Origin of the sequence: Luteimonas saliphila, from assembly GCF_016774335.1 — a bacterium.
Taxonomy (GTDB): Bacteria; Pseudomonadota; Gammaproteobacteria; order Xanthomonadales; family Xanthomonadaceae; genus Luteimonas; species Luteimonas saliphila.
Genome location: NZ_JAETWA010000042.1, coordinates 356,594 through 460,305 on the forward strand (window position 1 = coordinate 356,594; position 103,712 = coordinate 460,305).

Sequence of the window (103,712 nt, forward strand, 5' to 3'; positions counted from 1 at the left end):
GTGCGGTCCACGGGCTCGTGGCGCAGGGCGCGCAGGAAACGGTCGTTCTTCAGGGGGCTGGTCATGGGGTTCCGTGTCCGGTCATCGGTCCGGACGAAGGTGATGGGCTGCGATTCCGCACGAAGCGGGGAATCCGGCCATGGGTCCGGGACGGACGGGCAAGAAGCGGATTGCTCACTGCGTTCGGAGTGACATGGGGTCGGACTGGCATGGGGCTTCGATGGGCGTCCGGCGGCGGGAGGGGAGACTCACTTCGGCGCGCTCGTGCCTTCGGCGTACATCAGCTGGAAGCCACGCTTGAGCTGGGCATCCCGCGCCTGTTCGAGTGCGGCCAGCGCGCCAGCGTGGTCCATGAACAGTTCGCGCCGCAGGGTGCTGCGGCCGCCGGTCTGGCCGGTTTCGCGCAGCAGGGTCCAGCCGCCGAGCAGGTCGGGCTGCAGCGTCAGCTGCACGAAGCGCGGGGCTTCGCGGCCGTCGGGGCGTTGTTGCAGGAGCAGGCGCATGGGCCGGGCATTGTACGTCGCGGCTGTCCGGACGCCGCGGCGGTGCCGGTCGCCGCCGGGTTGGACGGCGCGGCGCGGGCGAAGCCGTACCGGGCCGGCGACCGGTCCGCTCAGCCGCGCAGCACCTCACGCACGGCGTTCTCGGGCACGTCGGCAAGCACGCGTGCGCGGCCGGCGCCGTCCCAGACGATGAAGCGCAGGCCGCCGGACTGCGCCTTCTTGTCCAGGCGCATGTGCGCGATCAATGCGTCCGCGTCCAGGCCCGGCGGCGGGTCCACCGGCAGCCCCAGGCGCTGAAGCAGGCTGCGTAGCCGCGCCGTGTCGGCCGGGGAGGCCAGCCCCAGGCGTTCGGACAACCGCGCCGCCTGCACCATGCCCACCGCGACCGCCTCGCCGTGGACCAGGCCGCCGTAGCCCTGCTCGGTTTCGATCGCGTGGCCGAAGGTATGGCCGAAGTTGAGCAGGGCGCGCTCGCCGTGCTCGAACGGGTCGCGCTCGACGATCGCGGCCTTGTGCGCGCAGCTGCGGGCGATCGCCTCGGCCAGGGCGTCGTCGTCGCCGGCCAGCAGCGCATCGGCCTGCGCCTCCAGCCAGTCGAGGAACGGCGCATCGACGATCGCGCCGTACTTCACCACCTCGGCCAGCCCCGCGCGCAGTTCGCGCGGCGGCAGCGTGCGCAGGGTGGCGGTGTCGGCCAGCACCGCGCGCGGCGGGTGGAAGGCGCCCACCAGGTTCTTGCCCTGCGGCAGGTCGACCGCGGTCTTGCCGCCGACCGAAGAGTCGACCATCGCCAGCAGCGTGGTCGGCAACTGCACGCAGTCGATGCCGCGCATCCATGCGGCCGCGGCGAAGCCGGCGAGATCGCCGACCACGCCGCCGCCGAGCGCGTACACGGTGGCATCGCGGCGCATGCCGGCATCGGCGATCGCCGTGATCGCGCGGCCGAACCCGTCCAGCGTCTTCGAGGCCTCGCCCGCCGGAAGCGTCCAGTGCCCGATGCGCAGGCCGGGACGTGCGCCCGACAACGCATCGACCACGCGGCGCATGTACAGCGGCGCGACGCTGTCGTCGCTGATCACGAACGCATCGCGGCCGCGCAGGGTCGCCGCCAGCCGCTCGCCATCCTCGAGCAGCCCGGGGCCGATGCTGATGTGGTAGGGGTGGGCGCCGCCCACGGCGACCGTGCGGTCGTGGCTCATGCGGGGTGTTCCTGGAGATCGGGGTGGGCGTCGCGCGTCCACTGCGCTTCGAGCAGGCGTGCCAGTTGCGCGGCGGCCTGTGGCGGAAACAGCGTGTCGGTGTCGAAGCACAGGTCGGCGACTTCGGCGTACAGCGGCGCGCGCAGTTCCGACAGGCGTCGCAGCACCTGCTCGCGATCGTCGCCGGCGAGCAGCGGACGGCTGCGGTCGCGCGCTAGCCGTTCCAGCTGCCGCGCCAGGCTCACCTGCAGGTGCACGACGAACCCGCGCACGCGCATCCGCTGGCGGCTGCCGGCGTCGAGCACCGCGCCGCCGCCGGTCGCGATCACCAGCCCTTCGCGTTGCAGCAGGGCCTCGAGCGTGGCCGCCTCGCGCGCGCGGAAGCCCGCTTCGCCCTCCAGTTCGAAGATGGTGGCGACGCTCGCGCCGGTGCGCGTCTCGATCTCGCGGTCGGCATCGACGAACACCAGACCGAAACGCCCGGCGATGCGCTTGCCGATCGACGACTTGCCGGCGCCCATCGGTCCGACCAGCACGAGGTTGGGGGCGGGATTCATCCACAGAATCCTAGCAGGCCGCGTCGCCTGGCCGCCGCGTTCACGCCGCCGGGCGCAGGGTGTGGGGTCCGGCAATGTCGCCGGCAGCAGCAGGGAGGTCCGCCATGGCCGTCGCCAAGATCATCGAGATCAATTCCTCGTCCGCCACCAGCATCGAGGACGCGGTCCGGTCCGGGCTGAAGAAGTCCGCCGAAACCGTCAAGAACATCCAGGGCGCGTGGATCAACGAAACCAAGGTCGTCACCGACGAGGACGGCAACATCACCGAGTGGCGGGTGAACATGCGCGTGACCTTCGTGGTGGATTGACCGCGCGACTACTCGGCGGCGGCATGGTCGTCTTCGGACAGTAGCGCCTGCAACTGCCCGATGTCGGCTGCGTCTTCGCTGCCGAGCGCGACCAGCGCCGGCACCGCCTCGGCGAGCAGCGCGCGTCCGGCGTCGGCGTCGCCCGACTGCAGGAGCAGGCGCCCACGCAGCGCGCGCAGGCGCTGTTCCCAGCCGGGGGTGGAATCCGCGGCGGTGAGCGAGGCGACGTTGAGCCCGTCGACCATGCGCAGTCCTTCGGCGTAGCGTCCTTCGTCGGCAAGCGCCTTGGCCAGCGCATAGCGGAAGCTGTGCGCGGCGACATTGTCCTCGCCGTAGCGCTCGCGCAGCCCGCGCTCGGCCTGGCGCAGGTAGTCCAGGCCGGCCTCGCGCTCGCCGCAGTCGTACTCCTTGAAGCCGAGGTTGCCGGTCTCGATCAGCGTGGCCTGGCGTTCCGCGCCGTAGCGCGCGGCCATGCGCCCGCGCACGATCCGCGCGATCGCCAGCGCCCGGGTGCAGTCCCCGGCATAGTCGTGGATGCTGGCGACGGTGGAGAGCTGCACCAGGGTGGAATAGTCGTCCGGGCCGAGGATGCGTTCGGTGGTCGCGGCGGCGGCTTGTGCCAGCGGCAGCGCCTCGTCGTAGCGGCCGAGGTTGCGCAGCGCGCGCGCCAGCATGATGCGCTGGCCCGCGGCCTTGCCCTCGCCGATGCGGCGGGCGTCGAACAGCGGATCGGCCAGCATCGCGCGCAACTGGGCGATGGCGCCGGTGAGGTCGCCCTGGCGCAGCGCGCTGTCGGCGAGGCTCTCGCGGATCGCGACCGCGGTCAGCGCGTCGTCCGGGCGCAGCAGGCGCTGCAGCCGGTCGGCGCGACGATAGGCCCGGAGCGCGGGCTCGATCTGCAGTTGCTGGAAGTGGAAGACGCCGCGCGCATAGGTCGCTTCCAGTGCCAGTTCGTCGTCTGCATCGAGCCGCTGCCCGGCGGCGGCGTCGGTTTCGGCGAGCAGCCTGCCGGCTTCGTCGATGTGCTGCGGCGTATTGGAGTAGGCGAGCGTGCGCACCAGGGCGTAGCGCGTCCGCAGGGTCAGCGCATCCGATGCGCCGAACGCCCTCGCGTAATGGCGCTCGGCATCGCGCAGGTGGCCGATGCTGCGTTCGCGGTCGCCCAGCGTGCGCCAGGCCTGGCCCAGCGCGGCGTGCACGCCGCCACGCGTGGCCGGATCGTCCGGAAACCGCTCGGCGACCTGGGTCGAGGCCAGTTCCAGGACTTCGCGCATGCTCGGGTCGCGTTCGAAACCGCTGCCGCCGGGGCTGAGCGCGCCGAGCAGGTCGTCGCTCAGGAAATTCGCCACCGCTTCGGCGCGCGCGGCCTGCATGGTCGCGGCTTCGCGCAGGCGTTCGCTGCGATACCACAGCAGCGAGCTGGCGAGCAGGCCGATACTGAGCACGGCGATGGTGGCCACGATCCATGGCCGCCGCGCGTGCGTCCGCTCGAGCGCGCGGCGTGCGTTGCGGGCGCCTTCCGCGGCGTCGGCCCGGCGCGCCGCGTCCTCGCGACGGCGGGGCAGGGAGGCCAGCCGGTCGATCAGTTCGGCCACGCTGCCCAGCCGCCGCGCGGGGTCGCCGTCGGTGGCGCGGGTGATGTCCTCGACCAGCAGCGGGTCGTCGATGTCGCGCTCCCAGCCCGGCGCCATCGGCCGGCGCAGGTCGCCGACCAGAAGCTGGTAGAGCAGGATGCCGAGCGCGTAGAGATCGCTGCGCACGGTCGGCGGCTGGCCCGCGACCAGTTCCGGGGCGAGATACAGCGGGGTCCCGGAACCGTCGCCGGGGAGCGCGCCGGTCAGGGTGAGGCCGAGGCCGGTGATGCCCAGCTCGGCCAGCCGTTCGGGTTGCAGCAGGCGGCTGTTGCCGAAGTCGGTGAGGCAGGCCTGCCAGCGCCCGTCCTGGCGGTGGCGGACCAGCACGTTGGCCGGCTTGATGTCCTTGTGTAGCACCCCGACGCCGTGCGCGGCGTCCACCGCCGCCGCGACCTGCAGGAAGAATTCGAGGCGTTGCGGCGCCGGCCATCCGGCGAGCACGTCGTGGTTGTCCGCCCATTCGGGGAGCGACTCGCCGCCGTACTCGCATTCGAGGAAGCAGGGTTCGGACTCGAAGTTCCAGTCCAGCACGCGGACGAAGTCCTCGCGCTCGCCCAGGGTGTCGCGCAGCACGCGCATCAGCGTGGCCTCGCGCTTGATCGCCGCCAGCCGCTCGCCGCCCAGGCTGAACTTGAACACCCGGGACTCGCGGCTGCGCGGGTGCCGCGCCAGCCAGACCTCGCTGCCGAGGGTCTGCCCGAGCGCGCGCTCGAGCAGGAAGTGCTCGCGGCCGGGCACCGGCTGGCCCGGCTCCAGCTTCAGTTCGCTGCCGCGGCGCTGGCCGACCGCGATGCGTTCGAGCGGACCGTCGAAGCGGTAGCCGATCCGGGGCACGGTGGCGATCCGGCCTTCGCCGCCGGCGTCCAGCGCCTTGCGCAGCTTGCCGATCGCGGTCGCGAGCACGTGGTCCACGGTGACGCGGCCGGCCCAGACCGTTTCGAACAGTTCTTCCTTGGTCACCACCTCGCCGGCGTGTCGCAGCAGCATGGCGAGCACCTGCAGCGGCTTGTGCTCGATCTCGACCGGCAGTCCGGAGACGCGCAGTTCGTGGCGCGCCTCGTCGAATTCCACCGCGCCGAAGCGCCAGCGATAGACGCGGGTGTCGCGCTGCGGGAGATCCGGCGGCATGTCGCGATGATAGCGAGCGCGGGCGACGCGGGGCGCGATATGCGGCCGGCGCGGGGGCGTGGATGGCTGGCTTGAAGGTTTCTTGAACGCGGCGCGAGGACTTGTCGCGTCGCGCCGCGCAGTCTCCACGCATCTTGCGGCGGGAGATCCTGGATGCGCAGCGACACCACCGGCCGGATCGGCGCGTTCGCGGCAGCGGCCCTGGCCTGCGCGCTGGCCGGGCCGCCCGCGATCGCCGCGGGCCCGGCGCCGGATGCCGACGCCGGCCCGGGCACGGTCCTGGGCGAATGGGTCGGCACCTACGTCTGCGCGCAGGGGCTGACCGGCCTGACCCTGAGCATCGCCGAGGCCACGCCGACCAGCGCACGGGCGCTGTTCCATTTCTACGCCGATCCGCGCAACCCGAAGGTGCCGACCGGCTGCTTCGCCATGGACGGCGACTACGATCCGGGCAGCGGCCGGCTGCGGCTTCGCGGCGGGGAATGGCGGCTGCGGCCCGGCGGCTACCAGGTGGTGAACTTCGACGGCCATGTCGATGCGCAGGGCCGCCGCTTCAGCGGCAAGGTCGGCGGCGCCGCGGCCTGCAAGCTGTTCGACCTCGGTCGCAGGCCCTCGCCGGCGCCCGCAAGGGCGGAGTGCGCGATCGCCATGCCGGCGGCGCAGCCCGGACTGGTCGATGCCGGTGGCATCGGCGCGGCGCTCGCCGCGGACGGACGGATCGATCTCGACATCCTGTTCGACTTCGGCCAGGCCACGCTGCGTGCCGACGGCATCCGCCAGCTCGACGAACTGGGCCGGAGCCTGCAGTCGCCCGCGTTGTCGCAGCGCCGGGTCGGCCTGCACGGGCACACCGACGCGGTCGGTGGCGCGGACGCGAACCGCGCGTTGTCCGAACGCCGCGCGCAGGCCGTGCGCGACTACCTGGTCGCGCGTTTCGCGATTCGGTCTGGACGCCTCGACGTGCGCGGCCACGGCGAGGATCGCCTGAAGCGGCCCGATGCGCCGGAAGATCCGGCCAACCGGCGGGTCGAGGTGCTGCTGCTGGATTGAATGCGTTGCAGGGACGGGCCTGGGGCTCGTGGACATCAACCGGCCCGGATCGGAACGCTCCGGCCACGCGATGGGAGAGAAGGGATGGACGATATGCGCCCGCAATGGGGATTGTGCCTGGCCATCGCGGTCTCGCTCGTGCTCGCCGCCTGCGGCGGCACGCGGGAAGGCGACGCGGAATCCGGCGACGAACCGGCCGCCGCAGGCGGCGACGCGGCTCCCGCCGCCGCGGACGGCAGTGCCGCGCTGCGCTGTCCGCCCAAGGTCCGCGCGGAGCTGTCGGGCCCCGACATCATCGGCATCAGGATCGGCATGAGCGCCGACGAGGCCTTGGCCACGACGCGCTGCGCACTCGGCGAGGACGCGGACGTCAAGGCCGGCGACCGCTGGCTCGAGCGTGTCGAGACCCATGGCGTCGAACTGGGCACGCAGACCTTCACCGTGCGCAAGGGCGAGCACCGCCCCTGCAACTTCCAGCGCGAGTGGCAGGAGTGCGAGGGTGGCCTGAAATGGGAGCACGTCGACGAGATCGTCACCGTCGCCACGCCTGGGGCGCCGGGGAAGGAGACCGCGCTGGGCGTGTGGCGCACGCAGACGTTCCGCGAGGGCGCGATGCCGCCGGTGCAGGCGTTGCTCGATGCGCTGGCGTCCAAGTACGGCCCACCGCAGATCACGGAAACTTCCGACAAGCCGCGCGGCTACGCCGCGGGCCATCGCGACCTCGAGTGGGTCTTCGACCGGGCCGGCCATCCGCTGGCCGAGGCCAACCCGATGTTCTCCCGTTGCCGCGGCGCCGTGCATGCGTACAAGGGCAACACCAGTGCCCGCTGGAACGACGGCTGCGGGTTGAACATCCGCGCGCGGGTGCTGCCCAGCGGAAACAACCCGGGGCTGGCGATGGAACTGGGCAGCGCGATGCTGCACCAGGGCGAGTTGTTCGCGCAGGTCGAGGCGATGCAGGCCGAACTGCAGCAACTGGGCCAGGCGCGCCGCGAGTCGGAAGTGCAGCAGGCACAGGAGGCCGGCGATGTCCGTCTCTGAATGCGCGCGACGCGCGCCCTGCGCGATCCTCGCCGCGGTGCTGCTGGCGCTGGCGGCCTGCGGTGGCGGCGACCGGTCTGGTGGCGACGGCGACACCTCTCCGACGCGGTCCGTTGCCGATGCAGGTGCGCGGGCCGCGCCGGCTTCGGACCAGGACCACGCTGGCGCTTCCGTCGCGCCGCCATCCGCCCGCACCCCGGCGGCGCCCGCGGCCGCCAGCGGGTTCGGCAGCCGCGAACTGGCCCATCCCGAGGACCTGCAGATGCTGCTGCTCGGCTACCGGCTGCAGGGCCGTGAGCCGCCGCTCGCCGAATGGGCGGCCGCGCAATACGCGGTGGTCAGGGCGAACGAATTCGAGCGCGGCAAGGTGCGCGAGCAGGAACAGGCGCGCCTGCAGGCGGTCTACGACGGCACCGAGGGCGTCGGTCTGCTGCGCCTGAACGTGCGGGCGAACCTCAGCGAGTACGACGCGTCGCGCGGCGGCTACTACCTCGACGCCTTCACCCCCGGCAGCGTGTTCCGGTTCTCCGCGCGCGCGGCGCCTCCGCCGTTCCGGGAGGAGACGGTGAGCCTGCGCATCGACAATCCCGGCGAGCTGAACTTCTGGCCGCTGGATCCGTCCGCCGCGCAGGAGGTCCTGGCCAGGAACAACGGCCAGCGCAACGTCGCACTGGACAGCCGGTTGCGCATCACCGGCATCCGTCGCCGCAGCACCGAGGCGGAACTGACGGCGACCCTGCTGGGGTACGCGATCGTCAGCAGCCGGTACGGCCAGCCGGGGATGCTGGGTGAGCGTCGATTCGATGACCCGGACCGGGAGTGACGACGATGAAGACCAGGACCTGGCTGGCATCGATCCTGCTGCTCGCACTCGCCGGCTGCGGCGGCGGGCTGGCCGGCACGTTCGAGGACGAGATGGGCCTGAGCGCCTACACCTTCGAGCGCGGCGGGCGGGTGGTGCAGTCGACCGCGCTCGCCGGGGTGGAACTGGAGCTTCGCTACGAGGTCGACGGCGACCGGGTGCGGATCATGCATCCCGAAGCCGCGGGCGCGGCACTGGTGCTCACCCGGATCGACGACGACACGCTGTCGGGGCCGATGGGCCTGCGTTTCGTGCGCAAGGATTGAGGCGGGGGCGGTCGCGCGGCGCCGCGCCGCTGTCCGCCCACACCGGATGCGATCCGTCGCCTCGCAGCGACGTTTCGCCGACAAGACACCAACAGGAGAGAGATCATGCGCGACCTGCTCCACTTCGATTCGATGATCACCCCGAAGATCATCACCTTCATCTACTGGATGCTGCTCGCCGCCGCGGCGGTCGGCGGACTGGTGCTGTTGTCCAAGGGGTTCGGGGTGATGAAGTACTCGGGGTTCGCCGGCTTCGGCATGATCGTCGCCGCGCCGATCCTGGCCGTGCTGCTGGCGGTGCTGGCGCGCATCTACTGCGAGGTCATGATCGTGCTGTTCAAGATCAACGAGGCCTTGCAGCACATCCGCAACAAGTGACCCGCGTCGACGAGGCGCAGGTACCGGTTCGCCAGGGCGGGTGTCCTGCCAGGACGCCTCTGGACGCTGCCGCATCCGAAGGAGACCGACGCATGAAGACCACGATCACCACAGCCATAGCACCACTGGCGCTGCTGCTGGCCGGCTGCCAGCCCGGTCCCGCGGGCGCGGCGACGGACGGCACGGCGCCGCCGGAAGTCGCACCCGAGGTAGTGGATGAACTGCCGCTGGACCGTGGCTACTACGTGCGCAGCGATGAATCCTGCCGCGACGCATCGGCCGCGGGCGTGCAATTGCTGCGTCGCGCGGGCCTGCAATGGGTGACCTCGCACTGCCTGTTCGACCGCATCGAGCGGATCGATGCCACGACCTACCGGGTGACGCAGTCGTGCGGCGATCACCATGGTGCCGCGCCGGCTGCCGCGGTCTACGAGATCCCCGACCGCACCTCGTTCTCGTTCGTCGACGACCAGGGCTGGGAGCACGCTGCGCGCCTGTGCCCGCAACCGGAGATGCCGGAGCCCTGGCGCAGCGAGGACATCGGCGAACTGATCGATTGACGCGGGCACGAAGCAAGCTGGCGCGTGCCCGCAAGGGCGGGCAACGGATCGGAAACCGCGGTCGGTTCGTGCAGCCGTTGCGCCCCACACGATCCTCCGGTGGCGGTGACATGCAGAGGAGATGCCTGGTGCCGGTCCGTGCGGCGATCCCCGCGTGCCATGAGGAGAGAAGGATATGTGCTCACGCTCAACGCCGACGAGACGCCCAGGCGGCCGACCGTGGACGTCTACGATCTCGACTACCAGGGCGGGCCGACGCTGCCGGAACGGTATCGCCCGTACCTCGTCGCCTCGCCCTTCCTCGGGTGCCGTTGAGCGGGCCGATCCCGCAGGAGCGCCTTCGGGCACGACCATCGGCCCGGGCTCACGACGTTCCCGGGCGCCGGGCGGGTCGCGCCTGAAAGGCGCTCCTACGGTGGCGTCGATGCGCTGGCGGCGAGTGGCTTGCGCGCGGCATCGAGCGCGACCACGACGTCCGCGATCTCGGGCAGGGTGCACAGGGCATGGCGACTGACGCGCTCGTAGTGCTGCACGAACCGCTCGAGCTGCGGGCGCGACATGCCCGGGCGCGACGGCTCGCGCGCCTGCAGCGCCCGCTCCTGCTGCCAGCGCCATTCGGGGACGATGTCGAAGCCCGGCGGCTGCAGGAACAGCAGCCGGTCCACGCGCCGCCACAGCGCCGGGTAGTCGCGGGCGAGGGCGTCGTTGCAGAACCGTCGCCAGCCGCCATCGGGGTCCTCTTCGCGTTCCAGTGCGTTGACCGGCGCGCGCAGCGCGTCGGCGTCCTGCGCCGGCACGCCGAGGCACCAGCCCTCGAACACGACCAGATCGACGCCGGCCGCCTCCCGCCACCGCGTGCGCGGCAGGCGGCGGTCGCGGAGCTTGTCGAACGCGGGCAGCGCCACGGAGTCGCCGTTGCGCAGCGCATCCAGGGTCGCCCCGGCAAGCGCCACTTCGTGCGTGCCCGGCGGACCGCGCGTGGCGAGAAGCGGATGCACCCGACACGCAAGCTGCAGACGCGCCGGCAGGTCGAGGTAGAAGTCGTCGAGCGAGAGGCCGACCACCCGCAGCCCGCGCACGGCGGCCGCGGCCACCAGTTGCGTCGCCAGGGTCGACTTGCCGCTGCCCTGGGGGCCGGACAGGCCGAACACGCGTGCGTCGTGCGCCAGCGCGTCGTCGAGCACGCGGGCGACGAAGGCCTGGCCGAAGCCGTCCGGCGGAGCGGGATGCGCGGCGCGGGGCATCGCGCCACAATAGCGCAATGGACTGCGCAGACCTCCAGGCCGAAGCCCTGGCCACGTTCGACACCCTGTTCGCCGAAGCGCTGGCCGCGGGCGAGCCCGACCGCACCGCGATGACGGTCGCCACCGCGTCGCCGGATGGGCGACCGTCGGCGCGCACGGTGCTGCTCAAGCAGCACGACGCGCGCGGTTTCGTGTTCTACACCCATCTCGACGGGCGCAAGGGCCGCGAACTGCAGGTCAACCCGCAGGCCGCGCTGCTGTTCCACTGGCCGCGCGTGCGCAACGGAGTGCAGGTGCGGATCGAGGGCGGGGTGGCCACGGTGCCGGACGAGGAGGCCGACGCCTATTTCGCCTCGCGTCCGCGCGTCAGCCAGCTCGGGGCGTGGGCGTCGCGGCAGTCGGAGACGCTGGCCTCGCGCGAGGCCTTCGACGCCCGCATGGAGGAACTCGAACGCGAGTTCGCCGGTCGCGAGGTCCCGCGCCCGGCGCGCTGGACCGGGCTGCGGGTGCGTCCGGACCGGATCGAGTTCTGGTACGGCGCCGAATTCCGCCTGCACGAGCGCTGGCTGTACGAGTTCGACTGCACGGGCCAGTGCAGCAAGCGGATGCTGTATCCGTGACCACCGGGACGGGCTTCGCCGTGCGTCCGGTCGATCCGGTCGGGGATGCCGCCGACTGGGGGCGAATGCGCCTGGCGCTGTGGCCCGACGAGGCCGGCGTCGATTCGCCGGAGGAAATGCGGGCGGCGCTGCAGCCCGTCGCCGACAGCTGCGTGCTGCTGGCGGTCGCGACGGGTGGCGAGGCCGTCGGTTTCGCCGAGGCGCGGCGTCGCGTCGACTACGTCAACGGCACCGACTCCTCGCCGGTGGGATTCCTTGAAGGCTGGTACGTGGTGCCGGCCTGGCGCGGTCGAGGCGTGGGACGTGCGCTGGTCGCCGGCGTCGAAGCGTGGACACGCGCCATCGGCTGCCGCGAGCTGGCGTCCGACGCACTGCTCGACAATGCGCCGTCCCACGCTGCGCACGTGGGTTGCGGGTTCGAGGAGACCGAACGCGTGGTCTACTTCCGCAAGCGGCTCTAGCGTGGGCCCGCGCCGCATCGTCTGCCTCACCGAGGAACCCACCGAAGTCCTCTACGCGCTGGGCGAACAGGACCGCATCGTCGGCATCAGCGGCTTCACCGTGCGCCCGCCGCAGGCGCGCAGGGAGAAGCCGAAGGTCAGCGCCTTCACCAGCGCGAAGATCGATGCCATCCTCGCGCTCGAGCCGGACTTCGTGGTCGGCTTCTCCGACATCCAGGCCGACATCGCCGCGGCGCTGGTGCGGCGCGGCGTCGAGGTCTGGATCGCCAACCACCGCAGCGTCCAGGGGATTCTCGACTACGTCCGCCGGCTGGGCGCGCTGGTCGGAGTCGCTGCGCGGGCCGACGCGTATGCGGGCGAGCTGGAGGCGGGACTGGAGCGAATCGCGAAGGGGGCCGCGACCCTGCCGGTGCGGCCCAAGGTCTACTTCGAGGAGTGGGACGAGCCGCTGATCGCCGGCATCGGCTGGGTGGCCGAACTGGTCCGGATCGCCGGCGGCGACGACGTGTTCCCCGACCTGTCGGCCGAGCCGCTGGCGAAGGCGCGCATCCTCGCCAGCGGCGACCCGGTGGTCGAGTGCGCCCCGGACATCATCCTGGCGTCGTGGTGCGGCAAGAAGTTCCGGCCGGGGAAGGTCGCCGCGCGCCCCGGCTGGGACACGATCCCGGCGGTGCGCGATGGCGAACTGCACGAGATCAGGTCGCCGCTGATCCTGCAGCCCGGCCCCGCGGCGTTGACCGATGGCGTGGGCGCGATCGCCGCGATCATCCGCCGCTGGGCGCAAGCACCTCGCGGCTGAAGCGCAGCATCGCGGGCGCGTCGATGCCCTCGCGCCGGACCGTGATCTCGAATGCCAGCGTGTCCGGCGGCGTCACCCGTACCGTGCCCACGTAGTCGACGAAGCCGTCGCTGCGCACTTCGCGCATCGCGATGTCCTGCCAGGCGCCCCGCAGATCGCGCGCGCGGGCGGACACCTGCGCCGGGACCGAGACCTCGTTCCCGGTCGGGCCCTGGCGCACACCGACCAGCAGCAATTGGGCGTCACGGGCGCGATCGACGCCGTAGCGCTCGGAGATGGCGGGGCTCAACGCTGCGGTCGGCGCGAGGCTGGCGTGGATCCGGGTATCGCCGACCTGCAGTTCGGCCGGCTGGCGCGCAGCCTCGGCGTGCGCGGCGAGGTCGGCGCGTGCGGACGGATCGACGCCGCAGGCCGCGAGCGCGGCCAGCGCCAACGGCAGGCCCAGGCGAGCCCCGCGCATCGCCGGCGGCTCAGTCATTGGCGGCGGACAGTTCGCCGCCGCGCCGGGTCGCCGCCCGGATCGCGCGCGCCACCAGCGCGCGGAAGCCGCCAGCCTCGAAGGTCTCGATCGCGGCCTGGGTGGTGCCGTTGGGCGAGGTGACCCGCCGCCGCAGTTCCGACGGCGGCTCGCCGGACTCGGTGAGCATGCGGGCCGCGCCGAGGATGGTCTGCGACGCCAGCGTGCGCGCGGCCGCGGCCGGCAGACCTTCTGCGATCGCCGCCTCCTCCATCGCTTCGGCCAGCAGGAAGACGTAGGCCGGGCCGCTGCCGGACGTGCCGGTCACCGCGTCCATCAGCGCTTCGTCGTCGATCCAGACGGTCGCACCGGCACTGGCGAGCAGGCGTTCGGCACTAGCCCGCCCGCCGGCGTCGACCTGCGCATTGGCGTACAGCCCGGTGACCCCGGCCCCCAGCAGGGCGGGGGTATTGGGCATCGAACGCACGACCGCCGTCGCGCCGCCCAGCCAGCGCTGCAGTTGCATCGAGGTGATGCCGGCGGCGATCGAGATCACCAGGGGGCCGCCTGCCTGCGCGGTACCGGCCAGTCCGGCGCACACCTCGCGCATGACCTGCGGCTTGACCGCGAACACCCAGGTGCCGGCGCCCTCCACCGCCTCGGCGGCGGCGGCGAAGGCGCGTACGCCGAAATCCGCCGCCAGCGCATCGCGCGCCTGTGCGTTGGGATCGGCCACGCGGATCGTGGCGGGGTCGGTACCGGCGGCGACCAGGCCACCGACCAGGCTGCGGGCCATGTTGCCGCCGCCGACGAAGGCGACGGATCCGGAAGCAACGGGGATGGACTTTGCCGAAGGCATGGACCTCGGATCCGGGCGGGAGAGGGTGCCCACCCTACCGCGTCCGCGGCCGCCGCGGCCAACGCAGCCGGGCCGCTCGCCGTCGCGCATCGGGTACTGCGCCGGATCCGAAGCCGATGGCGGGCACGCGTCGGGGGTTCCACCGCCGATCATCGGAGCGAGGGGGCGTGGCGTCGGCAGCCGCCAGCATGGACCGGGCTGCCATCGGGAATTGGCCCGGCCGGGCTGCCGGGTACGTTTCAACTCCTTGCAGGACCTCGTGCAGGACGCGTGCCCGCAACTCCGGATATCCAATTGAAAGGGCTGGAATTGTGATCCGCGTACAGGGCTATACTGCCGGCCGGGGATAGGCTGTCGCCAGCGGTTCGTGGCGCGCGGCCGCATCACGTTACATTGCAGTGCCAGGGGAGCATGCATGGATATCGCCGAACTGTTGGCGTTCTCGGTCAAGAACAAGGCCTCCGACCTCCATCTGTCGGCGGGGTTGCCGCCGATGATCCGGGTCGACGGCGATGTGCGCCGGATCAACATTCCGGCGCTCGAGCACAAGCAGGTGCACGCGCTGGTCTACGACATCATGTCGGACAAGCAGCGTCGTGACTTCGAAGAATTCCTCGAAACCGACTTCTCGTTCGAGATCCCCGGCCTGGCGCGGTTCCGCGTCAACGCGTTCAACCAGAACCGTGGCGCGGGCGCGGTGTTCCGTACCATTCCCTCCGAGGTGCTCAGCCTCGAGGACCTGGGCTGCCCGCCGATCTTCCGCGAACTGATCGAGCAGCCGCAGGGCCTGATCCTGGTGACCGGCCCGACCGGCTCGGGCAAGTCGACCACGCTGGCGGCGATGATCGACCACATCAACAAGAACGAGTACGGGCACATCCTCACCATCGAGGATCCCATCGAGTTCGTGCACAACTCGCAGAAGTGCCTGATCAACCAGCGCGAGGTGCATCGCGACACCCACGGTTTCAGCGAGGCGCTGCGCTCGGCGCTGCGCGAGGATCCGGACATCATCCTGGTCGGCGAACTGCGCGATCTGGAGACGATCCGGCTGGCCCTGACCGCCGCGGAAACCGGACACCTGGTGTTCGGCACCCTGCATACCAGTTCGGCGGCCAAGACCGTGGACCGCATCATCGACGTGTTCCCCGCCGGCGAGAAGCCGATGGTGCGCTCGATGCTGTCGGAGTCCCTGCGCGCGGTGATCTCGCAGGCGCTGCTGAAGAAGGTCGGCGGCGGGCGCACCGCGGCCTGGGAAATCATGGTCGGCATTCCCGCGATCCGCAACCTGATCCGCGAGGACAAGGTCGCGCAGATGTACTCGTCGATCCAGACCGGCCAGCAGCACGGCATGATGACCCTCGACCAGCATCTCCAGGACCTGGTCAAGCGCGGCATGGTCACGCGCCAGCAGGCGAAGGAATACGCGAAGGAGAAGCGGTTGTTCGAGTGAACGGCCGTGATTGGTGATTGGTGATTCGTGATTCGTGATTCATAAAGCCGCGGTTCTGATGAAGTGGAGTGGTGGGTACGGAAAAGGGGCAAGTCGCTTTTTCGAATCACCAATCACCAATCACGAATCACGGCTTCGCAGGAGCCGCAAATGAGCAGCATCGACTTCACCTCGTTCCTCAAGCTGATGGCGCACCAGAAGGCGTCGGACCTGTTCATCACCGCCGGCATGCCGCCGTCGATGAAGGTCCACGGCAAGATCTCGCCGATCACCCAGAATCCGCTGACGCCCCAGCAGTCGCGCGACCTGGTGCTCAACGTGATGTCGCCGCCGCAGCGCGAGGAATTCGAGAAGACCCACGAGTGCAATTTCGCGATCGGCGTCGCCGGGGTCGGCCGCTTCCGCGTCTCGTGCTTCTACCAGCGCAACCAGGTGGGCATGGTGCTGCGCCGGATCGAGACCAAGATCCCGACGGTGGAGGAGCTCAACCTGCCGCCGATCATCAAGACGCTGGCGATGACCAAGCGGGGCATCATCATCTTCGTCGGCGCCACCGGCACCGGCAAGTCGACCTCGCTGGCGGCGATGATCGGCTACCGCAACCAGAACTCCACCGGCCACATCATCACCATCGAGGACCCGATCGAGTTCGTGCACAAGCACGAGGGCTGCATCATCACCCAGCGCGAGGTCGGCATCGACACCGACAGCTGGGACAACGCCCTGAAGAACACCCTGCGCCAGGCGCCGGACGTGATCATGATCGGCGAGGTGCGCACCCGCGAGGGCATGGACCATGCGATCGCCTTCGCCGAGACCGGCCACCTGGTGTTGTGCACCCTGCATGCCAACAACGCCAACCAGGCGATGGACCGGATCATCAACTTCTTCCCCGAGGACCGTCGCGGCCAGCTGCTGATGGACCTTTCGCTCAACCTCAAGGGCGTGGTCGCGCAGCAGCTGATCCCGACACCCGACGGCAAGGGCCGGCGCGTGGCGATGGAGATCCTGCTCGGCACGCCGCTGGTGCAGGACTACATCCGCGACGGCGAGATCCACAAGCTCAAAGAGGTGATGAAGGAATCCACCAATCTGGGCATGAAGACCTTCGACCAGGCCCTGTTCGAGCTGTACCAGGCCGGCGAGATCTCCTACGAGGACGCCCTGCGCTTCGCCGATTCGCAGAACGAGGTCCGGCTCAGGATCAAGCTCGCCCAGGGCGGAGACGCGCGCACCCTGTCGCAGGGGCTGGACGGGGTGGAGATCGCCGAGGCGCGCTAGCATTCCCTCGCGAGGTTCCGGTTCGCCGCGTGTTTGAACGTGCGCCCGGCCTCGCACGGCGGCGATAGCGGGTCGTATCGATGCTGACGATTTCCGTCCAGCCGGCCTTGCCGGGGCGAGCGGGCTTGCATATTCCCTGCGTTTACAATGAATCATGCGCTCCCGCAGCCGGCAGGCGCAGGGTCCGACGGACTGCGTCCTGTCGGCCGGATTGGTGAGCCTCATCAGATCGGAAGAGGTATGGGTCAGAGCGTACAGGAAGCGTGGGTGCGACTTGCCGGCCAGATGCAGGCATGGTCCCGGTGGCGTTCTCATGGCCTGGCGCTGCTGGCGCTGTTTGTCGCCAGCTGCGTCCTCCTGTACGGGCTGTTTTCTGCCGCGTCACGGGATACCGGCATCCGCATGACGATCGTTTCCGCCGAAGCGGGATTCGCGCAATGGTTCTTTGATAGCGGCAATGGCTACTCGGAAGCCGAGTCCGTGAAAGCAACCTATCCTCGCGGGCGATCGGATCTCTGGTTCGCTGTACCACCCGGGACCTACCGCAGCCTCAGGTTCGATCCGTCTGCTGGCGACGGACCCATCACCATCGTAGACCTGACGCTCACCGGCGATATCCCTGGCGCCGGAGGAGTATCGCCAAGCCTCGACTCGCTGGTGGCCAGGAAGAACGTTGCATTGGCATCCCGCACCGCCTCCGGACTGCAGGTGGTCCCGACGAAGGGGACGAACGATGTCCAGCTTGGCCTGAACCCTTCGGTGCCGTTGGAGATGCGTGGACAGGGCGTTTCCACAGCGTCGATCCTCCAGTCCGCCGTCCCGCTCGCCCTGCTGCTTTTCCTCTCGCTGTTCGTGATGCGTCGCTGCGGCGTACGCATGATCGTCGTGTCCGGGCTCGCGGCATCACTCGCCCTTATCGTGACGATGGGCGCCCTGAGCCCGGAAGGCCAGCCGCTGCACCCGGACGAGGGGCTGCACGTGGCGAATTTCCAGTACTACCTGAGCCATGTCTGGCCGCCGGCGGCGCACGATCCCAGGATCGTGCCTGTCCTTCAGTCGTCGGTCTGGGGCATTGCGTACCTCAACTCGTACGACGTTGTCTATTTCATCGCGGGACATCTCATGTCTCCGTTCGAGCAAATGCTTGGTTCTCCGACCGCCGCGGGACGCGCGTTCCAGAATGTGCTTTGGCTGGCGCTGCTGCTCATGGCCGCCTTCCGACGGACGTGGGCTCTTCCGATATCGGCGGTACTGGTCACCCCCCAGGCCTGGTATGTTTTCAGCTACTTCAATGGGGATGCGTTCCCCTTCTTCGTTTCGATGTGTGCGGTGGCGCTCGCCTGCGACCATGGTCGCGGAGTCAATCGGTTCCTGCGCGAAGGACGCATGAACCCGTCGATGGTCGCTTTTTGTCTCTGCATCGGGATGCTGGTGGTGTCCAAGGCCAACTATTACCCAGTGGCCATGACTGCATTCCTCTGGCTCTCGGCCAGCCACTTGCGGTTGCGCTGGGTGGAACTGGTTGCCGTGATCGTGGCCGTTGGTGCGCTTGGCGCCGCGAGTATGCTCGGCGATTGGCCCCTGCCAGGTGCTCCGTTCCTAAGCGATGTCCTGCCGTGGCTTGGCCTGGCGTGCGCGGCCATCGCTGCGGCCAGTTTGTTGTTGCGAAGCAGGAAAGATCCCTCGACGCGGACGACCATCATTCGTTTCATGGTGCTGGCGGTGCTGGCGATCGGATTTGCGGCGCCAAGGATCGTTAACGATCTCTGGATCAATGGTGGACCAGATGCCAAGGCGGCCACCCTCACGCAGATGACCGAGCGTTACGCAGCCGAGAAGTTCAAGCCGTCCGCGATCGACGCGGGCGAGGGACACCCTGGACTCCGGTTCGCTCAGAAGGGGATTTCGTTGCCGGACATGGTGTTCGGCCAACGGCAGTGGCTGAGCACGTCGCTGAAGAGCGCGTTCGGTACCTATGGCAACATGAAGATATGGGCCCCTGAAGCCCTGTATCTGCTGTTTTTGAGCTCCTTGGGCGCCCTGTTGCTAGTCTCATCGTGGGTGATGGTATGGCGCCAGGGGGCGCTAGCCGCGAAACAGGTTGGGATCGTGCTGGGTACGGCTTTCGTTGTCATGCTCAGCGCAGCCTTGTTTAGCTGGCTATACGCATTCCAGGCGCAGGGACGGTACCTGCTTCCGATCGTGCCGATGCTCGGATTTGTGATCGCGATGGGTATGCGGGCCATGCCCGGGGTCATGAAGCCGCTGCTGGTATGGATGCTGGTTTTGTCGGTGCTGTCGTTCGCGTGTATTGGTCTGCCCGGTATCGCAGCTCGTGTGGGCTGAGTGCTCCTAGCCATGGACGTAAGACGTCCGCGACCGTGGGGTCAGTCCGCAACCTGCTCGGATGCGGCGTCCGCGAGACCCTTGTCGCAAGCGGCGAGGACCGTATCGAACTGGGATTCGATTCCCACCCAAAGTGGGAGCCTCACCAGCCGATCGCTGATGCGGTTGGTGACATCAAGGCTGCCGTGTGCCCGTCCGTACTTCATACCTGCGGGTGTGGAGTGCAGCGGGACGTAATGGAAGACCGCGAGCACGCCCGATTCCTTCATTGAGGCAATGAACGCCTGCCGACGCGAAAGCGACGGCAACAAGAGGTAGTAGAGGTGGGCGTTGTGTCCGCAGTGGGTGGGGATGATCGGGCGTCTCACCAGCCCAGAGGCTTCATGTTCGGCCGCCCACTCGTGATAGGCAGTCCAGATGGACAGGCGTCGTCGGGTGAGTTCCTCGATATCCTCGAGCTGCGCAAGGAGGAATGCCGCCGTGAGTTCGCTCGGCAGGTAGGAGGAGCCGACGTCAATCCATGTGTACTTGTCTATCTGTCCCCTGAAAAACCGGCTCCTGTTGGTTCCCTTTTCGCGGATAATCTCGGCGCGGTCCACTAGCCGGGCGTCGTTGATCAGAAGCGCGCCTCCCTCGCCGGAGATCGCGTTCTTCGTTTCGTGGAAACTCAGGCATCCAAGGGTGCCAATCGATCCCAGAGGCTTCCCGCGGTAGCTCGAACGGATTCCCTGCGCCGCGTCCTCGACGACCGCAAGTCCATATTTTCCGGCGACCGCCATGATCGCGTCCATCTCGCAGGCCACCCCCGCGTAATGCACGACGCAGATGGCCTTGGTTCGCGGGGTGATCGCGGCCTCGATCAGGTTCTCGTCGAGGTTGAGGGTATCCTCGCGGATGTCGACGAACACCGGTACGGCACCCCTCAGGACGAAAGCATTGGCTGTCGACACGAATGTGTAAGACGGCATGATCACCTCGTCGCCCTGAGCCAGGTTCAGCAACAGCGCGGCCATTTCGAGCGATGCCGTGCACGAGTGGGTCAATAGCGCCTTGCACGAGCCGATGTCGCGCTCCAGCAGGTGATGGCACTTCCTGGTGAACACGCCGTCCCCGGACAGGTGCATGTTTCTGCAGGCTTCCTCGATGTACGTGAGTTCGCGCCCCGTGGTATAGGGTCGATTGAAAGGAATCATGGCATTTCCTTGATCGCGGCGATCAGTGTCACGTTGCCGAAGGGGAACGACACCCCGCGCGATATCTGGTCTTCGATGCGTAGGATGGCGTAAAGGACGGTGGCGACGACCTTCGGAATCCGGAGTGCGCGCGCATGGTCGAGCTGCGTGCCGCCGTCCCCGCACCCGTGCCGATGAGATGCGTACAGCAGCACGAAAGGCAGGGTCGCGAAGGATGTGCGTCCAGTACCCGGAACCTCGAACGAGCCAGTTTTCGTTCTTCCAGTACGCCAAGGTGGTACCGAGGAACATCGCGCGCGGCCACGTCCCGTGCTCTCCTGAGGGTCATTTGATGTGGGCCCATCGACTACAGCCCGTCCCCTGGCTTCGGAGCCTCTGCCACCTCGAGGAGAACCGGGCATCTTTCCGGGATGTATTCGAGATCATCGAATGTCCCCACGTCTTCTTCGTGTACCGGGATATCCCTTCGCATCCATTTGCCTCAGGCACGCCGGATGCCTCAGCACGCCGGAGCAACCGGCCTCGCAGTGTACTCGGGGCCTCGGCGGCATATCTCGCTGCCGGAGACACGGGCCGCTGGAAGTTGTTGCGCAGGCGCCGAGAGCACGAAGTCGATGCCGCAGCAAACCTTGAGGACGCTCGATGTGGTGGGAGAACAATTTGCGGATCATGCGCAGGATCAGGTTGCTGCGGATGCGGACCGGAAGTTGCCCGCTTCCAGAGATCCGAGCAGTTGGAAGCATTCGGCCAGAATCCCTCGGTAGTGCCATCCAGATCCAGCGCATAGGCATCGAAAACGCCGGTTCTGGTTCGTTGCCGGCCATACGAGTGGAACACTCCTGCCTCTTGACCTCTTGCCTCTTGCGTGAAGCAGTAGGTGGCCTCGCACGCCAGACAAGGCTTCATCCTTGGCTTCCGACGATGATGCCGGTGACGATGAATGCGAGACCGACCAGCTTTGGAGTGGTGACGGGTTCCGCGAAGAACGTGTGGCTGCCCAGGACTACCGCTACAAAGGTGAATGCCGTCATGGGATATGCGTGGCTCAGGGGCAGGCGGGTCAGAGCGACCATCCAAGACACCGATGCCAGTACGGCCGCCACCAATGCGCTGATGACCAGGGGGGAGAGGAAGAGCTGTGCTACGTAAACAAAGCGCCCGTGCGGATCGGTGGGCATGGGAGGCGACGCAAGGATCTGCCACTTGATGGCGAACTGGCCGTAGACCGTCAGCAGTACTGTCAAGCCTACCAGTGCGTAGGAGGCGAGGGGGTTCATTGGCGAATACCCGTGGCATTGACGATCGGAACGAGAATTCTAGCCTGATGACAGCAGGTTGACGATTGTCGAGCCCTTGGGGGCGTGCACCAAGCACGCATCAGCGATCCGGCGTCAGCGCCTCGCGCAGGATCGTCAGGCTCTCGATGGGATGGATGTCGCCGGAGGAGCCAGTTGGCGTGGGGTCGGTGATGGCCAAGTGGTGCTGCACGAATCCGCCCCGTCGCTGCAGCAGGAATGCGCACGAATACCCGCTGCGGATCGCGCCCAATGCGTCGCGGAAATAGTTGTCGCCCACCATGCACACGTCTTCAGGCGGCAATCCAAGCGAGGTTGCTGCCGCGGAGAAAGCCGAAGCAGCCGGCTTTTCGTTCCCGGAGTCTCGCGCATAAACAATCGACGATACGACCTGCAAAGCCGGCGCAGCCTCGATCTTTGCGCGCTGGGTAGCGACCGGGTTGTCCGTGAGTATCGCCAACCTGAAGCCCGCGGCAGCCAGTTCCGAAAGGACGGGCTCGACATCCGGGTAGAGCGGTGTCGGTGCAATGCGAATGCCGCGATAGGCCTCGATTATCGTCATTCGCTGCGCTTCGGTCCATGAAAAGCACGTGGCGAGGCGGTCGATCAGGAGTGCTCGTTCACCCTCGTCGACGAGCTGCAGCGCACGGGTCCTGAACGTATCGGCGGGAACCCAGTCGCGCGCTACTGCCTCGTAGGTTCCGAGTATCTTGGCCGCCATCCACACCTTGTGGTCGACGAGCGTATCGTCCAGGTCGAACACGATGCCTTTCGGGCGTCTGTCGAGGACGGGAATGGCGATTGTCCTGAGGTACCGCACCGTCCGGACCATGGGGGCAGGCGAGGGACGGCTGGGTGCCGGCCTGTCGTCGAGGAAGAACGCGGCTAGATTGATGCCAGAAGACAATCCGTGGACGGCGGATGTGCCAAAGCGCGGATTGACGTCCGAGAGGAATGCTTCCGCCCCGGCTGCTTGGATGAGCTGGATATTGAAGATGCCGCGTCCGTTGGCCGTCGCTATCACGGCCGCGGCCTGCGCCGCGACTCGCGCAAGCGCATCGTCCTTGACCGTTTCCGAGACCACTGCATACCCACCGGACGTTCGAAGACGTTTCCTGAGCACGATGGGGGAGACGTGTCCTGAGGGAGAGATCGCGAAGTCGGCGGAATACTCCTCGAAATCCCTGACCAGCGGGAACCAGACCATGTCCGTGCCTGGTGCGGCGGATTCCTGCTGACGGACCGCCCCTATATCGGTGGCTACGCACGTGCCGGTACCACCCCAGCCGAGGCAGGGCTTCCCGAACAGCGTGGTGGAGAAATCGTGGGAAACGGGGTCGACGGGTTCCTGCGTGGGCAGGTCATGGTCCAACAGGAAACGGGCGGTCGCCCGCTTGTCGAGAAACACCCCTGTGAGCGCGGGCGGCGAGACGGCGACCCGCGAGCCCAGGGCGGCGAGTGAATCGCGCAGTCCTGCGAGCACCGGTAGTTCGCGCGCAGTAGCGGGAAACACTGCATCGATATCGCGTTCGACCACGAGCCGTCGTATCGCCGCCGCGAAATCCGCTGGCTTCGCGAGCGGAGGCACGATGACGTAGTCGGGTGTCAGATAGCGGGTGACATTGTCCGGGTGGATGTCGGCGACGATCGGCCTGACACCCGGGATCGCCTGCAGGGCCTCCAACAACCCGAGTCCCTGGAAGCCTCCGCCACTGACGATTAGGGCGTTCGTCATTTCAACCTTGCTTCGATCAGGATTCCGTTCGAAATGTCCGGTAGCCCGTAGCCGACTTCAATGAGCGCCTGGTCAAGCTCGCTGCCCATGCCAAGAGAATGGATCTGGCTGGTGGTCAACGGCTTGAGCATCAGCCCGTGGCGCGCGGTAACCCGGTAACCGCAATCCTCGACGAGCTTGGTGAACGATTGCGTGTCGAAGTAGCGCTTGTGGCCAAGTTCTCGGTCGGACTGGCTCAACGCATAGATGTCAGGCATCAGCCCCGCTGCCTGACCGAGCAGGCGGTGCAACGAACGTGCGTTTGGAACGGAGACGAACAAGAGACCGTCGGGCGAAAGGAACTTCCGGAATCTCCTGAGTATCAATTCGGGGTCGTCGACGTGTTCGAGCACGAAACCCATTTCGATCAGGTCGAACGTCTGGTCGAACTCGATGTCTTCGAAATAGGCGTTGTGCAGGCGGACGAAATCCGGTGGCGAGGCCTGCGTACGGTATGCCTCGATGATCGCGGGCGAACCTTCGATGACATGATACTCGCGCAGGTCGATGTTCTCGAACAGGGCACGGCTGACGATCTGGCGGCCGATCCCGAGACTCAGCGCCCTGACGTCTCGGCGGCCGGCCATTGCCTCGATCAGTTTCCGCACGTAGGCATCGAGCAGCACCGTCTCGTCCCAGTAATAAGGGAAGGAGTCCTCGTATGCGTTCTTGTACTGGTCAAGGTTCTCTTTCATTTTGGCATTCTTCTCCATGGAAATTCCGGACGATGAAGGCTGGCCGCCCTTGCGTCTGAACGAAAATGCGCGAGATGTACAGGCCGAGAATGCCCATCAATGTAATGATGACGCCGCTGGTCCCGATGACCAGCAGCGACAGCGTGGTGAAGCCAGCCAGGACGGAGGAGGGAAAGAGGATCTTCCGGACCAGGATCGTCAATGCGAAGGCCATCGTGCAGAAGGTCAACGTCAATCCGATCCCGAGGACGAGCTTCAGGGGCACGGTGGAGAACGAAGTAATCGCCTCGACAAGGAGCGAAATCCTTCGTCTGAGCGAGTAAGTGGATGCTCCGTTGCGCCGGGTCTTCTCGACGCTGATGCCGACCTGGTGAAACCCCGTCCAGTACATCATCCCCGCGAGAAAGATGTTGCGATCCCCGAGTCTGAGCAGCGACCTGACGTAGTCGCGCGTCATGAGGCGTTCCGTCAGTACATTCGCCGGGACATGGGTGTCGCTAAGACGGTTGAAGATCTTCCAGAACAGGTCGCCGCCCAGGCGTTCCAGTGGGCCACCCTTCCGTGTCGGCTGGACACCATAGACCACATCTGCTGAAGTCGACATCATCGTTTCGATGAACCGTGGGAGCACGCCTGGCGACACTTCGAGGTCACAGTCGATGATGAATACGAGCTCCCCCCGAGCGTAGCTCAGGCCCGCAAGCGCGGCCTTGTGGTGGCCGAAATTGCGCGAAAGGTCGACGATCCTTATCCGCGGGTCGGTTTCGCGTGCTGACATCAGGTAGGAGAGCGATTCGTCGGGCGATCCGTCGTTGACGAACACGATCTCGTAGTCGTGCACGCCCGCTTGCCGAATCGCCTCGCGCATTTGCGCCAAGAAGTCGGCCAGGAACGGCAACGACCTGTATACCGACGTGACCACGCTTAGGGTGCACGCTCGCGCCCGGTTGCTGGATTCGGCGTGCGAACAATCCGTCATCGGGTGGCTGCGCAGTCTTGGGATGGAAGTTCGTGGGCGGTAGGTCCGTGGCGGATCGCATAGTGCCTGGCGTCCGGGCCCGTCATCAGCAGCAGGTCGACGATCGACACGGAATGGTCGAACTCGCCGTGGAGCTGCGGGTACGTGGGATAGCCGACGTAGTCGAACCATTCAACGGCAATCGATAGCCGCTCGAAAGCCGAAGTGTCCAGGTAGCCGCGCGCAGCCGGGCCGCTGAGGTAGGAGGTCGCACCCAGGCGCTCGCATATCTCGACCAGCCGGCTGGTGGGGTCGAGCCTGTCGTGCTGTTCATCGTCCAAGATCGACTCGACTTCGAGGAAGCGCGCCTTGATCTCCAGAAACTCGCAGACGCCCCGCAGGAAAACCCGGTTGATGGCGGAAAGGCGGGAGAGTTCGCCGGCTTCCGAATACCACTCATGGAGTTGCGGCAACACCTGCGCCGCGTGCGGAGCCCTTGCGTACACCTGGGACAAGCTGCGGTAGTGCTTCTCGTGCCAATCGCTGCGTGCGACCGCCACCTCCCTCACCCGGATTGTCGTGGAGTGTTTGACGGGTATGGTCAACCAGCGCTTACCGGATGGCGTCTTGATCTGGTTGCGGTTCCGCCAGTCGTTCTTGGTCGACTGCACTGCATCGAACAGGACGACGGTATCCGCCTGCGCCAGCATGTCGAAATATCCTTTCCAAGGAATGTAATTGGATTGGATGACAACGACGCGTTGGTTCATCGGACTCTCGCCCGAGAGGGGAGCCGCGCCGGGCCCCCGTGCGGGCAGCGATCAGCGCCTGGCATCACAGCGCCGCTTCCAGCTCCGGCAGCAGCGCGAACAGGTCCCCCACCAGCCCGATGTCCGCCACCTCGAAGATCGGCGCGTCCGCGTCCTTGTTGATCGCGACGATCGTGCCCGCGTCCTTGATGCCGGTCAGGTGCTGGATCGCGCCGGAGATGCCGATCGCCACGTAGAGCTCGGGGGCGATGATCTTGCCGGTCTGGCCGACCTGCAACTCGTTGGGAACGTAGCCCGCGTCGACCGCGGCGCGCGAGGCGCCGACCGCGGCGCCGAGCCTGTCGGCGAACTTGTAGATGATCTCGAAGTTCTCCTTCGAGCCTACGCCGCGGCCGCCGGACACCACGCGGCGGGCCGACTGCAGGTCCGGACGGTCCGACTTGCCCTGGGCCAGTCCGACGAAGCGGGTATGGGCGGGCAGGGCGGCATCGACGCTGGCCGACTCCACCGCCGCGTTGCCCCCCTTGGCCGCTTCCGGCCAGGAAGCGGTGCGCACCGTGGCGACCACCGTGCGGTCGGCCGGTGCCTCGACGGTGACGATGGCATTGCCGGCGTAGATCGGACGTTTGTAGAGGTACGGCCCTTCGACCGCCATCAGGTCGGAAACCTGGGCCACGCCCAGCAGCGCAGCGATGCACGGTGCCAGGTCCTTGCCGAAGGTCGTGCTGGGCAGGAGAACGTGGCTGTAGCCGTCGGCCAGCGACGCCACCTGCGGGGCGAGCACCTGGGCGAGGGGATGGGCGTTGGCGGGGTTGGCCACGGTCACCACCCGGGAAACGCCCGCGAGCTGCGCGGCTTCGGCTGCGACGGCGGCGGGGTCGACGGCAAGCACGACGATGTCGATCGCTTCGGCCGCGAGCGCCTGCGCTGCACTCAGCGTGCGCGCGGTCGAGCCGTTGAGCCTGCCATCCAGATGTTCGGCGACGATGAGAACCTTGGCCATCACAGCAACCCCTTCTGCCTGAGTGCGGCGACCAGCTCGGCCGCGTCCTTGACCATCACCCCCTTGCTGCGCCCGGTGGGCGCCGCGTAGCCGGTGGTCTTGAGGGAATCGCCGGATTCCACCCCGAGTTCGGCGAACTGCAGCGTCTCCATCGGCTTGCTCTTGGCCTTCATGATGTCGGGCAGCTTGATGAAGCGCGGCTCGTTCAGGCGCAGGTCGGTGGTCACGACGGCGGGCAGGTCGACTTCCAGCGTCTCGAGCCCGGCATCGACCTCGCGGACGACTGTGGCCTTGCCGTCCGCGACTTCCAGCTTCGAGGCGAACGTCGCCTGTGGCCGGCCCCAGAGCGTGGCCAGCATCTGGCCGGTCTGGTTGGCGTCGTCGTCGATCGCCTGCTTGCCCAGGATCACCAGGTCCGGTGTTTCCTTCTCCACCAGCTTGAGCAGGGTGCGCGCGGCGGTGAGCGGCTGGATGGCCTGGTCGGTGACCACGTGGATGGCGCGGTTGGCGCCCATCGCCAGGCCGTTGCGCAGGTGCGCGGCGGCATCGGCCGGGGCGATGGTGGCGACCACGACCTCGCTGGCGATGCCCCTGTCGCGCAGGCGCAGGGCCTCTTCCAGCGCGATCTCGTCGAACGGATTGGCGGAGAGCTTGACGCCCTCGGTGACCACGCCGGAACCGTCTGGCTTGACCTGGATACGGACGTTGTAGTCCACCACGCGCTTGTAGGCGACGAGGATCTTCATCTTTTCTGGGGGCTCCCGGGAGTTGGAACTGAACGCCCGTCAGGGACGGAGAACGCGAAGTCTGCGGATTCTACCCGTCCCTCGCGAGGGGGGCGAGGGACGGTCGATTCAGCCATCGCGACGCGCGTAGGGATAGGGGGCATCGCCATCGGCGGGGTCGGGCTCGCCGCAGACCCCGGCCGCGGTCGCGATCCGGAAGCCGCCCGCGAGGGCGGAAAGCCCGAAGAGGCGTTCGACCGCGTGTGCGCAGGTGCCGTCGACCTGACCACGTTCGGATTCGAACAGTTGCGGGTCCAGATGTGCATCGAGCAGGGGACGCAGGGCCGCAAGCCGCACGACGAACATGCTGCCCGCGGCGAACCGGTCGGTGTCCGGATCGATGCCCGCGAGGCCGATCCGGGTGGCCAGGCGGCGCACGTTCGCCTCGTTGCCGCCCCAGAAGTAGCCCAGGGGCTGCACGTGGCCCTCGGGTGCGACCATGCCCAGCAGGGGATCGGCCTCGAAAGCGGAAAGCACGGCGGGAACGCGGTCGGGGGACAGGAGCTTGTCCAGCAGGTCCGCCCGCCATCGATCGCCGTCCCATCGATGGTCCGACTGCTTGGTGTGCAGTTTCAGCACCACGTCGACGCCCTCGTCGAGCAGGCGATTGGCCACATGCAGGAAGGGCAGAACATCGCGACCCCGGTTTTCGAATACGAACAGCTCGGCGTCGGTGGCGGCGCGGGCGAGTGCGGCCCGGACCGCGTCGGCACGTTCGGGCGCCGTCGTCACAACCAGGCGCCAGTCGACGCCGCAAATGCGCAGGCGCTCCAGCAACTCGTCGAGCACGTCCACATACCACGCGTGCACCACCGCGCAGGGACGCTGCGGTACGGGCGCGGGGGCAGCCGCCTGCCAGAGCGCCTGCCGGGTCGCCTCCAGCCATGCGTAGCCCAGTCGCGCATCCGGTTCGAGAACGGCGCCTTCCGCCCACTCGTTCCAGGCGTTGATGAAGACGAACCGCTGCGAGGCGGGCACGTCCGCCAGCCGGTCGCGGATCGTGTCGCGAAGCCAGTCGCCGTAGCGGCGCGGCGAAGCGTGCAGATAGACGTGTCCGCGGCCCGGCCGACGCGGTTCGTTGTCCCACCCGGGATTCACGCCGGGGAACAGGCGGTAATCCGGCATCGCGCGCCGCCGCGCGTCGTCGGCGAGGTAGCGCCAGTCGAGCACGTCGCCGCGATGGTCCGGGTTCAGCAGAAGCTGCCGCTCGCAGATCGAGCTCGGCGGTGACATGTTCGGCGGGAACTCCACGGCCGAGTCGAAGCCGATCTCACCCGGATCCGGCCGCTCGAACGATTGCACGTAGGCCAGATGGATCTCGCCCAAGCCGTTGTCCCGACACCATGTCCGCCAACGCGCGGTGGTGGCCAGCGGTTCCGGGAGCAGGCCGGGGCGGTAAACGAGCAACATCGGCTTTCCATCGACCCGCAACGCACGCTCGTCTCGAAGGTAGCCGGAGACGTACTCGATGAAGGCCAGATCATCGGCGGGACTGTGGGTCTGAGCGATGAGCACATCCTTCTCGCGCCCGTCCCAACGCCGCGACCAGCTTTCGTTTGCCCAGCACAAGCAGAACGGCAGCTCGATCGTGGTGTCCTGCAACCATTGCCGCAGAGGCGTTTCGAGCAGGGTGCGGCCACCGAACCAGTAGAAGTAGAAGCAGAACGCGCCGACCCCGTACTCGCGTGCGAGGCGAACCTGTTCGCGCATGACGGCCGGACTACGCAGATCATAGAAGCCCAGGTCTGCGGGCAGGCGCGGCTGGTGGTGACCGTCGAACTGGGGCAGGGAACGGGTGACGTTGCGCCATTCGGTGAAACCTGCTCCCCACCACGCATCGTTCTCCGGGATCGGGTGGAACTGCGGAAGGTAGAACGCGACGAGCGTGGCGGGCAGCGGCGAGGGGAGCGGGCCTTCGCGCCGCGGGACGTGTCCGATCGCCGGGTGGTCGGCACGCAACGCGCTCCCCAGCCCCAGCGCATCGTCAACCAGCGCGCCCCGCCGCTTGTAGGGCACGAGATGCGGCAGCTTGTCGACGAACCAGTTGCGCCAGCGGTCGCGCATCGCCGTCGAAAGCGGCAATAGTCGAAACACCGCGCGCAGCGCATGGAACAGGCCTGCGCGCAGGCGGTCGCGGATCGATCGGCTCATGCGCCTATGATCCCAGAAACCGGCGGTGACGAAGCAGTGCCCGTCGGTTGGCGACAGTCGATTGCCCGAAAGTACGTGGCGCCGCCTTCCCTGCTGGGTAGAATTGGCAGTATCAGCGGAGAACGGACCCCATGGCGACATCCAAACGATTCCACGATGCCGGCGCCGCGCTCGCCGACCTCGTCGCCGATGGCCAGACGCTGGCGGTCGGCGGCTTCGGTCTCTGCGGCATCCCCGAGGCCCTGATCGCCGCACTGCGTGACGCCGGGGTCAAGGATCTGACGGTCATCTCCAACAATGCCGGCGTCGACGGCTTCGGACTTGGTCAACTGCTGGAGACGCGGCAGATCCGCAAGATGATTTCCTCCTACGTGGGCGAGAACAAGGAGTTCGAACGCCAGTACCTCGGCGGCGAACTGGAGCTCGAGTTCAACCCGCAGGGCACCCTGGCCGAGCGCCTGCGCGCCGGCGGGGCGGGGATTCCGGCGTTCTTCACCCGCACCGGGTACGGTACCGTGGTCGCCGAGGGCAAGGAGACCCGCCAGTTCGACGACGGTCACTGGTACGTGCTGGAAACCGCGCTGAAGGCCGATGTCGCGCTGATCAAGGCCTGGCGCGCCGACGAAGCGGGCAACCTGGTGTTCCGCAAGACCGCGCGCAACTTCAACCCAGCCTGCGCCATGGCCGGACGTGTCTGCGTGGCGGAGGTCGAGGAGCTGGTCCCGACCGGGACGATCGATCCGGACCACGTGCACCTGCCGGGCATCTACGTCGACCGGATCGTGCTCAATCCGAACCCAGAAAAGCGCATCGAGCAGCGCACCGTGCGCCAGGAGAACAAGTGATGGCCTGGACCCGCGACGAAATGGCGCAGCGCGCCGCGCAGGAGCTCAGCGACGGCGCCTACGTGAACCTCGGCATCGGCCTGCCGACGCTGGTGGCCAACTTCATCCCCGAGGGTGTCGACGTCTGGCTGCAGTCGGAGAACGGCCTGCTCGGCATCGGGCCGTTCCCGACCGAGGACGAGGTCGATGCCGACCTGATCAACGCCGGCAAGCAGACGGTCACCGCCCGCCGGGGCGCCAGCTATTTCGGCAGCCACGACTCTTTCGCCATGATCCGCGGCGGCCACATCGACCTGGCGATCCTCGGGGCCATGCAGGTCACCGACAGCGGCGACCTGGCCAACTGGATGGTGCCGGGCAAGATGGTCAAGGGGATGGGGGGGGCGATGGACCTGGTGGCCGGGGTCAAGCGCGTGGTCGTGCTGATGGAACATACGGCGAAGAACGGCGAGCACAAGATCCTGCCTGAATGCGCGCTTCCGCTGACCGGCGTCGGCGTGGTCGACCGAATCGTCACCGACCTGGCGGTGTTCGACGTCACCGGGGAGGGGCTGGTCCTGCTGGAGCTGGCCCCGGGCGTGAACGAGGACGAGGTCCGGGCCAAAACCGGGGTGCCGTTCACGCGCGCACCGTGATTTCCGGCCTTTAGACGCCGTTTAGCTACCGGCCAGTCAACGGCAGGCGTATGCTGCGACACTCTCCGCCACAGGGCGGACTCTCCTCATATCCGGGATCGCGACATGCGCAAACATCTGTTGGGACTGGTGCTGATCGCAGCATTGGCTGGCTGCACTTCGGAATCCGATTCCGGCCGTGACACTGCCCTCGGGGCCGTCGCACCGCGCGAGCCCGTGACTGACGTGCCGACCGCACCGTCCCTCGCCGCGCTCCGTGGTTCGTCGGCGAGCTTCGCGTCGCTCCCCGACCGCGGTGAACTGCTGTCCTACGGCGGTGCCCGCAAGAGCCGGCAGTCGGGTGCGTATACCTATCATCCCGTCGCGATCAGCGAGGCGCATGCGCTGAACGCGATCGGCAGCGGCGAAATGGTCGTGAACACGCCCGATGGCGAGGCGCTGCGACTGAAGTACGAACGGCACGAAGAGCAGCCGGATGGGAACTGGACCTGGATCGGCCGCAACCACGATGGCAGCAGCGCCGTGCTCACCTTCGGCGGGAAGGCCGTGTTCGGCATGATTTCGAGGGGCGACGACTATTACCGAGTGCGGACCGACAGGACCGGCGCGTGGGTGGTCGAGACCGATCGCAGCCTGGTCGCCTCCGGCGGCGGACGGCGCGAGAAGGGGCCGGACTTCCTGGTGCCGCCGGAGAGCGGCGCACTCACGGCCGCCGCATCCCGGCGGCTGGCAAAGGCCGCGCCGAGTGCCGATGTGCCGGAGAAGGCTGCGGCCGTGGTCGACGTGCTGATCGGTTATTCGAACGGTCTGGCCAGCGTGTACGGGAGCCAGTCAGCTGCGGCCACGTTCGTGACCAGCCTGGCTGCAATCACCAATGCGGCCTATGCGAACAGCGGCGTCAGCATGCGCCTGCGAGTCGTGCACACGCTCCAGGTCAATTACGCCGACAATTCGGACAACCAGGACGCGCTGCAGCAGTTGACCGGCTACAACGCCAATACGCAGCAGCCGATCACGCCGAATGCCGCATTCAACGCGCTACGCGCGGCACGCAATGAGTATGGTGCCGACCTGGTCGCCTTCGTGCGGCAGTATCGCGAGCCTGAACAGGACGGGTGCGGCATCGCATGGCTGCTTGGCATGAACCAGTCCGGGATCTCCGCCGCAAACGATGCAGAGTTCGGCTATGCGGTCGTCAGCGATGGCGAGGATCGCGACGAGGGCGATGGCAACACCTACTTCTGTAGCGACTACTCGCTTGCGCATGAGCTCGGTCACCTGATGGGACAGGCCCACAACACCCAGGACGCGCAGGGCCGGGCGGGCGCGCATACCTACTCGTACGGCTACCGCGAATCCTCCGCGAGCGGCTTCTTTACCATCATGGCGTACCCGTCCGGGGACGCCCAGTTGGAGATCCCGCATTTCGGCAATCCCTCGGTCCTCTACCAGAGCCGTCCGACAGGTTCGGCGACTGCGGACAACGTCCGCAGCATGAACATCACCATGCCGATCATCTCTGGTTTCCGCCAGACGGTGGTGCCGGTGGGATACACACGCAACGATGTCGACGCCAATGGATTCTCGGACATCCTTTGGTTCAACCAAGGGGCACGTTACTTCGCCTACTGGAGGATGTCGGGAGCGACGCAGTTGGGCTCGGCCTCATTCGGGAACATCACGGCCGGCTACACTGTCCCCGGAACGGGCGACTTCAATGGCGACGGCAGGGCCGACGTATTGTGGATCAACACGACCCAGCGCAAGCTCTATGTGTGGTTGGCGAATACGGCAGGTGCGTTCGGGTCGCGCCACGTCGCGGACTATCCGGCCGGCTGGGCGCTCGTCGGAACCGGGGACGTGAATGCCGACGGCAAGACCGATTTGTTCTGGTTCAATGCGACGACACGCCAGATGGCGTACTGGCTGATGGACGGCACGAGGATTGTCGGTAGTCGGACGTTCGGCAACGTATCCACCGGTTTCACTGTGGCAGGTATCGGTGATTTCAATGGCGATGGACGTGCGGACGTTCTCTGGACACACCCGACCCAGCGTTCCCTCTACCTGTGGCAGGGCACTGTCGCCGGTGCATACACATCCACCGCCCTCCCGAGCTACCCGGCAGGGTGGCAGGTGGCGGGCGTGGGTGATGTCACAGCCGATGGCCGCGCCGACATCGTCTGGATGAATCCCACAAGTCGCCAGTTCGGGTACTGGCAGATGACGGGTGCGAGCGTGACCAGGAGCACGACATTCAACAACATAGCTGCAGGTTATTCGGTGGCTTCGGTTGCCGATTTCAACGGCGATGGTCGCGATGACATCCTCTGGAGCAATCCGAGCCTGCGCGAATTGTATGTGTGGTACATCACGCCCAGCCATAGCTTCCAGTCCTTCCGTGTGGGGACGTATCCTGCAGGATGGGCGATCATTCCTTGATGGGGAGCGGTGCGTGCGCGGACCCGGCGGAAACGCCGGGTTTGCGTTCTTCAGGCCGGCGGGGTCGCCGTGGCGCCTGATCCCGACGCGGCCGCTGGCTTGCTCCGCCGCTACGCTTGGGAAATGCCTGCCAAGGGTCCCGTCAGCGTGGGCCTGGAAGGCGCCGCGATGGACTACGTTCCGGAATGGCTATCGCAGGAAGTGTGTGAGGCCCTTCAGGGGGGGCGCTTCTCGCGAAGCTTGCCTGGCAAATCCCTCGCGTACGCTTGTTCGGCCGTGAGATCGACTCGCCCCGGCTGAGCTGCTGGATCGGTGATCCTGGCGCGGTGTACCGCTATTCGGTTTTTCAGCATGATCCCCCGTCTTGGCCGGAGCCGTTGCTTCCGGTCCGCGTCCGACTGGTCCGCGAGACCGGCGTGCCGTTCAACAGCGTGCTCGCCAACCTGTACCGCGACGGCAGCGACTGCATGGGCTGGCACAGCGACGACGAGCCCGAGTTGGGCGCGCAGCCGGTGATCGCCTCGCTGAGCCTGGGGGCGACGCGGCGCTTCGTGTTCCGGCATCGTCGCGATCCGTCGCGAAAGGTGGCGCTGGAGCTGCCGCATGGCAGCCTGCTGGTGATGCGTGGCGACACGCAGAAGGACTACCGCCATGCGCTGCCGCGTACCGCGAAGCATGTCGGACCTCGGATCAACCTGACCTTCCGGCGAATTCTGCCGACCCCCTCGAGCAGCGATTCGGGCGCCTTCGGTTGTCGCATGTTTCACGACACGCCGCCGTGCACGCCGCCGCCGGCAAGGCGTTGAAAGGAAATCTATCCGCCCGGCGCGGATCGGTGAACGCGTGCCTGCGACCAGTCTCAGCGACGCGCTTGCGGGTGTGCCTCCCGCTCGTGGGCGTCGCCGGTCGCCAGGATCCAGTGCGCGAGTTCGCCGGTGACGTCCTCGAGGCTGCGCGAGAACGCGTCGACCACCAGGCCGATGTCGGTCCCGGCCGCCGGCTGCGCGGCGTGGAAGGTCCGCGAGTCGACGATGCCCTGGTCGATGGCGTGGATCAACTTCGCGTTGAACTCGATGGTGGCCGCCGGCACCGCGTTGCCGGCATAGTCGGCCTCGAAGCGGCGCAGGTCGACGACCAGCTTGTAGTCGGCGGCGATGCCCGCACCCTGGCGCGCGACCGAGGGCAGTTTGCCCGAGTCCTCGAGGGCGCGCAGCAGCGCGTCCTGCAGCATGTCGGTCGGTGTCTTGGCCCAGCTTGCGCCTCGATAGACCTGCAGCTCGCCCGGCGTCGGCCGCACCGCGATACGGAAGCTGTCGATCGAGCGCGCGCCCGAAGGCGGGCTGAGCGAGAGCTGCCAGCTCGCCGCCGGTGCGGATGGGTCGATGCCGACGCGTGGGTCGGGCGCATAGATCGTCGAGCGTTCGCGTTCGCTGCCGCCGCCCAGGAGCGAGCAGCCCGCCAGCGATACGCAGAGCACGGCCGCCACGGCGCCGCGCGCCAGGGTGCCTGCACGAGGAGGTCGCCCGGTTGCGGCGATTGCCGGCTTGCGATTCACCACTGCCGTTCTCACGGTTCGAACTCCTTCGTTGCGTCTCGTCCCAGCAGATAGCGCGAGGGATTTGCATCGAGCCGGTCGCTGATCCGGCGCAGGTCGCGGATCAGGCCGCGCAGTTCGCCCAGCGTGGGGCCGAGCTGCGACAGCCCGTCGTTGGCGAAGCTGTTGATGGCGGAGCGGTTCTCGTTGAGGATGGTGTCGGCGCCGTGTGCGGCCGAGTCGAGCTTGCCGAGGGTGCCGTCGATCTTGTCCATCAGCTGCGGCAACTGCTGCACCAGTTCCCGGTCGACGGTGTCGAGGGCGCGGTTGGCCGAGCTCATCGTCACCGTCAGCTGCTCGCTCGCGGCGCGCGCGTTGATCAGGATCTCGCGCATGTCCTCGCGCTGGTCGGAGATCGCGCCGGTCATGGTTTCGATGTTCTCGAGCGTGGCGGCGATGCGCGCCACGTTCTCTTCGCTGAGCACCTGGTCGAGGCGTTCGACCAGGCGGTTGGCGGTGTCGGCGATGTTCTGCAGCGCCGATGCCGCGGTCTCGATCCTGGGCGGCCTGCCGTCGGGACCCGGCACCAGGGCCGGAGCGCCGGGGCTGCCGCCGGTGAGCTGGATGATCGGCGGTCCGGTGAGACTGGTCATCGACAGCCGGGCGCGGGTATCGACCTTGACCGGCGCGTTCGCCTGCAGCTTGAGCCGCGCGATCACCTGACGCGGGTCGTCGGGCGCCAGCATCAGGTCGTCGACGGTGCCCACCGCGATGCCGTTGTACTGCACGCTGCTTCCCTCGGAGAGCCCGGTGACCGGTTCGCTGAACACCACCAGGTATTCGTTCCAGCTGCGTTCGGAGGAGTACTTGGCGGCCCACAGCGCGAACAGCAGCAGGAACACGGTCACGGCGATGGTGAACGCGCCGATCAGGACGTAGTTGGCCTTGGTTTCCATGCGTCATTTGTCCTCAGCGGTCGCCGTGGCCTCGCGCGCGGCGCGTCCGCGCGGGCCATGGAAGTAGTCGCGGATCCACGGGTGGTCGAGCCGCTCGATCTCGTCCAGCCGCGCCGCAGCGACGACCTTGCGGTCGGCGATCACGGCGACACGGTCGCAGATCGCATACAGCGTGTCGAGATCGTGGGTGATCAGGAACACCGTCAGCCCCAGCGCCTGCTGCAGGGTGCGGATCAGGCGGTCGAAGGCCGCGGCGCCGATGGGATCGAGGCCGGCGGTGGGTTCGTCGAGGAACAGCAGGGGCGGATCGAGGGCCAGCGCGCGGGCGAGTGCGGCGCGTTTGCGCATGCCGCCCGACAGCTGCGAAGGCAGCTTCTCCAGGGCGTCCGCGGGCAGGCCGGCCAGGCGCACCTTGAGCAGCGCGAGTTCGTAGCGCAGCGATTCGGGGAGGTCCGGATGGTGTTCCTTCAGCGGCACCTGCACGTTCTCTCCGACGGTCAGGGAGGAGAACAGGGCGCCGTCCTGGAACAGCACCCCGGTGCTGCGTTCGAGGTGCAGCCGGTCCTGCGGATCGTCCGAGCGGGGATCGACGCCCAGCACTTCGATCTCGCCGGCATCGGGCCGGCGCAGGCCGATCAGAGAACGCATCAGCACCGACTTGCCCGAGCCCGAGCCGCCGACCACGCCGATGATCTCGCCGCGCACCACGTCCAGGTCGAGCCCCTCGTGCACCGTCTGCGCGCCGAAACGGTTGACCAGGCCGCGCACGCGGATGATGGGCGACGCGTCCGCGTCGCCGTGATTGGTGATTGGCGATTCGTGATCGGAAACGGCGGCATCCTCCCCTGCCGCGGGGTGGCCTGCACGCGCCTGCTCTTTCGAATCGCCAATCACGAATCACCAGTCACGTCTTCACCAATCCATGTACATGAACCAGATCGCCGCCATCGCGTCGAACACGATCACCAGCGAGATCGTCTGCACCACGCTGGAGGTCGTGCGCTCGCCCACCGACTGCGCCGTGCCCTTCACCTGCAGGCCTTCCAGGCAGCCGATCAGGCCGATCACCAGCGCGAACAGCGGCGCCTTCGACATGCCGATCAGGAAATGGCGCAGCTCCATCTGTTCGTGCATGCGCGCCAGGTACGCCTGCGGCGGGATGTCGAGGCTGAACGCGCCGACCGACAGGCCGCCGAGCAGGCCGGAGAGCATCGCGATGAAGGTCAGCAGCGGCAGCATCACCAGCAGCGCGATCACGCGCGGAATCACCAGCAGCTCGACCGGATCGAGGCCGAGGGTGCGGATCGCGTCGATCTCCTCGCGGCTGACCATGGCGCCGATCTGCGCGGTGAAGGCGCTGGCGGTGCGGCCGGCCAGCAGGATCGCCGTCAGCAGCACGCCGAACTCGCGCAGGAACGCGATCGACACCAGCTCGACCACGAAGATCGTGGCGCCGAAGTCGGCCAGGATCTGCGCACCGAGGAACGCGATCACCGCGCCCACCAGGAACGACAGCAGCGCCACCAGGGGCACGGCGTCGAGCCCGACCTGCTCCATGTGGTGGATCGTGGGCGTGAGCCGGAAGCGGCGCGGGTCGAGGATCGTGCGACCTAGCTTGACCAGCGTTTCGCCGAGGAAGCTGACCAGCGCGACGACCTCGCGGGCGTTGTCCTGGACCGCGTGCCCCAGCCGCGCCAGCGCCGCGGCGAAACCGTACTCGCGCTTCGCCTTGGGGCGGTCGTCGTGCACGTCCTCGATCGCGGCCACCAGGGCGAGCTGGTCGTCGCGGAAGCGGAAGGTCGTGTAGTCGAGCTGCCTGCGTTCGGCATAGCGCAGCAACTGCAGCACGCCGACGGAATCGAGCCGGTCGACACCCGAGGCGTCGATCGCCCCGATCGAGTCCGGGAGCTCGCGCAACGCGCGTCCGATCTCCAACGCGTGGTCGAGCGTCCAGCGGCCGCCCAGGCGCAGCAGGGTCGCGTCCTGTGGATCCGGCTCGGCGGTCGGCGGCTGGCTGGCTGGCACGGTCATCGGGGGCGAGGATACAGGGATCGCCGTGTCGGCAGCAGGAAGCCGGCCGGGTCCGCTGATGCCCTCGTGGCCGCGCCATGCGATCCTTCGCGACGCCATGCCGACGATGCCCGCCAGCGCCACCTACGCCACGCGCATCGCGTTCATCGTCGAGCTCGCGGGGCACCTGCACCGCTACGGCACCACCTCGCAGCGCCTCGAGGGTGCGATCGTGTCGGTCGCTCGCCAGCTGGGACTCGACTGCGAGCCCTGGAGCAATCCCACCGGCCTGATCCTGAGCTTCAGCGATCCGCAGCGGCCGCCGGGCGAGAGCGACACCACGCGCGTGATTCGGCTGGCTCCCGGGGAAACCAACCTCTACAAGCTGTGCGAGGCGGACAGGATCGCGGAAGAGGTGATGGCGGGCCGACTCGGCATCGCCGAAGGCCATGCCGCACTGCGGGCCCTGGATCGCGACACGGGCTGGCGCGGCAACCTGCAGCAGGTGCTGGGGTTCGGGCTTGCCGCGGCGAGCATGGCGGGAATGCTGCGGTTGCCGTGGCTGGATATCGCCACGGCCGGCGTCATCGGCACGCTGGTGGGCCTGCTCGGCATCGCCAGCCGCGGCAGCCCGCAGATGAAGGAGGCCGACGACGCCATCGCCGGCATCGTCGCGGGTGGGCTGGCGGCTCTGGTGGCCACCTTCCTGGTGCCGTTGAACCTGAATACCGTGGTGATCGCCTCGATGATCGTGCTGATGCCGGGCATGGCGCTGACCAATGCCTTCAGCGAGCTCACCAGCCAGCACCTGGTTTCGGGGACCGCGCGCCTGTTCGGCGCACTGACCACGCTGCTGAAGCTGACGGTGGGCACGATGATCGCGCTGACCACGGTGCAGCTGCTGGGGCTGGAGCCGCAGGTGCGGGCCTGGCGACCGCAGCCGGTGTGGGTCGAGTGGGGCGCGGTGGTCACGGCCGCGTGGGCGTTCGCGGCGCTGTTCCGAGCCGGGCGCCGCGACTACCTGCTGGTGATGGCGGCGGCGATCGTGGGCTACTACATCTCGCGCATGGTGGGCCAATGGCTGGGCAGCCCGGTCGGCGTGTTCCTGTCGGCGCTGGTGGTCACCGTGGCCGGCAACGGCTACGCGCGCTGGATGCGCCGCCCGGGTGCCCTGATCCGCGTGCCGGGCATCATCATGCTGGTTCCCGGCAGCACCAGCCTGCGCAGCCTGCTGGTGGCGGTGCAGCAGCAGGACGTGGCGGCCGGGCAGGACGCGGCGATCACCGTGGCCAACGTGCTGCTGGCGCTGATCGCCGGCCTGCTGATCGGCAACCTGCTGCTGCCGGCGCGCCGCAACCTGTAGTGCGGGCCCCGTTCGTGGTCGGGCCTGGCGTTCGCCTCTCCCCCGCATGAAGAAACGCCGGCTGTTCCGCCGGCGTTTCCTCATCGCAGAAGCTTCCCCTTGAAAGGAGGAAGCAGCGGCTCACTTCTTGATCAGGAAGTCCTCGGGCTTGCGACCCTTCTTGACCAGGGCCGCCATCCAGCGCGGCTGCTTGCCGCGGCCGGTCCAGGTTTCGGTCGGAACGGCGGGGTTGCGGTACTTGGGAGGCACCTTGCCCAGCTTGCGCCCGGTCTTCGCGGCCTTCTTCGTGGTCTTCTTCGCGGCCGGCGCCTTCGCCGATGCACCCGCGCGCCCGCCGAACAGCTCTTGGACCGTATAACCCTCGGCGGTGGCGAAATCGACGATGCGCTTGCGGATCGCGGCGATCGGCTTGCGCTTCCTCAGGGCGGTCTTGCGGCGCTTGGCCTCGGAAATCAGGGCGTCGAGCTGCTTCGGTGAAAATGCGGTCAAATCGATTGCCATGCAAACAAACTCCGGAATCTGGAAGGGAATGTCCCGTCCCTGGCACCGGTGCATGATAGTGGAATACGCGTGAGGACGATAAAACGCACCCGCGGCAATGCGCGAGCTCGATTATCCTTCCGATTATCCCGGCGTCGCCGGTTTCATTCCCCGCGCAGGCGCGCCAGCAGCGAGGCGCGGTCGAGGTTCTCCGATGCGGCTGCGGTGCGCGCGCGATATTCGAACGTGCCCGAGGCCAGGCCGCGTTCGGACACGACGATCCGGTGCGGAATGCCGACCAGCTCGATGTCGGCGAACATCGGGCCGGGGCGCAGGCCGCGGTCGTCGAGCGCGACCTCGATCCCGGCCTCGCCCAGTTCGCGGTAGAGCGCCTCGGCCGCGGCGGCCACCTCGGCGTTGCCCTTGGGATTGATCACGCACACCACCGCCTGCCACGGTGCCATCGGTGCCGGCCAGACGATGCCGGCCTCGTCGTGGTTCTGTTCGATCGCCGCGGCGACGATGCGCGACACGCCGATGCCGTAGCAGCCCATCGCCGGATGCACGGCCCTGCCTTCGGCGTCGAGCACGGTGCAGCGCATCGCCTCGGAATACTTGCGGCCGAGCGCGAACACGTGGCCGACCTCGATGCCGCGGGCGATGCCCAGCGTGCCCGCGCCGTCGGGCGAAGGATCGCCGGCGACGACGTTGCGGATGTCGGCGGTCTCGTCCGGCTCGGGCAGGTCGCGGCCCCAGTTGACGCCGGTCAGGTGGAAGCCGTCCTCGTTGGCGCCGACGACGAAGTCGGCCATCGCCGCGACGCTGCGGTCGGCGACGACGCGGATCTTCCCGCGCGCGTTGTACGGTCCGAGGAAGCCCGGTTCGGCCCCCAGGTGCTCGCGGATCTCGCCCTCGTTCGCCAGCCGATGGTCGGCCAGGCCGGGCAACTTGGACAGCTTGATCTCGTTGAGGGCATGGTCGCCGCGCACCAGCGCCAGCACGAACTGCGCGCTGCCTTCGGCGTCCACCCCCATCAGCGCGACGGACTTCACCGTGCGCTGCAGCGGGATGCCGAGCAGGTCGGCGACGTCCTCGCAGGTCTTCTGGGTGGGGGTCTCGACCTTCTCCAGCGCCTGGCTGGCGGCGGGGCGCGGCTGCGTGCAGATCGCTTCGGCCAGTTCGACGTTCGCGGCGTAGCCGGACTCCTGCGCGAAGGCCAGGGCGTCCTCGCCCGAATCGGCCAGCACGTGGAATTCGTGGGATGCGCTGCCGCCGATCGCGCCGGTGTCGGCGAACACCGCGCGGAAGCGCAGCCCGAGCCGGGTGAAGACCCGCGCGTACGCGTCGTACATGTTGCGGTACTCGCGCTGCAGGTCCTCGTCGGTGACGTGGAACGAGTACGCGTCCTTCATGATGAATTCGCGCGCGCGCATCACCCCGAAACGCGGCCGGATCTCGTCGCGGAACTTGCTGGTGATCTGGTAGAAGTTCACCGGCAGCTGCTTGTAGCTGGCGATCTCCTGGCGGAAGAAATCGGTCACCGCCTCCTCGGCGGTGGGGGTGAAACAGTAGTCCTGGTCCCGGCGGTCGCGGATCTTGAGCAACTGGGGGCCGAACTTCCGCCAGCGGCCGCTTTCCTCCCACAACTCGCGCGGCTGCACCGAGGGCATCGCCATCTCGATCGCGCCGGCGCGGTCCATCTCCTCGCGCACGATCGATTCGACCTTGCGCAGCACCCGCAGCCCCAGCGGCGACCAGGTGTACAGGCCCGCGGCGAGCTTGCGGACCATGCCGGCCTTGAGCATCAGCCTGTGGCTGGCGATCTCGGCGTCGGCAGGCGTTTCCTTCTCTGTGTGGAGGTGGAACTGCGACAGGCGCATCGGCGGGCTCGGGGCGGAGGGAGGCGCATTTTGCCACGCGCGCCCGCCGGATCCCGTCTCGCGTTCAGCGCGCGGCTTCGATCGCCGGGTTGGGGTCGATGGTGTTGCGGCGCTCGAGCGCGGCCACGTCCACCATCGTGTAGGCGCGGTCCTTCGGCGGGATATCGGTGATCTGCACGATGCCGGCGTCGTCGCGCCATCGGTACAGGGCGGGTCCCGTGGGCGCCGTGCGCGCCTCGCCCGGCGGTGTGTCGGGAACGGGGTCGCCGGCGTCGGTCGCCAGGGAGGGCCGCTCCTCGCGCGTGAGCCACCATGCCAGCGCACCGGCACCGAGGGCACCCGCGACGACGGCCCAGGCCAGCCTCACGACGGGCCTAGGCAGCCGGCGTGGTGCAGTAGGCCTTCACCGCCGCGTTCGCCAGTTCGAGCTGGCTGGCGCGCTCGGCATCGTTCAGGGCGCGCCCCGGCTGCCCGTCTTCCCCCGCTTCGTGTACCGGCCGGTTGCCGGCCAGGGCCGCCACGTTGGCGCGCGCGGCCGCGCACTGGGGGTTGTCGGCAGGGGCTTCGGTCTGCGCCGCCTGCAGCGCCGTGCCCGCACCGGCGCTGGTGATCTGGCGCTGCTGGTAGCTGCCCTTGGGCGGCGGCGTCTGCGAGTAGTGGGTCACGCCGTTGGCGTCCTTCCACTGGTAGACCTCGGCGGCGTACGCGGTGGACGCGGCAAGCAGTCCGGCGGCAAGCGCCAGCAAGGGGAGGCGGGGCATCGCGAGAGTCCTGCAGGAGCGTGGTCGTGGCGCGATTGCAGCATCGCCGTGTCGCCGACGCAAGCGCGGCGCGGCGGAAACGTGAACTGCCGGCACGGTCCGCGCCCCGCGCGGCTCCCGGGCGCCTGTCCGTGTGGGACCAACCGGGGCCGCTCCGGCGGCGCTACACTGCGCCGATGGAGCCCCAGAACCCAGTGCCGCCGCGCGGCCGCGGCATCTACCTGCTGCCCAACCTGTTCACTACCGGCGGCCTGTTCGCGGGCTTCTTCGCCATCATCGCCGCGTCCCAGGGGCGCTATGGCGCGGCCTGCATCGCGATCTTCGTGGCCGGCGTCCTCGACGGCATCGACGGCCGGGTCGCGCGGCTGACCAATACCCAGAGCGAGTTCGGCGTGCAGTACGACTCGCTGGCCGACCTGGTCAGCTTCGGCATGGCGCCGGCGCTGGTGATGTACCACTGGGCGCTGATGTCGATGAAGCTCGATGGGGTGACCCTGGGCAAGGTCGGCTGGCTGGCCGCCTTCCTTTACGCCGCCTGCGCCGCGTTGCGGCTGGCGCGGTTCAACAGCCAGGTGGGGCTGGTCGACAAGCGCTGGTTCGTCGGCCTCGCCAGTCCCGCCGCCGCGGGACTGATGGCGAGCTTCGTCTGGACCTGCCACGAACTCGGCTTCGTCGGCGAAGAACTGCGTTACGTGGCGCTGGCGGTGACGGTGGTGGCGGGCCTGCTGATGGTCAGTCGCCTGCGCTACAACAGTTTCAAGGGCAGCGGCAGCGGGCCGAAGGCCGAACGCGTGCCGTTCGTCGCGCTGCCGATCGCCGTGGGCGCGCTGATCGCGCTGTGGGTCGATCCACCGAAGACGCTGCTGGCGGTTGCGGCGGTGTATGCGTTGTCCGGACCGGTGCTGTGGTTCTGGCGCCGGCACGACGCCGGCCGAGTGGAATCGGCATGAGGCTGGACCCGCTGCAGCGCGAGATCCTCGCGGAGATGGGTTACACCGTGTATGCCCTGCAGGGAGAGGAGGCCGCGGGGGCGGAAACCGTTCCGGCCGCCGCGATGCCGCCGCCATCGGCGAACGCGACCGCTGCGCAAGGGAGCGACCGCGATCCGCTGCTGCGGGCGCTGCTGCGCGCGGCCGGCCGGGACGCGCGCGATGCCGAGGCGCTGGCGCTGTGCCGCAGCCTGGTGCCGCCGGACGGACTGCGCGATGCGCGTTCCCGCCGTGCGCTGTGGCCGCGGCTGCGTGGATTGCGCGCCCGAACCGCACGGTGAGCGCGGTGGCCGCCGACGCCGGTCGCGCGCGGGCCTCGATGCGGCCGATGCGCGAGGACGATCTCGACGAGATCATGCGGATCGAACTGCGCGCGTATCCATTCCCGTGGACGATCGGCATCTTCCGCGACTGCCTGCGCGCCGGCTATCCGGCCTGGGTGCTGCAGGCCGATGCGCGCCTGATCGGCTACGGCGTGCTGAGCGTCGCCGCGGACGAGGCGCACGTGCTGAACGTGTGCGTCGACCCGGCCGATCAGGGGCAGGGGCACGGCCGGCGGCTGTTGCGCGGTCTGGAGCGGGTCGCGCGCGGCCTGCGCGTGCAGCGCGTGTTCCTGGAGGTGCGACCGTCCAATCCGACCGCGATCGCGCTGTACCACGACGAGGGTTTCAACGAGATCGGACGCCGTCCGCGCTATTACCCCGCGCACGAAGGGCGCGAGGACGCGATCGTGATGGCGAAGGAACTGCTGTCCGACGCGCCGACGCGAATGCCGTCGTAGGAGGGGACCGGTCGCCGCCTGACGATCCGGGCACCTTCGCCGCGGGAGCCAGTCAACCGGTGCACGACGCCGCGGCACGGTCGACGCCAGGTGAGGGCCGGGCCCTTCTCGACGCCGGCCTGCCGCGTGCAGCGGGGGCCGGCGGCTCAGAACTCCGGATCGCGCCACGCGATCTCGCCGTCGATCACCGTCAACAGGCTGCGGGTTCCGGGCAGCGCCTGCGCGGGCAGTTCCGGGTCCAGCACGTCCTGCGACAGCACCGCGAAGTCGGCGAGGTAACCCGCGACCAGCTTGCCCTTCTCGTGTTCGGTGGACTCGGCATACGCGCTGCCGCGGGTGTAGGCGCGCAAGGCCTGTTCGCGGGTCAGCGCCTGATCGGGGCGCGTCGACGGCGTGGTGGCGAACATCAGGTTGAGCCACGGGTTCGGTGGGCCATCGCTGCCCAGCGCCAGCGGCAGGCCGGCATCGAGCAGGCCCGAGAGCGGCGAGAACCCGCGTGCGCGCACGAGCGCGCTGAACGGGTGCGCTTCGGGCACGGCGAAATGGGACGGATTCTGCACCACCACGATGCCGAAGCTCGCCGCTCGCGCCAGCAGGTCCGGGGTCAGTCCATCCCCATGTTCGAACCGCAACCGGTGTTCGCGCCACTGCGCCGGCGGCGCGATGGCTTCCATCGCGTCCATGATCGCGATCGCGGCGACGTCGCCGCCCACGTGCAGCAACACCTGGTCCCCGCGCGCCAGGATCTCGCGCAGCAGCGCTTCGATCTGCGCCTGGTCGAAGTTCAGGCGGCCGTTGCCGCCCGTGTCGGGATAGGGCGCGCGCAGAGGTGCGGCCTGATCCACCGGCGTGCCGTCGATGATCCACTTGGTGCCCGACACGGTGATCCGTGGTGCATCGGCAGGATGTTTCACCAGGGTATCGGTGACGACAGGTTCGTCGTGCGAGGCGGGTGTCGGGAATCGGATGAGCCGCAGCCTCGAGCGGGCGCCCGCGTCGATCCAGAGGCCGACAAAGCGTTCCGGCGGCATCCACGGCATCACCTGCAGCGTCGTCGTGCCCCACTTCAGGGTGGCCTGCGAATAGCGCTGGATCGACTGCAGTTCCTCGGCGTCCGGGTGGGGCGGCAGTTGCGCGAGGATGCGCCAATGGGCGTACTCGTAGACGCGTCCATCGAATGCGCCGTCCGCCCCCTTTCCGTACCAGCCGCCCGGGACCGCGATGGCGGGGTCGAGGCCGAGTTCGCGCTGTGCGACGCTGTTGAGCAGCAACCCATGGCCGGTGAACATCTGCAACTGGACCGGACGTGTCGGATGCAGCGCGTCGAGCCTGGCTTGATGCCAGCCCGGATCGGTCCAGATGGCACCACCGATGTCGCCCGTGATCCAGCCCTCGCCATCGGCCGGTTGCGCCTGCAGTGCGGCCACGAGCTGGTCGCTGGTGGATTCGGGGAACGGCAGGTCGAGTTGCGTCGAGGGCGGACTGGTGCCGAGGTGGACATGGGCATCGTTGATGCCGGGTACCACGCGGCGTCCGCCGAGGTCGATCCGGACGGCGGTTTCGGACACGGTGGCCGCCACCACGGCATCGTCCCCGACCGCCACGATGCGACCATCGCGCACGGCTATCGCACTGGCCTGGGGTTGCCGCTCGTCGCCGGTCCAGAGGCGGCCGTTGACCAGCAGAATTTCGGCCGCATGCATGGGCGGGGCGAGCAGCAGGCATCCAAGCAGCAGGGCGAGGCGCATGGCGGTTCTCCGGGGAATGTGCTCCGGAGAACGGGAAAACCGCGCGACGTCTGACAGACGGCAGGCGCGGGTCAGCCCAGCCGCGCGCGCTGGGCCGTCAGGGCCTCGTGCTGGGCCGTCCAGTCGGCGAGGCGCTGCCGCTCCTGCGCGATCACGGCCGGCGGCACCTTGTCGCTGAATTTCGCGAGCTTGGCCGTGCTCTTGTCCTTCTCCCCGCAGATGCGCGCGATCTCCCTGTCCAGCCGTGCGCGCTCGGCGTCCAGGTCCACCAGGCCTTCGAGCGGCACGAACAGCTTCAGCTCGCCGAGCAGGCCGGCAGCGGCGGGGGGTGGCTCGCCGAGGACCGGTTCGATCACCGCGAGCCGGTTGAGGAAGCGCAACTGCGAATCGAAACGCTGCAGCCGGGCATGGTCGTCGCGTTGGCCGCCTTGGACCAGCAGCGACACCTGCTTCGACGGCGACACGCCGAGCTCGCTGCGGATGCGGCGCAGCGCGGTGACCATCTGCCTGAGCCATTCGACGTCGGCCTCGGCCTGGGCGAAATCGTGGCCGGCGAGGTCGGAACTCCTGGGGTAGCGTTGCAGCGAGATGGTTCCGCCCTCGATCCCCAGGCGCGGCGCGACCTGGCGCCACAACTCCTCGGTGACGAACGGAATCAGCGGATGCAGCAGGCGCAGCAGCGCTTCGAGCACGTGGAGCAACGTGCGGCGGGTACTGTCGGCGGCCGCGGCATCGCCGCCCTGGAGCGCGGGCCCTTCGGCGTTGCTCAGGGCAGGCTTGGCAAGCTCGACGAACCAGTCGCAGTACTCGTTCCAGGCGAACTCGTACAGCGATTGCGCGAGCAGGTCGAAGCGGTACGTGGCGAAGTGCGTTTCGGCTTCCGCTGCGGTCTTCGCGAGGCGCGAGAGGATCCACTTCTCGGCGTCGGTGGCCGGCGCGTGCTGTCCCGTCTCCCCGCTCCGGAATCCCGAATCCCGGTCTTGCGTATTCATCAGCACGAAGCGCGTGGCGTTCCACAGCTTGTTGCAGAAGTTCTTGTAGCCCTCGGCGCGGCCGAGGTCGAACTTGATGTCGCGGCCCGGGCCGGCGAGCGCGGCCATGGTGAAGCGCAGCGGGTCGGCGCCGTGGGCCGCGATGCCGTCGGGAAACTCCTTGCGTGTGGCCTTCTCGATCTTCGGCGCGTCGGTCGGCTTCATCAGTCCGGTGGTGCGCTTGGCCACCAGCGCGTCGGCGCTGATGCCGTCGATGATGTCCAGCGGGTCGAGGATGTTGCCCTTCGACTTGGACATCTTCTGGCCGTCCCTGTCGCGGACCAGGCCGGTGATGTAGACGTCGTCGAAGGCGACCTTGCCGGTCAGCGCGTCGGTCATCATCACCATGCGCGCGACCCAGAAGAAGATGATGTCGAAGCCGGTGACCAGCACGCTGGTCGGCAGGAAGTCGTCGAAGCCGCGTTCGCGCATCGCGTCGGCATCGGGCCAGCCGAGCGTACTGAACGGCCACAGGGCCGAGGAGAACCAGGTCTCCAGCACGTCCTCGTCCTGGCGCAGCGCGACCTCGCTGCCGATCCCGCCGCGGGCGCGCGCGTCGGCCTCGTCGCGGCCGACGTAGGCATTGCCGGCGTCGTCGAACCAGGCCGGGATGCGGTGGCCCCACCAGAGCTGGCGGCTGATGGTCCAGTCCTGGATGTTCTCCATCCAGTGGCGGTAGGTGCTGATCCAGTTGGGCGGCACGAACTTCACCGCGCCGCTCTCCACCAGCTCCATGCCGCGCCGGCCCATCGTGTCCATGCGCACGAACCACTGGTCGGTCAGATAGGGTTCGATCACCGAGCCGGAGCGGTCGCCGAAGGGCTGCATGATCGGCTTGGACTCGACCAGCGGCTCGCCGTCGGCGCCGGTCACGGCCAGCCCCTCGGCGGTGATCGCGGCCACCACGCGCGCGCGCGCCTCGTAGCGGTCCAGGCCGCGCAGCTCGTCGGGCACCAGGTTCACCGCGCCGACGTCGTCCGGCGCGCGTTCGCCTCGTGCGATCTCGCCCGCGATGCACGCGCTCTCCTCGTAGGACAGGCCGTCGGTGCGCATGCGCGCGTTGCCGTCCATTAGTGCATACAGCGGAATGCCGTTGCGCGCGGCGACCGCGTAGTCGTTGAAATCATGCGCGCCGGTGATCTTGACCGCGCCCGAGCCGAAGTCGGGATCCGGGTAGTCGTCGGTGATGATCGGCACCAGGCGTCGGTGTTGCTTCGGGCCCACCGGGATCTCGCACAGTTTGCCGACGATGGGCGCGTAGCGCGCGTCGTCCGGATGCACCGCGACCGCGCCGTCGCCGAGCATCGTTTCCGGACGGGTCGTGGCGATGGCGATGTAGTCGCGCGTCTCGCGCAGGACGACGTTGCCGTCGGCGTCGCGTTCGACGTACTCGTAGGTCTCGCCGCCCGCGAGCGGGTACTTGAAATGCCACATGTGGCCGGGCACCTCGCGGTTCTCGACCTCGAGGTCGGAAATCGCGGTGTTCAGCACCGGATCCCAGTTCACCAGCCGCTTGCCGCGGTAGATCAGGCCCTGTTCGTGCAGGCGCACGAAGGCCTCGACCACCGCTTTCGACGGCATCGGATCCATCGTGAACACGCTGCGCGTCCAGTCGCCTGACGTGCCGAGTCGGCGCATCTGCCGCTCGATCGTGTCGCCCGAGCGCTGCTTCCATTCCCACACCTTGCCGATGAAGCCCTCGCGCCCGAGCGAGTCGCGGGTCTCGCCCCTGCCTTCCAGCGCCAGGTTGCGGCCGACCACCATCTCGGTGGCGATGCCGGCGTGGTCGGTCCCCATCTGCCACAGCGTGCGGTGGCCGAGCATGCGGTGGTAACGGATCAGCGCGTCCTGCAGTGTGTGCTGGAACGCATGGCCCATGTGCAGGGTGCCGGTGACGTTCGGCGGCGGCAGCAGGATGGTGTAGGCCGGGCCGTCGCCGCGTGGTGCGAACACGTCGGCCGCTTCCCACTCCGCGTAGAGGCGGGATTCGAAGGTGGCCGGGTCGTAGGAAGGGGCGAGGGTTTGGATGGTCATGGAGTCCGGGGTGTCATTCCGAACGCAGTGAGGAATCTGCTCGTCGACGGAACGTGCGCTTTCGTGGAGCAGGTTCCTCGCTGCGCTCGGAATGACAGAAGTTGTGGGGTGACAAAAAATCGTGGGTCACATGTCGTGCTTGTTGACCTCGAGTCCGCGCGCCTTGTAGTGCTTCCAGCGCTCGCGCAGCGGGCCGCGCGCCGACTCGTCGGCCGGCACCACTTCCAGCACGCGCTCGAAGCCGTCGGATACGGGTGCGTCGCGCAGGTTGATCACCAGCGCGCGCATCGGCGCATCGGTTTGCGGCTCGGCGATCAGCACCGGCGTCAGTTCGTCCTCTTCGTCGCGGCCTGCGATCTGATGCGGAATGTAGGCATCGTCGCCCATGTCCCACAGCAGGTCGTCCAGTTGTTCCGCCTGCGCGGTGTCGCGCGCCAGCACCAGGGTCCACTGGTTCGCCTCGTAGGCCTTGCGTACGAGCTCGCATGCCAGCCGCAGCGGCTCGGCGCGGAAGCGTGGCTTGGCGATGAGGTAGAAGTCGGCGCGCATTCGGCGGGGATTCGTGGATTGGTGATTCGTGATTCGAAAGGGCGGGTCGTTGGCTGGTGGAAAACTGCTTCAATGCCGTTAGCATTTTCCAATCACCAATCCGCCAATCACGAACCCCGGGCTAGTCAACGGCCGCCGCGCGATCCATCAGCCACTGGCTCAGCAGTCCCACCGGCCGGCCGGTCGCCATGCCCATCTTGCCGTCGGTGCTGGCGCTGCCTGCGACGTCGAGGTGCGCCCAGCGCTGGCCTTCGGCGAAGCGCGCCAGGAAGCAGCCGGCGGTGATCGCGCCCGCCCAGCGGCCGCCGATGTTGTAGACGTCCGCGAAGTTGGATTCGAGCAGGGTCTGGTACTCGTCCCACAGCGGCAGGCGCCAGGCGCGGTCGAACACGTCCTCGCCGGCGGCGAGCAATTCGCCGGCAAGATCGTCGTGCTTGCTCATCAGGCCCGAGGCGTAGCGGCCGAGCGCGACCATGCAGGCGCCGGTGAGCGTGGCCACGTCGACCAGCGCCTGCGGCTGGAAACGTTCGGCGTAGGTGAGGGCGTCGCACAGGATCAGGCGGCCCTCGGCGTCGGTGTTGCCGACTTCGATGGTCTTGCCGGCCATGCTGGTGATCACGTCGGAAGGGCGATAGGCATTGCCGTCGATCGCGTTCTCCACCGCCGGCACGATCGCCACCAGGTTGATCGGAAGCTGCAGGCCCACCGCGGAGACGAAGGTGCCGAGCACGGCGGCGGCGCCGCACATGTCGTACTTCATCTCCTCGATGCCGCCCTGGGTCTTGAGGTTGACGCCGCCGGTATCGAAGGTGATGCCCTTGCCCACCAGGACGAAGGGTTTGGCCTCGCCGCCGTTGTTCCACTTCAGTACGACCAGGCGCGGCCGGTTGGCCGATCCGCGCGCCACCGCCAGCAGCGCCCCCATGCCCAGTTGCTCCATCTGCGCCTCGTCGAGGATCTCGGCCTCGGCCTTGTCGAAGCGCGCAGCGAACGCCTGCGCCTGCTCCGCGACATAGGCTGGATTGCAGACGTTCGGTGGCAGGTTGCCGAGTTCGCGCGCGAACTCGACCCCCGCCGCGATCGCCTTGCCCTGCGCCAGCGCCTGCTCGTCGGTGCCCTGGATCGACAGCACCGACAGCCCGGACTCGCTGCGCTTCTTGTTCTTGGCGCCCAGCGTGGCGAGATAGCGATAGGCGGCATGGTCGGCGGCGACCACCGCCTGACGGATGTTCCAGGCGGCGTCGCGGCCGTCCAGTGCGAGCTCGGAGAGCGTGAACAGCGCCTGCTTCACCGGGCCTGTCTTCAGCGCGCGTACCGTGTCGGCCACCGCCTTGAGATACTGCGGTACGCCGAACTTGCCCTTGTCCCCGAGCCCGATCACGAGCACCCGCGGCGCGCCGATGCCGGGCACGTCGTGCACGAGGAGGCTGCGGCCGGTAGCGCCGGAAATGTCGCCGCGGCTCGCCAGCGCGGCGAGCCGGCCTTCGCCGTCGAGCGCCAGCGCGGCGGGCGACAGGGAGCCATCGGAGAAAGCGCCTACCACGATGCAGTCGGTGGCGGCGTCGGCCGGCGCGGTCCGGTTCAGGGTGAATTCGAGGGTCATCAATCAGATTCCGGGTTGACTTACGTACAATCGGCGCCCGGACAGCGGCCTCATGCCCCGGGCCACTTCGTTCGCGGCCCGCTGCGGGGCCCGGACGCAACGCCCTAGTCTAATCCAAGCCCCCGCCCGATGCCGAAGCTCGACAGCTACCTGTTCCGCGAATTCGCACAGACCACGTTCGCCGCGCTGGTGGTGTTGATGATCGTGAGCCTGGGCGCGGTGTTCGCCGATGTCCTGGGCGACATCGTGCGCGGGCGGGTGCCGGCCGGGATGATGCTGGCCCAGCTCGGGCTGCAGGTGCTCAACTACCTGCCGCTGATCCTGCCGCTGGGGCTGATGCTCGGCCTGCTGCTGAGCGTGGGGCGGCTGTACCGCGACAGCGAGATGCCGGTGCTGACCTCGATCGGCGTCGGTCCGCGCCGGTTGCTGCGCCCGCTGATGCTGCTGGTGGTGCCGTTCGTGTTGATGATCGGCGCCTGCTCGCTGTGGCTGGGTCCCTGGGCGCGGCAGTACTCGCAGCGGATGATCGAGGTCGGCCAGCGCAGCCTGCTGGTCGCGGGGCTCGAGGCCGGCCGCTTCGTGGAGCTGCCCGGCGGTGGCGGCGTGGTGTACGCGAACTCGATGTCGAACGACGGCACGCGCCTTGGCCGCGTGTTCATCTACCGGCAGGAAGAAGGCCGGATGGACGTCACCTCGGCGCGCACCGGTACGCTCAACGTCGAGGGCACGAGCCGCTACCTGACGCTCGACGAGGGCTTCCGCGTCGAAGGCCCGATGGACGGCGGCAAGGATTTCCGGCTGATGCGCTATGCCGCGAACGAAGTGCGCCTGCCCGACGCGGAGTCCCGCGACATCGGCGACGATCCCGAACTGATGCCGACGCCCGCGCTGCTCGGCGACGGGCGTGCGGAGGCCCGCGCGCAGCTGCATTTCCGCATGGCGCCGCCGCTGCTCGCGCTGGCGTTCGCGCTGCTGGCGGTGCCGCTCGCGCGCAGCCCGCCGCGGCAGGCGCGCTGGGGCCGGATCATCCTCGGCCTGCTTGCGTACGTCTTCGGCATCAACCTGATGCTGCTCGGCACCAACGCGCTGGCTTCGGGCCGGCTGCCGACCGCGCTGGGCCTGTGGTGGCTGGTGCTGCCGCTGCTGCTGCTGGGCCTGTGGATGTACTTCGGAGACGGCCGCATGAAGCGTTCGCGGCTGGTCGCTGGCGCGAAAGGGCCGGCGCGATGAAGCCATTCCCCAAGGTGCACGACCTGCTGGTCGCGCGCGTGGTCATCGGCACCGTCCTGCTGACCTGGGCGGTGCTCACCGGGCTCGACCTGGTGCTGGCGATGGTGGACGAGCTGCGCAGCGTCGGCCAGGGCAATTACGGCTTCTTCGGCGCGGTGACGTACGTGGCGCATACCGTGCCGCGGCGCGCGTACATGATGTTCCCGACCGCGGCGGTCATCGGCTCGCTGATGGGACTGGGACAGTTGGCGGCCAGTTCCGAGCTGACGGCGCTGCGTGCCGTGGGCGTCTCGCGCAGGCGGCTGAGCGTGTCGGTGGCGCTGCCGCTTCTGCTGCTGACCGGCCTGATGATGCTCAACGCCGAAACGCTCGGGCCGTGGGCGCAGCGCAGCGCCGACATGATGAAGTCGGCGGCCCGCTCCAGCGACATGATCGTGGCCCAGTATTCGGGCCTGTGGGCGCGCGAGGGCGACACCTTCCTCAACGCGCAGGCCGGCCACGAGCGGGGCGACGAGAACGATCGCTGGCTCGAACTCAACGACGTGCGCCTGTTCGAGTTCGACCAGGATGGCCGGCTGGCATCGGTGGCGCACGCACGCATCGCAGAGCACCGCAGCACCGGCTGGCTCCTGCGCGACGTCAAGCGCACCTATTTCGAGGAACGCGCGGTGGCGCAGGCGGACGTCTCGGAAGAGCACTGGGAGTCCAGCCTGGATGCCGCGGCGCTGGCCGCGAACGCCAGCAACATCTGGCGCCCGCGCTACATGTCCTCGGCCGAGCTCAAGCAGGGCATCGAGTACCGCGAGCGCAACCAGCTCGATGCCAGCGAGTTCGAGGAGTACTACTGGGGCCACTGGTTCTATCCGCTCAACGTGCTGGCGCTGTGCCTGGCGGCGATTCCGTTCGCTTTCGGCAGCCTGCGCAGCGGCGGCCTCGGCCGGCGCCTGTTCATCGGCGTGGTATTCGCGCTCGGCTTCTGGCTGCTGCAGACCCAGGTGGTGAAGCTGGCGGCGGTGTACGGGTTCGACTACCGCCTCGCCTACCTGGTACCGCCGCTGATGATGCTGGCGGTGTCGTGGTTCCTCTTCCGAAGACGGAGTGGGTGAGTAGATGACGCTCGCGAGGCACTGCCTCGCGCCATCTACGAACGCCCGGCGCGCTGCGCCGGGCCGGATGAGCCAAGTCCGCTCGCGAGGCACTGCCTCGCGCCATCTACGAACGCCCGGCGCGCTGCGCCGGGCCGGATGAGCCAAGCCCGCTCGCGAGGCACTGCCTCGCGCTGTTCGCGAACGCCGGGCGAGCGTCCTCCTCGCGCAGCACCCTCGCCCAGGCTTTCCGGACGGCGACACGCGGCGCCGCCCTCAGCCGCTCACCACCTGTACCCGATCTTCCCGTACACGAACGCGCCGTTGAAACCGAACGGCGACTGCGTGCTGTAGGGCAGGTACGCGCGTCCCCCGGCGCCGGCCACGCTCTGGTCGGGGTAGGCGTCGAGCACGTTGTCGCCGCCGATGGTGAAGGTCCAGGCGTCGAGCCGGTAGTTGAACGCGAGGTCGAGCGTCCACTCCGCGCCGTAGGTCTGGTCGCCGCTGCCATCGGCCGCGGTGCCGAAATTGGTGAACTCGCCCCAGCGCGTGGTGGTGGCGTCGATCGAGAAGTCGCCGAGCGTCCAGATGCCGTTGACGAAGAGCCGGTCGCGCGGCGTGCCCTCGGTGATGCGGCCCTGTTCCACCCGACCGATGCGGTTGAGGACCACGCCATATTCCTCCGCGACCGCTTCGAGCGCCGGCGGGTTGGGCGCGATCCGGGAGATCGTGGTCTTGTTGCGGTTGTAGCCGGCGGTGGCGGCGAGGTTGCTGGTGTCGAATGCCCAGCGGTAGCTGCCGACGATGTCGATGCCGCGGGTGCGGGTATCGAGCGCGTTGGTGAAATAGCGCCCGCCCTGCACGCCGAAGATGCCGTGCTCGGTGGCGAGGTAGTCGCCGACCGGCCCGGTCAGGTTCTCCGACAGGTAGACCCGGTCGTCGATGTCGATGCGGTAGGCGTCGACGGTGACGTACAGGTTCTCGATCGGCTGCATCACCAGGCCGAGGCCGAGGTTGGTCGACTCCTCCGGTCGCAGCGGCTCGGCGCCCAGCGCGATCGCCGCCGGGTTGGTCACCCGGAAGGTGACGATGTCGAAGGGCACGCCGTCGATGAAGTTGGTCGCGGTCGACTGGAAGTACTGCTGCTGCAGCGACGGCGCGCGGAAGCCGGTCGAGGCGGTGGCGCGCAGGGCGACCGCGTCGGTGAAGGCGTAGCGCGCCGACAGCTTGCCAGTCGAGGTGCTGCCGAAGTCGCTGTAGTCCTCGCCGCGCGCCGCCAGCCCGAGCGAGAGCCTGTCGGTGACGTCGGCTTCCAGGTCGAGGTAGATCGAGTAGCTCTCGCGGTTGAAGTAGCCGGCATCCACCGGCTTGAAGCCGGCGAACACCTGCGCGCCGCCGGCGGCACGGATCATGCGGCCGGTGAACTCGCCGTTGCCGTCGCGCTCGGGGATCATCAGCCCGGTGTCGGCGTAGGATCCGGGTTCGCCGGGAGAGAGGTTGAACTTCTCGCCCCGCCACTCGGCGCCGAATGCGACGTTCAGCGGATAGGCAAGCCAGCCCACGTCGAAGGCCTTGTTGATGTCGAGGTTCAGCACGTTCTGCGTGGTCTCGAGCGCGCCGGCATAGAACTGCGTGGGCGATGCGTCGCCGAGGCTGCGGTTGTGCGTGTTCTCGATGTCGAAGGTGAGGTGGTTGAGGCCGTGGTTGAAGCTCAGGTCGATGTTCCAGTCGCTGGCGGTGAACCCGCGCATGCCGGCGACGAAGGCGCGGTCCTCGCTGACGTTGTGGATCTGCGGCAGGAAGCCGTCGGGATAGATCGCGATGTTGTTGCGGTTGTCGCCGCGCCAGCGGAAGTAGCCGTTGGACAGGACGTCGCGCTCGCTGTAGCTGCCGAAGGAGTAGAACGTGATGCCCTCGGCCGGGCTGTACTCGGCGTTGTAGGAAAACGCGCCGGCGTCGACCTCGGGATCGCCGTAGCGCTGCTCGACCACGCCGTTGTAGGGCTTGGCGCGGTTGGTGTTGTCCTGGTGACCGCCCTGCGCGGCCAGGTGCAGGAAGCCGCCCTCGCCGAGCGCGATGCCGGTATCGGCGCCGAGGTTCCACTGCTCGCCGTCGCCGGCGCTCATCTTGCCGTAGCTGCCGAGCACGCTGCCGCCGCGGGCGCTGCCCTTGAGCACGACGTTGATCACGCCGGCGATCGCGTCGGAGCCGTACTGCGCGGCGGCGCCGTCGCGCAGCACCTCGACCCGGTCGATCGCCGAGACCGGGATCGCGTTGAGGTCGACCGGCGACGAGCCGCGTCCCTGGCTGCCGTTGAGGTTGATCAGCGCGGTGGCATGGCGGCGCTTGCCGTTGACCAGGACCAGCACCTGGTCCGGGGCGAGTCCGCGCAACTGCGCCGGGCGCACCGCATCGGTGCCGTCGGTGATCGCCGGTCGCGGGAAATTGAGCGAAGGCACGGCCCGCGAAAGTGCGGTGGCCAGTTCGGTGGTGCCGGTCGCCTGCAGCGCTTCCGGGGTGATGATGTCGATCGGGGACTGCGACTCGGCGACGGTGCGGTCGGCGGTCCGGGTACCGGTGACGATCAGGGTATCGAGGGTGCGGGCGCGTTCTTCGGGCGCCTGCTGGGCGAACACGGGGCTGGTGGCGCCGGCGGCGGCCAACAGCGCCAGAAACAGGGGGGTGCGGGGCATCGACGCGCTCCTTCGGGGGAAAGGGATGGGTCGCGATCGGGTTTAACACATCTGTAACAACAGGGTCAAAGGCCGGAAGTGCATTTCGCGCTGCCGTGCCGGCATAAGTGCTGCGAGGCATGGGTCGCTGCCGGCTCCGGTAGAATCCGCGCCCCATGATCGCCTTCCGCAATTTCGCCCTGCGCCGGGGCGAGCGCCTGCTGCTGTCCGACGTCGACCTGGCCCTGCACGCGGGCTGGCGGGTGGGCGTGGTCGGTCGCAACGGCACCGGCAAGTCGAGCCTGTTCGCAGCGATCCGCGGCGAGGTGGAGGCCGACAGGGGCGACATCGACGTGCCCAACCGGGTGCGCATCGCCAGCGTGGCCCAGGAAACGCCGTCGTTGCCCGATCCGGCGATCGACTTTGTGCTCGGCGGCGACGCCGCGATCGCGGCGGTGATCCGCGCCGAAGCCGAGGCGAACGCGCGCGAGGACTGGGAGGCGGTCGCGGAGGCCCACCAGAAACTCGCCGAACTGGGTGGCTACGACACCGAAGCACGCGCCGGCCGGCTGCTGCACGGTCTCGGATTTCCGGCGGACACCCATCACCGCGCCGTGGGCGAGTTCTCCGGCGGCTGGCGCGTGCGCCTGAACCTGGCGCGCGCGCTGATGATGCCCAGCGACCTGCTGCTGCTCGACGAGCCCACCAACCACCTCGACCTCGACGCGGTGCTGTGGCTGGAGCAGTGGCTGCTCAAGTACCCGGGCACCCTGCTGCTGATCAGCCACGACCGCGAGTTCCTCGACGGCGTGTCGACGCATACCCTGCACCTCAACGACGGCAGGGCGAAACTGTACGTGGGCGACTACACCGCGTTCGAGCGCCAGCGCGCCGAGCATCTGCGCCAGCAGCAGATCGCACACGAGAAGGAGCAGGCCGAGCGCGCGCACCTGCAGAAGTTCATCGACCGCTTCAAGGCCAAGGCCAGCAAGGCGCGGCAGGCGCAGAGCCGGATGAAGCGCCTGGCGAAGCTTGCGGGCACCGAGGCGGTACGCGCCGAGCGCGAGTTCCGGATCGAATTCCCGCAGCCCTTGAAGCTGCCGCATGCGTTGCTGCGGATCAATCATGGCCAGTGCGGCTATGCCGCGAGAGGCAGTGATTCGTCATCGGTGATTGATGATTCGGAAAAGCGGGAGACGTCGGCTGTTTCGAATCACCAATCACGAATCACCAATCACGCCGACGTCGTCGTTCTCGACGACGTCGGCTTCGGCCTGGAGGCGGGCGACCGCATCGGCCTGCTCGGCCCCAACGGCGCGGGCAAGTCGACCCTGGTCAAGTCGCTGGTCGGCGAGTTGCCGCTGCTTGGGGGCGAGCGCTACGCGCATCCGGACCTGCGCATCGGATACTTCGCCCAGCACACGGTGGAATCGCTGGTTGCGGGCACCTCGCCGATCGACCACCTGCGCACGCTGTCGCCGAACAGCCCGACCCAGGCGTTCCGCGATTTCCTGGGCAAGTGGTACTTTCCGGGCGAGCGCGCGTTCGAAAGCATCGACGGCTTCTCCGGCGGCGAGCGCGCGCGCCTTGCGCTGGCGCTGATCGCGTGGAAGCAGCCGAACGTGCTGCTGCTCGACGAGCCGACCAATCACCTCGACCTGGACATGCGCGAGGCGCTGGCCGAGGCGCTGAGCGATTTCGACGGCGCGATCGTGCTGGTCTCGCACGACCGCCACCTCATCGGCCTGGTCAGCGATACCTTCTGGCGCGTGTCCGAGGGCGTGGTCCGGCCGTTCGACGGGGACCTCGACGAGTACGCCGCCTGGCTGCGCGCGCGTCCCGCGGGCGAGCAGGCGCGGGCGCAGGCGGCGAAGGCCGAACCCGTGCCGGAGCCGCCCGCGCCTGCCAGGCCGCAGCCGAAGGTCAACCCGCACAAGCTCGGCAGGGCCGAAGCGCGCGTGGCCGACCTGGAGCGCGCGCTGGCCGAGATCGAGTCGGCGCTGGCCGATCCGGGCACCTACGTCGACGGCGAGAAGGTCGTCGACCTCGGGCAACGCCAGGCGCGGCTGCGCGCGCAGCTCGAAGCCGCGGAAGCCGAGTTGCTGGCGCTGTACGGCTGAGCCTGCGCGCCCGTCGCGGCGCGCCGCCAATGTCGTGGCGTGCGACCGGCACGGGCTTCGCGCCGGGCGCGACGTGCACGGACCGGCATCGGGCGCGCAACGCGGTCCGGACCGGTCGCGGCGGCGTGGCCATGCCGCGCAGCGTGTCCGCGCTCGTGCTTGCGACCGATCGCCGGCGCGGTTACGGTGCAGTCCATGAACACGACACTGCGCAACCTGTCGCTCGCCGCGCTCGCGCTGGCGCTCTCCGCCTGCATCGGCATCGACGATACCGACGACCAGGGCGACAATGCCGCCGCGCAGGCCGATGCCGCGGCCGAAGACTTCGAGCCCGCCGCCGCCCCGGCCGACGCCTTCATGGCCGCGCTCGCGACGCACTGCGGTCAGGCGTACGAGGGCCGCATCGTCGCCAACGAGCCGAAATCGCCCGAACCCGATGCATTCGAAGGCCAGCGCCTGGTGATGCACGTGCGCGGCTGCGACGATCCTGCGGAGGAGTTGCGCGTACCCTTCCACGTCGGCGACGACCACTCCCGCACCTGGGTCCTCACCCGGACCGGGTCCGGCCTGCGTCTGAAGCACGACCATCGCCACGAGGACGGCAGCGACGACGCGGTCACGATGTACGGCGGCGACACCGCCAGCGCCGGCACCGCCGTGCGCCAGGAATTCCCGGTCGACGCCGAATCGATCGCGATGTTCGAGAAGGAGGGCCTCAGCGCCTCGGTGACCAACACCTGGGCGATGGAGGTCGAGCCGGGCCGGCGCTTCCTGTACGAGCTCACGCGCCCGGGTGGACGCGAGTTCAAGGTCGAGTTCGACCTCGCCGTGCCGGTCGACCTGCCGCCGCCGCCCTGGGGCAACGCGCCGCAGGAGTAGGTTGCCCGAAGGCGGTCCCGGCGCGAGCCGCCCGGTCGCGGAAAGCGGCAGGGCCTTGACCGCGCGCCGGGGGCGACCGTCCGACGCGCCGCCTGGCGTCGCTTGATTTCCGTGGTTCCAGCCCCACACTGCGCGCCAGTTCAGGACTTCCACACCTCGCCATGCCCATCTACGCCTTCCGCTGCGAGCAATGCGGCCATGCCTTCGACCGCCTGCAGAAGCTGTCCGATCCGGATCCGGACACCTGTCCGGTCTGCGGCGAGGTCGCAATCCGGCGCGCGCTCACCGCACCGGCATTCCGGCTGGCTGGCGGCGGCTGGTACGAGACCGACTTCAAGAAGGACGGGGACCGCAAGCGCAACCTTGCCGAAGGCGGCGAGGGTGCGTCCAAGCCCGATGCGGGCGCGGCGTCCGAGCCGGCCAAGCCCAGCGACAAGCCGGTCGACAAGCCCGCAGCCAAGCCGACGGAAAAAGCGCCGGTCGCGAAAGCGCCCGACGCCTGAACCCGCCGCCCGCCAGGGCGTGCCGAACGGGCCGCGGCAGCCGCCGCTGATCCGGAGCGCGTTGCCGCGATGCCGCCGGCGCGACCCGCGATGCAGGGCCCGCGGCTCGCGCGCCCGGATAAGCGGGCGTCGGCGTCCGGGGTGTCAGGAGCGCGAGCGGGCGCCGGTGCGCACCATGGCCAGACTGTCGAGCTCCATGTACTCGGCCCAGTCCAGCCACGCGCGGAACTCCAGATCGTCGATGCGCTGGTCGACGCCGATCCGCAGCCGGATCGGTCGCGACAGGTCGCGCTCGTCGGGCCGGATCCACTCGCGCGCGACCACGCGGCCGTCCGATGCGACCGCTTCCAGCCAGAACGCGTGGCTCGGCCACTCGCGCGGGCGCAGCCGCAACTGGTATTCGCCCGAGACCACGGCCGACTCTGCGCCGAGCCAGACCGCGCGGCGCGGGCGCGGGCGCGGGCCGGTGGCCACCTCGAGTTTCGCGTCGACGCGCACTCCGCGTTGCAGGTCGGCACCGGCGAACAGCTTGCGGTTGTCGTCGGCATCGACCAGCAGCGCACACCACTCGCCGCGCAGCGTGCTGTCGTCGAACGCGGTGCAGCGGTCGACGTAGGCGCGCACGTTGGCCGGATCGTCGATGCCGAACTGGCGCGGCGCGTCCTCCATCGTGATCGAGCCCAGGCCCCAGTCGGCGTCGTACTCGATCATCACCGGCGGCTTGACGTGCTGCAGGCCTATCCGCACCTGGTCGCCGTCGACGCGCAGCGTGCGCACGTCGCCGCCCGTCCACAGCTCGCGCGCGTACGCCAGGTAGGGCGCGTAGCCGGAACCGTCACCGGCCAGCGCGGCACGGGAGGCGCCCGGTTGCGCCTTCGGGACCAGCAGCGAGCGGCCGAAACCGAGTGCCTCGTGCGCGGGGTCGAGCAGCGACAGCAGGGTCGCGCCGGTATCGAGCACCGAGCCGGCCACCGTCAGCTGCCGCGGTTCGAGGCCGGGGGCCAGCAACAGCAGCAGGTTCTCGCGGCGCATGTCCTTGAGCACGTGGCTCAGGTCGTTGGGCATCGCCAGGTGGTCCGAAGCGAGCACGATCAGGGTGTCGTCGGCGTGGGGACTGGCGCGGATGCGCTCGATCAGCCGCGACACCAGCCGGTCGCTGCACTTGAGCGCGTGCAGCAGGCCGATGTCGCCCAGCGGGCCTTCGTAGCGCTCGTCGCGGCAGGCCGCGGGCAGGTGGCCGGCGGGATGGTGGGTGTCCATCGTCAGCGCGCTCAGCATGAACGGCGCGCCGCTGGCCGAGAGCGTCATGAAGGTGTCGAACGCGTCCTCGAGCAGCACGTCGTCGTGCAGGCCCCAGTTGGAGAAGTGTTCCGGGTCGATGCCCGCGGCGCGGTAATGGGCGAGGTCGCGGACCTCGTCGAAGCCGTGGCGCTGGAGGAAGTTGCCCTTGGCCGCGAACCCGGCATCGGCGCCGCCGAGGAACACGTTGCGGTAGCCCTGGGTCTTCAGGTAGTCGCCGAGGCAGTGCGCGCCCGGCAGGAACTCGCGCATGCGGCCGAGGCTGTTCTCGTCGCCGCGGGCGGTGGTGAGCGGCACCCCGCACATCGAGGCGACGATACCCGCGATCGTCCAGCCCGACCCTTCGGGCGAGGCGATGTCGCGGAAGTCCAGGCCCTGGCCGGCGAGCCGGGAAAGATTGGGCATCAGGCCGGGAAAGACGGACTGGTCGAAGTAGGTGCGTTCCAGGCTCTCGACGTAGATCCAGACGATGTTCCTGCGCTGCGCCAGCGTGCCCACGGGGACGCGGTACTCGGCGGCGACGCCGTCCACGTCGACCGGCGCAAGCTGGCGCTGCAGGCGCCTGGCGTCCGCGTACAGCGGGCTGGCGAGGATCGCGGCCACGAAGATGGCGGCGAAGGTCGCGGTCACCGCCGGCCCCGGATGCCGGCCGCGAAACCCGGCCAGACGCCCGCGCAGCGCGCCGACCAGGACCAGCGGCAGCAGCGACAGCAGCACCAGGCCGCCGAAGCGCAGCAGGTCGCCGCTGAAGTCCGCCACGCCCGCGCCCTCGATGCCGGCCTGCAGGTGGTAGAGGGTCGCCGCGTCGATGCCGTTGCCGCTGAGCCGGTCGACCAGCCACCAGCCGCTCAACGCGAGCAGCAGCAGCGACAGCAGCCCGGCCTTGGCCCAGGCCAGCCGTTCCGCGGCCACCAGCAGGTAGGCCAACAACACCAGCGACAGCAGCAGGATCGTCGACATGCGGCGTGATCTTGTTTGCGAAAGGGAGGGGGCCGACGGAACGTGGCCGAAGCCCGGACCGTATTGACACGTTGCTGTCATATTGCTGAACCGGGTGTCGACACCGGAGCGCCGGGCCGCATGACATCGCCCCCCGGCCCCCGGGTCCGCGCGCGCCAAACCGTCTAAACTTGCGGGTTTACCGGCCTGGCCGGACCGATTCACTGGAGTCTGCGTTCCATGCGTACCCACTTCTGCGGCCTGGTCGACGAGACGTTGATCGGGCAGACCGTGACCCTGTGCGGCTGGGCGGATGTCGCCCGCAACCTCGGCGGGGTGTGCTTCATCGACCTGCGCGACCACGAGGGCATCGTCCAGGTGGTGGCCGAACCGTCGCCGACCGCCGGCAACGACGCGGTCGTGGCCACGGCCGAGAAAGTGGGTTACGAGGACTGCCTGCGCGTCACCGGTACCGTGCGCCGTCGCCACGCGGTCAACGCCAGGATCCACACCGGCCAGGTGGAGGTGGTGGCCGAGCGCATCGAGCTGCTGAACAAGGCCGAACCGCTGCCCTTCCACCACCACGAGAACCCGGGCGAGGAGACGCGCCTGACCTACCGCTACCTCGACCTGCGCAGCCCGGCCATGCAACGCAAGCTGCGCACCCGCACGAAGCTGGTCAGCGCGCTGCGTCACTGGCTCGACGCCCGCGGCTTCCAGGACATCGAGACCCCGATCCTGACCAAGGCCACGCCGGAGGGCGCGCGCGACTTCCTGGTGCCGGCGCGCATGCACCCGGGCGAGTTCTACGCGCTGCCGCAGAGCCCGCAGCTGTTCAAGCAGATCCTGATGATGGCGGGCTTCGACCGCTACTACCAGATCGCGCGCTGCTTCCGCGACGAGGCGCTGCGCGCCGACCGCCAACTGGAGTTCACCCAGCTCGACATGGAGTTCGCGTGGGTGTCCGAACGCGACGTGCAGGACACGGTCGAGGCGATGATCCGCGACGTGTTCCGCGAGGTGGCCGGCGTCGAGCTCGCGGCCGAGTTCCCGCGCTTGACCTATGCCGAGGCGATGCGCCGCTACGGCTCCGACAAGCCCGACCTGCGCATCGCGCTGGAGCTGGTGGACGTCGCCGATCTGGTGAAGGACAGCGGGTTCGCGGTGTTCACCGGCCCCGCCAACGAGGCCGGCGGCCGCGTCTGCGCGCTGCGGATTCCCGGCGGTGCGTCGCTTTCGCGCAAGCAGATCGACGAGTACGCCGCGCATGCCGGCAAGTACGGCGCGAAGGGTCTGGCGTACATCAAGATCTCCGACACCGGCGAGGTGAGCTCGCCGATCCAGAAGTTCTTCGACGAAGCCGGGTTCGCCGCGCTGGTCGCGCAGGTCGGCGCGGGCAACGGCGATCTCGTGTTCTTCGGCGCCGGCAGGTACCCGACCGTCAGCGACTTCATGGGCGCGGTGCGCCTCAAGGCGGGCAAGGACTTCGGGCTGGTCGCCGATGGCTGGGCGCCGCTGTGGGTCACCGATTTCCCGATGTTCGAGTGGGACGAGGAGGCGCAGCGCTACGTGGCGTTGCACCACCCGTTCACCGCGCCGGCGATCGACGACGAGGCCGACCTGCGCGCGAACGCGGCGACGGCCGTGTCGCGCGGCTACGACATGGTGCTCAACGGCAACGAGATCGGCGGCGGGTCGATCCGCATCCATCGCTCGGGCATGCAGTCGGCCGTGTTCGAGCTGCTGGGCATCGGCGCCGGGGAGGCGCAGGCGAAGTTCGGCTTCCTGCTCGACGCACTGAAGTACGGCGCGCCGCCGCACGGCGGCATCGCCTTCGGCATCGACCGCATCGCCGCGCTGATGGCCGGCACCGAGTCGATCCGCGACGTGATCGCCTTCCCCAAGACCACCTCCGCGCAATGCCTGATGACCGGCGCGCCGTCGCCGGTGCCGGATGCGCAACTGGCGGAGGTGCACGTCCAGGTGCGGCCGAAAGGCTAGCGGGCGATGGCGCCCCGTGGCCGGTTCGCTGCCGCCCCGGTCCTTCCCCGCACGTGGGGGAGGAAGCCGATGCCGCGCGCCGGCCGGTGGCCGCTTCGGCGGGCACGGTGGACGGCGGGAACGCCGGGCGTCGAGCGATGTCCTCTGCTCCGAGTAGGGCGGAAGGCCTGGGCGCGAGGTACCGGATGAGCGTCGCCATCCGCCGCGCCACCGCTGAAGACGCCGGCACCCTGTCGACGCTCGCCGCGCGCACGTTCACCGAGAGCTTCGGCCACCTGTATCCGCCGCAGGATCTGGCAGACTTCCTGCGTGAAGCCTACGCGGTGGAGAGACAGCACCTCATCCTGTCGCATCCGGACTACGCGGTCTGGCTGCTCGAATGCGACGCCTGCCCTGAGCAAGGTCGAAGGGGCGAGGCGATCGGCCATGTCGCCGCCGGTCCCTGCGGCCTGCCGCACCCGGAGGTCGCACCGGGCGACGGCGAGCTCAAGCGGCTGTACCTCGTACGCGGCATGCAGGGGGGCGGCCACGGCAGCCGGCTGATGGACGCGGCGATGGACTGGCTGTTGCGCGACGGGCCACGGACGCTGTGGGTCGGAGTCTGGTCGGAGAACCCGGGGGCGCAGCGTTTCTACGCGCGCTATGGTTTCGGGAAGGTCGGCGAATACCTGTTCCGCGTCGGCGCGACGCAGGACTTGGAGTTCATCCTGCGTCGGCCCGCCGGTTAGGCCGGGCGCGGCACGGTCGTGCCGCCCGCCTGCCTTGGAGGCCGGAAGGCGGCGGACCAGTCGGGCACGGCGAGGGCAGGCGCCCGGGCGCCGACTTGCGCAATCCCCCCCGCCGCGGCCCAATCCGCGCATGGCACCGCGTCGAGACCCCGCACCCGCACCCGAATCCGCGGCCGCTTCAACGCCCGCGCCGCGTCCGGTCCTGCTGATCCACGGCATCTGGAACGCCGGCTTCTGGCTCGCGCCGCTGGCGGCGAAGTTGCGCGCGGCCGGGTTCGCGCCGCGGATCTGGGCCTACGACAGCGTGCGTGACGGCGGCGCGGCTGCGGCCCGGGCGCTGGTGGAGCGGCTGCGCGAAGGGCCCGAGACCGACATCGTGGGTCACAGCCTGGGAGGGCTGGTGGCGCTGGAGGCCCTGCGGCTCGATCCGGCGCTGCCGGTGCGGCGCGTGGTCTGCCTGGGCTCGCCGCTGCGCGGCAGCGGCACCGCGCGTGCGCTGGGCGCGCGGCGATGGTCCTCGCCGATCCTGGGCCGGAGCGCCGACCTGCTGCTGCGCGGGTTCGAGCACTGGGACGGTCCGGCCGAGGTGGGGGTGGTGGCGGGCTGCGTACCGCGCGGCCTGGGGCGGGTCCTGGCCGCGGTGGACCGCGCTTCCGACGGGACCGTCGGCATCGCCGAAACCAGGCTGCCGGGCCTGTGCGACCACTGCCTGGTCGACTGCAGCCACACCGGGCTGGTGCTGTCCGCGGACGCCGCGCGCCAGGCCGCCGCATTCCTGCGCAACGGGCGCTTCGAACACGGCAACTGACCGCAAAACGTATAATCCGCGCTTTCCGCACGAGATCCGCCTGAGCCATGGGACGCGGTCCTTCCATCGAAGCGCGCAAGAACGCCGTCGACGCGCAGCGCGGCAAGATCTTCACCAAGATCATCCGCGAGATCGGCGTGGCGGCCCGCGCGGGCGGCGGCGATCCCGCCGGCAACCCGCGCCTGCGCGCGGCGATCGACAAGGGCCTGTCGGTCAACATGTCCAAGGACGTGATCGAACGCGCGATCAAGAAGGCCACCGGCGAGCTCGAAGGGGTGGAGTACGAGCAGATCCGCTACGAGGGCTACGCGCCCGGCGGCGTGGCGGTGATCGTCGACTGCCTCACCGACAACCGCGTGCGCACCGTGGCCGACGTGCGCCACGCCTTCGGCAAGTTCGGCGGCAACCTGGGCACCGAAGGCTCCGTGGCATTCATGTTCCGCAAGCTGGGCGTGCTGTCCTACGGGCCGGGCGCGGACGAAGACCGGATCACCGAGGCGGCGATCGAGGCCGGCGCGGACGACGTGGTGATCTATCCGGAGGACGGGGCGATCGACGTGGTCACGTCGCCCGAAGCGTTCAACGACGTCAAGGACGCGATGGTGGCGGCCGGGCTGGCGCCGGAGATCGCGGAAGTCACGATGCGCGCCGACAACGATGTCGCGGTCGGCGGAGACACCGCGCAGCAGGTGGCGAAGTTGCTGGCATGGCTGCAGGAACTCGACGACGTCCAGGATGTCTATTCGAACGCGGAGAGCGGTGATTGGTGATTCGTGATTGGTGATTCGGAAGAGCGAGAGTTCGGACGAATCCCGCTTTTCCCAATCACCGATCGCCAATGACCCATCACGGCCGCCATGACCAGGATCCTCGGCATCGATCCGGGCTCGCAGCGCACCGGCGTCGGGATCATCGACGTCGATGCCGCCGGCAGGACGTCGCACGTGTTCCACGCGCCGATCGCGTTGCTGGGCGAAGGCGATTTCCCGATGCGCCTGCGGCGCCTGCTCGACGGACTGACGACGATCATCGAGCAGCATCGTCCCGACGAGGTGGCGATCGAGCGCGTATTCCTCGCCCGCAACCCGGATTCGGCGCTGAAGCTGGGACAGGCGCGCGGTGCCGCGATCAGCGCGGTGGTGCTGCGCGACCTGCCGGTGCACGAGTACGCCGCGAAGGAAGTGAAGCTGGCGGTGGTCGGGCGCGGCGGCGCGGAAAAGCAACAGATCCAGCACATGGTGGGCATCATGCTGGGCCTGCACGGAAAACTGCAGGCCGACGCCGCCGACGCGCTGGCGATCGCCATCACCCATGCGCACGTGCGCGCCACCGCGAAGCGACTCGGCGTGAGCGCGCAACAGGCCTGGAGCCGGAAGTGAGAAGAGCCGTGATCAGTGATTCGGGATTCGTGATTCGAAGGGGCAAGGGCGGGTATCGCTTTTTCCAATCACCAATCACCAATCACCAATCACCTGCCCGGAGGGCGCATCCATGATCGGCCGCCTCCGCGGAACCCTGATCCACAAGCAGCCGCCGTGGCTGGTGGTCGACGTGCATGGCGTGGGCTACGAGCTGGAGGCGCCGATGAGCACGTTCTACGACCTGCCGGAAGTCGGCAGGGACGTCGCCCTGTTCACGCACCATGCGCAGAAGGAAGACAGCGTGTCGCTGTACGGTTTCCTGACCGAACCCGAGCGCCGGCTCTTCCGCGATGTGCAGAAGGTCAGCGGCATCGGCGCGAAGATCGCGCTGGCGGTACTGTCGGGTACGTCGGTCAACCAGTTCGCGTCGCTGGTGCAAACCGGCGACGTCGCGGCGCTGACCAAGATCCCGGGCATCGGCAAGAAGACCGCCGAGCGCATGGTGGTGGAACTGCGCGACCGCGCCGCGGACTTCGTCGGCGGCGCCACGCTCGCAGGCGGCACTGCGGTGCCCGCCGATCCCCTGTCCGAAGCCACCATCGCCCTGCAGCAACTCGGCTACAAGCCGGCCGAGGCGCAGAAAATGGCCCAGGCCGCGGCCAGCGACGGCGATCCGCCCGAAACCATCATCCGCAAGGCGCTGCAATCGGCGCTGCGCTGATCGCACCCGCAGACAAGGCCCCACGCCAAGCCCATGAACAGTCCTTCCATGTCCCCATCGCCGCCGGCCGGCCGCCCGGCCGTCGGCGCGCGCGGACTGATGATCGGCGCGATGGCCGTCGTGTTCGGCGACATCGGCACCAGTCCGCTGTACACCATCAAGGAAGCGTTCTCTCCCCAGTACGGCCTGGTCGCCAACCACGACACCGTGCTCGGCCTGCTGTCGCTGGTGTTCTGGTCGCTGATGCTGGTGGTGACGTTGAAGTACGTCACCGTGATCCTGCGCGCCGACAACGAGGGCGAGGGCGGCATCATCGCGTTGATGACGCTGACCCGGCGTTTCGTCGAGAAGGGGTCGCGCAAGGCCTACCTGATCGGCGTGGTCGGCATCTTCGGGGCCGCGCTGTTCTTCGGCGACGGCGTGATCACGCCGGCGATCTCGGTGCTGGCCGCGGTGGAAGGGCTGGAGGTGGTGTCGCCCGGGCTGCACTTCCTGGTCATCCCGGTGACGCTGGCGGTGCTGATCGCGCTGTTCGCGATCCAGCGCTTCGACACGACCCGCTTCGCGCGGCTGCTGTTCGGACCGATCGCGGCGGTCTGGTTCTTCGTGCTCGCGCTGATGGGCGTGCTCAACATCCTGCACGATCCGGAGGTGCTCAAGGCGGTCAACCCGCTGTGGGCGGCGCGGTTCTTCGCCGATCACGCATTCGGCGGCATCTTCATCCTCGGTGCGGTGATCCTGGCGGTCAGCGGTGGCGAGGCGCTCTATACCGACCTCGGCCGCTTCGGCGCGCGTCCGATCCGCCGCGCCTGGTACTTCTTCGTGCTGCCGTCGCTGATGCTCAACTACCTCGGACAGGGCGCGCTGGTGCTGGAAAGCCCGGAGGCCGCGCGCAACCCGTTCTACATGGGCGTGCCGGACTGGGGGCTGGTGCCGCTGATCGTGCTGTCCACGGCGGCCACGGTGATGGCGTCGCAGGCGGTGATCGCAGGCAGTTTCTCGGTCGCGCAGCAGGCGGTGCAGATGGGCTACATCCCGCGCATGACCGTGCGCTACATCTCCAGCAGCAACATCAGCCAGATCTACATCCCCGCGATCAACTGGTGGATGATGGTGATCGTGGTCGGGCTGGTGATCGGCTTCGGCAGCTCGTCGGCGCTGGCCAGCGCGTATGGCGTGTCGATGTCGATGACGATGCTGATCGACACCGTGCTGCTGGCGGTGGTGGCGCGTGCGCTGTGGCCGCGCTGGCGGGTGTGGGTGGTGCCGCTGTGCATCGTGCTGCTGCTGGTGGACCTGGCCTTCATCGTCGCCAACTTCGTCAAGATCCCGCTGGGCGGCTGGTTCCCCGTGGCGCTGGGCATCGCGCTGTTCACGATGCTGCGCACGTGGCGCCGCGGCCGCAAGCTGCTGCGCGCGGAGATCCAGAAGGAAGGCATCGACCTCAAGACCTTCCTGCCCGGCCTGATGCTGGCGCCTCCCGTGCGGGTGCCGGGGACGGCGGTGTTCCTCACCGCCGACAAGAACGTGGTGCCGCACGCGTTCCTGCACAACCTCAAGCACAACAAGGTGCTGCACGAGCAGAACGTGTTCCTCACCGTGGCCACGCTCAACGTGCCGCATGCGCACAAGCGCATGCTGGTGGAGCAGATGAGCGACGGCTTCTACAAGGTCGTGCTGCGCTTCGGCTTCATGGAGACGCCGGACGTGCCGCAGGCGTTGATGCAGACCTGCGACGTCTGCGACCTGGTGCTCGACCCGATGGACACGACCTACTTCCTCAGTCGCGAGAACGTGGTCGCCTGCGCACGGCGCGAAGGCATGCCGCTGTGGCGCGACAAGCTGTTCGCCGCGATGCACCGCAACGCCGCGCCGGTGGCCGGCTACTTCCACATCCCCGGCAACCGGCTGGTGGAGCTGGGCGCGCAGGTGGAGATCTGAGCGTGACTGGTGATTCGTGATTCGAAAGGATCCGGAGACACCGTCACCCCCGTCCGGCTCGCTTCTCGATCACCAGACACCAATCACGGCTGAACCATCGCTACGCCAGGTTCGCGAACTTCTCGACCAGCTCGGTCGGACCCGAGATCACCAGGATGTCGCCGGGCTCGATATAGGTGTCGGCCTGGGCGTAGATGAAGTCGGCATGGCGACGCTTGACGCCGACCACGGTGATGCCGTGCTTCTTGCGCAGGTCGGATTCGCTGAGCGTCATCTCATGCGACTCCTCCGGCGCGGTGGTCTTGGCGATCGCGAAGCCGTCCTCGAACTCCATGAAGTCCATCATCTTGCCGGTCACCAGGTGGGCCACGCGCTCGCCCATCGCCGCCTCCGGATGGACCACGTGGTGCGCACCGATGCGTTCGAGGATCTGGCCGTGGCGCAGGCCGGTGGCCTTGGCCCAGATGTCGGGCACGCCGATCTCCTCCAGCGCCAGCACCGTCAGCACGCTGGCCTCGATGTCGCTGCCGATGCCGACCACCGCGTGTTCCACGTGCTTGAGGCCCAGTTGCTGCAGGGCGTCGCCATCGGTCGAGTCGGCCTGCACCACATGGGTCAGGCGGTCGGACCACTTCTGTACCAGTTCGGCATTGGCGTCGATGCCGAGCACTTCGTGGCCCAGCCGCATCAGCGAATCGGCGACCGCACCGCCGAAGCGGCCCAGTCCGATGACGACGACGCTGTCGTTCGAGGTTGCGATTGTCCTAGCCAACGATGGGGCGCTCCTCTGGGTAGCGGTACAGGCGGCGCCGCGCGCGCAACGCCAGTCCGGTGGCGACGGTCACCGTGCCGACACGGCCGATGAACATCAATGCGATGATGATGCACTGTCCTGCGGGCGGCAGCTCACCGGTGATGCCGGTGGACAGGCCGACGGTGGCGGTGGCCGAGACCGCCTCGAACATCACGTCCTCCAGCGGGAAATCGGTCACGCTCATCAGTGCCAGCGTGCCGACCGACAGCACGGTCATGGCCATCAGCACCACGGTCAGCGCCAGCCGCAGGGTCTGCGACGGGATGCGGCGGCCGAAGGCGATGGTGTCGGGCTCGCTGCGGATTTCCGACCAGACTGCGAAGCCGAGCAGGAAGAAGGTGGTGATCTTGATGCCGCCGGCGGTGCCGGCGCTGCCGCCGCCGATGAACATCATCGCCCAGGTGGCGGCCTGGCTCTCGAGCGTCATGGCACCGGTGTCGATGGTGTTGAACCCGGCGGTGCGCGCGCTGACCGCGCCGAAGAATACGCTGAGCATCTTCTCCCATGCCGGCATCGGGCCGAGCGTGGACGGGTTGTTCCATTCGTACAGCGCCAGCACCACGCCGCCGGTCAGTACCAGCCCCGCCGACCCGAGCAGGGTGATCTTGGTGTGCACCGACCAGCGCCGGTAGGAGAACAGCTTGTGGCGCAGTTCGTACACCACCGGGAAGCCCAGACCGCCCAGCACCACCGCGAAGCTGATCGAGGCGATCACCCACGGGTCGTGCGCGAACCCCATCAGGCTGTCGGACCAGGTCGAGAAGCCGGCGTTGTTGAACGCGGACACCGACTGGAACACGCCATGCCATGAGGCCTCGCCCCAGGCCATGCCGTAGGCGAAGCGGAAGCGCAGCATCAGCAGCAGCCAGACGATCGCCTCGACGGTCAGGGTGGTCAGCAGCACGATCTTCACCACGCCGCCCACGCTGCCCAGGCCCAGCCGGGTGTCGTGCTGCGCGGCGACGCGGGTATGGAGGTTCAGCCGGCCGGCGACCAGCAGGCCCATCAGGGTCGCGCCGGCCATGATGCCGAAACCGCCGACCTGGAACAGGCCCATGAGCACCACCTGGCCGAATCCGGACCAGTAGGTCGGCGTGTCCACCACCACCAGCCCCGTGACGCAGACCGCCGATGTCGAGGTGAACAGGGCGGTCAGCAGCGGCGCCGAGCCCGCGCCCACGGTCGAGGCCGGCAGCATCAGCAGGCCGGTGCCGATGGCGATCACGATCAGGAAGCCGAGCGGGAGCAGGCGGGCGGGATGGTGGATGCCCTGGCGCAAGGCGCACTCCGGAGACGGCGAGGGGAGGGGGCGACGGCGCGCATTGTGCCACGCGAGCGGCGGCGCGCACCGTGGATCGCGCCTCGCGCTGGCAATCCCCGGCGAACGCCCCCATCTTGCCCGCCATGGCCACCAAGCACATTCCATTCTCGATACTGGACCTTGCGCCGGTCTGCGAAGGTTCCACCCCCGCCGATGCGTTCTCGAACGCGCTCGATCTCGCGCGCCTGGCCGAGTCGCTCGGCTACACCCGCTACTGGCTGGCCGAGCACCACAACATGCCGGGCGTCGCCAGCGCGGCCACGGCGGTGCTGATCGGGCACATCGCCGGCGGCACCTCGACGATCCGGGTCGGCGCGGGCGGGGTGATGCTGCCCAACCACGCGCCGCTGCAGGTGGCCGAGCAGTTCGGCACGCTGGCCTCGCTGTATCCGGGGCGGATCGACCTCGGCCTCGGTCGTGCACCGGGAACGGACCAGGCGACGACCCGAGCCTTGCGCCGCTACTACGCGGGCGCCGATGCGTTTCCGTCCGACGTGGCGGAACTGCTGCGCTACTTCGAGCCGGCACAGCCCGGCCAGCCGGTCCAGGCGGTTCCGGGGGCCGGCATCGACGTGCCGGTGTGGATCCTGGGTTCCAGCCTGTTCGGCGCGCAGCTCGCCGCGGCGATGGGCCTGCCGTATGCGTTCGCCTCGCACTTCTCGCCGGCGGCCATGACCGAGGCGCTGGCGCTCTATCACCGCGACTTCAAGCCTTCACGGCGCCTGCGCGCACCGTTCGCGATGCTGGCCCTGAACGTGGTCGCGGCCGATACCCGCGCGCAGGCGCAGCGCCTGTTCACGACGCAGCAGCAGAGTTTCGTGCGCCTGCGACGTGGCGCGCCCGGGTTGATCCCGCCGCCGATCGACGACATCGAGGCGTTCTGGACGCCGCAGGAGAAGGCGATGGTCGAACAGGCGCTGGCCTGCGCCGTCGTGGGCGATGCGGCCGACGTGCGCGAGGGCATCGCGCAGTTCGTCGCGCGGCATCGGCCGGACGAACTCATGCTCACCGCCAACATCTTCGACCACGCCGCGCGGCGCCACTCCTTCTCGCTCGCGGCGGACGCGTTCGGCGCGCGCTAGCGGCGCAACGCAGCCGGCAGCACCGGGCCAGCGGCGCCGGGCGATCCTCGTCGCAACGTGACGCTCGTCGGGTCCTGCGCACCTGTCGGCCCGCCACACTTGGACTCCGGGCCTGCGCGGGTTAGGGTACGCGCCTGCAAGCCAGGTGTCTCCACCAGGAGCGGTGCGCGTTGGACCCGAGGGCCGGACAGCCGAGCAAGCGACGGGAACTGATCCTGTTCCTGTTCATCACCGTGGTGCTGTTCCCGCTGCTGGCGGTGATGATCGTCGGTGGCTACGGGTTCGCGGTCTGGATCTGGCAGATGATCGCGGGTCCACCCGGGCCGCCGGGGATCTGAGGGCGCGATGGCCCTGCCCGTATCCGTCCACGCCGATCGAATCCGCACGGGGCTGCCGCACCGGCGACTGCACGCCAGCCCAGGCACGCTGCAGGCGCCGCCCGATGCCTGATGCCGCGCGCGAATGGCATGTCGCCAGCCTGGTGGTCCGCCACCGGCCCGACGCGATCGCCGCGCTCGCGAACACCATCGGTGCGGCCGAGGGGCTCGAACTGGCGCTGCAGGACCAGACCCGCAGCGTGCTCGTGCAGGAAAGCGACGGCACCGCCGGGCTGATGCGCAGCATCGACCTGCTCAACGCCGTGCCCGGCGTGTACGCCGTCAACCTCGTCTACCACCACATCGAGCCGCTGGCGTCGCCCGGCCCGGTGGGCGCGCCACCCGAACCACAGGAACCGCCACGATGAGCACCAGCCGCCGCGATTTCATCCGCAACAGTGCCATCGCCAGCGCCGCCGTCGCCGCGGGACTGCCGCTGCCCGCACAGGTCGCCGACGTGGTGATGGAAGGCGAAGGGCAACTCAAGTGGAGCAAGGCGCCGTGCCGCTATTGCGGCACCGGCTGCGGCATCAACGTCGCGGTCCACAACGGCCGCGTCGTGGCCACGCATGGCGACGTGCATGCTGAGGTCAACCGAGGCCTCAACTGCGTCAAGGGCTATTTCCTGTCGAAGGTGATGTACGGGGTGGACCGCCTGACCACGCCGCTGCTGCGCAAGAAGGACGGTGTCTACGACAAGCAGGGCGACTTCACCCCGGTCGGCTGGGACGAGGCCTTCGACGTGATGGCGGAAAAGTTCCGGGCTGTGCTCAAGGCCAAGGGGGGCGATGGCATCGGCATGTTCGGTTCCGGCCAGTGGACGGTGTGGGAAGGCTATGCGGCGAACAAGCTGATGAAGGCCGGATTCCGCAGCAACCACATCGATCCCAACGCACGCCACTGCATGGCCTCCGCGGTCACCGGCTTCATGCGCACCTTCGGCATGGACGAACCGATGGGCTGCTACGACGACATCGAGGCGGCGGACGCGTTCGTGCTGTGGGGCTCGAACATGGCCGAGATGCACCCGATCCTGTGGACCCGGGTCACCGACCGGCGGCTGTCGCATCCGCACGTCAAGGTCGCGGTGCTGTCCACGTTCGAGCACCGCAGCTTCGACCTGGCCGACATCCCGATGGTCTTCAGGCCGCAGACCGACCTGGTGATCCTCAACTACATCGCCAACCACATCATCCGCACGGGCAGGGTCAATCGCGACTTCGTCGACAGACACACCAGTTTCAAGCGCGGCAACGACGACATCGGCTACGGCCTGCGCCCCGAACATCCGCTGCAGGTCAAGGCGAAGAACGCCGACGACCCGAACGGCGGCACGCCGATCGACTTCGACGAGTTCGCGCGCTTCGTCGCGCCGTACACGCTCGAGCGCGCGGTGGAGATGACGGGCGTGGAACGCGGCTGGCTGGAGAAGCTGGCCGAGCTCTACGCCGACCCGGCGGTGAAGGTGATGTCCTTCTGGACCATGGGCTTCAACCAGCACACGCGCGGCACCTGGGCCAACAACATGGTCTACAACATCCACCTGCTGACGGGGAAGATCGCCACCCCGGGCAACAGCCCGTTCTCGCTGACCGGGCAGCCCTCGGCCTGTGGCACCGCGCGCGAGGTAGGCACCTTCAGCCACCGGTTGCCGGCGGACATGGTGGTGACCAATCCCAAGCACCGCGCCATGGCCGAGGAGATCTGGAAGGTGCCGCCGGGCACCATCAAGGACAAGATCGGCTACCACGCGGTCGAACAGAACCGTGCGCTCAAGGACGGCAAGCTCAACGCCTACTGGGTGCAGGTCAACAACAACATGCAGGCGGCGGCGAACATGCTGGAGGAGGGGTATCCGGGCTACCGCAACCCGGACAACTTCATCGTCGTCTCCGATGCCTACCCCACGGTGACCTGCCAGGCGGCCGACCTGATCCTGCCGACCGCGATGTGGGTGGAGAAGGAGGGTGCGTACGGCAACGCCGAGCGGCGCACCCATTTCTGGCACCAGCTGGTCGATGCCCCCGGCGAAGCGAAGTCGGACCTGTGGCAGCTGATGGAGTTCTCCAAGCGCTTCACCACCGACGAGTGCTGGCCCGCCGAGACGCTGGCGGCCCATCCCGATTTCAGGGGCAAGACCCTGTTCGAGGTGCTGTTCCGCAACGGCAAGGTCGACGCCTTCGGCGTGGACCAGATCGAGGCCGGCTACGCCAACCACGAGTCCGAGGCGTTCGGATTCTACGTGCAGAAGGGCCTGTTCGAGGAATACGCCGAGTTCGGCCGCGGCCACGCCCACGACCTGGCGTCGTTCGACACCTACCACCAGGTGCGCGGCCTGCGCTGGCCGGTGGTGGACGGCAAGGAGACCCTGTGGCGCTACCGCGAGGGCGCCGACCCCTACGTCAAGCCCGGCACCGGTTTCGAGTTCTACGGCAATCCCGACGGCCGGGCGGTGATCTGGGCCTTGCCGTACGAGCCGCCGGCCGAGTCGCCCGACGACGAATACGACCTGTGGCTGGTCACCGGCCGCGTGCTCGAGCACTGGCATTCGGGCTCGATGACCGGGCGCATCCCCGAGCTGTACCGCAGCTTCCCCTCGGCGGTGGTGTTCATGCATCCGGACGATGCGCGCGAGCGCGGTTTCAAGCGCGGCGACGAGGTGTCGGTAGCCTCGCGCCGCGGCGCGATGCGCACGCGGGTGGAGACGCGCGGCCGCAACCGCATGCCGCGCGGCGTGATCTTCGTGCCCTGGTTCGACGCCGCGCAGCTGATCAACAAGGTCACGCTGGACGCGACCGATCCCATCTCCAAGCAGACCGACTTCAAGAAATGCGCCGCGCGGGTCGTGGCGGTGGGAGGAGCCTGACCATGCGTGCGATCCTGCTGCTGTTGCTCCTGCCCGTGCTCCTGCCTGCGCTGCTGGCCTGCGGTCGCGATCGCGACCCGCGCCCGCAGGTGGTCGCGCCGGCGCCCGAGGTCGGCGCGCGCGGCAACCCGGCGAAGGACATCGACGGGCTGCGCCGGCACGTGCCGATCACCAGCGAGATCACGCCGCTGCCGATGGCGACCGCCGAGAACTTCGACATCCGTCGCGGCCGCGCCTACCCGATGCAGCCGCCGACGATCCCGCACAGCATCGACGGCTACCAGGTGGACCTCAACTCGAACCGCTGCATGCTCTGCCATGCGCGCAGCACCGCCGCCCAGTTCCAGGCGCCGGAGGTCAGCGTGACCCACTACATGGACCGCAACGACCAGTTCCTGGCCGAGATCTCGCCGCGACGCTACTTCTGCGTGCAGTGTCACGTGGTGCAGACGAACGCGCAGCCGCTGGTGGCCAACGGTTTCCGGGACATCGACAGCCTCCTGCGCTCGGAGCGCGAACTGCAATGAGGCTCTTGCGCCGTATCGCGGACGTGCTGCGTACCTTCTGGCGCCAGTTCAACGCACCGGCGCGGTACCTGAGCCTGGGCTTCCTGACGCTCGGCGGGTTCCTGGCCGGCGTCATGTTCTGGGGCGGCTTCAACACCGCGCTGGAGATCACCAACACCGAGGAGTTCTGCACCAGCTGCCACGAGATGCGCGACAACGTGTTCGAGGAACTCAAGACCACGATCCACTACAGCAACCGCTCGGGCGTGCGCGCGACCTGCCCCGACTGCCACGTGCCGCACGACTGGACCGACAAGATCGCGCGCAAGATGCAAGCGTCGAAGGAGGTCTGGGGCAACATCTTCGGCACCATCAACACCCGGGAGAAGTTCCTCGACCAGCGCCTGGTGCTGGCCACCCACGAATGGTCGCGGCTCAAGGCCAACGACTCGCTGGAATGCCGCAACTGCCACGACTACGACTCGATGGACCTGACCCGCCAGGCCAGCCGGGCCGCCAGGACCCATCGCACCTTCCTGGCCACGGGTGAAGCAACCTGCATCGACTGCCACAAGGGCGTCGCCCACAAGCTGCCGGACATGGCCGGGGTACCGCAGGGCGTGCAGGCGCTGCCGGTGGGGGAAGCGGCGGCCCACTGACGCCGCGACGGCCGGCCCGCGGCGCCTCCGTCGACGGTGCGCCGGCCGGGGTGCCATGCGACCATAGCGGCATGGAAGAACAACGCATCATCGCTGCTGGCGCGACCCGCGAGGACGACGCCATCGAGGCCAGCATCCGGCCGAAGCGGCTCGAGGAATACCTCGGCCAGCAACCGGTGCGCGAGCAGATGTCGATCTACATCGAGGCCGCCAGGGGCCGTGCCGAGGCGCTCGACCACGTGCTGATCTTCGGGCCGCCCGGCCTCGGCAAGACGACGCTCAGCCACGTCATCGCCAATGAGCTGGGCGTGAACCTGCGGGTCACCTCCGGTCCGGTGATCGAGAAGGCCGGCGATCTCGCCGCGCTGCTGACCAACCTGCAGCCGCACGACGTGCTGTTCATCGACGAGATCCACCGCCTCTCGCCGGTGGTCGAGGAGGTGCTGTACCCGGCGATGGAGGACTTCCAGCTCGACATCATGATCGGCGAGGGCCCGGCCGCGCGCTCGATCAAGATCGACCTGCCGCCCTTCACCCTGATCGGCGCCACCACCCGTGCCGGCCTGCTGACCGCGCCGCTGCGCGACCGCTTCGGCATCGTCCAGCGGCTGGAGTTCTACAGCGCCGAGGAACTGGCGCGGATCGTGCGCCGCGCCGCACGGATCCTCGGCATCGATTGCGTGGATGAGGGCGCGGTCGAGATCGCACGCCGCTCGCGGGGCACGCCGCGCATCGCCAACCGCCTGCTGCGGCGAGTCCGCGACTACGCGCAGGTCCGGGCGCAGGGGCGGATCGACCACGCCGTCGCCGATGCGGCGATGAAGATGCTCAAGGTCGACCCGGAAGGGTTCGACGAGCTCGACCGGCGGCTGCTCAACCTGATCATCGAGAACTTCGACGGCGGGCCGGTCGGGGTCGACTCGCTGGCCGCGGCCCTGAGCGAGGAGCGCGGCACCCTCGAGGACGTGATCGAGCCCTACCTGATCCAGCAGGGCTTCCTGGTCCGCACCGCGCGCGGCCGGATGGCGACGGTCAAGGCCTGGCGGCATCTCGGGCTGAAGCCCACGCGGGAATCGGGAATCGGGAATGGGGAATCCGAAGCGCTGTTCTGATGCAGTCGAACGATTGAACGCGGATCCCGACCCTACCGGAGCCACAGGCTTGACCACCCATTCCCGATTCCCGATTCCCGATTCCCACCCGTTCAGCCTTCCGACAAGGGTCTACTGGGAAGATACCGACGCCGGTGGTGTGGTCTACCACGCGCAGTACGTCGCGTTCCTCGAACGCGCGCGCACCGAATGGGTACGCGCGCTGGGGTACGGGCAGGACGTGCTGCGCCTGTCGCACGATCTGGTGTTCGCGGTGCGGGCGATGCGGATCGATTTCCGCAGGCCCGCGCGGCTGGACGACGCGTTGCAGGTGACGGTCTCGTTGCGCCGCTGCCGTCATGCCAGCGTCGTCTTCGCGCAATCCATCCTGCGCGAAGGCGAAAAGCTGCTCGACGCGGAGGTGCGGTGCGCGGCGCTGGATGCCTCGACGTTCCGTCCGCGCGCGATCCCCGAACCGCTGTACCGGCAATTGAACCGCCTCGTCGAACCCGGAGCCGAAGACGAATGACCGCCCTCGCGATGCTGCTGCAGGCTACCCAGATCGAGCCATTGCCCGAAGAGGCGGCCGCCACCACCACGACCCTGGCCGAGGGCGCCGACACGGCCGCCGCCGTGGCCCATTCGGGCATCAACTACATCGACCTGATGCTCAAGGCCAGCCTGCCGGTGCAGATCATCGTGCTGCTGCTGCTGGTCGGCTCGATCATCAGCTGGGTGATCATCTTCCGCAAGGCGCGCATCTTCAAGCTCGCCAACCGCGAGGCCGATGCGTTCGAGGGCCGGTTCTGGTCGGGCGCCGACCTCGGCAAGCTTTACTCGGCCACCACCGACCGCAACCGCCAGGTCAGCGGGCTGGAAGCGATCTTCGAGGCGGGCTTCCGCGAGTTCGCCCGGCTGCGCGAGAAGCGCGGGTTCGACGGGCGCGCGCAGCTCGAGGGCGCGCAACGCGCGATGCGGGTGAGCCACGCGCGCGAGGTCGACCAGCTCGAGCGCAACCTCGAACTGCTGGCCAACATCGGCTCCACCGCGCCTTACGTCGGCCTGGTCGGCACCGTGTTCGGAATCATGGTGACCATGCACGACATGCTCAACAGCGGCGAGCAGACCGGCATCGCCGCGGTCGCGCCGGGCATTTCCGAGGCGCTGTTCGCCACCGCGATCGGCCTGTTCGTCGCGATTCCCGCGGTCTGGGCCTACAACCGCTTCACCATGCGCGTCGAGCGCCTGGCGGTGCGCTACGAGAGCTTCGCCGAGGAGTTCAGCACGATCCTGCAGCGCCAGGGTTCGATCGAGTAAGCGGAGCGCCCCATGGCCGGAAGCATCATCCATCGCAAGCGGCGCAAGCTGAAGTCCGAGATCAACGTCGTGCCCTATATCGACGTGATGCTGGTGCTGCTGATCATCTTCATGGTGACCGCGCCGCTGCTGACCCTGAGCGTCGACGTCAAGCTGCCGTCCTCCAACGCCCGGGCGATGCAGGACCGCGAGGACCCGGTGATCGTCATCGCCTATCCGGACGGTCGGCTGGGGCTGCAGCTGCCCGGCGACGACAACCCGCGCGAGATCGACCGCACCCAGATGGAGGCGATGCTCGCCCCGATCCGCGCCCAGCGCGGCAGCGATTTCCGGGTGATGGTCGCCGCCCAGGGCGATGCCCCCTACCAGCGCGTCATCGATGCGATGGACGTGCTGCGCCGGGCGAACGTCAGCAACGTCGGTCTCTGGACGGATTCGAGGAGCGATGCACGCTGACGCGTTTCCGCGTCCTGCCCACGTGCAGGACGAAGGCCTGGGCCGAGCGATCGCCTGGGCGGTCGTCGTGCACCTGCTGGTGGCGGCGATCCTGCTGCTCTCGCCCCTGCTGAGCTGGGACCCGGACCGCATCAGCGTCGCCGGCGCGCCGTCGATGGAGGCGGTGCTGGACGTCTCGGACGCCGAGCAGCGGGCGGTGGAACGCGCGCTTGCGGTCGAACCGGAGCCCATGCCGGCGCCGGTGCTGCCGGTTCCGGAGCCGGTGGAGGAGGACGTGGCGCCACCGCCGCAACCGATCCCCGAACCCGTGCCGGAGGATGCACCGGTCCAGCCGCAGCCGACGCCGCAGGAGCGCGTGCCGGAACCGGCGCCGGTCGACCAGGACGAAGTGCGCCGCGACGCCGAGGCCGAGCGCGCCCGCATCGATCGCGAGCAGGAGGAGAAGCGCCGCCAGGAGCAGATCGACCTGACCGAACGCAAGCGCCAGGAGGAGGCCGAACAGAAGCGGCGCCTGGCGCAGGAACAACTGGAAAGGATCCGCGCCGAGCGCGCGCGCGAGGAGCGGCAGGCGCGGCTCGCCGAGGAACGGTTGAAGCAGCTCGCCGACCGCGAGGCGCGCCAGGCCTCGCAGCAGGCGGCGGCACAACAGTCCAGCGCGCCGCCGCCCGGCAACCAGGGCGTGGACACGGGTCTGTCCGCGCGTTACGCCGCGGCGCTGCAGGAAGCGATCCTGCGCAACTGGACGCGACCGGAGACGGTGCCGATCGGCCAGCGCTGTCGCATCGTCATCCGCCAGATCCCGGGCGGGGAAGTGGTCTCGGCCGAGGTCGATCCGTCCTGTCCATACGACGAACTCGGCCGGCGCTCGGTCGAGGCCGCCGTCCTCAAGGCGCAACCGCTGCCGTACGTCGGCTTCGAGTCGGTGTTCCAGCGCACCCTGCTGCTCAACTTCACAGCGCAGGACCGCTGACCGGCCTGGCGTCCTCTCAACGCCTTCACGCCGCGCCCGATATCTGTCTGTCCCGGAACGAACCCCGCGCTACCGGGACGCTTGCGTGCGCGATCGCTCGGGACGGGCCAGGTCCGGGTCGGCGGTCCGCGTCATGGCGCCGCCGCGTCCGGCGGGGAAATTCCCGGAGTCCATCCCCGTTCATCTTCCCGTATCGATTCGCCGCCAAGCTGTGGCCCGCCTTCTTTCCGTCGCGCCAGGACCTACCGATGACTCTCGCCAAACGCTGTCTGCTCGCCGTGCTCGCATTGCTGCTGCCGTTCGCCGCGGCCGCGCAGCAGCAGGGACTGGAGATCGACATCATCGGCGGCAACGCCTCGGCGCTGCCGATCGCGGTCGTGCCGATGCCCTACCAGGGCGGCGGGACCGCGCCTGAGACCGACGTGGCCGCGGTGGTGCGCGCCGACCTCGAGCGCTCCGGCCAGTTCCGCACCCTGCCCGAACGCGACATCGCCAGCCGCCCGACCACCGGCGCGGAGGTCGATTATCCGGCCTGGCGTGCGCTGCGCCAGGATTTCCTGGTCATCGGCCGCGTGGTCGACGCGGCCGAGGGCAGCTACCGGGTCGAGTACGAGCTGTTCGACGTCGCCAAGCAGCAGCGCCTGCTCGGCCTGGCGATGACCGCGCGTTCGAGCGCTATGCGCGACGTGGCCCACCAGATGGCCGACGCGATCTACGAGAAGATCCTCGGCGTGCGCGGCGCGTTCTGGACCCGGATCGCCTATGTCACCGCCACCGGCGCCGGGCAGGGCAGCCGCTACGCGCTCATGGTCGCCGACGCCGACGGCTACAACCCGCAGACGGTGGTGCGCTCGAACGAGCCGCTGCTGTCGCCGGCCTGGAGCCCGGACGGCCGCAAGCTGGCCTACGTGAGCTTCGAGCGCGGCAATTCCTCGATCTACATCCAGGACATCACCACCGGCAGCCGCGAACTGGTGTCGAGCTTCCGTGGCATCAACAGCGGCCCGGCGTTCTCGCCAGACGGCAGTCGCCTGGCGCTCACCCTGTCGCGCAGCGGCAACCCCGAGATCTACGTGATGAACCTGGCGAGCAAGGCGCTGACCCAGATCACCAACCAGTTCGGCATCGACACCGCGCCGGCCTGGAGCCCGGACGGCAACACCCTGTACTTCACCTCCGACCGCGGCGGGCGCCCGCAGATATACCAGACGCCGGCCTCGGGCGGCGGCGCCACCCGGGTGACCTTCGAGGGCAACTACAACGCCGACCCGAGCATTTCCTGGGACGGACAGAAGATCGCCGTGGCGCAGGGCTCGGGCAATACCTACCGGATCGCGGTGATGGATCGCAGCATGGGTTCGCCACGCTGGTCCACCCTCTCGCCGGGGTCGCTGGACGAGTCGCCCAGCTTCGCGCCCAACGCCAGCATGCTCCTCTACGCGGCGCGTGAAGGCCGGCGTGGTGTCCTGTATGCTGTCTCGGCCGATGGCCGCGTCCGTCAGCGCCTGGTCCTCGCGGACGGCGACGTACGCGAACCGGCCTGGGGTCCGTACCGTTCCCAGCGCTGACATGTTCTGCACAGCCAGTCCATCACCCTGAATGTCCGTTACAACGCCTGAGGATCGACGAGAAATGAATACCAACAAGCCCGCCATGCTCGGCAAGGCCCTGCTGATCGCCGTGATGTGCGTCGCCGCGGCCGCCTGTTCCAAGAAGGTCAAGGAAACCCCGCCCGACACCGGCCCGTCCACCGGCGGCGTGACCGATCCCGGTCCGACCACGCCGGGCGCGTACGGTCCGTCCGACCTCGACACCGATGCCTGCCTGCGCCAGCGCGTGGTCTACTTCGACCTGGACCAGGACGCGCTGCGTCCGGAGTTCCAGGCGGCGATGTCGTGCCACGCCAAGTACCTGCGCGACCGTCCGTCCTCGCGCATCACCCTGGAAGGCAATGCCGACGAGCGCGGCAGCCGCGAGTACAACCTCGGCCTGGGCGAGCGTCGCGGCAACGCCGTCTCGTCGGCCCTGCAGGCCAACGGTGGTTCCGGCGCCCAGCTGACCGTCGTCAGCTACGGCGAGGAGCGTCCGACCTGCACCGAGTCGAGCGAGGACTGCTGGGCCCGCAACCGTCGCGTCGAGATCGTGTACACGGCGAAGTAAGCGGCACAGAATGCGCGCAATCATCGTTCCAATCGTGTTCGCGGCGGCCCTCGTGGCCGCCGCGCCCGCGTCTGCCCAGCGTGCGAGTCTGGCCGACCGCGTGGCCGTGCTCGAACAGCGCGCCGCCGACAACCGCGGCAACGTCGACCTGCTCAACCAGTTGACCGCACTGCGCTCGGAGGTGCAGGCGCTGCGGGCGCAGATCGAGGAACTGCAGCAGACCAACGAACAACTCCGTTCCACCAGCCGCAGCCAGTACCTGGATCTGGATGGTCGACTCAACCGTCTGGAGGGCGGTGCGCTGCCGGTACAGGAAGGGGGGGCTCCCGCGACGCCGCCGCCCGCCGCCGCGGGGCCGAGCGACACGCCACCGACGGTCCATGGCGATCCCGGACTTCTGGCCAACAGCGCCGACGAGCGCGGCGCCTACGACACCGCCTTCGGTGCGCTCAAGGCCGGCGACTACGCGGAATCCGCGCAGCTGTTCCAGGCCTTCCTGCAGGCGCACCCTGAGGGCGTGTACGCGCCGAACGCCCGCTACTGGCTGGGCGAGAGCTACTACGTCACCCAGAACTACGACCTCGCGCGCGAACAGTTCCAGGCGCTCGTGGATCGCTATCCCACCCACGACAAGGCGCCCGGCGCATTGCTCAAGGTCGGACTGTCGCAGTACGGGCTGCGCGATCTCGATGGCGCGGAAGACACCCTGTCCCGGGTGGCGAGCCGGTTTCCCGGGACCGACGCGGCGCGCACCGCCGAGGATCGGCTGCACGCGATCCAGCTTGCGCGCGTGACGCGCTAGCCGTGTCCGCGGTCGCGCCCGACGCGGCTGCCGCGTCGGCGGCGGACCGGCTGCGGATCACCGAGATCTTCCTGTCGCTGCAGGGCGAGGCGCGCGACGCCGGCCGGCCGACCGTGTTCGTGCGCCTGACCGGCTGCCCGCTGCGCTGCACCTATTGCGATACCGCCTACGCTTTCCACGGGGGCGAGTGGTGGGATGTCGACGACATCGTCGCGGAAGTGGCGCGCCACGGCGTGCGCCACGTCTGCGTGACCGGGGGCGAGCCGCTCGCGCAGAAGCGCTGCCTCGGCCTGTTGTCGCGGCTGTGCGATGCCGGCCACGTCGTGTCGCTGGAAACCTCCGGGGCGATCGACATCTCCGGCGTCGACGGGCGGGTGTCGCGGGTGCTGGACATCAAGACCCCGGCGTCCGGCGAGGCCGGGCGCAACCGCTGGGAGAACCTGCCGCTGCTGAGCGCGCACGACCAGGTGAAGTTCGTGGTGTGCGATCGTGCGGACTACGAATGGGCGCGCGGGATCGTGCTCGAACGCGCGCTGCACGCGCGCTGCGAGGTGCTGTTCTCGCCGAGCAAGTCCCAACTGTCGCCGACCGCGCTGGCCGACTGGATCGTCGCCGACCGTCTGCCGGTGCGGTTCCAGATGCAGTTGCACAAGCTGCTGTGGAACGACGCGCCGGGGCGGTGACGAGGCGACGTTCTCGGGCGCTTTTCGTGCGGATGCGCAGGGGGCCAGTGGTTGCAGTCCGACGCGGCCCCGAGCGGTTTCGCGCCGCCGGAATGTCATCCCGAGCGCAGCGAGGGATCTGCTTCTCGCGGCGCCGCCAGGATCCCTCGCTGCGCTCGGGATGACAAGGGTTTAGCCTTTCCCGATTCCCGATTCCCGATTCCCGATTCCCGATTCCCGATTCCCGATTCCCGAAATGAAAAAAGCAGTCGTCCTCGTCTCCGGCGGAATGGATTCCGCCGTCGTGCTCGCGATGGCCCGCGAGCAGGGCTTCGCGCTGCATGCGCTCAGCGTCAGCTACGGACAGCGCCACACCTCCGAACTCGACGCCGCCCAACGCGTGGCGCGGGCGCTCGGAGCGGTCGAGCACAAGACCGTCACGGTCGATCTGCGCGCGTTCGGCGGGTCCGCGCTGACCGCCGACATCGAGGTGCCCGATGCCGGCGGCCCGGGCATCCCGGTGACCTACGTGCCCGCGCGCAACACGATCATGCTGTCGCTGGCGCTCGGCTGGGCCGAGGTGCTGGGCGCGAACGACCTGTTCTGCGGGGTCAATGCCGTCGATTACTCCGGCTATCCCGACTGTCGCCCGGCGTTCATCGAGGCCTTCGAGCGACTCGCCAACCTGGCCACGAAAGCGGGTGTGGAAGGCGCGGGCATCCGCGTGCACGCGCCCCTGCTGCGCCTGGGCAAGGCCGACATCGTGCGCGAGGGCCAGCGGCTCGGCGTGGATTTCGCGCAGACCGTGTCGTGCTACCGCGCCGACGGCGACGGGCGCGCATGCGGCCATTGCGATGCCTGCCGGCTGCGTGCCGAAGGTTTCGCCGCCGCAGGCATCCCCGATCCCACGCGCTACGTGCCCTGAGGACGATGCGATAGAATGCGTTTCCCGGCGCAATGCCGGCACATGACGGGTCGTTAGCTCAGTCGGTAGAGCATCGGACTTTTAATCCGCTGGTCGATGGTTCGAATCCATCACGACCCACCAGCTTTCCCGCCCCACGATCCGCGGCGCCCGGCCGGAATGCCCGGTGGGGGTGACCGCCGCCATGGCACTCGCGGCAGTCGTATGTCGCCACGCGCAGCTCGGCTAATGCGCCGTTGCGACGGTCGCGTCCGCGTCCCGCAGCACCTCCAGCACCGCATCGGCATAACGCTCGAGCTTGGCCGCGCCGATCCCCTCGACGCGCCCGAGCGCGTCGCGGTCCGACGGCCGCTCGCGGGCGATCGCGCGCAGCGTGCTGTCGTGGAACACCACGTAGGCGGGCACGTTCTGCTCGCGGGCCAGGCGCGCGCGCAGCTCGCGCAGGGCCTCGAACGCGCCGACGTCGGCGGGCGCCAGGTCGGCGATGGCTTCGCCGCGCGTACCGCCCGTCCTGGCGCGGCGCGCGACCGGCTTGCGCAGCATCACCGGCTGTTCGCCGCGCAGCACCGCGCGGCTGGCCTCGGCCAGGCGCAGGCCGCCATGGCCCTCGGCGTCGACCTCGAGCAGGCCGTGCGCGACCAGTTGCCGGAACACGCCGCGCCAGGCGCGCGCGTCGAGCTCGGTACCGATGCCGTACACGCCCAGGCGGTCGTGGCCGAACTGGCGCACGCGCTCGCCGTCGCCGCCGCGCAGCACGTCGATCAGGTGCGCGGCGCCGAAGCGTTGGCCGGTCCGGTAGACGCAGCTGAGCGCCTTGCGCGCCGGCTCGGTGGCATCCCAGGCCTCGGGTGGCTGCAGGCAGTTGTCGCAATTGCCGCAGGCGCCCGGATGCGATTCGCCGAAATTCGCCAGCAGTCCCTGCCGCCGGCAGCGCATCGATTCGCAGTAGCCCACCAGCGCATCGAGCTTGCGGTGCTCCAGGCGCTTGCGCTCGGGCCCGGAGTCGGACTGCTCGATCATCTGCCGCAGCAGCACCAGGTCGCCCAAGCCGTAGCACATCCACGCATCCGAGGGTTCGCCGTCGCGACCGGCGCGGCCGGTCTCCTGGTAGTAGCCTTCGATCGACTTGGGCAGGTCGACGTGGGCGACGAAGCGCACGTCGGGTTTGTCGATGCCCATGCCGAAGGCGATCGTCGCGACCATCACCACGCCTTCCTCGCGCAGGAAGCGACGCTGGTTCGAGGCGCGCGTGGCGGCGTCCATGCCGGCGTGGTAGGGCAGGGCGTCGATGCCCTGCGCGGCGAGGAACTGCGCGGTCTCGTCGACCTTGCGCCGCGACAGGCAGTACACGATCCCGGCGGCGCCCCGGTGGGCCTGCAGGAAATCGAGCAGCTGGCGCTTCGCGTTCTCCTTGTGCACCACGGTGTAGCGGATGTTGGGGCGGTCGAAGGAATTGACGAAGCGGCGCGCGTCCTGCAACTGCAGGCGCTCGGCGATCTCGCGCTGGGTGGGCGGGTCGGCGGTGGCGGTGAGCGCGATGCGCGGCACGTCGGGCCAGCGCTCGTGCAGCACGGTCAGTTCGCGGTACTCGGGCCGGAAGTCGTGCCCCCACTGCGACACGCAGTGCGCCTCGTCGATCGCGAACAGGGCCAGTCGCGCGCGGTCGAGCAGGGACATGAAGCGGGGGGTCAGCAGTCGCTCGGGCGCGACGTACAGCAGGTCGAGTTCGCCGGCCAGCAGCTGGCGCTCGACGGCCTGGGCCGTGTCGGCGTCGAGCGTGGAATTGAGGCAGGCTGCGCGCACGCCGAGCTGGCGCAGGGCGTCCACCTGGTCCTGCATCAGCGCGATCAGCGGCGAGACCACGATCGCGGTGCCCTCGCGCAGCAGCGCCGGCAGCTGGTAGCACAGCGACTTGCCGCCGCCGGTGGGCATCAGCACCAGCGCGTCCTGGCCGCTGGCGACGTGGTCGACGATCGCCGCCTGCTCGCCGCGGAACGCGGCATGGCCGAAGACGCGGCGCAGCAGCGCCTCGGGGGATTCCTTCATGTGCTCAGGATACCGTCGCCTGCGCCCGATGCCGTCAGAAAACCGGCCGCGGCCGTGTCGGCGCAGGTCGCGCGAACGCGCTCCGTGCGACCGGCCGGAGCGCCCCGTGGGCGGGCCGCACCGGCGTCAGCGGGTGCCTACTGCAGCAGCGAGCGCAACATCCAGGCGTACTTCTCGTGCGTCTGCAGGCGCTGGGTGAGCAGGTCCTCGGTCGGGGCGTCGTCGGCGTCGTCGGCGACGTCGAGCGCCTTGCGCGCGGTGCGGCAGACCGCTTCGTTGCCGACCACCAGCTGGCGCACCATCTCGCGCCATTCCGGGGCCTCGGTGGCGCCGGCCTCCTCGGTGATCGAGGAGAGCTTGACGAACTCGGCATACGAGCCCGGCGCGTTGAAGCCCAGGGCGCGGATGCGCTCGGCGATGTCGTCCAGCGCGGTCCACTGCTCGGTGTACTGGGCCTCGAACATGTTGTGCAGGGCGTTGAACATCGGCCCGGTCACGTTCCAGTGGAAGTTGTGGGTCTTGAGGTAGAGGGTGTAGCTGTCGGCGAGGAACTTCGACAGCTCCTTCGCGATCTGCCTGCGATCCTTGTCGGAAATGCCGATGTCGATGGCCGGGCCGGTGCCGCCGGCGGCGGGCGAAGCCGCGGGGGAGATGGCGACGGCCGGCTTGGCGTCCCTGGACTGTTTCGCCGCCTTCGCGGTCTTGGCGGGCTTCGCGGGCTTGGTCTTAGACATGGGGACCTCGGAATCGGTTGGATTTTGGCGACAATACGCCGATGCGGAACGAATATGAGACTTGCCGGCGCCTTTGCAAGGGTGGCGATGGATTCTAGGCGCGCTCCCGCGACGGCTGCGTTAAAGCAGGCCCGTCGCGCGATCGAGGCTGGCCTGTCGCGCGACCGGGGCAGGCTGCTGGGGCTGTGGTCGCGCTGGAACGCGAATCCCTCGCAGGTCGCGGCGCAGGACGCGTTCGCCTCGGCGCTGCAGGCATCGCTGACGGCGCGGGAGGCCAAGGCCGCGCGCATCCCGACCTCGACGGTCGCCCCCGAGCTGCCGATCGCGGCGCACGCCGAGCGCATCGTCGAACTGGTGCGGGCGCACCAGGTGGTGGTGGTGGCCGGCGAGACCGGCTCGGGCAAGACCACGCAGTTGCCCAAGCTGTGCCTGCAGGCCGGCCGCGGCGTGGCCGGGATGATCGGCTGCACCCAGCCGCGGCGGATCGCCGCGCGCGCGGTCGCGCGCCGGGTGGCGGAGGAACTGCAGGTAGCGATGGGCGGGCTGGTCGGTTTCCAGGTGCGCTTCAACGACCAGGTCGGCGAGGACACCGCGATCAAGTTCATGACAGACGGCATCCTGCTGGCCGAGATCGCCTCGGACCGCTGGCTGTCGCGCTACGACACGATCATCGTCGACGAGGCGCACGAGCGCAGCCTCAACATCGACTTCCTGCTCGGCTACCTCAAGCAGCTGCTGCGCAAGCGCCGCGACCTGAAGCTGATCGTGACCTCGGCGACGATCGACACCGGACGCTTCTCGGCCCACTTCGACGATGCGCCGGTGGTGGACGTGGAGGGTCGCGGCTATCCGGTGGAGGTGCGTTACCGGCCGTTGGGAGGGGAAGGGGGAAAACCGGGGTCAGAGTCGACTTTTCCCCGAGGGGTCGACGAGGCGATCAGGACCCGCGGAAAAGTCGACTCTGACCCCATCTCGGCCCCAATCTCGATGCTCGACGGCATCGTCGCCGCCTGCGACGAGATCATGCACGAGCGCGGCACCGGCGACACCCTGGTGTTCCTGCCCGGCGAGCGCGAGATCCGCGAGGCGCACCAGGCGCTGGAACGGCGCAAGTACCGGCACACAGAGGTCGTACCGCTGTATGCGCGCCTCTCTGCGCGCGACCAGGACCGCGTGTTCAACCCCGGCCCGCAGCGGCGGATCGTGCTGGCCACCAATGTCGCCGAAACCTCGCTGACGGTGCCGCGCATCCGCTACGTGGTGGATCCGGGACTGGCCCGGATCAAGCGCTACAGCCCGCGGCAGAAGCTCGACCGCCTGCATATCGAGCCGGTGTCGCAGGCCAGCGCCGACCAGCGCAAGGGCCGTTGCGGCCGCATCGCGCCGGGCACCTGCATCCGCCTGTATTCGGAAGCCGAGTTCCAGTCGCGCCCGGCGTATACCGACCCGGAGATCCGCCGCGCCGCGCTGGCAGGCGTGATCCTGCGCATGCTGTTCCTGGGGCTCGGGGACATCGACGCCTTCCCGTTCGTCGAGCCACCGGATCCGCGCGCGGTCGCGGACGGCTGGCAGCACCTGGCCGAACTCGGCGCTGTCGAGGGCCAGCGCCGGCTCACCGACATCGGCCGCACGATGGCGAGGCTGCCGGTCGACGTGAAGCTGGCGCGGATGCTGGTGGCCGCGAAGGCGCACGGCTGCCTGCACGCGATGCTGGCGATCGCGGCGTTCCTGGGCAACCAGGATCCGCGCGAGCGACCGGCCGACCAGCGCGCCGCGGCCGACAACGCGCATGCGCTGTTCGCCGATCCGAAATCCGAATTCGTCGGCATCCTGCGCCTCTGGGAGGCGTATCGCGAGGCGCACGAGGAACTCACGCAATCGCAGCTGCGCAAGTGGTGCGAGAAGCACTTCCTGGGCTTCCTGCGCATGCGCGAATGGCGCGAGCTGCACCGCCAGCTCAAGCTGCAGTGCGAGGAGCTCGGGTGGTCGACGCAACCCGCGGCAGCGGAGAACGAACAGGGCTCCCTGCGCGACCGGGCGACGCCGGGACCGAAGCTCGCCGGCGACGCCGGCCCCGCGTCGGTCGCGCTGACGCCGCAGGACTATGCCGCGCTGCACCGCGCCCTCATCGCCGGGCTGCCGACACAGATCGGCCACCTCGGCGAGCGCGGCATCTTCGAGGGCCCTCGCGGGCGCCGCTTCCAGCTGTTCCCCGGCTCGCCGCTGGCGCGCAAGCCGCCGCCGTGGGTGCTGTCGGCGACCCTGCTCGATACCGAGAAGGTCTGGGCGATGACCAATGCCGCGATCGAGCCGGACTGGGCGATCGCCGAACTGCCGCACCTGCTGGCGCGGCGGCACCACGATCCGCGCTGGTCGCGCGCGCAGGGACGCGTGCTCGGCAGCGAACAGGTGAGCCTGTTCGGGCTGGTGCTGGCGCCGAAGCGGCCGGTCGACTACGGCCGCCTGTATCCGCTCGAGGCGCGCGAACTGTTCCTGCGCGATGGCCTGGTGAGCGGCGAGATCAACCTGCGCAGCCCGTTCCTGGCGCGCAACCTCAAGATGCTGGAGGACGCGCGCGAGGAGGAGGCCAAGCAGCGCCGGGCCGGCCTGGTCGTCGACGAGGACTGGATGCAGCGCTGGTACGCCGACCGCATCCCCGCGGAGATCGTCGACGCGCGTTCGCTGGACGCGTGGCATGGCAAACAGTCGGCGGAAGCCCGCCGGGCGCTGGCCTGGTCGAAGGACGACCTGCTGATGGGCGAGGGCGCCGATGCGGTGCGCTTCCCCGCCTTCATCGCACTCGGCGACGCGCGGCTCGCGGTGCGCTACCGGTTCGAACCCGGCGCGCCAGACGACGGCATGACCGTCTCGGTGCCGCTGCACCTGCTCAACGCACTGGACCCGGTGCGCCTGTCGTGGCTGGCACCGGGTTTCGTCGCCGACAAGGCGGCGGCGCTGATCCGCGGCCTGCCCAAGGCGCTGCGCCGCAACTTCGTGCCGGCGCCGGATTTCGCGCGCGCCTTCGCCGAGGCTCACCGCGGCGACGAGCCCGATGCATTCGCCGGCACCCTCGCGCGCTTCCTCGCGCGCATGACCGGCGTGCAGGTGGCGCCCACCGATTTCGACGAATCGGCGCTCGAGCCGCACCTGCGCGCGAACCTGCGGCTGGTCGATCCCGATGCGCGCGGAGGCGCGCAGGTGCTCGCCGAATCGCGCGACCTCGACGAATTGCGCGAGCGCTTCGGGGCGCGCGCCGCCGAGGCGTTCTCCGCGCGCGCCTCGGAAGGACTGGCGCAGTCGGGCCTGCGCGAGTTTCCCGCGACGCCGATCCCCGAATCGGTTCCCGGCGCAGGCGGCGTGCGCGCCTGGCCGGCGCTGGAGGACGCAGGCGACAGCGCGGTTCTGGGCGTGCACGCCGATCGCGCGCATGCCGCGAGGCTGCACCCGCAGGGCGTGCGGCGCTTGCTCGTCATCGCGCTGCAGGACCGGGTGAAGCAGGCGCGCAAGCAGCTTCCGGTGCTCGCAAAGACCGCCCTGCTGTATGCGGCGATCGAATCGACCGGCGACGCGACGCGCCCCGGGCGCGGCGGTGACAGGCTACGTGAGGATCTCGTCGATGGCGCACTGTCTGCCTTGCTGGCCGACGACCTCGGCGGGATCCGCGATGCAGACGCCTTTGCCGCCCGCCGCGATGCGGTCGCCCGCGCGCTGTTCGGCGAGGCGATGCGCCGCCTTGCGCAGGCCGAGTCGATCCTGGCGCTGGTGGCGGAGATCCGCGTGAAGCTGGAATCGCAGCTGATCGGCTGGGCCAGGGCCAACCTGGACGACATGCAGGCCCGGCTCGCGGCGCTGGCGCACCCCGGATTCCTGCGCGACGTGCCCGCGGCGGCGCTGGAGGGATATCCGCGCTACCTCAAGGCGCTGGCGATCCGTGCCGAACGCGCCCAGCGCGATCCGCTGCGCGACCAACAGCGGATGCTCGACCTCAAGCCGCTGGTCGACGCGTTGGCGGACGCCGCGGCGTCCGGACGCGGCGACGCGGCCGAGCACGATGCGCTGCGCTGGGAACTGGAAGAGCTGCGGGTGTCGATCTACGCCCAGGAACTGGCCGCGCGCGGCGCGCCGACTGCGAAGAAACTGGCCGCACGGATCGCGGCGCTTGGAGATGGGCGATGGTCGTCAGTGCGCGTCGACCAGCAGGGCTGAGCGACCATCCGCTCTGAAGGAAGTGCCGAATCACCATATCGAGTGCGTGTGGGACCCGCCATCCCGGGACCCCGAGGCCGGCATGCGAGTGCGCGCGGGCCACGGGGTCACTCGACGCGCTGGACTTTCGCCCGGGTGTTGTAGCCGTCGATGCTCATCCACCACGCGCCCATCAGGCCGGGTTTGATCCGCACCTTGGGATTGGACTTGCGGACACCGGCGAGCGTCGCCGCATCGGTCTGTTCCCACACCTGGCCATTGTCCAGCCGGTAGCGCTTGCGGCTTCCGAAACCGTTGAACTCCCCGACGATGTTCGCTTCGATGGGCTCTTCCGAACCGAAGTGGAAGAACCCGCGGTTCTTCTCGACCACTTCCTTGCGGCCTTCCTCGCGTGCCTGCTCGGTGGCGGCCGCGACCGCAGCGGAAGTCTCCTGCTGCACCCTCCGGTCGAGCCACGTGTTCAGGCGTGCCAGTTCCTCGCTGCTGAGCTTGTCCAGCCCGGCGGCCCTGAACTCTTCCGCCGACATGGCCTGTTCGATCGGTGGTGCCTGTTGCGCGAGGGCCAGCGCCGGCAGGGCGAGCAGCGTGGCAAGCAGCAGCAAATGGAGCGTACGCATGGCTGTTCCTCCTGGCGCGACGCGGATAGTGTAGGGCTTCTTTCCCGCGGATGACGTTCGTGCAGGCTGCCCCGCCGCCCGGCATCGAGAGCTGGCTCGCGCTTCCCGCGGCGTCGGCCATCGCGTCGACGCTGCGCGATGCGCTGCGCCGGGCCGCGCTGGAGGGCGGGGCCGGAGGCGAAGCCGCCGTCTCCACCGAGCCGGTCTCGCCCGCGATCCTGCGCGACACGCTCGCCTCGCTGGCCCTGCTCGGCGCCGACGGCGACACGGTGGCGGCCGCCCTGCTGTTCGAACTGCCCGGCCTGGCGCAGAAGGTGGAGCCCACGCTGCCGCCGCGCCATGCGGCGGTCGCCGCCCTGCTCGAAGGACAGCGCGCGGCCAACCAGGTCTGGACCCTGCACGCGCAGGCGGCCGGCCCCGGCAATACCGAAGGCCTGCGCCGGCTGCTGCTGGCGATCGTGCGCGACCTGCGGGTGGTGCCGATCCTGCTCGCGCGCCAGCTGGCGCGCATGCGCCACGCCACGACGCTGCCGGAGGAGGAGCGCCGCGGGCTGGCGCGGCTGACGCGCGACATCCACGCGCCGCTCGCCAACCGCCTGGGCATCTGGCAGCTGAAGTGGGAGCTGGAGGACCTCGCGTTCCGCTACCTGGAGCCCGACACCTACCGCCGCATCGCCGCGCTGCTCGACGACAAGCGCGCCGGCCGCGAGCGCTACATCGAGCAGGTCAAGGCGCAGCTGGACGAAGCCCTGCGTGCGCAGGGCGTCGCCGCCGAGATCGCCGGCCGGCCCAAGCACATCTACAGCATCTGGAAGAAGATGCGGAAGAAGGACGTGCCGATCGGCGAGCTCTACGACCTGCGCGCGATGCGGGTGCTGGTCGACGACATCCCCGCCTGCTATGCCGCGCTGGGCGTGGTGCATGCGCTCTGGGCGCCGGTGCCGGGCGAGTTCGACGACTACATCGCGCGGCCCAAGCACAACGACTACCGTTCGCTGCACACCGCGGTAGTGGGGCCCGAGGGCAAGACCCTGGAGGTGCAGATCCGCACCCGCGAGATGCACCAGCTGGCCGAACTCGGCGTCGCCGCCCACTGGCGCTACAAGGAACAGGCCTACGACGGCCGCGGCGGCCCGCAGCGATCTGCGGCAGGCAATGCCGCGCTGGAACGCAAGATCGAATGGATGCGGCGATTGCTGGAGGCGCACGGCGAGGGCGAGGGCGAGGCGGCGCTGGCCGGCGGCTTCGACACCGAGCTGGTCGAGGACCGGATCTACGTGCTCACGCCCGCGGGAGAGGTGGTCGACCTGCCGCGCGGCGCCACGCCGCTGGATTTCGCCTACCACGTGCACACCATGGTCGGGCACCGCTGCCGGGGCGCCAAGGTCGACGGGCGCATCGTGCCGCTCGACCACAAGCTGCACAGCGGCGACCGGGTCGAGATCCTCACCGCGAAGGAACCCGAGCCGCGGCGCGACTGGCTGGTGGCCGCCAACGGCTTCCTTGCCAGCCCGCGCGCGCGGGAGAAGGTACGCAGCTGGTTCCACCGGCTCGACCGCGAGCGCAACCTGCAGGCCGGCCGCGAGATGCTCGACCGCGAATTGCGGCGCATGGGTCTGTTGCACGCGGAGCTGCAGCCGGTGCTGGCGAAGTTCAACGTGGCCGCGGTCGACGAGCTGCTGGTGCTGGTGGCGCTCGGCGATGTCGGCCCGCACCAGGTCGGACGTGCGCTGCAGGACCACGAGCGCAGCCAGGCACGGCCCGAGGAAGCGCCGGCGACGTCGACGCTCATGCCGCGCCAGCCGCGGCGGGTGCCGAAGGCCGCGGCGGAGGGGGTCACCGTGGTCGGCGTGGACAACCTGCTGGTGCAGATCGCCCGCTGCTGCCATCCGCTACCCGGCGAGCCGATCTCCGGTTACCTGACCCGCGCGCGTGGGGTCAGCGTGCACCGCGCCGACTGCGCCGCGTTCCTGCGCCTGGCGGCAGCGCAGCCGCAGCGCGTGCTGCCGGTCGACTGGGGGCGCCAGGGCGGCCTGCACGAGGCCACGGCGGTGGTCGACGCGGTCGACCGCCGGCACCTGCTCAAGGACGTCAGCAACCTGATCGCGCAGGAGGACGCGCATGTGCTCGCGATCCACAGCGAGGCCAGCCGCCACGGACGCATGCGCCTACGGCTGCGGCTGCGCGTGGACGGCTACGAGCAACTCTCGCGGCTGCTGGCGCGCCTCGACAGCCTGCCCGGGGTCGAGCAGGCCAGGCGGGAATAGCGCGTGACTGCGCCCCCGCCGCCCGGCCGCCTCGACGCCCACGGCCCGCGGCGGGCGGGCATGAACCGCCCGGACCATGAAACATGTCTCCGCCGCACGTTTCACGCAAGGGTTCAGCCGCGCTCCGTAAGCTGCGCCGGTGACTCGGGAACGCACACCGGCGGGCGATGACGCGCGGCCTCGCGGCCGCCGGGAGCCCGTGGTCGGCGACCTTCGCGACCTCCGGTTCGAGGCGCGCGGGCGCGCGGCCGACGCGCGACCCCGGCCGCCGTCTCCCGTGCACGGCTGGTGGATCGCCGGGCTCGCGTTGCTCTCGGCGCTGGTGCTGGTGGCCGTGCTGCTGCGCGGACCGATGGGCGAGCGGCTGTGGCCGCAGGCGCGGGTACATACGCTCACCGGCGAGGCCGCGCAGGCGCTGGCGCGCGGCCACCTGACCGCCGCCGACGGCAGCGGCGCGCGGGAACTGTACGAGGCGGCCATGGCGATCGATCCGGACCGCGTCGAACCGCGCGCAGGGCTGGCGCGCGTGGCGGAGGCGGCGCTCGCGCAGGCGGCCTCGGCCGAACAGCAGGGTCGTTTCGAGCAGGCGCACGCGAATCTGCGGCTGGCGCGCCAACTGTCGATTCCGCGCGGGCGCGCCGATGCCGTCGCCGAACGGCTGCGCAGGCGCGAAGCCGCGGTCGCGGGCCTGGACGGGTTGGTCTCGCGAGCGGAGGCCGCCCGCCTCGCCGGACGCCTGCATGGGGACGACGAGTCGGCCCTGCCGCTGTACGCGCGTGTGCTCGAACTCGACCCCGGGCGGCCCGATGCGCTGCGCGGGCGCGAGGACGCCCTGAGCGCGCTGCTCGAACAGGCCAGGCGCGACCTGCGCGCAGGCGACATCGCCGCGGCCGCCACCGCGATCGCGGCCGCGCGCCGGTACGACGCGGGGCATGTCGATCTGCCCGATACCCAGGCCCGCTTCACCGAGGAACTCGATGCGCTGCGGCGGCGTGCCGACGCCGACCTGACGCGCGGGCGCATCGACGAGGCGGTCGCGACCTGGCAGCGCCTGCAGCGCTACGACCCGACGGATGCCGCTGCCGCGGAGGGCCTGCGCCGTGCCGCCCGGGCCTTTGCGGTGCGGGCGCAACGGCTGGCGGCGGATTTCCATTTCGACGAGGCCGAGGCGGCGCTCGCGAAGGCCCGCGCACTGGCGCCGGACGGCGCTGCGGCAACCTCCGCACAGGTGGCGGTCGATCGCGCACGCCGCAGGCTCGCGCAACTGCAGGCTGCCGGCAACGGCCCGGATCCGGCGCGACGCGTCCCCGAACTGCTGCGCCAGGCCGCGGACGCCGAGGCCCGCGGCGACCTGCTGACGCCGCCCGGCGAGAGCGCTTACGACAGGCTGCGCGCGGCGCAAGCCATCGCCCCTCGCGATGCCGACGTGCGGCGCGCGGTCGCGCGCCTGCTGCCCTCGGCGCGCGATTGCTTCGAGCGCCACCTCAGCGCGAACGACCTCGCCCGCGCGCGGCGCTGCCTGGATGCGCGCGACGCGCTCGGCGACGAGGCCGGCGCGCTCGGTCAGGCGCGCGGGCGCCTGGCGCAACGCTGGCTTGCGATCGGCGACGAAAGGCTCGCGGGCGGGCAACTGGGGCCGGCCAGGACCGCGCTCGACACCGCGCGCTCGCTCGATCCGTCGAGTCCCGGGCTGGGCGAGTTCGAGCGTCGGCTGCGCACCGCCTCCGCGCCCGCGGAATGACCGGGCCCGGCGTTCGGCGCATCCTCCCGGCGGGACCGGCGCGCGTGACGGCGTTCGCGGATCGACGCCCGGTGCCGCCGCGGATGCGCTTCTGCCTGCAGGCGCCCCGCGAACCGGCGCGCCTGTCTGGGGTCAGCCCGGACCGTCGTCGAAGAAGACGCGGCGCACCGCCGCACGTGCGGCCGACGGGGAAAAGTGACGTGCGATGTTGTCGTGGCCGTTGCGGGTGAGGCTCGACCACAGCGCCTCATCTTCGTACAGGCGCACCACCGCGTCGGCGAATGCCTTCGCCTCGTCCGCGACCAGCACATCCATGCCGGGCCGCAGGTGCATCCCCTCGGCGGCGATCGTCGTGGCCACGACCGGTTGCCCGTGCGCCATGCTCAGGTTGATCTTGCCCTTGACCCCGGCGCCCACGCGGAGCGGGGCGACCGCGATCCGGCAGCCGTCCATGTACGGGTCCAGGTCGGCCACGTGGCCATGGACCAGTACGCCGTCGCGCTGCGCGAGCGCGAGGATCTCCGCCGGCGGCCCATCGCCGATGCAGTGGAAGCGTACGCCGGGCAGGCGGGTGCGCACCTCGGGAAACACCGCGTCGCAGAACCAGCGCACCGCGTCCGCATTCGGCGGATGGCGGAATCCGCCGACGAACACCAGATCCCGGCGCCGGTCGAACGGCAGACCGGTGCCCGCGATCTCGTGCACGTTGGACAGCACTTCCACCCGCGCCCCCGGCAACTCGCGCGCCAGCACGCTCGCCTCGTCCGCGCTGACCACGGTGGTCAGGTCGCTGCGCGCGACCACGTCCATCTCGAGCGCCCTCGTGCGGGCGGCGTTGCGCGCGAGCGCGCCATCGCCCGCCAGCCGGGCCGCACGCGTCTCGCGCAAGAAATGCAGGTCGACGCTGTCGAATACCAGCCGCGCGCGCGGCGCGTACCGGCGCAACAGCGGCAGCAGTTCACGCATGACGTAGTGCCGGCTGACCATCGCCGCGTTGAAACGCGGGCCGTGTTCGCGCAACCAGGCAGGCAGGCGGCCCGCGTAGGGACCGTACCAGGTCTCGATGCCGAGTTCCTGGAGCGCCTCGGTGTATGCGCCTGCATGGGCGAGGTCGGAGGGCAGGAAGGTCACATGGGCGCCTTCCTCCCGCAGCAGGCGCATCAGGTTCAGCAGCCGCAGCGAGGCCGAATCGCGATCGGGCGTGGGCGTGGTCCCGTCGACCACCAGCACCTGGCGCTGGCCGCGGTGCAGCAGCGCCGGCGTCGGCACCTGGCCGGGCGCGAGGTGCGACGCCAGCGCGGCCGAGCGGCGCGCGAAGAAGATCGCCCGGTTGCGTGCCTGGTAGGCCTTGGCGCCCGCGGACGGGTCGGTGCCGGCGGTCGCCCCCTCGTCGTGGACCACGCGTGCCGCCGGCTGGTAGCGCACCCGCAGCCCGGCCTCGCGCACGGCGAAGGCGAGGTCGGTGTCCTCGTAATAGGCCGGCGCGTAGCGCGGGTCGAAGCCGCCGACGCGCTCGAACAGCGCCCGCGGGATCGCGATCGCCGCGCCGGAGAGGTAGTCCGCATCGCGCACGTAGGAAAAGCGCGGGTCGTCCGGCGATTCGAAGCGGCCGTAGTTCCAGGCGCTGCCGTCGGCGAACACCACGCCCCCGGCTTCCTGCAGGCGGCCATCCGGGTACAGCAGTTGCGCGCCGGCAAGGCCGGTGTCCGGGTGCGTGGCGAAGGTGTCGAGGAGCGCGTCGAGCCAGCCGGGCTGGGGCACGGTGTCGTTGTTGAGGAACACCAGCAGCTCGCCGCGTGCGGCGGCCGCGCCATCGTTGCAGGCGGCGATGAAGCCGCCATTCGCTGCGCGCGTGACGATGCGCAGCCCCGAGACCTGCGGAAGGTAGCGGAGGGTGTCGTCCGGAGAGGCATCGTCGACCACGATGATCTCGGTCGCCCGCAGCGGCGGGTGCGCCGCGATCGCGCGCAGGCAGGCGAGGGTGTGCGGCCACTGCCCGTGCACCGGGATCACGACGCTGGCGGCGGGCGCACTGGCCTGCGGCAGCGCGAACGCCGAGAACGGGCTCGCGTCGGCCGCTACCGTCGGCATGCGCGACGGCGTCGACGCGCGCGCGAACTGCAACCTCACCCGCTCCCAGCTGCGCCGCCAGCCGCGCGTGCGCAGGCTCGCCGCGCCACGTCGAATGAGCCCCGTGCTCCTGGCCAGCAGCAGGCGAAGGTCGTCCAGCGAAAACCTCATGCGCCCGCAACTCCAGCTGACCGCGGGGTCGCGACGGGCGGCCGGTGGTGGCGGGGCTGGGCTAGACTCCACATCGCGCCGATTGTCGCATTCCGCGGCTCCACGCCGGTGCAGGTTCCGGAGTGCATGGCGCGCATCGAGTACGACGAAGACGACCACGACGATCGCCGTGCCGGCGTGTCCGGCAGCGACTGGCGCCGCAGGCTCGCCACCGGGGCGCTGGCGCTGGTCGGACTGGGGATCGGCTTCCTCGTCCCCTATACCCTGTATCTGAACCACCAGATCAGCGAACGCTTCGGCGAACTGAGATGGCAGGTGCCCACGCGCGTGTACGCGCGCCCGCTGCGGCTCGCGCCGGGGCTGGCGATGGACGCGCAGACGCTCAAGACCGAACTCGACGCGGCCTCCTACCGCGAAGGCGACGGCGTGCGCGCCGGCACCTACGAGCGCGATGGCGGCCGCTGGACGATCGCCAGCCGCGGCTTCCGCGATGTCGACGGGGTCGTCGGCCCCAGCCGCATCGAGGCCACGCTCTCCGGCGGCCGGGTGGGCGGCCTCAAGGACCTGGGCAGTGGCAAGGCGATCAGGGCCGCGCGCCTGGACGTGGCGCGCATCGCCACCCTCTACGGCCAGCAGCAGGAGGAGCGCCGGCTGGTGCGCGTGGAGGACGTCCCGCCGCTGGTGACCGACACCCTGCAGGCGGTCGAGGATCGCGACTTCGCCCACCACCACGGCATCGACCTGAGCGGTATGGCGCGGGCGGCCTGGGTCAACCTGCGCTCGGGCGAGAAGAAGCAGGGCGCGAGCACGCTCACCCAGCAGCTCGCGCGCAGCGGCCTGCTGGGCATCGGCCGCGAGCAGACCTGGAGCCGCAAGTTCAACGAGATCCTGTACGCGCTGCTGATGGAAGCGCGCTACGACAAGAGCACCATCCTCGAGGCCTACCTCAACCAGGTCTACCTCGGCCAGCGCGGCGCACAGGCGATCCACGGCATGGCCGCGGGCGCCGAGTTCTGGTTCGGGCGCCGCCTGGAGGACCTGGACACCGAGCATGTCGCGCTGCTGGTCGGCATGGTGCGCGGCCCGTCCCACTACGATCCGCGCCGCCACCCGCAGCGGGCGAAGGCGCGACGCGACTTCGTGCTGGCGAACATGCTCGAGACCGGCCTGATCGACCAGTCTGCGCATGACCGAGCGGTGAAGGCACCGCTCGGCGTCACCCGTTCCCCCGGCAGCGTCGCCGCCAACCGCTTTCCCGCCTATGTCGACCTGGTGCGCCGGCAGCTGGCGCGCGACTATCCGGCCGACGCGCTGCAGGGCGCGGGGCTGAGCGTGATGACCGGCATGTCGCCGTCGGCGCAGGCGTACGCGGAAGCCTCGGTGACGCGGACCGTCGAATCGCTGCAGACAGGCAAGCGCCCGCCACTCGAAACCGGGCTGGTGGTGACCGACGTGCACGATGGCGAGGTGATCGCGGTGGTCGGCAGCCGCCAGCCGACGGTGCACGGCTTCAATCGCGCGGTCGAGGCGCAGCGGCCGGTGGGTTCGCTGCTCAAGCCCTTCGTCTACCTGCTGGCGCTGGCCAGCCCGCGCGACTGGTCGCTGGCCACCTGGGTCGACGACTCGCCGGTCACGGTGACGCTCGAGAACGGCAAGCGCTGGTCGCCGGGCAATTCCGACGGGCGCAGCCACGGCGCCGTGCGCGCGATCGACGCACTCGCGCAGTCCTACAACCAGGCCACGGTGCGCATCGGTATGCAGGTGCGGCCGGAGCGGCTGGCGGACCTGGTGAGGACGCTGGCGGGGATCGAGGCGCCGGGCAATCCCTCGCTGATCCTGGGCTCGGTCGACCAGAGCCCGTACGCGATGGCGCAGCTCTACCAGTTCCTCGCCTCGGGCGGCGAGATCCAGCCGCTGCACGCGGTGCGCGGCGTGCTCGATCCCGAAGGCCGGGTGGTCAAGCGCTACGACAAGGAGCCCGCGCCGGCCACCGAGGGCGATGCGATCGCGGCGCGGCTGGTGACCCTGGCGCTGCAGCACGCGGTGACTTCGGGCACCGGCCGGCGCCTGGTCAATGACGGCCTCGGCCGGCTCGGCGCCGCCGGCAAGACCGGCACCAGCAACGACGGCCGCGACAGCTGGTTCGCCGGCTGGACCGGCGACCACCTCGCGGTGGTGTGGGTCGGCAACGACCAGAACGAGCAGACCGGCCTGGTCGGCGCCACCGGTGCGATGCGGGTCTGGTCCGGGATCTTCGCGCACCTGCCGAGCGCACCGCTGCGGGTCGGCAACGAGGGCCTGGACTGGCAGTGGGTACTGCAGTCCAACACCACGGATGCCGAGTGCCCCGGCGCGCGCCGCTTCGCCTTCGTCGCCGGCTTCGCGCCGCCGTACGCGTCCTGCGCCTCGTACGCGCCGCCGGATCCCTATGGCGCCGATCCCTATGGCGCGGATCCGCATGGCGCCGCGCAGGGATCGCCGGATGCGCAGCAGACGCGTTCGCGGGGCTGGCGCGACTGGTTCGGATTCGGCCGCCGCGAACCGCAGCCCGACACGCCGCCGGCCGCCCCGCCGGCGCCTGTTCCCGCACCTGCGCCGGCACCGGCGTCCCCGGCACCCGTCCCCAACGAGTAAGTCATGAGATCGAACTCCACCCCCGCCATCGCGGCCCTCGCCGTCGCCCTGTGCATCGCCGCCTGCACCACCGCACCGCCCGCGCCTGAGCCGGTGGCGCTCACGTCCGCTTCGCCGGAACAGATGGTCGCCGCGATCGACGCCGCGGCAGGCAGCGGCGAAGGCGAACTGGCGGTGCAGCCGCTGCGCGACCCGATGGTCGAGGACCTGCGCGCGCAGGCGCAGCAGGCGCGTGCGCAGGGCGGCTACGACGAGGCCGCGGCCGCGCTCGATCGTGCGCTGGCGATCGTCGCAGACGATCCGGCGCTGCTGCAGGAACGCGCCGAAACCGCGCTGCTGCAACGCGACTACGAGCGCGCCGGCGCGCTCGCCGAACGCGCGTTCGCGCTCGGCGCGCAGGTGGGGCCGCTGTGCCGACGCCACTGGGCGACGATCGAACAGGTGCGCCTGGCCGCCGGCGATGCCGCCGGCGCGGCGTCCGCCAGGCACCAGGTCGAGGGCTGCAAGGTCGCCGGGCCCAACCGGTTCTGAGATGACGGCGGCCGCTTCCACGGAAGGCGCGGACACGCTCGCCGCCCGCAGTTCCGCCGCGCTGTCGGAAGGCGGCCTGCTGGCGCAGCGGATCCCGGCCTTCGCCGCGCGCGAGGCCCAGCAGCGGCTCGCCGCGGCGGTGGCGGACGCGCTCGGCGGCCGCGAGACCCTGCTCGCCGAGGCCGGCACCGGCACCGGCAAGACCTTCGCCTACCTGGTGCCGCTGCTGCTGTCGGGGCAGAAGGCGATCGTCTCCACCGGCACCCGCGCGCTGCAGGACCAGCTCTACCACCGCGACCTGCCGCGCGTGCGCGACGCGCTCGGCACCGGCCTGAAGACCGCACTGCTCAAGGGCCGCGCCAACTACCTGTGCCGCTACCGGCTCGAACGCGCCAAGGGCGAACCACGCTTCACCTCGCGCGAGCAGATCGCGCAGTTCCAGCGCATCGTCGCCTGGAGCGGGCGCACGAAGATGGGCGACCTGGCCGAGGTCGAGGCGCTGGCGGAGGATTCGCCGCTGCTGCCGATGGTCACCTCGACCGCCGACAACTGCCTGGGCAGCGAATGCCCGATGTGGAGCGAATGCTTCGTGGTGCAGGCGCGGCAGCGGGCGCAGTCGGCCGACCTGGTGGTGGTCAACCACCACCTGCTGCTGGCGGATCTTGCGCTCAAGCAGGAAGGCTTCGGGGAGATCCTTCCGGGTGCGCAGGCGTTCGTGGTCGACGAGGCTCACCAGCTGCCGGAGCTGGCAGCGCAATTCTTCGGCGAGGGCCTGTCGGCGCGGCCCCTGGTGGAGCTGGCGCGCGACGCGCTCGGCGAAAGCAAGGACGTGCCGGGCTCGCTGGCGATCGTGCAGGCGCCGTCGCGCGACCTCGAGCAGGCCACCCGCGGGCTGCGCGCGACCATGGAAGGCCTGCCGATGCGCGGCACCCAGGCGCGCGCGCTGCAGTCGTCCGCGTTCGCCGACGGCCTGCGCGCGCTGGGCGATGCGGTGGCGGCGCTGCGCGACGCGCTGGCGCCGCTGCGCGAAGCCTCGCCGGGCTTCGATGCCTGCCACGCGCGCGCGCAGGAAATGATGTCGCGGCTCGGGCGCTGGACGAAGCCGAAGCCGGGGTCGGAGTCGACTTTT

At 69.3% G+C, this 103,712-nt stretch carries 93 protein-coding genes, 1 tRNA gene and 1 pseudogene (1 of these 95 cut by a window edge); 57 read left to right on the forward strand and 38 right to left on the reverse strand.

Features of this window, described 5'->3' with window-relative positions; translation table 11 throughout:
• The 4 genes from hemE to JMO03_RS14135 all read right to left on the reverse strand — a co-directional run.
• A protein-coding gene (hemE, locus tag JMO03_RS14120; protein WP_202844322.1) for a uroporphyrinogen decarboxylase crosses the window boundary here: on the reverse strand, positions 1 to 65 show its start. The gene continues 1,009 nt to the left of window position 1, outside the view; only the first 65 of its 1,074 coding nucleotides appear in the window; the start codon lies at positions 63 to 65; its stop codon lies off the left edge, out of view.
• A 183-nt stretch (positions 66 to 248) separates the two neighbouring features.
• Positions 249 to 503, reverse strand: coding sequence for a WGR domain-containing protein (locus JMO03_RS14125; protein ID WP_202844323.1), 255 nt, complete (start codon positions 501 to 503; stop codon positions 249 to 251).
• A 110-nt stretch (positions 504 to 613) separates the two neighbouring features.
• Positions 614 to 1,702, reverse strand: coding sequence for a 3-dehydroquinate synthase (gene aroB / locus JMO03_RS14130; protein ID WP_202844324.1), 1,089 nt, complete (start codon positions 1,700 to 1,702; stop codon positions 614 to 616).
• On the reverse strand, positions 1,699 to 2,259 hold the full coding sequence (locus JMO03_RS14135) for a shikimate kinase (protein ID WP_202844325.1): 561 nt from the start codon (positions 2,257 to 2,259) through the stop codon (positions 1,699 to 1,701). The genes aroB and JMO03_RS14135 overlap by 4 nt, the downstream gene beginning before the upstream one ends.
• A gap of 104 nt (positions 2,260 to 2,363) precedes the next feature.
• On the opposite strand from JMO03_RS14135, the gene JMO03_RS14140 reads away from it, so the two are divergent.
• A complete protein-coding gene (locus JMO03_RS14140) occupies positions 2,364 to 2,567 on the forward strand; it encodes a dodecin family protein (RefSeq protein WP_202844326.1) in 204 nt (67 codons plus the stop codon).
• 8 nt (positions 2,568 to 2,575) lie between these two features.
• Here the strand turns inward: JMO03_RS14140 and JMO03_RS14145 are convergent, their stop codons facing one another.
• Positions 2,576 to 5,329 (reverse strand): protein kinase domain-containing protein, encoded by a 2,754-nt coding sequence (locus JMO03_RS14145; RefSeq protein WP_202844331.1) that lies wholly within the window; start codon positions 5,327 to 5,329, stop codon positions 2,576 to 2,578.
• Positions 5,330 to 5,482: 153 nt separating this feature from the next.
• Between JMO03_RS14145 and JMO03_RS14150 the strand changes: the two genes are divergently transcribed.
• The 7 genes from JMO03_RS14150 to JMO03_RS14180 all read left to right on the forward strand — a co-directional run bounded on the left by JMO03_RS14150 (position 5,483) and on the right by JMO03_RS14180 (position 9,801).
• Positions 5,483 to 6,379 (forward strand): OmpA family protein, encoded by an 897-nt coding sequence (locus tag JMO03_RS14150; RefSeq protein WP_202844332.1) that lies wholly within the window; start codon positions 5,483 to 5,485, stop codon positions 6,377 to 6,379.
• A gap of 84 nt (positions 6,380 to 6,463) precedes the next feature.
• On the forward strand, positions 6,464 to 7,420 hold the full coding sequence (locus JMO03_RS14155; protein WP_202844333.1) for a hypothetical protein: 957 nt from the start codon (positions 6,464 to 6,466) through the stop codon (positions 7,418 to 7,420).
• The gene (locus JMO03_RS14160) at positions 7,407 to 8,243 is read left to right on the forward strand and encodes a hypothetical protein (protein ID WP_202844334.1); all 837 of its coding nucleotides are present in this window, start codon (positions 7,407 to 7,409) and stop codon (positions 8,241 to 8,243) included. Before JMO03_RS14155 ends, JMO03_RS14160 begins: the two co-directional genes overlap by 14 nt.
• Before the next feature lie 5 nt (positions 8,244 to 8,248).
• Entirely contained in the window at positions 8,249 to 8,548 is a 300-nt protein-coding gene (locus JMO03_RS14165) for a hypothetical protein (RefSeq protein WP_202844335.1), read from the forward strand.
• Between the two features lie 105 nt (positions 8,549 to 8,653).
• Positions 8,654 to 8,926: a DUF4282 domain-containing protein gene (locus tag JMO03_RS14170; RefSeq protein WP_202844338.1), complete on the forward strand. Its 273-nt coding sequence runs from the start codon at positions 8,654 to 8,656 to the stop codon at positions 8,924 to 8,926.
• Positions 8,927 to 9,018: 92 nt separating this feature from the next.
• On the forward strand, positions 9,019 to 9,486 hold the full coding sequence (locus tag JMO03_RS14175) for a hypothetical protein (RefSeq protein ID WP_202844340.1): 468 nt from the start codon (positions 9,019 to 9,021) through the stop codon (positions 9,484 to 9,486).
• Positions 9,487 to 9,645: 159 nt separating this feature from the next.
• A complete protein-coding gene (locus JMO03_RS14180; RefSeq protein WP_202844344.1) occupies positions 9,646 to 9,801 on the forward strand; it encodes a hypothetical protein in 156 nt (51 codons plus the stop codon).
• Positions 9,802 to 9,896: 95 nt separating this feature from the next.
• Here the strand turns inward: JMO03_RS14180 and JMO03_RS14185 are convergent, their stop codons facing one another.
• Positions 9,897 to 10,730, reverse strand: coding sequence for a kinase (locus tag JMO03_RS14185; protein WP_202844345.1), 834 nt, complete (start codon positions 10,728 to 10,730; stop codon positions 9,897 to 9,899).
• Positions 10,731 to 10,747: 17 nt separating this feature from the next.
• On the opposite strand from JMO03_RS14185, the gene pdxH reads away from it, so the two are divergent.
• The 3 genes from pdxH to JMO03_RS14200 are packed head-to-tail and all read left to right on the forward strand — an operon-like array spanning position 10,748 to position 12,610.
• Positions 10,748 to 11,350, forward strand: coding sequence for a pyridoxamine 5'-phosphate oxidase (gene pdxH / locus JMO03_RS14190; protein WP_202844346.1), 603 nt, complete (start codon positions 10,748 to 10,750; stop codon positions 11,348 to 11,350).
• Positions 11,347 to 11,811: an aminoglycoside 6'-N-acetyltransferase gene (gene aac(6') / locus JMO03_RS14195; RefSeq protein WP_425491854.1), complete on the forward strand. Its 465-nt coding sequence runs from the start codon at positions 11,347 to 11,349 to the stop codon at positions 11,809 to 11,811. The genes pdxH and aac(6') overlap by 4 nt, the downstream gene beginning before the upstream one ends.
• A 1-nt stretch (position 11,812) precedes the next feature.
• Positions 11,813 to 12,610, forward strand: coding sequence for an ABC transporter substrate-binding protein (locus JMO03_RS14200; RefSeq protein ID WP_202844347.1), 798 nt, complete (start codon positions 11,813 to 11,815; stop codon positions 12,608 to 12,610).
• Here the strand turns inward: JMO03_RS14200 and JMO03_RS14205 are convergent.
• Positions 12,576 to 13,070: a DUF4426 domain-containing protein gene (locus JMO03_RS14205; protein WP_202844349.1), complete on the reverse strand. Its 495-nt coding sequence runs from the start codon at positions 13,068 to 13,070 to the stop codon at positions 12,576 to 12,578. The genes JMO03_RS14200 and JMO03_RS14205 overlap by 35 nt on opposite strands.
• A 10-nt stretch (positions 13,071 to 13,080) precedes the next feature.
• Positions 13,081 to 13,926, reverse strand: coding sequence for a pyrroline-5-carboxylate reductase (proC, locus tag JMO03_RS14210; protein ID WP_202844352.1), 846 nt, complete (start codon positions 13,924 to 13,926; stop codon positions 13,081 to 13,083).
• 415 nt (positions 13,927 to 14,341) lie between these two features.
• On the opposite strand from proC, the gene JMO03_RS14215 reads away from it, so the two are divergent.
• The 3 genes from JMO03_RS14215 to JMO03_RS14225 all read left to right on the forward strand — a co-directional run bounded on the left by JMO03_RS14215 (position 14,342) and on the right by JMO03_RS14225 (position 19,006).
• Entirely contained in the window at positions 14,342 to 15,379 is a 1,038-nt protein-coding gene (locus JMO03_RS14215; RefSeq protein ID WP_202844353.1) for a type IV pilus twitching motility protein PilT, read from the forward strand.
• Positions 15,380 to 15,529: 150 nt separating this feature from the next.
• Complete coding sequence (locus JMO03_RS14220; protein WP_202844355.1) at positions 15,530 to 16,660, forward strand: PilT/PilU family type 4a pilus ATPase; 1,131 nt, start codon at positions 15,530 to 15,532, stop codon at positions 16,658 to 16,660.
• A 267-nt stretch (positions 16,661 to 16,927) separates the two neighbouring features.
• Positions 16,928 to 19,006, forward strand: coding sequence for a hypothetical protein (locus JMO03_RS14225; RefSeq protein WP_202844357.1), 2,079 nt, complete (start codon positions 16,928 to 16,930; stop codon positions 19,004 to 19,006).
• 41 nt (positions 19,007 to 19,047) lie between these two features.
• On the opposite strand, the gene rffA is transcribed toward JMO03_RS14225, so the two are convergent.
• The 10 genes from rffA to JMO03_RS14275 form a co-directional block, all read right to left on the reverse strand.
• Positions 19,048 to 20,199 (reverse strand): dTDP-4-amino-4,6-dideoxygalactose transaminase, encoded by a 1,152-nt coding sequence (gene rffA / locus JMO03_RS14230; protein WP_202844359.1) that lies wholly within the window; start codon positions 20,197 to 20,199, stop codon positions 19,048 to 19,050.
• Positions 20,196 to 20,393 (reverse strand): hypothetical protein, encoded by a 198-nt coding sequence (locus JMO03_RS14235; protein ID WP_202844361.1) that lies wholly within the window; start codon positions 20,391 to 20,393, stop codon positions 20,196 to 20,198. The genes rffA and JMO03_RS14235 overlap by 4 nt, the downstream gene beginning before the upstream one ends.
• Before the next feature lie 708 nt (positions 20,394 to 21,101).
• A complete protein-coding gene (locus JMO03_RS14240) occupies positions 21,102 to 21,443 on the reverse strand; it encodes an EamA family transporter (RefSeq protein WP_202844363.1) in 342 nt (113 codons plus the stop codon).
• A gap of 133 nt (positions 21,444 to 21,576) precedes the next feature.
• Positions 21,577 to 23,229, reverse strand: a complete 1,653-nt coding sequence (locus tag JMO03_RS14245) for an HAD-IA family hydrolase (RefSeq protein WP_202844365.1) — start codon at positions 23,227 to 23,229, stop codon at positions 21,577 to 21,579.
• Positions 23,226 to 23,963, reverse strand: a complete 738-nt coding sequence (locus JMO03_RS14250; protein ID WP_202844367.1) for a class I SAM-dependent methyltransferase — start codon at positions 23,961 to 23,963, stop codon at positions 23,226 to 23,228. The genes JMO03_RS14245 and JMO03_RS14250 overlap by 4 nt, the downstream gene beginning before the upstream one ends.
• Complete coding sequence (locus tag JMO03_RS14255; RefSeq protein ID WP_273544264.1) at positions 23,947 to 24,942, reverse strand: glycosyltransferase family 2 protein; 996 nt, start codon at positions 24,940 to 24,942, stop codon at positions 23,947 to 23,949. Before JMO03_RS14255 ends, JMO03_RS14250 begins: the two co-directional genes overlap by 17 nt.
• Positions 24,939 to 25,691 carry a WbqC family protein gene (locus tag JMO03_RS14260; protein WP_202844371.1) on the reverse strand — a complete coding sequence of 251 codons (753 nt, stop codon included), beginning with the start codon at positions 25,689 to 25,691 and terminating at the stop codon, positions 24,939 to 24,941. Before JMO03_RS14260 ends, JMO03_RS14255 begins: the two co-directional genes overlap by 4 nt.
• Before the next feature lie 64 nt (positions 25,692 to 25,755).
• Positions 25,756 to 26,694, reverse strand: coding sequence for an electron transfer flavoprotein subunit alpha/FixB family protein (locus JMO03_RS14265; protein ID WP_202844373.1), 939 nt, complete (start codon positions 26,692 to 26,694; stop codon positions 25,756 to 25,758).
• Positions 26,694 to 27,440 carry an electron transfer flavoprotein subunit beta/FixA family protein gene (locus JMO03_RS14270; RefSeq protein ID WP_202844374.1) on the reverse strand — a complete coding sequence of 249 codons (747 nt, stop codon included), beginning with the start codon at positions 27,438 to 27,440 and terminating at the stop codon, positions 26,694 to 26,696. Before JMO03_RS14270 ends, JMO03_RS14265 begins: the two co-directional genes overlap by 1 nt.
• Positions 27,441 to 27,548: 108 nt before the next feature.
• Positions 27,549 to 29,630 (reverse strand): glycoside hydrolase family 99-like domain-containing protein, encoded by a 2,082-nt coding sequence (locus tag JMO03_RS14275; RefSeq protein WP_202844377.1) that lies wholly within the window; start codon positions 29,628 to 29,630, stop codon positions 27,549 to 27,551.
• Between the two features lie 131 nt (positions 29,631 to 29,761).
• Between JMO03_RS14275 and JMO03_RS14280 the strand changes: the two genes are divergently transcribed.
• The 4 genes and pseudogenes from JMO03_RS14280 (at position 29,762) to JMO03_RS14295 (ending at position 34,358) form a co-directional block, all read left to right on the forward strand.
• On the forward strand, positions 29,762 to 30,475 hold the full coding sequence (locus JMO03_RS14280) for a CoA transferase subunit A (protein WP_202844378.1): 714 nt from the start codon (positions 29,762 to 29,764) through the stop codon (positions 30,473 to 30,475).
• Positions 30,475 to 31,110 (forward strand): CoA transferase subunit B, encoded by a 636-nt coding sequence (locus JMO03_RS14285; protein WP_202844380.1) that lies wholly within the window; start codon positions 30,475 to 30,477, stop codon positions 31,108 to 31,110. The genes JMO03_RS14280 and JMO03_RS14285 overlap by 1 nt, the downstream gene beginning before the upstream one ends.
• A gap of 105 nt (positions 31,111 to 31,215) precedes the next feature.
• A complete protein-coding gene (locus JMO03_RS14290; protein WP_202844382.1) occupies positions 31,216 to 33,552 on the forward strand; it encodes an FG-GAP-like repeat-containing protein in 2,337 nt (778 codons plus the stop codon).
• Positions 33,553 to 33,720: 168 nt separating this feature from the next.
• A pseudogene (locus JMO03_RS14295) lies at positions 33,721 to 34,358 on the forward strand (alpha-ketoglutarate-dependent dioxygenase AlkB family protein).
• 53 nt (positions 34,359 to 34,411) lie between these two features.
• Here JMO03_RS14295 and JMO03_RS14300 read toward each other — a convergent pair.
• From JMO03_RS14300 to JMO03_RS14315, 4 genes are all read right to left on the reverse strand, one after another.
• Positions 34,412 to 35,053 (reverse strand): ABC-type transport auxiliary lipoprotein family protein, encoded by a 642-nt coding sequence (locus JMO03_RS14300; RefSeq protein ID WP_202844533.1) that lies wholly within the window; start codon positions 35,051 to 35,053, stop codon positions 34,412 to 34,414.
• Between the two features lie 65 nt (positions 35,054 to 35,118).
• Positions 35,119 to 36,042, reverse strand: a complete 924-nt coding sequence (locus JMO03_RS14305; RefSeq protein ID WP_202844384.1) for an MlaD family protein — start codon at positions 36,040 to 36,042, stop codon at positions 35,119 to 35,121.
• Between the two features lie 3 nt (positions 36,043 to 36,045).
• On the reverse strand, positions 36,046 to 36,852 hold the full coding sequence (locus tag JMO03_RS14310) for an ABC transporter ATP-binding protein (RefSeq protein ID WP_337926427.1): 807 nt from the start codon (positions 36,850 to 36,852) through the stop codon (positions 36,046 to 36,048).
• 102 nt (positions 36,853 to 36,954) lie between these two features.
• Positions 36,955 to 38,073 (reverse strand): ABC transporter permease, encoded by a 1,119-nt coding sequence (locus tag JMO03_RS14315; RefSeq protein ID WP_238346177.1) that lies wholly within the window; start codon positions 38,071 to 38,073, stop codon positions 36,955 to 36,957.
• 97 nt (positions 38,074 to 38,170) lie between these two features.
• On the opposite strand from JMO03_RS14315, the gene JMO03_RS14320 reads away from it, so the two are divergent.
• Entirely contained in the window at positions 38,171 to 39,415 is a 1,245-nt protein-coding gene (locus tag JMO03_RS14320; RefSeq protein WP_202844393.1) for a threonine/serine exporter family protein, read from the forward strand.
• 120 nt (positions 39,416 to 39,535) lie between these two features.
• On the opposite strand, the gene JMO03_RS14325 is transcribed toward JMO03_RS14320, so the two are convergent.
• The 4 genes from JMO03_RS14325 to JMO03_RS14340 form a co-directional block, all read right to left on the reverse strand.
• Positions 39,536 to 39,970 (reverse strand): H-NS histone family protein, encoded by a 435-nt coding sequence (locus JMO03_RS14325; RefSeq protein ID WP_238346178.1) that lies wholly within the window; start codon positions 39,968 to 39,970, stop codon positions 39,536 to 39,538.
• Between the two features lie 89 nt (positions 39,971 to 40,059).
• Positions 40,060 to 41,775, reverse strand: coding sequence for a proline--tRNA ligase (locus JMO03_RS14330; protein ID WP_202844395.1), 1,716 nt, complete (start codon positions 41,773 to 41,775; stop codon positions 40,060 to 40,062).
• 64 nt (positions 41,776 to 41,839) lie between these two features.
• Positions 41,840 to 42,142 (reverse strand): DUF4124 domain-containing protein, encoded by a 303-nt coding sequence (locus tag JMO03_RS14335; RefSeq protein ID WP_202844397.1) that lies wholly within the window; start codon positions 42,140 to 42,142, stop codon positions 41,840 to 41,842.
• A gap of 7 nt (positions 42,143 to 42,149) precedes the next feature.
• Positions 42,150 to 42,536, reverse strand: coding sequence for a DUF4124 domain-containing protein (locus JMO03_RS14340; protein ID WP_238346179.1), 387 nt, complete (start codon positions 42,534 to 42,536; stop codon positions 42,150 to 42,152).
• A gap of 176 nt (positions 42,537 to 42,712) precedes the next feature.
• Here JMO03_RS14340 and pssA point away from each other — a divergent pair, with 176 nt between their 5' ends.
• The 3 genes from pssA to rimI are packed head-to-tail and all read left to right on the forward strand — an operon-like array spanning position 42,713 to position 44,306.
• Positions 42,713 to 43,486, forward strand: a complete 774-nt coding sequence (gene pssA / locus JMO03_RS14345) for a CDP-diacylglycerol--serine O-phosphatidyltransferase (RefSeq protein WP_202844399.1) — start codon at positions 42,713 to 42,715, stop codon at positions 43,484 to 43,486.
• The gene (locus tag JMO03_RS14350) at positions 43,483 to 43,806 is read left to right on the forward strand and encodes a hypothetical protein (RefSeq protein WP_202844401.1); all 324 of its coding nucleotides are present in this window, start codon (positions 43,483 to 43,485) and stop codon (positions 43,804 to 43,806) included. The genes pssA and JMO03_RS14350 overlap by 4 nt, the downstream gene beginning before the upstream one ends.
• A gap of 38 nt (positions 43,807 to 43,844) precedes the next feature.
• Positions 43,845 to 44,306: a ribosomal protein S18-alanine N-acetyltransferase gene (gene rimI, locus JMO03_RS14355; protein ID WP_202844536.1), complete on the forward strand. Its 462-nt coding sequence runs from the start codon at positions 43,845 to 43,847 to the stop codon at positions 44,304 to 44,306.
• A 146-nt stretch (positions 44,307 to 44,452) separates the two neighbouring features.
• Here rimI and JMO03_RS14360 read toward each other — a convergent pair whose 3' ends face one another.
• The 4 genes from JMO03_RS14360 to JMO03_RS14375 all read right to left on the reverse strand — a co-directional run bounded on the left by JMO03_RS14360 (position 44,453) and on the right by JMO03_RS14375 (position 51,271).
• On the reverse strand, positions 44,453 to 46,054 hold the full coding sequence (locus JMO03_RS14360; protein WP_202844403.1) for an amidohydrolase: 1,602 nt from the start codon (positions 46,052 to 46,054) through the stop codon (positions 44,453 to 44,455).
• A gap of 71 nt (positions 46,055 to 46,125) precedes the next feature.
• Positions 46,126 to 49,113 (reverse strand): valine--tRNA ligase, encoded by a 2,988-nt coding sequence (locus tag JMO03_RS14365; protein WP_202844537.1) that lies wholly within the window; start codon positions 49,111 to 49,113, stop codon positions 46,126 to 46,128.
• 132 nt (positions 49,114 to 49,245) lie between these two features.
• Entirely contained in the window at positions 49,246 to 49,668 is a 423-nt protein-coding gene (locus JMO03_RS14370) for a DNA polymerase III subunit chi (protein WP_202844404.1), read from the reverse strand.
• 121 nt (positions 49,669 to 49,789) lie between these two features.
• Entirely contained in the window at positions 49,790 to 51,271 is a 1,482-nt protein-coding gene (locus JMO03_RS14375) for a leucyl aminopeptidase (RefSeq protein ID WP_202844405.1), read from the reverse strand.
• A 129-nt stretch (positions 51,272 to 51,400) separates the two neighbouring features.
• Between JMO03_RS14375 and lptF the strand changes: the two genes are divergently transcribed.
• Together lptF and lptG are read left to right on the forward strand one after the other, a co-directional pair.
• Entirely contained in the window at positions 51,401 to 52,501 is a 1,101-nt protein-coding gene (lptF, locus tag JMO03_RS14380) for an LPS export ABC transporter permease LptF (RefSeq protein WP_202844406.1), read from the forward strand.
• Entirely contained in the window at positions 52,498 to 53,607 is a 1,110-nt protein-coding gene (lptG, locus tag JMO03_RS14385) for an LPS export ABC transporter permease LptG (RefSeq protein ID WP_202844407.1), read from the forward strand. The genes lptF and lptG overlap by 4 nt, the downstream gene beginning before the upstream one ends.
• A gap of 263 nt (positions 53,608 to 53,870) precedes the next feature.
• Here the strand turns inward: lptG and JMO03_RS14390 are convergent, their stop codons facing one another.
• Positions 53,871 to 56,279, reverse strand: a complete 2,409-nt coding sequence (locus tag JMO03_RS14390; RefSeq protein WP_202844408.1) for a TonB-dependent receptor plug domain-containing protein — start codon at positions 56,277 to 56,279, stop codon at positions 53,871 to 53,873.
• Between the two features lie 155 nt (positions 56,280 to 56,434).
• On the opposite strand from JMO03_RS14390, the gene JMO03_RS14395 reads away from it, so the two are divergent.
• The 3 genes from JMO03_RS14395 (at position 56,435) to JMO03_RS14405 (ending at position 59,760) form a co-directional block, all read left to right on the forward strand.
• On the forward strand, positions 56,435 to 58,378 hold the full coding sequence (locus JMO03_RS14395) for an ABC-F family ATP-binding cassette domain-containing protein (protein WP_202844409.1): 1,944 nt from the start codon (positions 56,435 to 56,437) through the stop codon (positions 58,376 to 58,378).
• Between the two features lie 195 nt (positions 58,379 to 58,573).
• Positions 58,574 to 59,257: a hypothetical protein gene (locus JMO03_RS14400; RefSeq protein ID WP_238346181.1), complete on the forward strand. Its 684-nt coding sequence runs from the start codon at positions 58,574 to 58,576 to the stop codon at positions 59,255 to 59,257.
• Positions 59,258 to 59,418: 161 nt separating this feature from the next.
• Positions 59,419 to 59,760, forward strand: a complete 342-nt coding sequence (locus tag JMO03_RS14405) for an FmdB family zinc ribbon protein (RefSeq protein ID WP_202844410.1) — start codon at positions 59,419 to 59,421, stop codon at positions 59,758 to 59,760.
• Positions 59,761 to 59,904: 144 nt separating this feature from the next.
• Here the strand turns inward: JMO03_RS14405 and JMO03_RS14410 are convergent, their stop codons facing one another.
• Positions 59,905 to 62,019 carry a phosphoglycerol transferase I gene (locus JMO03_RS14410; RefSeq protein WP_202844411.1) on the reverse strand — a complete coding sequence of 705 codons (2,115 nt, stop codon included), beginning with the start codon at positions 62,017 to 62,019 and terminating at the stop codon, positions 59,905 to 59,907.
• A gap of 219 nt (positions 62,020 to 62,238) precedes the next feature.
• Here JMO03_RS14410 and aspS point away from each other — a divergent pair, with 219 nt between their 5' ends.
• The 7 genes from aspS to JMO03_RS14445 all read left to right on the forward strand — a co-directional run bounded on the left by aspS (position 62,239) and on the right by JMO03_RS14445 (position 69,558).
• Complete coding sequence (aspS, locus tag JMO03_RS14415) at positions 62,239 to 63,999, forward strand: aspartate--tRNA ligase (protein ID WP_202844412.1); 1,761 nt, start codon at positions 62,239 to 62,241, stop codon at positions 63,997 to 63,999.
• Positions 64,000 to 64,184: 185 nt separating this feature from the next.
• The gene (locus JMO03_RS14420; protein WP_202844413.1) at positions 64,185 to 64,727 is read left to right on the forward strand and encodes a GNAT family N-acetyltransferase; all 543 of its coding nucleotides are present in this window, start codon (positions 64,185 to 64,187) and stop codon (positions 64,725 to 64,727) included.
• A 130-nt stretch (positions 64,728 to 64,857) separates the two neighbouring features.
• Complete coding sequence (locus JMO03_RS14425; protein ID WP_202844414.1) at positions 64,858 to 65,535, forward strand: esterase/lipase family protein; 678 nt, start codon at positions 64,858 to 64,860, stop codon at positions 65,533 to 65,535.
• A gap of 47 nt (positions 65,536 to 65,582) precedes the next feature.
• A complete protein-coding gene (locus tag JMO03_RS14430) occupies positions 65,583 to 66,305 on the forward strand; it encodes a YebC/PmpR family DNA-binding transcriptional regulator (protein ID WP_202844415.1) in 723 nt (240 codons plus the stop codon).
• Between the two features lie 87 nt (positions 66,306 to 66,392).
• Positions 66,393 to 66,914 (forward strand): crossover junction endodeoxyribonuclease RuvC, encoded by a 522-nt coding sequence (ruvC, locus tag JMO03_RS14435; RefSeq protein WP_202844416.1) that lies wholly within the window; start codon positions 66,393 to 66,395, stop codon positions 66,912 to 66,914.
• 112 nt (positions 66,915 to 67,026) lie between these two features.
• A complete protein-coding gene (gene ruvA, locus JMO03_RS14440; protein WP_202844417.1) occupies positions 67,027 to 67,617 on the forward strand; it encodes a Holliday junction branch migration protein RuvA in 591 nt (196 codons plus the stop codon).
• Positions 67,618 to 67,665: 48 nt separating this feature from the next.
• Positions 67,666 to 69,558 carry a potassium transporter Kup gene (locus JMO03_RS14445; RefSeq protein WP_238346182.1) on the forward strand — a complete coding sequence of 631 codons (1,893 nt, stop codon included), beginning with the start codon at positions 67,666 to 67,668 and terminating at the stop codon, positions 69,556 to 69,558.
• 100 nt (positions 69,559 to 69,658) lie between these two features.
• On the opposite strand, the gene JMO03_RS14450 is transcribed toward JMO03_RS14445, so the two are convergent.
• Positions 69,659 to 70,330 (reverse strand): potassium channel family protein, encoded by a 672-nt coding sequence (locus JMO03_RS14450; RefSeq protein WP_202844419.1) that lies wholly within the window; start codon positions 70,328 to 70,330, stop codon positions 69,659 to 69,661.
• Positions 70,323 to 71,651, reverse strand: a complete 1,329-nt coding sequence (locus JMO03_RS14455) for a TrkH family potassium uptake protein (RefSeq protein WP_202844420.1) — start codon at positions 71,649 to 71,651, stop codon at positions 70,323 to 70,325. The genes JMO03_RS14450 and JMO03_RS14455 overlap by 8 nt, the downstream gene beginning before the upstream one ends.
• Before the next feature lie 125 nt (positions 71,652 to 71,776).
• On the opposite strand from JMO03_RS14455, the gene JMO03_RS14460 reads away from it, so the two are divergent.
• The 17 genes from JMO03_RS14460 (at position 71,777) to JMO03_RS14540 (ending at position 85,689) form a co-directional block, all read left to right on the forward strand.
• Positions 71,777 to 72,775 carry an LLM class flavin-dependent oxidoreductase gene (locus JMO03_RS14460; RefSeq protein WP_202844421.1) on the forward strand — a complete coding sequence of 333 codons (999 nt, stop codon included), beginning with the start codon at positions 71,777 to 71,779 and terminating at the stop codon, positions 72,773 to 72,775.
• 170 nt (positions 72,776 to 72,945) lie between these two features.
• A complete protein-coding gene (gene napE, locus JMO03_RS14465) occupies positions 72,946 to 73,113 on the forward strand; it encodes a periplasmic nitrate reductase, NapE protein (RefSeq protein ID WP_202844422.1) in 168 nt (55 codons plus the stop codon).
• 104 nt (positions 73,114 to 73,217) lie between these two features.
• Entirely contained in the window at positions 73,218 to 73,520 is a 303-nt protein-coding gene (locus tag JMO03_RS14470) for a chaperone NapD (protein ID WP_202844423.1), read from the forward strand.
• Positions 73,517 to 76,018: a periplasmic nitrate reductase subunit alpha gene (gene napA, locus JMO03_RS14475; protein ID WP_202844424.1), complete on the forward strand. Its 2,502-nt coding sequence runs from the start codon at positions 73,517 to 73,519 to the stop codon at positions 76,016 to 76,018. Before JMO03_RS14470 ends, napA begins: the two co-directional genes overlap by 4 nt.
• A 2-nt stretch (positions 76,019 to 76,020) precedes the next feature.
• Positions 76,021 to 76,545 (forward strand): nitrate reductase cytochrome c-type subunit, encoded by a 525-nt coding sequence (locus JMO03_RS14480; RefSeq protein ID WP_202844425.1) that lies wholly within the window; start codon positions 76,021 to 76,023, stop codon positions 76,543 to 76,545.
• 5 nt (positions 76,546 to 76,550) lie between these two features.
• Positions 76,551 to 77,183: a NapC/NirT family cytochrome c gene (locus tag JMO03_RS14485; RefSeq protein ID WP_273544265.1), complete on the forward strand. Its 633-nt coding sequence runs from the start codon at positions 76,551 to 76,553 to the stop codon at positions 77,181 to 77,183.
• Positions 77,184 to 77,254: 71 nt separating this feature from the next.
• Complete coding sequence (gene ruvB / locus JMO03_RS14490; RefSeq protein ID WP_202844427.1) at positions 77,255 to 78,295, forward strand: Holliday junction branch migration DNA helicase RuvB; 1,041 nt, start codon at positions 77,255 to 77,257, stop codon at positions 78,293 to 78,295.
• A 49-nt stretch (positions 78,296 to 78,344) separates the two neighbouring features.
• Positions 78,345 to 78,803, forward strand: coding sequence for a tol-pal system-associated acyl-CoA thioesterase (gene ybgC, locus JMO03_RS14495; RefSeq protein WP_238346183.1), 459 nt, complete (start codon positions 78,345 to 78,347; stop codon positions 78,801 to 78,803).
• On the forward strand, positions 78,800 to 79,591 hold the full coding sequence (gene tolQ, locus JMO03_RS14500; protein WP_202844429.1) for a protein TolQ: 792 nt from the start codon (positions 78,800 to 78,802) through the stop codon (positions 79,589 to 79,591). The genes ybgC and tolQ overlap by 4 nt, the downstream gene beginning before the upstream one ends.
• Positions 79,592 to 79,603: 12 nt before the next feature.
• Positions 79,604 to 80,047 carry an ExbD/TolR family protein gene (locus tag JMO03_RS14505; protein WP_202844430.1) on the forward strand — a complete coding sequence of 148 codons (444 nt, stop codon included), beginning with the start codon at positions 79,604 to 79,606 and terminating at the stop codon, positions 80,045 to 80,047.
• Positions 80,037 to 81,017: a cell envelope integrity TolA family protein gene (locus JMO03_RS14510; protein ID WP_202844431.1), complete on the forward strand. Its 981-nt coding sequence runs from the start codon at positions 80,037 to 80,039 to the stop codon at positions 81,015 to 81,017. Before JMO03_RS14505 ends, JMO03_RS14510 begins: the two co-directional genes overlap by 11 nt.
• A gap of 248 nt (positions 81,018 to 81,265) precedes the next feature.
• The gene (gene tolB, locus JMO03_RS14515) at positions 81,266 to 82,585 is read left to right on the forward strand and encodes a Tol-Pal system beta propeller repeat protein TolB (protein ID WP_202844432.1); all 1,320 of its coding nucleotides are present in this window, start codon (positions 81,266 to 81,268) and stop codon (positions 82,583 to 82,585) included.
• Positions 82,586 to 82,649: 64 nt separating this feature from the next.
• Positions 82,650 to 83,177 (forward strand): peptidoglycan-associated lipoprotein Pal, encoded by a 528-nt coding sequence (gene pal / locus JMO03_RS14520; protein ID WP_202844433.1) that lies wholly within the window; start codon positions 82,650 to 82,652, stop codon positions 83,175 to 83,177.
• A 10-nt stretch (positions 83,178 to 83,187) separates the two neighbouring features.
• Positions 83,188 to 83,979 (forward strand): tol-pal system protein YbgF, encoded by a 792-nt coding sequence (gene ybgF / locus JMO03_RS14525; RefSeq protein WP_202844434.1) that lies wholly within the window; start codon positions 83,188 to 83,190, stop codon positions 83,977 to 83,979.
• Between the two features lie 2 nt (positions 83,980 to 83,981).
• A complete protein-coding gene (queE, locus tag JMO03_RS14530; RefSeq protein WP_202844435.1) occupies positions 83,982 to 84,662 on the forward strand; it encodes a 7-carboxy-7-deazaguanine synthase QueE in 681 nt (226 codons plus the stop codon).
• A gap of 235 nt (positions 84,663 to 84,897) precedes the next feature.
• Entirely contained in the window at positions 84,898 to 85,566 is a 669-nt protein-coding gene (gene queC, locus JMO03_RS14535) for a 7-cyano-7-deazaguanine synthase QueC (RefSeq protein WP_202844436.1), read from the forward strand.
• Between the two features lie 47 nt (positions 85,567 to 85,613).
• Positions 85,614 to 85,689: transfer RNA gene (locus JMO03_RS14540), tRNA-Lys, on the forward strand.
• 102 nt (positions 85,690 to 85,791) lie between these two features.
• Here the strand turns inward: JMO03_RS14540 and recQ are convergent.
• Both recQ and JMO03_RS14550 read right to left on the reverse strand, forming a co-directional pair.
• Positions 85,792 to 87,612 (reverse strand): DNA helicase RecQ, encoded by a 1,821-nt coding sequence (gene recQ / locus JMO03_RS14545; protein WP_202844437.1) that lies wholly within the window; start codon positions 87,610 to 87,612, stop codon positions 85,792 to 85,794.
• Positions 87,613 to 87,749: 137 nt separating this feature from the next.
• The gene (locus JMO03_RS14550) at positions 87,750 to 88,346 is read right to left on the reverse strand and encodes a Dps family protein (protein WP_202844438.1); all 597 of its coding nucleotides are present in this window, start codon (positions 88,344 to 88,346) and stop codon (positions 87,750 to 87,752) included.
• An 87-nt stretch (positions 88,347 to 88,433) separates the two neighbouring features.
• Here JMO03_RS14550 and hrpA point away from each other — a divergent pair, with 87 nt between their 5' ends.
• Positions 88,434 to 92,552 carry an ATP-dependent RNA helicase HrpA gene (hrpA, locus tag JMO03_RS14555; RefSeq protein WP_202844439.1) on the forward strand — a complete coding sequence of 1,373 codons (4,119 nt, stop codon included), beginning with the start codon at positions 88,434 to 88,436 and terminating at the stop codon, positions 92,550 to 92,552.
• Between the two features lie 107 nt (positions 92,553 to 92,659).
• Here the strand turns inward: hrpA and JMO03_RS14560 are convergent, their stop codons facing one another.
• A complete protein-coding gene (locus JMO03_RS14560; RefSeq protein ID WP_202844440.1) occupies positions 92,660 to 93,169 on the reverse strand; it encodes a hypothetical protein in 510 nt (169 codons plus the stop codon).
• A gap of 50 nt (positions 93,170 to 93,219) precedes the next feature.
• On the opposite strand from JMO03_RS14560, the gene JMO03_RS14565 reads away from it, so the two are divergent.
• Complete coding sequence (locus JMO03_RS14565) at positions 93,220 to 95,436, forward strand: RelA/SpoT family protein (RefSeq protein WP_202844441.1); 2,217 nt, start codon at positions 93,220 to 93,222, stop codon at positions 95,434 to 95,436.
• 199 nt (positions 95,437 to 95,635) lie between these two features.
• A complete protein-coding gene (locus tag JMO03_RS14570; protein ID WP_202844442.1) occupies positions 95,636 to 97,177 on the forward strand; it encodes a hypothetical protein in 1,542 nt (513 codons plus the stop codon).
• Between the two features lie 132 nt (positions 97,178 to 97,309).
• Here the strand turns inward: JMO03_RS14570 and JMO03_RS14575 are convergent, their stop codons facing one another.
• The gene (locus tag JMO03_RS14575; RefSeq protein ID WP_202844443.1) at positions 97,310 to 99,418 is read right to left on the reverse strand and encodes a glycosyltransferase; all 2,109 of its coding nucleotides are present in this window, start codon (positions 99,416 to 99,418) and stop codon (positions 97,310 to 97,312) included.
• A 126-nt stretch (positions 99,419 to 99,544) separates the two neighbouring features.
• Here JMO03_RS14575 and mrcB point away from each other — a divergent pair, with 126 nt between their 5' ends.
• The 3 genes from mrcB to JMO03_RS21195 form a co-directional block, all read left to right on the forward strand.
• Positions 99,545 to 102,052, forward strand: a complete 2,508-nt coding sequence (gene mrcB / locus JMO03_RS14580) for a penicillin-binding protein 1B (protein WP_202844444.1) — start codon at positions 99,545 to 99,547, stop codon at positions 102,050 to 102,052.
• A 3-nt stretch (positions 102,053 to 102,055) separates the two neighbouring features.
• The gene (locus tag JMO03_RS14585; RefSeq protein WP_202844445.1) at positions 102,056 to 102,583 is read left to right on the forward strand and encodes a hypothetical protein; all 528 of its coding nucleotides are present in this window, start codon (positions 102,056 to 102,058) and stop codon (positions 102,581 to 102,583) included.
• A 1-nt stretch (position 102,584) separates the two neighbouring features.
• On the forward strand, positions 102,585 to 103,712 hold a 1,128-nt coding region (locus JMO03_RS21195; protein ID WP_238346184.1), incomplete at its 3' end, for an ATP-dependent DNA helicase.

Bases quoted from the DNA above. Each gene is read 5' to 3' on its own strand.
- JMO03_RS14125 (WP_202844323.1), bottom strand. From the start codon at position 503: ATGCGCCTGCTCCTGCAACAACGCCCCGACGGCCGCGAAGCCCCGCGC.
- aroB (WP_202844324.1), bottom strand. From the start codon at position 1,702: ATGAGCCACGACCGCACGGTCGCCGTGGGCGGCGCCCACCCCTACCAC.
- JMO03_RS14135 (WP_202844325.1), bottom strand. From the start codon at position 2,259: ATGAATCCCGCCCCCAACCTCGTGCTGGTCGGACCGATGGGCGCCGGC.
- JMO03_RS14140 (WP_202844326.1), top strand. From the start codon at position 2,364: ATGGCCGTCGCCAAGATCATCGAGATCAATTCCTCGTCCGCCACCAGC.
- JMO03_RS14145 (WP_202844331.1), bottom strand. From the start codon at position 5,329: ATGCCGCCGGATCTCCCGCAGCGCGACACCCGCGTCTATCGCTGGCGC.
- JMO03_RS14150 (WP_202844332.1), top strand. From the start codon at position 5,483: ATGCGCAGCGACACCACCGGCCGGATCGGCGCGTTCGCGGCAGCGGCC.
- JMO03_RS14155 (WP_202844333.1), top strand. From the start codon at position 6,464: ATGGACGATATGCGCCCGCAATGGGGATTGTGCCTGGCCATCGCGGTC.
- JMO03_RS14160 (WP_202844334.1), top strand. From the start codon at position 7,407: ATGTCCGTCTCTGAATGCGCGCGACGCGCGCCCTGCGCGATCCTCGCC.
- JMO03_RS14165 (WP_202844335.1), top strand. From the start codon at position 8,249: ATGAAGACCAGGACCTGGCTGGCATCGATCCTGCTGCTCGCACTCGCC.
- JMO03_RS14170 (WP_202844338.1), top strand. From the start codon at position 8,654: ATGCGCGACCTGCTCCACTTCGATTCGATGATCACCCCGAAGATCATC.
- JMO03_RS14175 (WP_202844340.1), top strand. From the start codon at position 9,019: ATGAAGACCACGATCACCACAGCCATAGCACCACTGGCGCTGCTGCTG.
- JMO03_RS14180 (WP_202844344.1), top strand. From the start codon at position 9,646: ATGAGGAGAGAAGGATATGTGCTCACGCTCAACGCCGACGAGACGCCC.
- JMO03_RS14185 (WP_202844345.1), bottom strand. From the start codon at position 10,730: ATGCCCCGCGCCGCGCATCCCGCTCCGCCGGACGGCTTCGGCCAGGCC.
- pdxH (WP_202844346.1), top strand. From the start codon at position 10,748: ATGGACTGCGCAGACCTCCAGGCCGAAGCCCTGGCCACGTTCGACACC.
- JMO03_RS14205 (WP_202844349.1), bottom strand. From the start codon at position 13,070: ATGCGCGGGGCTCGCCTGGGCCTGCCGTTGGCGCTGGCCGCGCTCGCG.
- proC (WP_202844352.1), bottom strand. From the start codon at position 13,926: ATGCCTTCGGCAAAGTCCATCCCCGTTGCTTCCGGATCCGTCGCCTTC.
- JMO03_RS14215 (WP_202844353.1), top strand. From the start codon at position 14,342: ATGGATATCGCCGAACTGTTGGCGTTCTCGGTCAAGAACAAGGCCTCC.
- JMO03_RS14220 (WP_202844355.1), top strand. From the start codon at position 15,530: ATGAGCAGCATCGACTTCACCTCGTTCCTCAAGCTGATGGCGCACCAG.
- rffA (WP_202844359.1), bottom strand. From the start codon at position 20,199: ATGATTCCTTTCAATCGACCCTATACCACGGGGCGCGAACTCACGTAC.
- JMO03_RS14245 (WP_202844365.1), bottom strand. From the start codon at position 23,229: ATGACGAACGCCCTAATCGTCAGTGGCGGAGGCTTCCAGGGACTCGGG.
- JMO03_RS14250 (WP_202844367.1), bottom strand. From the start codon at position 23,963: ATGAAAGAGAACCTTGACCAGTACAAGAACGCATACGAGGACTCCTTC.
- JMO03_RS14255 (WP_273544264.1), bottom strand. From the start codon at position 24,942: ATGACGGATTGTTCGCACGCCGAATCCAGCAACCGGGCGCGAGCGTGC.
- JMO03_RS14260 (WP_202844371.1), bottom strand. From the start codon at position 25,691: ATGAACCAACGCGTCGTTGTCATCCAATCCAATTACATTCCTTGGAAA.
- JMO03_RS14265 (WP_202844373.1), bottom strand. From the start codon at position 26,694: ATGGCCAAGGTTCTCATCGTCGCCGAACATCTGGATGGCAGGCTCAAC.
- JMO03_RS14270 (WP_202844374.1), bottom strand. From the start codon at position 27,440: ATGAAGATCCTCGTCGCCTACAAGCGCGTGGTGGACTACAACGTCCGT.
- JMO03_RS14275 (WP_202844377.1), bottom strand. From the start codon at position 29,630: ATGAGCCGATCGATCCGCGACCGCCTGCGCGCAGGCCTGTTCCATGCG.
- JMO03_RS14280 (WP_202844378.1), top strand. From the start codon at position 29,762: ATGGCGACATCCAAACGATTCCACGATGCCGGCGCCGCGCTCGCCGAC.
- JMO03_RS14285 (WP_202844380.1), top strand. From the start codon at position 30,475: ATGGCCTGGACCCGCGACGAAATGGCGCAGCGCGCCGCGCAGGAGCTC.
- JMO03_RS14290 (WP_202844382.1), top strand. From the start codon at position 31,216: ATGCGCAAACATCTGTTGGGACTGGTGCTGATCGCAGCATTGGCTGGC.
- JMO03_RS14305 (WP_202844384.1), bottom strand. From the start codon at position 36,042: ATGGAAACCAAGGCCAACTACGTCCTGATCGGCGCGTTCACCATCGCC.
- JMO03_RS14315 (WP_238346177.1), bottom strand. From the start codon at position 38,073: ATGACCGTGCCAGCCAGCCAGCCGCCGACCGCCGAGCCGGATCCACAG.
- JMO03_RS14320 (WP_202844393.1), top strand. From the start codon at position 38,171: ATGCCGACGATGCCCGCCAGCGCCACCTACGCCACGCGCATCGCGTTC.
- JMO03_RS14325 (WP_238346178.1), bottom strand. From the start codon at position 39,970: ATGCACCGGTGCCAGGGACGGGACATTCCCTTCCAGATTCCGGAGTTT.
- JMO03_RS14330 (WP_202844395.1), bottom strand. From the start codon at position 41,775: ATGCGCCTGTCGCAGTTCCACCTCCACACAGAGAAGGAAACGCCTGCC.
- JMO03_RS14340 (WP_238346179.1), bottom strand. From the start codon at position 42,536: ATGCCCCGCCTCCCCTTGCTGGCGCTTGCCGCCGGACTGCTTGCCGCG.
- pssA (WP_202844399.1), top strand. From the start codon at position 42,713: ATGGAGCCCCAGAACCCAGTGCCGCCGCGCGGCCGCGGCATCTACCTG.
- JMO03_RS14350 (WP_202844401.1), top strand. From the start codon at position 43,483: ATGAGGCTGGACCCGCTGCAGCGCGAGATCCTCGCGGAGATGGGTTAC.
- rimI (WP_202844536.1), top strand. From the start codon at position 43,845: ATGCGGCCGATGCGCGAGGACGATCTCGACGAGATCATGCGGATCGAA.
- JMO03_RS14360 (WP_202844403.1), bottom strand. From the start codon at position 46,054: ATGCGCCTCGCCCTGCTGCTTGGATGCCTGCTGCTCGCCCCGCCCATG.
- JMO03_RS14370 (WP_202844404.1), bottom strand. From the start codon at position 49,668: ATGCGCGCCGACTTCTACCTCATCGCCAAGCCACGCTTCCGCGCCGAG.
- JMO03_RS14375 (WP_202844405.1), bottom strand. From the start codon at position 51,271: ATGACCCTCGAATTCACCCTGAACCGGACCGCGCCGGCCGACGCCGCC.
- lptF (WP_202844406.1), top strand. From the start codon at position 51,401: ATGCCGAAGCTCGACAGCTACCTGTTCCGCGAATTCGCACAGACCACG.
- lptG (WP_202844407.1), top strand. From the start codon at position 52,498: ATGAAGCCATTCCCCAAGGTGCACGACCTGCTGGTCGCGCGCGTGGTC.
- JMO03_RS14390 (WP_202844408.1), bottom strand. From the start codon at position 56,279: ATGCCCCGCACCCCCCTGTTTCTGGCGCTGTTGGCCGCCGCCGGCGCC.
- JMO03_RS14395 (WP_202844409.1), top strand. From the start codon at position 56,435: ATGATCGCCTTCCGCAATTTCGCCCTGCGCCGGGGCGAGCGCCTGCTG.
- JMO03_RS14400 (WP_238346181.1), top strand. From the start codon at position 58,574: ATGAACACGACACTGCGCAACCTGTCGCTCGCCGCGCTCGCGCTGGCG.
- JMO03_RS14405 (WP_202844410.1), top strand. From the start codon at position 59,419: ATGCCCATCTACGCCTTCCGCTGCGAGCAATGCGGCCATGCCTTCGAC.
- JMO03_RS14410 (WP_202844411.1), bottom strand. From the start codon at position 62,019: ATGTCGACGATCCTGCTGCTGTCGCTGGTGTTGTTGGCCTACCTGCTG.
- aspS (WP_202844412.1), top strand. From the start codon at position 62,239: ATGCGTACCCACTTCTGCGGCCTGGTCGACGAGACGTTGATCGGGCAG.
- JMO03_RS14420 (WP_202844413.1), top strand. From the start codon at position 64,185: ATGAGCGTCGCCATCCGCCGCGCCACCGCTGAAGACGCCGGCACCCTG.
- JMO03_RS14425 (WP_202844414.1), top strand. From the start codon at position 64,858: ATGGCACCGCGTCGAGACCCCGCACCCGCACCCGAATCCGCGGCCGCT.
- JMO03_RS14430 (WP_202844415.1), top strand. From the start codon at position 65,583: ATGGGACGCGGTCCTTCCATCGAAGCGCGCAAGAACGCCGTCGACGCG.
- ruvC (WP_202844416.1), top strand. From the start codon at position 66,393: ATGACCAGGATCCTCGGCATCGATCCGGGCTCGCAGCGCACCGGCGTC.
- ruvA (WP_202844417.1), top strand. From the start codon at position 67,027: ATGATCGGCCGCCTCCGCGGAACCCTGATCCACAAGCAGCCGCCGTGG.
- JMO03_RS14445 (WP_238346182.1), top strand. From the start codon at position 67,666: ATGTCCCCATCGCCGCCGGCCGGCCGCCCGGCCGTCGGCGCGCGCGGA.
- JMO03_RS14460 (WP_202844421.1), top strand. From the start codon at position 71,777: ATGGCCACCAAGCACATTCCATTCTCGATACTGGACCTTGCGCCGGTC.
- JMO03_RS14470 (WP_202844423.1), top strand. From the start codon at position 73,218: ATGCCTGATGCCGCGCGCGAATGGCATGTCGCCAGCCTGGTGGTCCGC.
- napA (WP_202844424.1), top strand. From the start codon at position 73,517: ATGAGCACCAGCCGCCGCGATTTCATCCGCAACAGTGCCATCGCCAGC.
- JMO03_RS14480 (WP_202844425.1), top strand. From the start codon at position 76,021: ATGCGTGCGATCCTGCTGCTGTTGCTCCTGCCCGTGCTCCTGCCTGCG.
- ruvB (WP_202844427.1), top strand. From the start codon at position 77,255: ATGGAAGAACAACGCATCATCGCTGCTGGCGCGACCCGCGAGGACGAC.
- tolQ (WP_202844429.1), top strand. From the start codon at position 78,800: ATGACCGCCCTCGCGATGCTGCTGCAGGCTACCCAGATCGAGCCATTG.
- JMO03_RS14505 (WP_202844430.1), top strand. From the start codon at position 79,604: ATGGCCGGAAGCATCATCCATCGCAAGCGGCGCAAGCTGAAGTCCGAG.
- JMO03_RS14510 (WP_202844431.1), top strand. From the start codon at position 80,037: ATGCACGCTGACGCGTTTCCGCGTCCTGCCCACGTGCAGGACGAAGGC.
- tolB (WP_202844432.1), top strand. From the start codon at position 81,266: ATGACTCTCGCCAAACGCTGTCTGCTCGCCGTGCTCGCATTGCTGCTG.
- pal (WP_202844433.1), top strand. From the start codon at position 82,650: ATGAATACCAACAAGCCCGCCATGCTCGGCAAGGCCCTGCTGATCGCC.
- ybgF (WP_202844434.1), top strand. From the start codon at position 83,188: ATGCGCGCAATCATCGTTCCAATCGTGTTCGCGGCGGCCCTCGTGGCC.
- queC (WP_202844436.1), top strand. From the start codon at position 84,898: ATGAAAAAAGCAGTCGTCCTCGTCTCCGGCGGAATGGATTCCGCCGTC.
- recQ (WP_202844437.1), bottom strand. From the start codon at position 87,612: ATGAAGGAATCCCCCGAGGCGCTGCTGCGCCGCGTCTTCGGCCATGCC.
- JMO03_RS14550 (WP_202844438.1), bottom strand. From the start codon at position 88,346: ATGTCTAAGACCAAGCCCGCGAAGCCCGCCAAGACCGCGAAGGCGGCG.
- hrpA (WP_202844439.1), top strand. From the start codon at position 88,434: ATGGATTCTAGGCGCGCTCCCGCGACGGCTGCGTTAAAGCAGGCCCGT.
- JMO03_RS14560 (WP_202844440.1), bottom strand. From the start codon at position 93,169: ATGCGTACGCTCCATTTGCTGCTGCTTGCCACGCTGCTCGCCCTGCCG.
- JMO03_RS14565 (WP_202844441.1), top strand. From the start codon at position 93,220: ATGACGTTCGTGCAGGCTGCCCCGCCGCCCGGCATCGAGAGCTGGCTC.
- JMO03_RS14575 (WP_202844443.1), bottom strand. From the start codon at position 99,418: ATGAGGTTTTCGCTGGACGACCTTCGCCTGCTGCTGGCCAGGAGCACG.
- mrcB (WP_202844444.1), top strand. From the start codon at position 99,545: ATGGCGCGCATCGAGTACGACGAAGACGACCACGACGATCGCCGTGCC.
- JMO03_RS14585 (WP_202844445.1), top strand. From the start codon at position 102,056: ATGAGATCGAACTCCACCCCCGCCATCGCGGCCCTCGCCGTCGCCCTG.